General features: G+C 68.0%; 92 protein-coding genes and 1 tRNA gene (2 of these 93 cut by a window edge). 60 read left to right on the top strand and 33 right to left on the bottom strand.

Annotated features, from left to right (window positions below):
- Positions 1–398, top strand: the end of a protein-coding gene (locus ACIBH2_RS32555) for an amino acid adenylation domain-containing protein (RefSeq protein ID WP_397124600.1). It extends 10,060 nt beyond the left edge of the window; the window shows 398 of its 10,458 coding nt (coding positions 10,061–10,458); its start codon lies beyond the left edge, outside the window; it ends in the stop codon at positions 396–398.
- Positions 395–7,843, top strand: coding sequence for an amino acid adenylation domain-containing protein (locus ACIBH2_RS32550; protein WP_397124598.1), 7,449 nt, complete (start codon positions 395–397; stop codon positions 7,841–7,843). Before ACIBH2_RS32555 ends, ACIBH2_RS32550 begins: the two co-directional genes overlap by 4 nt.
- A gap of 116 nt (positions 7,844–7,959) precedes the next feature.
- Here the strand turns inward: ACIBH2_RS32550 and ACIBH2_RS32545 are convergent, their stop codons facing one another.
- Together ACIBH2_RS32545 and ACIBH2_RS32540 are read right to left on the bottom strand one after the other, a co-directional pair.
- Positions 7,960–8,679 carry an ankyrin repeat domain-containing protein gene (locus ACIBH2_RS32545; RefSeq protein ID WP_397124596.1) on the bottom strand — a complete coding sequence of 240 codons (720 nt, stop codon included), beginning with the start codon at positions 8,677–8,679 and terminating at the stop codon, positions 7,960–7,962.
- Positions 8,680–8,911: 232 nt separating this feature from the next.
- Entirely contained in the window at positions 8,912–9,592 is a 681-nt protein-coding gene (locus ACIBH2_RS32540) for a DUF899 domain-containing protein (protein WP_397124594.1), read from the bottom strand.
- A 253-nt stretch (positions 9,593–9,845) separates the two neighbouring features.
- Between ACIBH2_RS32540 and ACIBH2_RS32535 the strand changes: the two genes are divergently transcribed.
- On the top strand, positions 9,846–10,997 hold the full coding sequence (locus tag ACIBH2_RS32535; RefSeq protein ID WP_397124592.1) for an MCE family protein: 1,152 nt from the start codon (positions 9,846–9,848) through the stop codon (positions 10,995–10,997).
- A gap of 4 nt (positions 10,998–11,001) precedes the next feature.
- Here ACIBH2_RS32535 and ACIBH2_RS32530 read toward each other — a convergent pair whose 3' ends face one another.
- The gene (locus tag ACIBH2_RS32530; RefSeq protein WP_397124590.1) at positions 11,002–11,412 is read right to left on the bottom strand and encodes a hypothetical protein; all 411 of its coding nucleotides are present in this window, start codon (positions 11,410–11,412) and stop codon (positions 11,002–11,004) included.
- 130 nt (positions 11,413–11,542) lie between these two features.
- Here ACIBH2_RS32530 and ACIBH2_RS32525 point away from each other — a divergent pair, with 130 nt between their 5' ends.
- On the top strand, positions 11,543–13,324 hold the full coding sequence (locus ACIBH2_RS32525; protein WP_397124588.1) for a thiamine pyrophosphate-requiring protein: 1,782 nt from the start codon (positions 11,543–11,545) through the stop codon (positions 13,322–13,324).
- A 9-nt stretch (positions 13,325–13,333) separates the two neighbouring features.
- Here the strand turns inward: ACIBH2_RS32525 and ACIBH2_RS32520 are convergent, their stop codons facing one another.
- Positions 13,334–14,275 (bottom strand): alpha/beta hydrolase, encoded by a 942-nt coding sequence (locus tag ACIBH2_RS32520; protein ID WP_397124586.1) that lies wholly within the window; start codon positions 14,273–14,275, stop codon positions 13,334–13,336.
- Positions 14,276–14,431: 156 nt separating this feature from the next.
- Here ACIBH2_RS32520 and ACIBH2_RS32515 point away from each other — a divergent pair, with 156 nt between their 5' ends.
- The 5 genes from ACIBH2_RS32515 to tuf all read left to right on the top strand — a co-directional run bounded on the left by ACIBH2_RS32515 (position 14,432) and on the right by tuf (position 18,933).
- Positions 14,432–15,196, top strand: coding sequence for an ATP-binding cassette domain-containing protein (locus ACIBH2_RS32515; protein ID WP_397124584.1), 765 nt, complete (start codon positions 14,432–14,434; stop codon positions 15,194–15,196).
- The gene (locus tag ACIBH2_RS32510; protein ID WP_397124582.1) at positions 15,193–16,221 is read left to right on the top strand and encodes an ABC transporter permease; all 1,029 of its coding nucleotides are present in this window, start codon (positions 15,193–15,195) and stop codon (positions 16,219–16,221) included. The genes ACIBH2_RS32515 and ACIBH2_RS32510 overlap by 4 nt, the downstream gene beginning before the upstream one ends.
- 28 nt (positions 16,222–16,249) lie before the next feature.
- Positions 16,250–17,227, top strand: a complete 978-nt coding sequence (locus ACIBH2_RS32505; RefSeq protein WP_397124580.1) for an ABC transporter substrate-binding protein — start codon at positions 16,250–16,252, stop codon at positions 17,225–17,227.
- Positions 17,228–17,247: 20 nt separating this feature from the next.
- A complete protein-coding gene (locus ACIBH2_RS32500) occupies positions 17,248–17,538 on the top strand; it encodes a hypothetical protein (protein ID WP_397124578.1) in 291 nt (96 codons plus the stop codon).
- 219 nt (positions 17,539–17,757) lie between these two features.
- Positions 17,758–18,933, top strand: coding sequence for an elongation factor Tu (gene tuf, locus ACIBH2_RS32495; protein ID WP_397124576.1), 1,176 nt, complete (start codon positions 17,758–17,760; stop codon positions 18,931–18,933).
- A gap of 42 nt (positions 18,934–18,975) precedes the next feature.
- On the opposite strand, the gene ACIBH2_RS32490 is transcribed toward tuf, so the two are convergent.
- The 4 genes from ACIBH2_RS32490 to ACIBH2_RS32475 all read right to left on the bottom strand — a co-directional run bounded on the left by ACIBH2_RS32490 (position 18,976) and on the right by ACIBH2_RS32475 (position 37,536).
- Positions 18,976–19,209, bottom strand: coding sequence for a hypothetical protein (locus tag ACIBH2_RS32490; RefSeq protein ID WP_397124574.1), 234 nt, complete (start codon positions 19,207–19,209; stop codon positions 18,976–18,978).
- Positions 19,210–19,400: 191 nt separating this feature from the next.
- Positions 19,401–19,538 carry a hypothetical protein gene (locus ACIBH2_RS32485; protein WP_397124572.1) on the bottom strand — a complete coding sequence of 46 codons (138 nt, stop codon included), beginning with the start codon at positions 19,536–19,538 and terminating at the stop codon, positions 19,401–19,403.
- A gap of 22 nt (positions 19,539–19,560) precedes the next feature.
- Complete coding sequence (locus ACIBH2_RS32480; RefSeq protein ID WP_397124570.1) at positions 19,561–35,898, bottom strand: amino acid adenylation domain-containing protein; 16,338 nt, start codon at positions 35,896–35,898, stop codon at positions 19,561–19,563.
- Positions 35,899–36,048: 150 nt separating this feature from the next.
- Positions 36,049–37,536, bottom strand: a complete 1,488-nt coding sequence (locus ACIBH2_RS32475; protein WP_397124568.1) for a multicopper oxidase family protein — start codon at positions 37,534–37,536, stop codon at positions 36,049–36,051.
- Positions 37,537–37,735: 199 nt separating this feature from the next.
- Here ACIBH2_RS32475 and ACIBH2_RS32470 point away from each other — a divergent pair, with 199 nt between their 5' ends.
- Both ACIBH2_RS32470 and ACIBH2_RS32465 read left to right on the top strand, forming a co-directional pair.
- Positions 37,736–38,896 (top strand): sensor histidine kinase, encoded by a 1,161-nt coding sequence (locus tag ACIBH2_RS32470; RefSeq protein ID WP_397124566.1) that lies wholly within the window; start codon positions 37,736–37,738, stop codon positions 38,894–38,896.
- Positions 38,893–39,531: a response regulator gene (locus tag ACIBH2_RS32465; RefSeq protein WP_397124564.1), complete on the top strand. Its 639-nt coding sequence runs from the start codon at positions 38,893–38,895 to the stop codon at positions 39,529–39,531. Before ACIBH2_RS32470 ends, ACIBH2_RS32465 begins: the two co-directional genes overlap by 4 nt.
- Positions 39,532–39,556: 25 nt before the next feature.
- Here the strand turns inward: ACIBH2_RS32465 and ACIBH2_RS32460 are convergent, their stop codons facing one another.
- Complete coding sequence (locus ACIBH2_RS32460) at positions 39,557–40,147, bottom strand: hypothetical protein (RefSeq protein WP_397124562.1); 591 nt, start codon at positions 40,145–40,147, stop codon at positions 39,557–39,559.
- Positions 40,148–40,223: 76 nt separating this feature from the next.
- Between ACIBH2_RS32460 and ACIBH2_RS32455 the strand changes: the two genes are divergently transcribed.
- The 3 genes from ACIBH2_RS32455 (at position 40,224) to ACIBH2_RS32445 (ending at position 41,878) form a co-directional block, all read left to right on the top strand.
- Entirely contained in the window at positions 40,224–40,817 is a 594-nt protein-coding gene (locus ACIBH2_RS32455; protein WP_397124560.1) for a TetR/AcrR family transcriptional regulator, read from the top strand.
- 56 nt (positions 40,818–40,873) lie between these two features.
- Positions 40,874–41,077, top strand: coding sequence for a hypothetical protein (locus ACIBH2_RS32450; protein ID WP_397124558.1), 204 nt, complete (start codon positions 40,874–40,876; stop codon positions 41,075–41,077).
- 63 nt (positions 41,078–41,140) lie between these two features.
- Positions 41,141–41,878: an arginase family protein gene (locus ACIBH2_RS32445; RefSeq protein ID WP_397124556.1), complete on the top strand. Its 738-nt coding sequence runs from the start codon at positions 41,141–41,143 to the stop codon at positions 41,876–41,878.
- A 15-nt stretch (positions 41,879–41,893) separates the two neighbouring features.
- On the opposite strand, the gene ACIBH2_RS32440 is transcribed toward ACIBH2_RS32445, so the two are convergent.
- Both ACIBH2_RS32440 and ACIBH2_RS32435 read right to left on the bottom strand, forming a co-directional pair.
- Positions 41,894–42,691: a M23 family metallopeptidase gene (locus ACIBH2_RS32440; RefSeq protein WP_397124554.1), complete on the bottom strand. Its 798-nt coding sequence runs from the start codon at positions 42,689–42,691 to the stop codon at positions 41,894–41,896.
- Positions 42,692–42,884: 193 nt separating this feature from the next.
- Entirely contained in the window at positions 42,885–44,330 is a 1,446-nt protein-coding gene (locus ACIBH2_RS32435; protein ID WP_397124552.1) for an MFS transporter, read from the bottom strand.
- Positions 44,331–44,414: 84 nt separating this feature from the next.
- Between ACIBH2_RS32435 and ACIBH2_RS32430 the strand changes: the two genes are divergently transcribed.
- The 4 genes from ACIBH2_RS32430 (at position 44,415) to ACIBH2_RS32415 (ending at position 46,806) form a co-directional block, all read left to right on the top strand.
- Complete coding sequence (locus ACIBH2_RS32430; protein WP_397124550.1) at positions 44,415–45,254, top strand: helix-turn-helix domain-containing protein; 840 nt, start codon at positions 44,415–44,417, stop codon at positions 45,252–45,254.
- Complete coding sequence (locus ACIBH2_RS32425) at positions 45,247–45,768, top strand: DUF664 domain-containing protein (protein WP_397124548.1); 522 nt, start codon at positions 45,247–45,249, stop codon at positions 45,766–45,768. Before ACIBH2_RS32430 ends, ACIBH2_RS32425 begins: the two co-directional genes overlap by 8 nt.
- A 117-nt stretch (positions 45,769–45,885) precedes the next feature.
- Positions 45,886–46,284, top strand: a complete 399-nt coding sequence (locus tag ACIBH2_RS32420; RefSeq protein ID WP_397124546.1) for a DUF1304 family protein — start codon at positions 45,886–45,888, stop codon at positions 46,282–46,284.
- 48 nt (positions 46,285–46,332) lie between these two features.
- The gene (locus tag ACIBH2_RS32415) at positions 46,333–46,806 is read left to right on the top strand and encodes a CinA family protein (RefSeq protein ID WP_397124544.1); all 474 of its coding nucleotides are present in this window, start codon (positions 46,333–46,335) and stop codon (positions 46,804–46,806) included.
- A 4-nt stretch (positions 46,807–46,810) separates the two neighbouring features.
- On the opposite strand, the gene ACIBH2_RS32410 is transcribed toward ACIBH2_RS32415, so the two are convergent.
- Positions 46,811–47,065: a hypothetical protein gene (locus tag ACIBH2_RS32410; RefSeq protein ID WP_397124543.1), complete on the bottom strand. Its 255-nt coding sequence runs from the start codon at positions 47,063–47,065 to the stop codon at positions 46,811–46,813.
- Positions 47,066–47,401: 336 nt separating this feature from the next.
- Here ACIBH2_RS32410 and ACIBH2_RS32405 point away from each other — a divergent pair, with 336 nt between their 5' ends.
- The 4 genes from ACIBH2_RS32405 (at position 47,402) to ACIBH2_RS32390 (ending at position 52,473) form a co-directional block, all read left to right on the top strand.
- On the top strand, positions 47,402–48,673 hold the full coding sequence (locus tag ACIBH2_RS32405) for an amidohydrolase (protein ID WP_397124541.1): 1,272 nt from the start codon (positions 47,402–47,404) through the stop codon (positions 48,671–48,673).
- Positions 48,674–48,723: 50 nt separating this feature from the next.
- Positions 48,724–49,305, top strand: coding sequence for a TerD family protein (locus tag ACIBH2_RS32400; RefSeq protein WP_397124539.1), 582 nt, complete (start codon positions 48,724–48,726; stop codon positions 49,303–49,305).
- Between the two features lie 120 nt (positions 49,306–49,425).
- Complete coding sequence (locus ACIBH2_RS32395; RefSeq protein ID WP_397124537.1) at positions 49,426–50,742, top strand: cryptochrome/photolyase family protein; 1,317 nt, start codon at positions 49,426–49,428, stop codon at positions 50,740–50,742.
- A 120-nt stretch (positions 50,743–50,862) separates the two neighbouring features.
- Complete coding sequence (locus ACIBH2_RS32390; RefSeq protein WP_397124535.1) at positions 50,863–52,473, top strand: hypothetical protein; 1,611 nt, start codon at positions 50,863–50,865, stop codon at positions 52,471–52,473.
- Here ACIBH2_RS32390 and ACIBH2_RS32385 read toward each other — a convergent pair.
- On the bottom strand, positions 52,470–52,790 hold the full coding sequence (locus ACIBH2_RS32385) for a winged helix-turn-helix transcriptional regulator (protein WP_397124703.1): 321 nt from the start codon (positions 52,788–52,790) through the stop codon (positions 52,470–52,472). The two genes, ACIBH2_RS32390 and ACIBH2_RS32385, sit on opposite strands and share 4 nt — an antisense overlap.
- Before the next feature lie 106 nt (positions 52,791–52,896).
- Between ACIBH2_RS32385 and ACIBH2_RS32380 the strand changes: the two genes are divergently transcribed.
- Complete coding sequence (locus ACIBH2_RS32380) at positions 52,897–53,802, top strand: NAD(P)-dependent oxidoreductase (RefSeq protein WP_397124533.1); 906 nt, start codon at positions 52,897–52,899, stop codon at positions 53,800–53,802.
- Here ACIBH2_RS32380 and ACIBH2_RS32375 read toward each other — a convergent pair.
- From ACIBH2_RS32375 to ACIBH2_RS32365, 3 genes are read right to left on the bottom strand one after another with little or no spacing between them, the layout of a single operon-like run.
- Entirely contained in the window at positions 53,771–54,268 is a 498-nt protein-coding gene (locus ACIBH2_RS32375; RefSeq protein WP_397124532.1) for a nitroreductase/quinone reductase family protein, read from the bottom strand. The genes ACIBH2_RS32380 and ACIBH2_RS32375 overlap by 32 nt on opposite strands.
- Positions 54,269–54,286: 18 nt before the next feature.
- Positions 54,287–55,309: a fused (3R)-hydroxyacyl-ACP dehydratase subunits HadA/HadB gene (locus ACIBH2_RS32370; protein ID WP_397124701.1), complete on the bottom strand. Its 1,023-nt coding sequence runs from the start codon at positions 55,307–55,309 to the stop codon at positions 54,287–54,289.
- Positions 55,310–55,366: 57 nt separating this feature from the next.
- A complete protein-coding gene (locus ACIBH2_RS32365) occupies positions 55,367–59,308 on the bottom strand; it encodes an amino acid adenylation domain-containing protein (RefSeq protein WP_397124530.1) in 3,942 nt (1,313 codons plus the stop codon).
- A 127-nt stretch (positions 59,309–59,435) separates the two neighbouring features.
- Here ACIBH2_RS32365 and ACIBH2_RS32360 point away from each other — a divergent pair, with 127 nt between their 5' ends.
- Entirely contained in the window at positions 59,436–59,813 is a 378-nt protein-coding gene (locus tag ACIBH2_RS32360) for a VOC family protein (protein ID WP_397124528.1), read from the top strand.
- 47 nt (positions 59,814–59,860) lie between these two features.
- Positions 59,861–60,943, top strand: coding sequence for a hypothetical protein (locus ACIBH2_RS32355; protein ID WP_397124526.1), 1,083 nt, complete (start codon positions 59,861–59,863; stop codon positions 60,941–60,943).
- On the opposite strand, the gene ACIBH2_RS32350 is transcribed toward ACIBH2_RS32355, so the two are convergent.
- Positions 60,940–61,656, bottom strand: coding sequence for a hypothetical protein (locus ACIBH2_RS32350; RefSeq protein ID WP_397124524.1), 717 nt, complete (start codon positions 61,654–61,656; stop codon positions 60,940–60,942). The genes ACIBH2_RS32355 and ACIBH2_RS32350 overlap by 4 nt on opposite strands.
- Before the next feature lie 139 nt (positions 61,657–61,795).
- Here ACIBH2_RS32350 and ACIBH2_RS32345 point away from each other — a divergent pair, with 139 nt between their 5' ends.
- The 4 genes from ACIBH2_RS32345 to ACIBH2_RS32330 all read left to right on the top strand — a co-directional run bounded on the left by ACIBH2_RS32345 (position 61,796) and on the right by ACIBH2_RS32330 (position 64,978).
- Positions 61,796–62,107: a hypothetical protein gene (locus ACIBH2_RS32345; RefSeq protein ID WP_397124522.1), complete on the top strand. Its 312-nt coding sequence runs from the start codon at positions 61,796–61,798 to the stop codon at positions 62,105–62,107.
- On the top strand, positions 62,107–62,688 hold the full coding sequence (locus ACIBH2_RS32340; protein WP_397124520.1) for a carboxymuconolactone decarboxylase family protein: 582 nt from the start codon (positions 62,107–62,109) through the stop codon (positions 62,686–62,688). Before ACIBH2_RS32345 ends, ACIBH2_RS32340 begins: the two co-directional genes overlap by 1 nt.
- Positions 62,689–63,049: 361 nt before the next feature.
- The gene (locus ACIBH2_RS32335; protein WP_397124518.1) at positions 63,050–63,709 is read left to right on the top strand and encodes an arsenate reductase ArsC; all 660 of its coding nucleotides are present in this window, start codon (positions 63,050–63,052) and stop codon (positions 63,707–63,709) included.
- Positions 63,710–63,796: 87 nt separating this feature from the next.
- On the top strand, positions 63,797–64,978 hold the full coding sequence (locus tag ACIBH2_RS32330; protein ID WP_397124517.1) for a hypothetical protein: 1,182 nt from the start codon (positions 63,797–63,799) through the stop codon (positions 64,976–64,978).
- Here ACIBH2_RS32330 and ACIBH2_RS32325 read toward each other — a convergent pair.
- The gene (locus ACIBH2_RS32325) at positions 64,962–65,747 is read right to left on the bottom strand and encodes an amino acid-binding protein (protein ID WP_397124515.1); all 786 of its coding nucleotides are present in this window, start codon (positions 65,745–65,747) and stop codon (positions 64,962–64,964) included. The genes ACIBH2_RS32330 and ACIBH2_RS32325 overlap by 17 nt on opposite strands.
- Before the next feature lie 277 nt (positions 65,748–66,024).
- On the opposite strand from ACIBH2_RS32325, the gene ACIBH2_RS32320 reads away from it, so the two are divergent.
- The 5 genes from ACIBH2_RS32320 to ACIBH2_RS32300 are packed head-to-tail and all read left to right on the top strand — an operon-like array spanning position 66,025 to position 71,072.
- Positions 66,025–67,827 (top strand): thiamine pyrophosphate-binding protein, encoded by a 1,803-nt coding sequence (locus ACIBH2_RS32320; protein WP_397124513.1) that lies wholly within the window; start codon positions 66,025–66,027, stop codon positions 67,825–67,827.
- Positions 67,824–68,489, top strand: coding sequence for an SRPBCC family protein (locus ACIBH2_RS32315; RefSeq protein ID WP_397124511.1), 666 nt, complete (start codon positions 67,824–67,826; stop codon positions 68,487–68,489). Before ACIBH2_RS32320 ends, ACIBH2_RS32315 begins: the two co-directional genes overlap by 4 nt.
- The gene (locus ACIBH2_RS32310) at positions 68,486–69,496 is read left to right on the top strand and encodes a 3-oxoacyl-ACP synthase III family protein (protein WP_397124509.1); all 1,011 of its coding nucleotides are present in this window, start codon (positions 68,486–68,488) and stop codon (positions 69,494–69,496) included. The genes ACIBH2_RS32315 and ACIBH2_RS32310 overlap by 4 nt, the downstream gene beginning before the upstream one ends.
- Before the next feature lie 5 nt (positions 69,497–69,501).
- Positions 69,502–70,506 (top strand): pyridoxal phosphate-dependent aminotransferase, encoded by a 1,005-nt coding sequence (locus ACIBH2_RS32305; protein ID WP_397124507.1) that lies wholly within the window; start codon positions 69,502–69,504, stop codon positions 70,504–70,506.
- Between the two features lie 35 nt (positions 70,507–70,541).
- Entirely contained in the window at positions 70,542–71,072 is a 531-nt protein-coding gene (locus ACIBH2_RS32300; protein WP_397124505.1) for a MarR family winged helix-turn-helix transcriptional regulator, read from the top strand.
- Here the strand turns inward: ACIBH2_RS32300 and ACIBH2_RS32295 are convergent.
- Both ACIBH2_RS32295 and ACIBH2_RS32290 read right to left on the bottom strand, forming a co-directional pair.
- Positions 71,054–72,265 (bottom strand): PucR family transcriptional regulator, encoded by a 1,212-nt coding sequence (locus ACIBH2_RS32295; protein ID WP_397124503.1) that lies wholly within the window; start codon positions 72,263–72,265, stop codon positions 71,054–71,056. The genes ACIBH2_RS32300 and ACIBH2_RS32295 overlap by 19 nt on opposite strands.
- Positions 72,266–72,459: 194 nt before the next feature.
- Positions 72,460–72,696 (bottom strand): hypothetical protein, encoded by a 237-nt coding sequence (locus tag ACIBH2_RS32290; RefSeq protein ID WP_397124502.1) that lies wholly within the window; start codon positions 72,694–72,696, stop codon positions 72,460–72,462.
- Between the two features lie 195 nt (positions 72,697–72,891).
- Here ACIBH2_RS32290 and ACIBH2_RS32285 point away from each other — a divergent pair, with 195 nt between their 5' ends.
- The 11 genes from ACIBH2_RS32285 (at position 72,892) to ACIBH2_RS32235 (ending at position 82,419) form a co-directional block, all read left to right on the top strand.
- The gene (locus tag ACIBH2_RS32285; protein ID WP_397124500.1) at positions 72,892–74,121 is read left to right on the top strand and encodes a lipase family protein; all 1,230 of its coding nucleotides are present in this window, start codon (positions 72,892–72,894) and stop codon (positions 74,119–74,121) included.
- A gap of 32 nt (positions 74,122–74,153) precedes the next feature.
- Positions 74,154–75,107 carry an acyl-ACP desaturase gene (locus ACIBH2_RS32280; protein WP_397124498.1) on the top strand — a complete coding sequence of 318 codons (954 nt, stop codon included), beginning with the start codon at positions 74,154–74,156 and terminating at the stop codon, positions 75,105–75,107.
- Positions 75,108–75,113: 6 nt separating this feature from the next.
- Positions 75,114–76,130 carry an alpha/beta hydrolase gene (locus ACIBH2_RS32275; RefSeq protein ID WP_397124496.1) on the top strand — a complete coding sequence of 339 codons (1,017 nt, stop codon included), beginning with the start codon at positions 75,114–75,116 and terminating at the stop codon, positions 76,128–76,130.
- A gap of 76 nt (positions 76,131–76,206) precedes the next feature.
- Positions 76,207–78,594 carry a glycoside hydrolase family 65 protein gene (locus tag ACIBH2_RS32270; protein ID WP_397124494.1) on the top strand — a complete coding sequence of 796 codons (2,388 nt, stop codon included), beginning with the start codon at positions 76,207–76,209 and terminating at the stop codon, positions 78,592–78,594.
- 39 nt (positions 78,595–78,633) lie between these two features.
- Positions 78,634–78,707: transfer RNA gene (locus ACIBH2_RS32265), tRNA-Pro, on the top strand.
- A 75-nt stretch (positions 78,708–78,782) separates the two neighbouring features.
- Positions 78,783–79,325, top strand: coding sequence for a TetR/AcrR family transcriptional regulator (locus ACIBH2_RS32260; protein ID WP_397124492.1), 543 nt, complete (start codon positions 78,783–78,785; stop codon positions 79,323–79,325).
- Positions 79,322–79,660 carry a DMT family transporter gene (locus ACIBH2_RS32255; RefSeq protein ID WP_397124490.1) on the top strand — a complete coding sequence of 113 codons (339 nt, stop codon included), beginning with the start codon at positions 79,322–79,324 and terminating at the stop codon, positions 79,658–79,660. Before ACIBH2_RS32260 ends, ACIBH2_RS32255 begins: the two co-directional genes overlap by 4 nt.
- The gene (locus ACIBH2_RS32250) at positions 79,657–79,983 is read left to right on the top strand and encodes a DMT family transporter (RefSeq protein ID WP_397124488.1); all 327 of its coding nucleotides are present in this window, start codon (positions 79,657–79,659) and stop codon (positions 79,981–79,983) included. Before ACIBH2_RS32255 ends, ACIBH2_RS32250 begins: the two co-directional genes overlap by 4 nt.
- Positions 79,984–80,068: 85 nt before the next feature.
- Positions 80,069–80,677, top strand: coding sequence for a dihydrofolate reductase family protein (locus ACIBH2_RS32245; RefSeq protein WP_397124486.1), 609 nt, complete (start codon positions 80,069–80,071; stop codon positions 80,675–80,677).
- A gap of 651 nt (positions 80,678–81,328) precedes the next feature.
- Positions 81,329–82,231 carry a helix-turn-helix domain-containing protein gene (locus ACIBH2_RS32240; protein ID WP_397124484.1) on the top strand — a complete coding sequence of 301 codons (903 nt, stop codon included), beginning with the start codon at positions 81,329–81,331 and terminating at the stop codon, positions 82,229–82,231.
- Positions 82,228–82,419, top strand: a complete 192-nt coding sequence (locus ACIBH2_RS32235) for a DUF397 domain-containing protein (protein WP_397124482.1) — start codon at positions 82,228–82,230, stop codon at positions 82,417–82,419. Before ACIBH2_RS32240 ends, ACIBH2_RS32235 begins: the two co-directional genes overlap by 4 nt.
- 646 nt (positions 82,420–83,065) lie before the next feature.
- On the opposite strand, the gene ACIBH2_RS32230 is transcribed toward ACIBH2_RS32235, so the two are convergent.
- From ACIBH2_RS32230 to ACIBH2_RS32205, 6 genes are all read right to left on the bottom strand, one after another.
- The gene (locus ACIBH2_RS32230; protein ID WP_397124480.1) at positions 83,066–83,329 is read right to left on the bottom strand and encodes a DUF6959 family protein; all 264 of its coding nucleotides are present in this window, start codon (positions 83,327–83,329) and stop codon (positions 83,066–83,068) included.
- Positions 83,330–83,333: 4 nt separating this feature from the next.
- Complete coding sequence (locus tag ACIBH2_RS32225; protein WP_397124478.1) at positions 83,334–89,504, bottom strand: putative T7SS-secreted protein; 6,171 nt, start codon at positions 89,502–89,504, stop codon at positions 83,334–83,336.
- 7 nt (positions 89,505–89,511) lie between these two features.
- The gene (locus tag ACIBH2_RS32220; protein WP_397124476.1) at positions 89,512–90,177 is read right to left on the bottom strand and encodes a hypothetical protein; all 666 of its coding nucleotides are present in this window, start codon (positions 90,175–90,177) and stop codon (positions 89,512–89,514) included.
- A gap of 74 nt (positions 90,178–90,251) precedes the next feature.
- Positions 90,252–90,581 (bottom strand): YbaB/EbfC family nucleoid-associated protein, encoded by a 330-nt coding sequence (locus tag ACIBH2_RS32215; RefSeq protein WP_397124474.1) that lies wholly within the window; start codon positions 90,579–90,581, stop codon positions 90,252–90,254.
- A 58-nt stretch (positions 90,582–90,639) separates the two neighbouring features.
- Positions 90,640–91,074, bottom strand: coding sequence for a hypothetical protein (locus ACIBH2_RS32210; protein ID WP_397124472.1), 435 nt, complete (start codon positions 91,072–91,074; stop codon positions 90,640–90,642).
- Positions 91,075–91,217: 143 nt separating this feature from the next.
- Positions 91,218–91,934, bottom strand: coding sequence for a TetR family transcriptional regulator (locus ACIBH2_RS32205; RefSeq protein WP_397124470.1), 717 nt, complete (start codon positions 91,932–91,934; stop codon positions 91,218–91,220).
- 62 nt (positions 91,935–91,996) lie between these two features.
- On the opposite strand from ACIBH2_RS32205, the gene ACIBH2_RS32200 reads away from it, so the two are divergent.
- The 3 genes from ACIBH2_RS32200 to ACIBH2_RS32190 all read left to right on the top strand — a co-directional run bounded on the left by ACIBH2_RS32200 (position 91,997) and on the right by ACIBH2_RS32190 (position 94,225).
- Complete coding sequence (locus ACIBH2_RS32200) at positions 91,997–92,887, top strand: alpha/beta hydrolase (RefSeq protein ID WP_397124468.1); 891 nt, start codon at positions 91,997–91,999, stop codon at positions 92,885–92,887.
- Positions 92,887–93,219 (top strand): hypothetical protein, encoded by a 333-nt coding sequence (locus ACIBH2_RS32195; RefSeq protein WP_397124466.1) that lies wholly within the window; start codon positions 92,887–92,889, stop codon positions 93,217–93,219. Before ACIBH2_RS32200 ends, ACIBH2_RS32195 begins: the two co-directional genes overlap by 1 nt.
- Before the next feature lie 85 nt (positions 93,220–93,304).
- Positions 93,305–94,225 carry a TIGR03564 family F420-dependent LLM class oxidoreductase gene (locus tag ACIBH2_RS32190; RefSeq protein WP_397124464.1) on the top strand — a complete coding sequence of 307 codons (921 nt, stop codon included), beginning with the start codon at positions 93,305–93,307 and terminating at the stop codon, positions 94,223–94,225.
- A gap of 20 nt (positions 94,226–94,245) precedes the next feature.
- On the opposite strand, the gene ACIBH2_RS32185 is transcribed toward ACIBH2_RS32190, so the two are convergent.
- Both ACIBH2_RS32185 and ACIBH2_RS32180 read right to left on the bottom strand, forming a co-directional pair.
- Positions 94,246–95,613: an MFS transporter gene (locus ACIBH2_RS32185; RefSeq protein ID WP_397124462.1), complete on the bottom strand. Its 1,368-nt coding sequence runs from the start codon at positions 95,611–95,613 to the stop codon at positions 94,246–94,248.
- A 99-nt stretch (positions 95,614–95,712) separates the two neighbouring features.
- Complete coding sequence (locus tag ACIBH2_RS32180; protein WP_397124460.1) at positions 95,713–96,597, bottom strand: SPFH domain-containing protein; 885 nt, start codon at positions 96,595–96,597, stop codon at positions 95,713–95,715.
- A gap of 181 nt (positions 96,598–96,778) precedes the next feature.
- Here ACIBH2_RS32180 and ACIBH2_RS32175 point away from each other — a divergent pair, with 181 nt between their 5' ends.
- The 10 genes from ACIBH2_RS32175 to ACIBH2_RS32130 all read left to right on the top strand — a co-directional run bounded on the left by ACIBH2_RS32175 (position 96,779) and on the right by ACIBH2_RS32130 (position 108,852).
- Positions 96,779–97,996: an MFS transporter gene (locus ACIBH2_RS32175; protein WP_397124458.1), complete on the top strand. Its 1,218-nt coding sequence runs from the start codon at positions 96,779–96,781 to the stop codon at positions 97,994–97,996.
- A 20-nt stretch (positions 97,997–98,016) separates the two neighbouring features.
- On the top strand, positions 98,017–99,252 hold the full coding sequence (locus tag ACIBH2_RS32170; protein ID WP_397124456.1) for an aminotransferase class I/II-fold pyridoxal phosphate-dependent enzyme: 1,236 nt from the start codon (positions 98,017–98,019) through the stop codon (positions 99,250–99,252).
- On the top strand, positions 99,249–100,814 hold the full coding sequence (locus ACIBH2_RS32165) for a carboxyl transferase domain-containing protein (protein WP_397124454.1): 1,566 nt from the start codon (positions 99,249–99,251) through the stop codon (positions 100,812–100,814). The genes ACIBH2_RS32170 and ACIBH2_RS32165 overlap by 4 nt, the downstream gene beginning before the upstream one ends.
- On the top strand, positions 100,811–102,748 hold the full coding sequence (locus ACIBH2_RS32160) for an acetyl/propionyl/methylcrotonyl-CoA carboxylase subunit alpha (RefSeq protein WP_397124452.1): 1,938 nt from the start codon (positions 100,811–100,813) through the stop codon (positions 102,746–102,748). Before ACIBH2_RS32165 ends, ACIBH2_RS32160 begins: the two co-directional genes overlap by 4 nt.
- The gene (locus tag ACIBH2_RS32155; protein ID WP_397124450.1) at positions 102,748–104,382 is read left to right on the top strand and encodes an ABC transporter substrate-binding protein; all 1,635 of its coding nucleotides are present in this window, start codon (positions 102,748–102,750) and stop codon (positions 104,380–104,382) included. The genes ACIBH2_RS32160 and ACIBH2_RS32155 overlap by 1 nt, the downstream gene beginning before the upstream one ends.
- Positions 104,375–105,400, top strand: a complete 1,026-nt coding sequence (locus ACIBH2_RS32150) for an ABC transporter permease (RefSeq protein ID WP_397124448.1) — start codon at positions 104,375–104,377, stop codon at positions 105,398–105,400. The genes ACIBH2_RS32155 and ACIBH2_RS32150 overlap by 8 nt, the downstream gene beginning before the upstream one ends.
- Positions 105,397–106,242, top strand: coding sequence for an ABC transporter permease (locus ACIBH2_RS32145; RefSeq protein WP_397124446.1), 846 nt, complete (start codon positions 105,397–105,399; stop codon positions 106,240–106,242). The genes ACIBH2_RS32150 and ACIBH2_RS32145 overlap by 4 nt, the downstream gene beginning before the upstream one ends.
- Complete coding sequence (locus ACIBH2_RS32140; protein ID WP_397124444.1) at positions 106,239–107,861, top strand: dipeptide ABC transporter ATP-binding protein; 1,623 nt, start codon at positions 106,239–106,241, stop codon at positions 107,859–107,861. Before ACIBH2_RS32145 ends, ACIBH2_RS32140 begins: the two co-directional genes overlap by 4 nt.
- A gap of 95 nt (positions 107,862–107,956) precedes the next feature.
- The gene (locus ACIBH2_RS32135) at positions 107,957–108,406 is read left to right on the top strand and encodes a DUF4189 domain-containing protein (RefSeq protein WP_397124442.1); all 450 of its coding nucleotides are present in this window, start codon (positions 107,957–107,959) and stop codon (positions 108,404–108,406) included.
- 11 nt (positions 108,407–108,417) lie between these two features.
- On the top strand, positions 108,418–108,852 hold the full coding sequence (locus ACIBH2_RS32130; RefSeq protein ID WP_397124440.1) for a DUF4189 domain-containing protein: 435 nt from the start codon (positions 108,418–108,420) through the stop codon (positions 108,850–108,852).
- 12 nt (positions 108,853–108,864) lie between these two features.
- Here ACIBH2_RS32130 and ACIBH2_RS32125 read toward each other — a convergent pair whose 3' ends face one another.
- Complete coding sequence (locus ACIBH2_RS32125; RefSeq protein ID WP_397124438.1) at positions 108,865–110,271, bottom strand: serine/threonine-protein kinase; 1,407 nt, start codon at positions 110,269–110,271, stop codon at positions 108,865–108,867.
- Positions 110,272–110,473: 202 nt separating this feature from the next.
- Between ACIBH2_RS32125 and ACIBH2_RS32120 the strand changes: the two genes are divergently transcribed.
- Positions 110,474–110,791, top strand: coding sequence for a hypothetical protein (locus tag ACIBH2_RS32120; protein ID WP_397124436.1), 318 nt, complete (start codon positions 110,474–110,476; stop codon positions 110,789–110,791).
- On the opposite strand, the gene ACIBH2_RS32115 is transcribed toward ACIBH2_RS32120, so the two are convergent.
- From ACIBH2_RS32115 to ACIBH2_RS32100, 4 genes are read right to left on the bottom strand one after another with little or no spacing between them, the layout of a single operon-like run.
- Positions 110,725–111,696: an SDR family oxidoreductase gene (locus ACIBH2_RS32115; protein ID WP_397124435.1), complete on the bottom strand. Its 972-nt coding sequence runs from the start codon at positions 111,694–111,696 to the stop codon at positions 110,725–110,727. The two genes, ACIBH2_RS32120 and ACIBH2_RS32115, sit on opposite strands and share 67 nt — an antisense overlap.
- On the bottom strand, positions 111,696–113,150 hold the full coding sequence (locus tag ACIBH2_RS32110) for a flavin-containing monooxygenase (protein WP_397124432.1): 1,455 nt from the start codon (positions 113,148–113,150) through the stop codon (positions 111,696–111,698). Before ACIBH2_RS32110 ends, ACIBH2_RS32115 begins: the two co-directional genes overlap by 1 nt.
- On the bottom strand, positions 113,147–114,199 hold the full coding sequence (locus ACIBH2_RS32105) for a PDR/VanB family oxidoreductase (RefSeq protein ID WP_397124429.1): 1,053 nt from the start codon (positions 114,197–114,199) through the stop codon (positions 113,147–113,149). Before ACIBH2_RS32105 ends, ACIBH2_RS32110 begins: the two co-directional genes overlap by 4 nt.
- Complete coding sequence (locus ACIBH2_RS32100) at positions 114,199–115,092, bottom strand: metal-dependent hydrolase (protein ID WP_397124427.1); 894 nt, start codon at positions 115,090–115,092, stop codon at positions 114,199–114,201. The genes ACIBH2_RS32105 and ACIBH2_RS32100 overlap by 1 nt, the downstream gene beginning before the upstream one ends.
- A gap of 98 nt (positions 115,093–115,190) precedes the next feature.
- On the opposite strand from ACIBH2_RS32100, the gene ACIBH2_RS32095 reads away from it, so the two are divergent.
- Positions 115,191–115,343, top strand: the 5' end (the start) of a protein-coding gene (locus ACIBH2_RS32095; protein WP_397124425.1) for a TetR/AcrR family transcriptional regulator. Its footprint extends 462 nt past the window's final position; 153 of the gene's 615 nt are visible here — the first part of the coding sequence; its start codon is at positions 115,191–115,193; its stop codon lies beyond the right edge, outside the window.

Raw genomic sequence — 115,343 nt, 5'->3', positions numbered from 1 at the left:
CGCCTGTGGTCGAGCTGCTGCGCGCGGTACAGGCCGAGCAGGCGGAGATGATCGAACACCATCAGCTCGGACTGACCGAGATCCACACCGCCGCCGGACTGCGCGACCTGCTCTTCGACACGGTGCTGGCCTTCGAGTCCTATCCGATGGACACCGAAGGGCTCACCGCCGCGGCGGCCGCGCTGGACGGCGTGCGCGGCGCGGGGCTCGAGGTCAGCGACGCCGCGCACTATCCGCTGACGGTCACCGTCGATCCGGGCACGCAATTGCGGATCCGAATCGGTTACCTGCGCGAGATTTTCGACGAGGCGCACGCGGAGGAGACCGCGGCCGTCATGCGGCGGCTGCTCACCGCGGTCGCCCGCCACCCACACCTGACGATCGAGGAACTGGCTTGACCCGACGACTCCCGCTGACCAGCGCCCAGCAGCAGATCTGGGTCGCGCAGCAACTCGACGACACCGGTCAGCGCTTGATCGTCGGCGGCTACGTGCACCTGCACGGCGCGATCGACGAGGCCGTGTTCGAGCGGGCGTTGCGCGGGGTCGTCGCGGGCGCGGAGACGCTGCGGGTGCGATTCGACACCGAGCCCGACGGGTCGGTGGTGCAGGTGGTCGAGCCGGTGGCCGAATGGCCGTTGCACCGCATCAGCTTCCGCGACGCCACCGACCCCCGCGACGCGGCGCGCCGGTTCATGGAGGCGGCCCTGGAACGTCCGTTCGACCTGGGGTGCGCACCGCTGTTCGAACACCATCTCATCGATCTCGGGGACGCGGAGACGATGTGGTTCATCCGCTCCCACCACCTCGTGATCGACGGCGCCGCCTCGGCGGCCTTCATACGCCGGGTCGCCGCCACCTATTCCGCGCTGATGGAGGGGCGGGAGCCGACCGAAGCGGTCTTCGATCGGGTGAGCGACCTGATCGCGGAGGACGAGCGATTCCGCGCCTCCGAACGATTCGCCGCCGACCGGACGTTCTGGGCGGAACGGCTCACCACCGACACACCGTACGAGCCACCGCGATTCGCCGGTGCACCCGTCGCCACCGACGGCAACCGGTTCCTGCGGCACACCGGGATGCTCGGCGACGCCGAGTGGAAGGCGGTCCGCGACCGCGCGGACACGTCTGGAATCGCTTGGCCCGTCTGGGTATTCGCGGCCATCGCACTGCTGCTGCACGCGGATTCCGGTTCCCGCACGATCACGCTGGGGCTCGCCGTCCCCGCCAAACGCTCGCGCAATGCGCTGGGCGTCACCGCGAATGTCGTCCCGCTGCGCATCACTGTCGAGCCCGCCGCCACCGTGGGCGAACTGCTGCGCGCCGTGCGCGCGGAATCGCTGATCGTCTTGCGCCATCAGCGTTTCCAGTACGGGGACATGCTCGCCGACCTGGGGGTGAGCGGTCTCGGGGGCGGGATTCTCGGTCCGACGGTCAATGTGCTGCCCATGCAGAAGGATCTGCGCTTCGGAACGGTCTCGGCCACCCTGCGGCATATGTCGGCGGGGCGCTCCGACGACCTGAACATCAGCGTCTACGACAATGGCGATCCGGGCCTGTCGGTGGTGTTCGAATCGAATACGCAGCGCTACGCCGCGCGGGATCTCGCCGCGCACCACGACCGGCTCACCGCGACCATCGCCGCCCTGGCCGCTGCGCCGGAGGACCTGGCGCTCGGTCGGCTGCGCCTCACCCCGGTTGCCCTCGGACCGCGCGCGGTCGCCCAGGTGGACGACACGCTCATCGACCGCTTCGACCGTATGGTGGCCGCGCACGGCGCTTCGACCGCCCTCGTGCACGGTGACGAGACGCTCAGCTACGCCGAACTCGACGACCGGGTGCGTCGGCTGGCCCGGGTCATCGCCGGATACGGCATCGGCGCAGGGGAATTCGTCGGCATCGCGCTGCCGCGTTCGACGGATCTCGTCGTCGCCATCCTCGCGGTCCTGCGGGCCGGTGCGGCCTATGTGCCGCTCGATCCGAGCTATCCGCAGTGGCGGCTGCGTGCCGTACTAGACGACGCGGCACCGGGACTCGTTGTCACCGGCGCGGGAGTCGAACTCCCCGAAGGTGTTTCGGACGCAACCGTGTTGCGGATCGAGGAACCGCCGCAGGACCTCGCGCGTGAACCGGCCTGTCGCCCCACACCGCAGCTGCCCGCGTACGTCATCCATACCTCGGGCACGACCGGCCGCCCCAAGGGCGTGGTCGTCACGCACGCCAATGTGGTCCGGCTGCTCACCGTGACCGAGTCGTGGTTCGGGTTCGGCCCCGACGATGTGTGGACGCTGTTCCACTCCACCGCCTTCGACTTCTCGGTGTGGGAGATCTGGGGTGCGCTGGCCCATGGCGGCACACTCGTCGTGGTCGACGCGGAGACGGCCCGTGCTCCCGGGGAGTTTCTCGAACTGCTGGTGGCGCACAGGGTTACGGTGCTCAATCAGACGCCGTCCGCGTTCGGGATGCTTGTCGACGCGCTGGCCGACCGGCCCGGTGCCGAGCTGGCCCTGCGGCAGGTGATCTTCGGTGGTGAGCCGGTGGAGCCGTGGCGGCTGGCGCAGTGGTGGACGCTGCGCGATCCGGAGTCGCTGCGGCTGGTCAATATGTACGGCATTACCGAGACCACGGTGTTCGCCACCGGAACAGCCTTGACGGAAGGGGCGTCCGCGGCCGATATCGGTGTGCCCCTGGCGGATCTGGCCGTCTACGTCCTCGACGCCGCGCTGCGGCCCGCCGCGCCCGGGGTGCCGGGGGAGCTCTACATCGCCGGGTCCGGCGTCACCGCCGGATACCTACGCCAGCCGGGGCGCACCGCGGCGCGATTCACCGCCGACCCCTTCGGCGGGCCCGGCACCGTCATGTATCGCAGCGGCGATGTGGCGCGCTGGACCGATGCCGGAGCACTGGAGTATCTCGGGCGGGCCGACCGGCAGGTGAAGATCCGCGGCTACCGCATCGAGCCGGGGGAGATCGAGGGCGCGCTGTGCGAACTCCCGGCGGTCCGGGCGGCGGCGGTGCTGACCATCGAATACCGGCCGGGGGATCGGCGGCTCGCCGCGTTCGTCGCCGGTACCGGCGTCGAGGCGGGGCGGGTGCGGGCGGCCCTCGTGGAACGGCTTCCGGCCCATGCGGTTCCGTCCACCATCACGGTGGTGGAGGCCATCCCGACCACCCACAACGGCAAGGTCGACGAACGGGCCCTGCGCGCGCTCGACACCGACGGCGCTGCCGCCGGGGCTCCGCCGCGCACCGAGACCGAGATCCGGTTGCACGCGGTGTTCGCGGAAGTGCTCGGGCACAACGGTTTCGGGGTCGACGACGGCTTCTTCGCCATGGGCGGCGACAGTATCCTCGCCATTCGGGTCGCGGATCGTGCCCGCGCCGCGGGGCTCGCCCTCACGCCCCGGGATGTCTTCGCACAGCAGACCGTTCGCGCCTTGGCCCGCAGTGCCGGGACGGTCGCGCGCGTGCCTCAGCGGACGGTTGTCCCGACCCGCGACGGACATCCGTCGCTGCCCGCGACGCCCTTGCAATCCGGGCTGCTGTTCCACTCCCTGCACGAAGGCCAGGACGGCGAGGACCCGTATCTCGTCCAAGCCGCGCTGACCCTGGACGGGCCGCTCGAGGCGGCACGGCTGCGGGCGGCCCTGGGCACGGTGCTCGCGCGGCATCCACATCTGCTGGGCCGCTTCGTGATCGACGGCGACACACCCCGATACGAGGTGCACACGGACCTCGACATGCCTTGGCGCGTGGTCGATCTCGACAGTGCGCAGCCCCAGGAGCTCGCGGCCACCGTGCGGCGGGTGCGCGCCGAGGACGCCCGCATGGATCCGCTCGCGGCACCGCTGTTGCGGGTCACGCTCGTGCGGGCCGAGGCGCTGCCCGCCACCCTGCTGGTGACCCATCACCACGCGCTGCTCGACGGCTGGTCGCTCGGAATCCTGTTGCGCGACCTGCTGTTTGCCTACCAGGGTCTGGAAGCCCCGCCCGCCACACCGTTCTCCGCCTTCCTCGATTGGCGGGCCACGCGGGATCGCGACAGCGCCCGTCGCGCCTGGGCGCGGGCGCTGGCCGGAGCCGAACCGAGCAAGGTCGCGCGCGCGGAGCGGGCCCCGTGGCGGCGGCCCGAGGAGCGCAGCTTCGTCCTGCCCACCCCCGCGCTGAGCGAGCGGGCCCGCGCGCACGGGCTGACCCTCAATTCGATGGTGCAGGCGATGTGGGCACTGGTGATGGCGAATCTGACCGGCAGCGACGACGTCGTCTTCGGCATCACGGTCTCCGGACGCGACAGCGGCGAACTGGACGGGACCGTCGGGCTGCTCATGAACACCGTGCCGCTGCGAGTGCGCATCGACCCGTTCGAGACACCCCTCGAACTGGCCGCGCGGATCCAGCGGGAACGGGTGGCGCTCATGGAGCACGACCATCTCGGACTGGCCGCCATCACCGCGGCGGCCGGTGTCGTCGATCTGTTCGACACCTCGCTCGTCTTCGAGAACTTCCCCGTCGACACCGCGCTGTTCGACGATCCCGGTGCGGAGGTTCGGGTCAGCTCCGTCGACGTGCGGGGCGGAACGCACTTCCCCCTGACCGTGGTCGTGGTGCCCGGAGCGGGGGAGTTGACCTTCCGAATCGGGGCGCACTGCGAACGGATCGACGCCCTCGACGATATCGACGAACTGTGGTCGCGCATCCGCACCGCCGCGGCGGCGCTCACCGCCGCGCGGCAGATGCCGACCGGGCAACTCGATCTGCTGCCGCCCAACCGGCGCGACGCGCTGCTCACCTGCGGGCAGGGACCGGAGGCGTCCCTCGACAATGGTGGTCTGGCAGCGTGTTTCGAAGCCACCGTGCGTGCGCACGCGGACGCTGTCGCACTGTGGTGCGACGGCGTGGAGTACACCTACGCGCAGCTGAACGCCCGCGCCAACCAGACGGCGCGGTGGCTGCGCGCCCGCGGCGCGGGACCGGGCGTTCCGGTCGGTATCGCGTTGCCTCGCTCGGTCGATTTGGTGGTCGCCTTCCTCGCCGTCGCCAAGCTGGGGGCGATGAGTGTTCCGTTGAGCGATCGCTATCCGCCCGCGCGCGTGCGCGAGCTGCTGGCGTTCACCGGCACCGAGCTGGTGGTGCGCGAAATCGACGGCGCGACAGCCGAACTCGACGACGCTGATCTGGGCGTCGCGGTGGCGGCGGAGGCCGTCGCCACGCTGATGTTCACCTCCGGCTCGACCGGCGCGTCCAAGGGCGTGGAGGTCACCCACCGCAATATCGTGGCGCGCGCCCGCGACCGGATCGGTCACGGCGACGGGCATCGGCGCATGCTGATGCACCTGCCGCACAACTGGGACATGGTGGTGTGGGAGCTGTGGCTGCCGCTGCTCACCGGGCGTACGGCGGTGCTCGCACCGCCCGGCGTTCTCGATGTGGACGCCTACACCACGGTGCTGCGTGCGGGTCGGGTCACCTCGATCATGCTGCCCGCGGGCCTGTTTCATCTGCTGGCCGAGCAGATGCCGGACGAGCTAGCCGGGCTGCGGATGATCGCCTCGGCCGGTGATGTGCTGCCGCCGCGGGCGGCCGCCGCCGTGCGCCGGGGTGCGCACCCGCCGGTGGTGACGAACCTGTACGGGCCCGTCGAGGTGACCAGTTACGCGCTGGGCTTCTCGATTCCGGACGATATGTCGCCGGACCGGCCGGTGCCGGTCGGTCGGCCGGTGGAGAATACGCGGGTGGTGGTGCTGGACACGGCATTGCGTCCGGTGCCGGTCGGCGTCACCGGTGAGATCTACCTGTCCGGTGCGGGCCTCGCCAACGGCTATCACCGTGCCCCGGGCCGTACCGCCGAACGCTTCGTGGCCGATCCGTTCGGCCCCGCCGGGGCGCGGCTGTACCGCACCGGCGACCTCGGGCGGTGGGATACCGCCGGGCTGCTGCATTTCCTCGGTCGCGCCGATCGTCAGTTGAAGGTCAATGGCTTTCGCGTCGAACCCGGTGAGGTGGAGGCGGCCATCCGGCGGGAACCCGGTATCACGGCGGCCGTCGTCACGGCTCGCCGCGCCGCGAGTGGACAGTCGCTCATCGCGCATGTCGCCGCGGACGGCGCGGTCGACACCGTCGCGCTGCGGACGCGATTGGCCGCGACCCTGCCGTCCTATCTGGTGCCGTCGGCGATCGTGGTCATGGATCGCCTGCCCTTGACTCCCATGGGCAAGATCGACGTGGCCGCGCTCCCAACACCCGCGCCCGGCGTCCGCGTTCCGGCGCGCACGCCGCGCCAACAGGTCATCGCCGCCGCGTTCGCGGACGCGCTGGGCGTGGCGGAGATCGGTGTGACCGACGATTTCTTCGCGCTCGGCGGCAACTCCCTGTCCGCCATTCGGGTCGTCGCGACCCTGCGGGCGGCATTGGGCGTCGCGGTAACCCTGCGCGATCTGTTCGAATCACCCACTGTCGCAGCCCTCGAGCAGGTTCTCGACCAGCGCGAACCCGAGGCCGCGGCGCACGGTATCGCCAGCGTGCGCCGCACCGAGCCGATTCCACTCGCGCCCGCACAGCAGCGGCTGTGGACGGTGAACTACCTCAGCGGCAACCGTCCCGACTATCTGATCGCGACCGGACTCGAACTGCGCGGACGGCTCGATACGACGGCATTGGCGGCGGCGGTCGCCGATGTGGTCGAACGGCACGAAATCCTGCGCACCGTGCTGCCGTACGCGGCCGACGGCCCGATCCAGCGCATCCTGCCCACGGACTCGGCGCGCCCCGAAGTCCACACGGTCGACCTTTCCGAGGGTGAAAGCATCGATGCGGCAATCGAATCGGAGATGTTGCGCGGTTTCGATCTCACGACCGAACTGCCGTTGCGCATCGGCTTGTACCGCATGGGATTCGAACACCATATTCTGGTCGGCGTCCTGCACCACGTAGCCGGGGACGGGGAATCCCTGGGAGTGCTGCAACAGGACCTGCTCACCGCCTACCGTGCCCGCGCCGCCGGGCACGAACCCCAATGGGCCGCTGCGGCAACGCAGTTCGCGGACTACACGCTGTGGCGACGGCAGCTGCTGAACGCCGACGGCGCCCCCGGCGTGGTACTCGAACGGCAGGCGCGGTATTGGCGCACGGCTCTGCGAGACATGCCGCTACATCCCGTGCTGCCCACCGACCATCCCCGAACCGCACGTCGCGACAACCTCGCCGCGGCGATCCCCATCCACCTCGACCCGACCACCCATATCGCCCTCGCCCGTGCCGCCCGCGCCCACCGGGTGAGCATCTACATGCTCGTCCACACCGCCCTGGCCCTCGCGCTGCGCGACCACGGCGCGGGCACCGACCTCCCCATCGGCGTAGCCCTGAGCGCCCGCGACGCCGAAGGGCTACGCGACCTCGTCGGATGCGTGGTCGACACCGCCATCGTCCGAGTCGACCTGTCCGCCACCCCCTCCCGCCCCGACCTCGTCCACCAGGTCCGCGAACGCCTCCTGGCCGCCTACGAGAACAAGGACCTCCCCTTCGACACCCTCGTCCAACTCCTCAACCCACCCCGCTCGAGCACACACCACCCCCTGTTCCAGGTCATGGTGACCTACCAGCAAGCGGTCGAAATAGAATCGGCCGGACCAGAATTGACCGTCCGCCACCACCCCATCCCAGTCCGCCACACCCCCTGGGAACTCCTCCTGAACCTACGCGAGAGCTACACCCCCACCGGCCACCACGCGGGCATCCACGGCGAACTCATCTACGCCGCCGAACTTTTCGATCCCCCCACCGTGAAATCCCTGTCGGCAACCATAACCACCACACTGAAGTCGATATGCGCCGAACTCGAACCCTGACGGGCCCGTTCAGCGCGGCGCGAATCCCAACTCACCGACGAAATGCCGCTGATGCCCCAACACTGGCATGTGTCGAAACCCCCGCGCGATTCCAACAACACTGGTGGGCCCGCCGGTCAGGGGGCGAGCAGGTCGGCGATCTTGGTGAAGCCGCGGCGGAGGGCGTGGTCGTAGGCGGTGTGGCCGTCGCGGTCGCGGATGGTGCGGTCCGCGCCGTTGTCGACGAGGGTGCGGACGATGTCCTGGTAGACGGTGCTGCCGTCGCCGTAGTAGACGGCTTCGAGTAGCGCGGTCCAGCCGAGGTCGTTGATGTGGTCGATATCGATCTCGGTCTGGCGCAGTACTTCTCGGACGTAGGCGAGGTGGCCTTTCTCCGCGGCGGGGATCAGGGCGTTGCCGCCGAATCGGTTGCGGGCGGTGAGGTCCGGGTTGGTGGGGAGCAGGAGCTCCATCATGGGGACGCTGCCGGTTACGCCGGTGTTCACCCAAGGGGTTTCGCCGCGGTTGTCGCGGGCGTCGGGGTCGGCGCCGTGGGCCACCAGGGCGCGCGCCACCTCCAAGTCGTCGGCCAGGACGGCGGTCATGAGAGGGGTGCGGCCCTCGGGGTCTCGGGTTTCGACATTGGCACCCTGCTCCAGGGCCTTGCGCACCGCGGCGGCGTCGCCTGCGGTGGCGGCGTGGCGCAGGTCGGCATCCCATCGGTCGGACACGGCGGGCGCTGTCGAGGTGGTGGTGGCCGAGGCCGGGGTGGGAGGGGCGCTGTCGGATGGCTGGGTGCAGGCGGCCGATACCGCCAGGCCGAGTATCAGGAGTGTGATGCGTGCGCGCTTCGCCATGGTTGTCCTCCCGCGTTGGTGAGTGCTTGTGGGCTGTTCACCATCCTTGGCGCGATCGCGGGCGTTCTCATCGGGAGACTGGGTTGTGCTTGGGAGACCTTGAGCTGAGGGGTGGGTCAACCGATTGGATGACCAGAGCGGGTGGGTACGTTGGCCTGAGCGGTCGCACATCGTCATCGGACAGCGAAATTCGCGGTGTCGGTGCGATTTTTGACCGCTCAGGCCAATACCCTCAGTACTCGTCGCGCTTACGCGGCCAATCATCGAAATTCTCACCACGCCCCAGCGGCGCCCGATCCAAGAGCTGCCACGTCGCGTTGAGGGCTTCGGTGCCGCGGTCGTAGGTGGAGTAGGTGTGGTAGACAACCCCGTCCTCGAGGGCGAACACGCTGAGGGCCATCAGCTCCATGACGTCGAGCATGCCCTGGGGGCCGAAAGCGGCCTCGCGTTTCGCGGAGGGGATGTGCATCAGTTCGAAGAAATCCTCGTTGAAACCGTTGTCGCCCATGGACACCCATTCGATATTCCAACCGAAGCGGCGCTTGTAGTCGTTCAGAGTGTCGAGGGGGGAGCGGGACGCCAGGATGAAGGTGACGTCGCGGTGAGCGAGGTGGGGGACCGCGCCCACCAGGTTGTCGGTTTCGAAGGTGCAGCCGGGGCAGCCCTTCGGGGTTTTCGGGCCGTGCATGAAATGGCGGATGATCAGCTGGGAGCGGCCGTCGAACAGTTCGGCGAGCGTTCTCACTCCGGCATTGGTGTCGAAGCGGTACTCCTTGGTGACCGGAACCCAGGGCAACGCCTGGCGCTGACGGGTCACCTCATCGCCTTGGCGGGTGAGTTCCTTCTCCTGCGCGCGCACCTTCTCGTACGCGGCGCGCCACTGATCTCGGGTGCCGACGGTGTGTGCGGGCATGTCCGTCCTTCCGTGGGTGACAGTGTCTGTTCCAGTTGAGACGGAGTGGCCGAACGGAATTCATCGGTCATCCATGGTGGACATGTGTCCGGAGTGCTCTCCAGTCATGTTGGCGAAAGGGTGTATGCACCCGCCGAATCTGCACTAGCCTCCCCGGTACCGGCGATCTCCCTGGGGTGGTGACATGGCGGATATCGGTTCGACCGCGGCGCACGACAGCTCCGTGCGGCGAAGGATGTGGCGACGCGCTCTGATGCTGAAAGCCGCTGCGCTGGCGTTGATTCTGACGGTGGCGGCGGTGTTCGTCCTGGCGCTGTCGATGTTCTCCGGCGCGTTCACCACCGTGGCCACCGTCTACGTCGAAGCGCCGCGCTCGGGCCTGATGCTCGATCCAGGGGCGAAGGTCAAGCTGCGCGGCGCGGAGATCGGACGGGTGTCGGCCATCGAGTACCGCCCGGACTCCGCGTGGATTCGCCTCGAGATCGACCCCGACGACCTGCGGTTCGTGCCCGCGAACATCGAGGTGGACATCCGCGCGACCACCGTGTTCGGCGGCAAGTACATCAACTTCGTTGTGCCGCCCGAACCTTCGACGCGATCACTGGCCGCGGGCGCGACGGTGCGGGCCTCCGCCGTCACGGTGGAGATCAACACCCTGTTCCAGCGCCTCTCCGACATTCTGAACAAGATCGACCCGGTGAAACTCAACGCCACCCTGCACGCCATCGGAACGGCCTTGCAGGGCAAGGGCTCCCAGCTCAACCAATTGCTGACCGCGAGCGATGAGGTGCTGCGCGACCTCAATCCGAGCCTCCCGGCCCTGCGGCACGACCTGATCGCCACCGCCGGAGTGACCCAGCTCTACGCCGACACCGTCCCGGACCTGTTGCGCACCACCGGAAACGCGGAGACCACCGCGGCGACACTGGTGGACGGAGCCGACAATCTGGATGCGACGCTGCTCAATGTGATCGGCCTCGCCGAGACCGCGACGCCGATCCTCACCGAGACCGAGAGCCCCCTCGTCAGCGCCCTGGCCTCGCTCCGACCACCGACGGAAACGCTGTACGAATACCGCTCGGCGCTGTACTGCACCATTGTCGGCCTGAGCCAGAGCCTGCCCGTGCTCAGCGACTTCTTCGGCGGCGAAGGCCCCTGGGTCAAATTCAACGCCAGCATCATGCCCGCCGGACAGCCGTACAAATACCCGCAGGACCTGCCGAAGGTGAATGCCACCGGCGGCCCGCACTGCGAGGGCGTGCTCGACCGCGTGCAGAGCGTGAACGCCAACTACCTCGTCACCGACACCTCCGAGGGCCGCATCTTCCACCCGCCGACCCGGCCGGACCTGAACGGCGGCACCGTCTTCCAACTGCTCTTCGCCGGATTGCCGGGCGTGCCATAGACATTCACACGCACTCTCCGCGCGCGGCATCGCGCACACCCTCGATGGACGCCTGCCGCTGATCCTCGGTGAACACCGACCATCGTGGCAGCCCAGGGAATTTGGCGATGGTGTCCTCGGCGGCCTTGTCCACCTCCGCCTGACCCTTGTCCGACCGGAGCTGGTCGAACTGCCCCAACAACTCCTCGCAGGTGGCCCGCCGAACCTCCGCGGGCGACTGCGCCGAGGGCACATTCACACCGGAGGTACTCGACAACACCGGCGTCGTCGGTGTGATGGTCACCTCGCGGGTGGTCGGCGTGGTCGACGCCGGAGACGTGGTTTGCGGGAGCGTATCGCCCCCACCGACGAAATCGCAGGAAGTCAGCAGCAGTCCCAGTGCCGCGACGGAGGCGGCTATCACTTTTCTGCGCACACCGCCCGAATACCCAGTCATACGGCATCTGCACAGCCCGGCCGAGGCCATCGGGCGGTACACCGATTGAGCTCCGCATGGCTGGGTAGGCCGCGAGGGATGGTCTAGCAACCAGGACAGGAGGAGCGGTATGTCCATGGATGTCTCGGATTACGTGCTGAAGCGCCTGCGCGAATGGGGTGTCGAGCATGTGTTCGGCTATCCCGGCGATGGGATCAACGGGCTGGTCGCCGCCTTTGGGCGCGCCGACAACCAGCCCAGGTTCATCCAGGCGCGGCACGAGGAGATGGCCGCGTTCTCGGCGACGGGGTACGCGAAGTTCAGCGGCCGGGTCGGGGTGTGCGTGGCGACCTCCGGGCCGGGCGCCATCCATCTGCTGAACGGGCTGTACGACGCGAAACTCGATCATGTGCCGGTGGTCGCGATCGTCGGGCAGACGGCGCGCAGCGCCATGGGCGGCAGCTATCAGCAGGAAGTCGATCTGCAGGCGCTGTTCAAGGATGTCGCCTCCGACTACCTGGTCGAGGTGAACGTTCCCAGCCAGCTGCCCAATGCCTTGGACCGGGCGATTCGCACCGCCCTGACCCGGCGCGCGCCCACCGCCGTGATCATTCCGTCCGATCTGCAGGAGCAGCGGTACGAGCCGCCGGGCCACGAATTCAAGCAGGTGCCGTCGAGCCCGCCCAGCGTGCCGCGCACGACCGCGACCGCGCCGCGCCCGGAGATCGAGCGGGCCGCCGAGGTCCTCAACTCCGGCAGCAAGGTCGCGATCCTCGTCGGCCAGGGCGCGCGGGAGGCGGTCGAGGAGGTGCTCGAGGTCGCGGAGCTGACGGGTGCGGGCATCGCCAAGGCGCTGTTGGGCAAGGATGTGCTCTCCGATGATCTGCCCTTCGTCACCGGCCCCATCGGATTGCTCGGCAGCAGACCGAGTTACGAGCTCATGCGCGACTGCGACACGCTGCTGATCGTCGGCTCCAACTTCCCCTACAGCCAGTTCCTGCCCGAACTCGACCAGGCGCGCGCCGTGCAGATCGATATCGACGGCACCATGATCGGCATGCGCTATCCGACCGAGGTCAATCTGGTCGGCGACGCCAAGTCCACACTGCGCGAATTGATTCCGCTACTGCGCCGCCAATCGGATCGGTCCTGGCGCGAGACCGTGGAGAAGCATGTGGCGCGCTGGTGGGAGACGGTCGAACGCCAATCGATGCTCGAGGCGAAGCCGGTGAACCCCATGCGCGTGGTATGGGAACTGTCGCAACGCATTCCGGACAATGCCATCGTCACCGCCGACTCCGGCTCCTCGACCAACTGGTATGCCCGGTGCCTGCGCTTCCGGGGTGAGATGCGCGGCTCGCTCTCGGGCACCCTCGCCACCATGGGCCCCGGCGTCCCCTACGCCCTCGGCGCGAAATTCGCCCACCCGGACCGACCCGTCATCGCCCTGGTCGGCGATGGGGCCATGCAGATGAACGGTCTCGCCGAACTGCTCACCATCGCGCGCTACCACCGCGACTGGCCCGACCCGCGACTGGTCGTCTGCGTCTTCCACAACAACGATCTCAACCAGGTCACCTGGGAGCTGCGCGCCATGGGCGGCGCACCGAAATTCGAGGAATCCCAGACACTTCCGGACGTGTCCTACGCCGATATCGCCCGCTGCATGGGGCTCGACGCCATCGCCGTCGACGATCCCAACGAGCTCGCCTCGGCCTGGGACCGCGCCCTCGACGCGCACCGACCCACCGTGCTCGATGTCCGATGCGATCCCGAGGTGCCGCCCATTCCGCCGCACGCCTCGGCCGAGCAGATCAAGGATATGAGCGCCGCCATCCTGCGCGGCGACCCCGACGCCTGGCATCTGATCATGCAGGGGGTGAAGACCAAAGCTCAGGAGTTCCGGCCCTGAGCTCGACGCTCACGCGGCGAGGGCGCGGGCCAGATGCGGCCACGAATCGTGCAGGTCGGTCTCGAACTGGCCCCAGGTGTGTGACCCCGCCGGACGATTGACGTAGACCGGCGGCATTCCCAGCTCCGACAGGTGCCCGGCGAACGCTTCGGTGCACGAGCTGGCGATGGCCTCGACCACCGGAGACGGAATGCCGCCCTGGTCGATCGTGCCCGGAATGCCGGTGGCGGCCGAGAGGTACACGGTCTTGCCGCTCAGCCGAGAGGCGTGCAGGAACGGATCGTGCGAACGCCACACCTCGCCGCCCGGGACGCCCCACATATTCGCCGGATTGCCGCCGCCGCGCAGCACGACCGCGCTGGCCATGGCGATTCCGGCGGAATCGGAGGTCCAGGGGCATCCGCTGTAGGAGGCGACCGCGCTGTACACGTCACTGGCCTGAATGGCGAGGTCGATCGCCGACCCCGCGCTCATGGACACCCCCGCGATGGCATTGCGTCCGGTGGTCTCGAATCGGGTGTCGATCACCCCGGGCAATTCGCGGGTGAGGTAGCTCTGCCAGCGATTGCGGCCCTGCACGGGATCGTCGGCGATCCAATCGGTGTAGAGGCTGAACGCCCCGCCCATCGGCAACACCACATTGACGTTCTTGTCCGCGAAGAACTCTCGCACATCGGTGTCGTCCCACCAGGAGATACCGTCTTCGCCGCCGCCCGCGCCCGTGAGCAGGTACAACGTCGGCGCGGACGCGCCGCCCGGCGCGTGGATCACCCGGTTGGAGACCACCTTGTCCATGGCGGGCGAGTAGACGTCCACCCGCGACGTCCCGTCGCCGAGGGGAACTTCGCCGACCAGCCGCGCCGGTGGCGGGGCCGCGCTGGCGGGCCCGACGAGGACGGCGGAGGCGGCGATGGCACACGCGAGTACAGCCCAGAGCTTCCTAGCGGTCACCCTTCCGTTGTACCCACCGACGGCGTCCAAGGTCACCGTTCTCGGCAACTTCGTGGCCCACGACACTCGAAACCGACCCCGGCGCACGGGCCGCGAACGTACGATCGGCAAGCGGACTGGACGTCCGCGCAGCCAATGTCGCCGAGGTGATCGCCAATGTCTGCCGTGGTGCTGGAAGCCGAAGGGTTGAGCAAGCGCTATGGCGGTGTGGAGGCGCTGCGCGACGCCAACTTTCAGGTGCGCGCCGGTGAGGTCGTCGCGTTGATCGGCGATAATGGCGCCGGGAAATCGACTCTGGTGAAATGCCTTTCGGGCGCCGAGCAGCCCGATGCGGGCCGAATACTGCTGGACGGCAAGCCTGTCCGCATGGCATCGCCCGTCGCGGCCCGGCGGCTCGGCGTGGAGACCGTGTACCAGGACCTGGCCGTAGCGCCGGATCTGGACGCGGCCGCCAACCTGTTCCTCGGTCGGGAACTGTTCCACCGCGGTCCCCTCGGGCGGCTCGGGCTTCTCGACCGCAAGGCCATGAGAACCCAAGCGGCCGAACACTTCCGGCGGCTGGGCGTGGTGCTGCCGCGCGCGGACGCGCCGATCGGCGCGCTCTCGGGCGGGCAGCGGCAGACCGTCGCGGTCGCGCGGGCGGTGCTGTGGGCCAGCAAGGTGGTGTTCATGGACGAGCCGACCGCCGCACTCGGGGTGGTGCAGCGCGAGCGCGTGCTCGAGGTCATCGGACGTGTTCGCGACCAAGGGATTTCGGTGGTGCTGATCAGCCACAATATGCCCGAGGTGCTGGCCGTCGCCGATCGCGTGGAGGTGCTGCGGCTGGGGCGGCGGGTGGCGCGGTTCACCGCCGCGGACGCCACCCTGGAGAAACTGGTCGCCGCCATGACCGGGGCGCTGAACACCGAGGACGCGCCGTGAGCGCCGCGACCGAGAATGTCGAACTGCCCGAACGCACCCGGTGGCAGCGGCTGCTCGGGGCCAGCACGCTGTGGATCGGGATCGTCCTGCTCGTGCTGTACCTGGCCTTCGGCCTGCTGCGCCCGAATGCCTTCCTGACCCGATTCACCTTGCAGACATTGCTGATCGAGACCTCGGTCCTGCTCGTGCTGTCGATCGGGATGACCTTCGTCATCATCACCGCCGGTATCGATCTGTCGGTGGGGATGGTGCTGATCTTCTCCGGCGTGCTCGCCGCCAAGACCATGGAGTGGCTCAGCCCCGGTGACGACGCCACCCGCGCCGGATGGGGACTCATCGGCCTCGGCCTGCTGATATCCCTTGCGGGCGGGGCATTCTGGGGTCTGGTCAATGGATTGCTGGTGGCCAAGGCCAAGATTCCGCCGCTCATCGTCACGCTCGGCTCCTTCGGCGCGGCACTGGGCGCCGCGCAACTGATCACCGGCGGTGTCGACACCCGCACGGTGCCCGAGAAGCTGCGCACCTCATTGGGTTTCGGCACGCTGTTCGGTGGCGTGCCGATTCTGGTGCTGGTCGCGGCCGCCGTCACACTGCTCGGGGCGTGGCTGCTGCATGCCACCCGCTTCGGGCGCTACACCTATGCCATCGGCTCCAGCGCCGAGGCGGCCCGTCGCGCCGGAATCGGCGTCACCCGGCACCTGATCCTGGTGTACCTGATGGCCGGAACCCTCTCGGGCCTGGCGGGTTTCATGAATCTGGCGTATTTCGGCACCACCACCATCGCCGGACACGGCACCGACAATCTCGATGCCATCGCGGGCGTGGTCATCGGCGGCACCAGCCTGTTCGGCGGGGTCGGGTCGGTGCTGGGCACCGTGATCGGGGTGTTCATTCCCTCGGTGCTGCGCAAGGGCTTCGTCATCGCGGGGGTGCCGGTGTTCTGGCAGCCGATCGCGGTCAGCGTCGTGCTGGTGGCGGCCGTGTGGTTCGACCAGATTCGCAGGCGGTCACGAGACCGCGAGTAGGGCAACGCATATCGAAGGCGAGGGCGTGATGAGGACCGGTGGACGAGCGGCCGTACTGGCTGGCGTGATCATGACGGTGGCGGCCGTGGCGACGGGTTGCGGTGGCTCGGTGAGCGAGTCGGGCGGCGGTGACGCCAAGCAACTGGTGCTCATCCCCGGCGTCGCCAACGAGCCGTTCTACATCTCCATGCAGTGCGGTGCGCAGCAGGAGGCGGAGAAGCTGGGCTATTCGCTGGATACCCAGGCCCCCACGCAATTCGACGCCGCGCAGCAGACCCCCATCGTCACCGGCGTGATCGCGACCAAACCCGGCGCGATCCTCATCGCCCCCACCCACGCGCAGGCCATGGCCAGCCCGATCAAGCAGGCCAAGGCCGCGGGCATTCAGGTGATCGAGGTCGACACCGCGTTGGAGGATACGTCGGTGGCGGCGTCGTCCATCGCCTCCGACAATGTGAAGGGCGGTGAGCTGGCCGCCCAAACCCTGGCACAGCTGGTGGGGGACAAGGGATCTGTGCTGGTGATCAATACCAAGGCCGGAACCTCCACCACCGATCAGCGCGCCCAGGGCTTCGAGGACGAGTTGAAGAAGAACCACCCCGGCATGACCTCGCTCGGCGTCCAGTACAACAACAACGAGGCCGCCCAAGCCGCCTCCATCGTCACCGCGACCCTCGCCGCCCACCCCGATCTCGCCGGAATCTTCGCCACCAACCTCAGCTCCGCCGAGGGCGCGGCCACCGGCCTGCGCAATGCGGGCAAGCTCGGCCAGGTCAAGGTCGTCGGCTTCGACGCCAGCCCCAAACAGGTCGAAGACCTGAAATCCGGTACGGTGCAAGCCCTCATCGCCCAGAACCCCGCCGACATCGGCCGTCAGGGCGTAGCCCAGGCCGCCGCCGTCCTCGAGGGCAAACCGGCGACCCGCACCATTCGAACCGGCATGATCGCCCTCACCCAGGAGAACATGGGCACCAACGAACAGTACTTCTACAAGAACGACTGCTAGCCGATTCGGGGGGTACGCCGGTGAGCACGAACAAGGCCCGCGAGTCCTGGAAGTGGTTCCAGGACATCGCGATACCGTCCGTCGCCGCACTGCCGCCGCGCGAGCTCGAGGACGGGACCTTGGTGGTGAGCTGGGAGAACATCGGCCGATTCTGGTGGGCCCACTTCTATCCCGACGGTTCGATGATGTTCCTGGCCCAGTGGTGGGGCGAGGAGTGGGACGAATGGCGCGACACCATCGACGCCCCCAGCGAGGCCGCGCGGGCGCAGGTGCTCGAGATCTGCCTGTGGGAGGGGCGCGAAAACAAGTAGCGCGTAGCCGGGTTGGTCGGGCACGCTGTGGCACATGTTCGCGCACGCCATCGCCGCTACGCCCGCAGTCGCGGGCGCGATGGCCGCTGCGCTGGTGGTCTCCGCATTCGACGGCGCACGACGCTGACCTTCGCCGGGACGTCCCGGGACCTCAGTCGGTGAAGGTCGGCTCGCTGCTGAGGTCCCCTCGAATCACGACTCCCAGACGGAGAATTCATCATGGCCAAGCAGGCCTTCGTACGCACCAAGCCGCATCTGAACATCGGCACCATGGGGCATGTCGACCACGGTAAGACCACCCTGACCGCCGCCATCACCAAGGTGCTCGCCGAGCAGGGCGGCGGAACCTACGTGCCGTTCGATCGCATCGACCGGGCCCCGGAGGAGATAGCGCGCGGTATCACCATCAATATCGCGCACGTCGAATACGAAACGGCCACACGGCATTACGCCCACGTTGACATGCCCGGCCACGCCGACTTCGTGAAGAACATGATCACCGGCGCCGCCCAGTTGGACGGCGCGATCCTGGTGGTGTCGGCGCTGGACGGGGTCATGCCGCAGACCGCCGAACATGTGCTGCTGGCCCGGCAGGTCGGGGTCGAGCACATCGTGGTCGCCCTCAACAAGGCCGACGCCGGTGACGGCGAACTGCTGGAGCTGGTCGAGCTCGAGGTGCGGGACCTGTTGTCCGCCAACGGATACGACGGCGACGTGCTGCCGGTCGTGCCCGTCTCGGGGCTGCGCGCCCTGGAGGGCGATCCGCGGTGGACGCAGGCCGTGCTGCGGCTGCTCGAGGCCGTGGACGCCCACGTCCCGATGCCGGTGCGCTACACCGACGCGCCGTTCCTCATGCCGGTGGAGAACGTGCTCACCATCACCGGTCGCGGCACCGTCGTGACCGGGGCCATCGAGCGCGGACGCGTGCGCATGGGCGATCGGGTCGCCGTACTCGGTTACGGTGACAGCCTCGAATCGGTGGTCACCGGCGTCGAAACCTTCGGCCGCACCATGGAATCGGCGGAGGCGGGCGACAATGTCGCGCTGCTGCTGCGCGGTGTGCAGCGCGGTCAGGTGCGGCGCGGGCAGGTGGTCGCGCAGGTGGGCAGTATCGCCGCGCACACCGGCTTCACCGCGCGCGTACGACTGCTCACCGCCGCGCAGGGCGGGCGGCGCACGCCCATCGCCACCGGTTACCGGCCGCAGTTCTACCTGCGCACCGGTGACGTGGTGGGCGATGTGGCGCTGCCGGACGGCCGGGCGCAACCGGGGGACACCGTCGAGATGACGGTGACCCTCGGCAGCCCCGTGCCGCTCGAGCCCGGCCTCGGCTTCGCCATCCGTGAGGGCAGCCGGACCGTGGCGGCGGGCACGGTGCTCGCGGTGCGCGACTAGCGCTGGTTCCCGGCTCCGAGCCCCGTGCCCGGAGCCGGGAATTCACACTCGATCGACGAGCGCCGAATGCCCGGCCTGTTCGGCGCAGTGGGCGCAGCAGAAGAACTGCTCGTTCGCCTCGACGCCGTGGCCGAGAATCCGGCAGCTACAGTGCGCGCAGGTCGGCGCGAGCGCCGTCGCGGCGCATTCGAAACTGTCGTAGGTGCCCGACCAGCCGTCACGGACCACCGTGAACGTCTTGTCGTAGTCGTTGCCGCAGGTATCGCATTTCGCCATGATGAGCCAATCCTCTCGATCGCCGTGTCGGATCCGGAGGCTCACGGCACTCCGGGCTCGGCTGCGAATTTCTCGCGTTACCCAGGCGCTACCCACCCCATGGCGACCGAAACCGCCGCCAGCGGCGCACGGGCCGCGGCCGTTGGGTACCGTCGGGGCGCATCAAGTCGGCTGCACAGCAGGCGAACTGCTCATACCGTGCGAATCAGGAGTGGAATGCGATTGTTGAAGGTCACTACCGTTGCCGTGGCGCTGGCCGCCGCGACCGTGATGGGTACCGCGACGGCGTGGGCGGATGAGCCCGCGCCCAAGGACGAGACCATCACCATCGATATCAATTTGCTCGGGTGCTCACTGGGTGCGGGGCTGGGCGTAGACGTGCTCACCGCGCTCGGCGCGGGCCAGGGATCGAGCGCCACCGTCAATTCGGGTCTGGTGGCGCGGTTGCGGGCCGCCGGGTGTCTGCCCTGGAAGTAGGCCGTTCAGGGCTGTCGCGATCTGGCGCAGGGCCACGTCGGTGGTCATGTGCCAGTGCGTGACGGGTACGGGGTGGTTGTGTACGGAACCCGTCACGGCGGATAGCCAGGTGTCGGCGTTGGCGGTGCCGGTCGGGTCGTCCCGGCTGGCGGTGAAGTAGCGGACGTCGCCGTCGAACCGGCGGGCGCGGTAGGCCGCGCTGAGAGATGCCGAGGCGACGGCGGCGTGCACCACCCGTTCGATGCGGGCGGCTCCGAAGGAGGCGAACGGTTCGGGTAGGGCGGTCGCCCGCCGTGGGAGTTGGGTCAGGTCCAGGGGTTCGTGCAGGGCGGGGTCGATGGTTTGGTCGCCGAGCAGCCCGCCCAGCAGGTCCGACATCGTGACCGAGGTGGTCGTGGGTGCGGTCGACGGCTCGTGCAGGCGGCTGTCGAGCACGGCGAGCAGTGCCACCTGTTGGCCTTCGTCTTGGAGTTGGACGGCCATGGCGTGGGCCAGGACGCCGCCGAAGGACCAGCCGAGTAGATGGTAGGGGCCTTCGGGTTGCACGGCCCGTAGGTGTCGCACGTAGCGGCGGGCCCACTCCTCGATCGAATCCGGCAGTGGGGCAGCCGAACTCAATGCGGGGGATTGCAGGCCGTAGATCGGGCGGGCGGGGTCGAGGTGGGCGGCGAGCCCGGCGAAAGACCAGGCGATACCGCCGATGGGGTGGATGCAGAACAGGGGTTCGGCGGGCGTGTGCGGGCCGCGCGGGCGCAGGGGGAGGAGGATGTCGAAGGCGGCGTCGGGGCCCGCGGTCTCCGAGCCGCGGGTGCGTAGTTCGGCGATGAGGGCGGCGGGTGTGGGGGCGGAGAACGCCCACATGACGGGAACGGGTTCGGCCAGCGCCTCGGTGAGCTGGGCGACCAGCGCCGTGGCGAGCAGGGAATTGCCGCCGAGTTCGAAGAAGTTGTCGTCCAAGCCGATTCGGTCGAGACGCAGCACCCCGGCGAAGATATCGCAGATGGTGGATTCCAGGGGTGTGGTGGGTGCGCGGTAACCGCGCGGCTGGAGTTCGGGGGCGGGCAGGGCGGCGCGGTCGAGTTTGCCGGTCGCGGTGAGCGGCACGGCGTCGAGGACCACGACGGCCGAGGGAACCATGTGCGCGGGTAGTGCTTTCGCGGCCCAGCCGATCACGTCGTCGGGGTCGATGTCGTTGCCGGACGGGACGACGTACGAGACGAGAACCGTTGCCCCAGCGTGGTTTTCCCTGCCGACGGTGACCGCGACGGACACCCCGGGGTGCGCGGTCAGCGCGGCGTCGATCTCGCCGAGTTCGATGCGGTAGCCGCGAATCTTCACCTGGAAGTCGGCGCGACCACGGTAGTCGAGTTCGCCGTCGGCATTCCACGCGACGATATCGCCGGTGCGGTACATGCGGTCGCCGGGGTGGAATGGATTGGCGACGAAACGCTCGGCGGTGAGATCGGGTCGGCCGTGGTAGCCGCGCGCCACTTGAGCCCCGGCCAGGTACAGCTCACCCGGAACACCGGCGGGCGCCGGGCGCAGGCGCGCGTCCAGCACGTACACCTGGCTGTTCCAGACCGGTGCGCCGATCGGCACGGAGCTGTCGACCGAGCCCACCCGATGATCGGTGATGGATACCGCCGTCTCGGTCGGCCCGTAGAGGTTGAACAGCGCGGTGTGCGGTGCGGCCGCGACGAATCGCCGCGCCGTGGCGGCGGGGAGGGTCTCGCCGATGGACAGCACGCGCCGCAGCGAGCTCGGCAGCCGATCGGTGAGCAGGGCTTCCAGCATGGATGGCACGGCGTGCAGGGTGGTCACCGCTTCGCGGGCCATGAGCGCGTTCAGGTAGGCGGGGTCGCGGTGCCCGTGCGGGTCCGCGATCACCAGTCGGCCGCCGCACACCGCCGCGGACCAGAACTCCCAGACCGACAGGTCGAAGGTCGCCGCGGTCTTCAGCAGGATCGCGTCGTCGTCACCGAGCCCGAATCGTGCTGTCTTCCAGAGCAGTTGGTTGACGATCGCGCCGTGCGTGACCGTGACTCCCTTGGGTCGCCCCGTGGAACCCGAGGTGAAGATGACGTAGGCCGCGTGGTCGGCGCGCAGTGGCGCGATGCGCTCGGCGTCGGTGATCGGCGCGGCGCTGAAGCCGGACATGTGCAGTCGGTCCACGTGCACCACCGGCGCGGTGGTGGTGGCGAAATCCGTCGCGGTATCGGTCAATACGCAGACGGGTGCGGCGGTCTCGAGTATGTAGTCGGACCGTTGGGCGGGCTGGTCCGGATCCACCGGCACGTACGCGCCACCGGCCTTGCTCACCGCGTACATGGCGACGATGAGGTCCACGCCACGCCGCATGGCCAGCACCACCGGGGCTTCGGGGCCGACGCCCAGGCCAATCAGCTGTCGCGCGAGGCGATTCACGCGCGCGTCGATATCGGCGTAGGTGTGGCGGGTGCCGTCGGCGGCCACCAAGGCCACCGCATCGGGTCGGGCCGCGACGGTCGCGTCGAGCAGTGCGACCAGTGTTGTCGACTCGACCGGATGCCCGGTGTCGTTCCACGAGTGCAGGATTCGGGTGCGCTCGTCCGGTGCGAGCACATCGATCTCACCCACGGTGGTTCGTGGATTCGCGATGACGGCATCGAGGATGCGTGTGAACCTGTCCAGGAACCCGCGCACCGTCGATTCGTCGAACAGATCCGTGGCGTAGGTGAGGACGCCGCCGATGCCCGTCGGCGCGCCGTGGGCGTCGTACTCGTCGGCCACGATCAGGTGCAGATCGAACTGCGACAGCTGTCGATCCGTCGACAATCCGGTGACCGTCATGCCCGGCAGCTCCATGCTCACCGGTGCGAGGTTCTGGAACGACAGTCCGACCTGGAACAGCGGATGGCGGGCGGTCGACCGCGTCGGGTTCAGCTCCTCGACCAGTCGTTCGAACGGCACGTCGGCGTGCGCGAACGCCCGTAGATCCGTATCGCGTTGCCGGGCAAGCAGTTGCGTGAACTCCGCCGCGGCATCCACCCGGGTGCGGAACACGAGGGTGTTGACGAACATGCCGATGAGATCGTCCAATTCGGCCGCCCCGCGGCCCGCCACCGGGGTGCCGACGGCGATATCGTCGGTGCCCGACAGTCGCGACAGCAGGACCGCGAACGCGGTGTGCACCACCATGAACAGCGTGGCCCCCTGCGCGCGAGCCAAGTCCACCAGCGCCGCGTGCGTGCGCGCGTCGATACGCAGCGGCACGCGGTCACCGGCGAAGGACCGCACCGCCGGACGCGGACGATCGCGCGGCAATTCCAGCTGATCGGGCAGGTCGGCGAGGGCGTGCCGCCAGTAGGCGAGTTGGGCGGCAGCCACCGATCCCGGTTGCTCCGTATCACCGAGCATGGCCTGTTGCCACAGTGCGTAGTCCGCGTACTGGACGGGCAGCGGGCACCAGTCGGGTGCCCGGCCCGTGACCCGTGCGGCGTAGGCGGACACCAGGTCTCGGGTCAACGGGCCGATGGAGTAGCCGTCGCCGGAGATGTGGTGAATCGCCATGGCGAGCACGAAATCGCCCTCGGTGAGTTGCCACAGTGCCGCGCGCAGCGGTACTTCGGTGGTGACATCGAATGTGGTGGAGGCCAAGAGGGTGACCGCCGCCTCCACCTCGGCGGCGTCGATGCGGTCCACCGCGAGCCGGGGCACGCCCGCATCGGTGGACGGCAGGATGACCTGAACGGGTCCGGCCGCATGCCGCGGATAGACGGTGCGCAGGATCTCGTGTCGCGCAATGAGATCGGCGAACGCCAGTCGCATGGCCTCGACATCCACCGCGCCGGTCAATCGAATCGCGAGCGGAATGTTGTAGGCGGCGGATTCGGTGTCGAACCGGTTGAGGAACCACATCCGCTGCTGTGCGGGGGAGAGCGGAATGCGGTCGGGCCGCGCACCGGCCACCAGCGCGGGGCAGGACGCCGCGCCGGTGAGTTCCGCTGCCGCCATGGCCAATCCGGCCACGGTGGGCGCGGTGAACAGCACGCGCACCGGAACCTGGACGTGCAGCGCCATGCCCAGACGCGCGGTCACCCGGGTGGCGAGCAGCGAATTGCCGCCGAGTTCGAAGAAGTCGTCGTCCGCGCCGACGAGTTCGAGCCCGAGCACCTCCGCGAAGATGTCGGCAACGGCCCGCTGCATGGCATCGGCCGGTTCGCGATAGGTCCGGGCCGTGAATTCCGGTGCGGGAAGCGCGTTTCGGTCGAGCTTGCCGACGGCGGTCAATGGCAACGCGTCGAGAACGACGATCGCGGCGGGGACCGCGTGCGCCGGTAGCGTCCGCGCCGCCCATCGCGTCAGCGCGTCGGGGTCGAGGTCGCGACCGACGACGTACGACACCACTATCGGGGCACCGCAGGTGTTCTCGCGTGCGACCGTCACCACCTGGTCGACGTCGGGGTGGGTGGCGAGCACGGTATCGATCTCGCCGAGTTCGATGCGGAAGCCTCGGATCTTCACCTGGAAATCGGTGCGCCCCACGTATTCCAGCTCGCCACCGGTCGGACCCGACACCGGCACCTCGGTCCACCGCACCAGGTCACCGGTCCGGTACATGCGGTCTCCGGGCGGACCCCACGGATTCGCGACGAAGCGTTCGGCCGTCAGCCGGGCCCGCCGGTGGTAGCCGCGCGCGAGTGCCGCACCGGACAGGTACAGCTCGCCCACGACTCCCGCCGGAACCGGCCGCAATCTGTCGTCGAGCACGACGGCCCAGCCGCCGGGGATCGGGCGTCCGATCGACACCCGCTGTCCCGCGCGCAGAGTCGTATAGGTCGCGCCGATGGTGGCCTCGGTCGGCCCGTAACCGTTGATGAACCGTCGCCCGGGCTGCCATCGGGCGAGCAGTTCGGGCGTGGTCGCCTCACCACCGGCCGAGACGACCGCGAGATCGTCGAGCCCCTCGGGTTCGAGGGTGCCCAGCAGGGCCGGAGTGATGATCGTGTGCGTGACCTGCTCGGTGCGCAGCAGCTCGTGCAATTCCGGGCCGCCGACCAGCCGCGGGTCCGCGACGACGAGGGTGGCGCCGCTGTAGCAGGCGGTGGCGATCTCCTCCAGGGACTGATCGAAGCTGGGCGAACACACGTGCAGCATGCGCGATTCGGGTTCGAGGCGCAGCAGCTCGGCCGAGTAGCCGACGAGCCCACCGAGACCGGCGTGGGTGACGGTGACGCCCTTGGGCATACCGGTAGACCCGGAGGTGTAGATGAGGTATGCCGCGTGCGAGAAGCGCAGCGGCGCGCGGCGGTCCGCGTCGGTCACCGCATCCGCCCGCTGGGCCGCGCACCGGGCGAGCGTGTCGGCATCGTCGAGAACCAGCCAGTCGACCGTCTCCGGCAGGCCATCGAGCTCCGCGGCGAGCGTAAGCCCCACCGGCGCGGCGGAATCCGCCAGCAGGTAGGCCACCCGCTCCGTCGGATAGCCGGGATCGACAGGGAGATACGCGCCGCCCGCCTTGGCGACCGCCCAGAGAGCGGCGACCGTGTGATAGGAGCGTCGCATGGCCAGCGCCACAACGGTTTCCGGCGCGACGCCTCGGGCGATCAGCACTCGGGCGAGCCGGGACGAGTACTCGTCGAGTTCGCCGTAGGTGTAGCCGCATGCGTTGTCGCGCACCGCGATACGGTCTCGACCGAACTCGAGTCCTCGGGTGAGCAGGTCCGGCAGCAGCCCCACCGTGCCGGGGACGCCGCCGCCCATGCGCGACAAGCGCCGGTACTCGTCGTCGGTCAGGAGCGGGAGATCGCGGACCCGGGTTTCGGGGTGTGCCGCCACCGCCGTCAATATCCGAACGACCCGCTGTGCGAACAGTGTCGCCGTCTCGTCATCGAAAACGCGGTAGCTGAACGACATCTCGCCACGGGGCGAGGAAGATTCCTCGGCCGACAGCGTCACCGTCAGATCTCCGACCGCCCGCGCCGGGGTATCGAACGCCAGTGCCACCTGGAACAACGGATGGCCGACCGGCGACCGCCGTGCACCGAGCAGATCCACCAGATCATCGAAGGGAATACCCGCGTGCGCCAAGCCATCCCGCTCGACGCGGTGCGCTTCGGGGAGCAGATCGACCCAGCGTGCGCCGAGGTCGATGCGGGACCGCAGGACGACGAGGTCGTCCGGCAGCGGTGTGCCGAGGGGGATATCGTCGGCACCCGTCAGCCGCGCGAGCACTGCCGCCAAGGCCGTGCGCACCACCGATGTCCACGTCACGTCCGCCGCGGCAGCGACCCGGCGCAATCCGTTGTGCACGTCGCCGGGAACCGAGAATGCCACGCGCCCAAGGGAATCCGCTGGAGCACCAGAGCGAGTACTACCGGTCGGCAGCTCGAGCCGCTCGGGCAATCCGGCCAAGGCCGTGCGCCAGTAGCGTGATCGGGTGATCGAATCCGCTGCCTCGCGGTCGAGACGGGCCGCGAGTTCACCCGCGCACCGGGCCGGGTCGGCGATGATCTCCCCCAGCACGGTGCGCAGCCGCTCGGCGATATCGCGCGCCGTCCGCTCGGCCACCATGTCGCGGCGGTACTTCACCTGAACAACCGTGCGCGAGTTGAGGAACACCATGACGGTGATCGGGTAGTGCGTGAAGTCGTCGGCGCGCACCGCGTCGATCCGAACGCCGTCCAGCGCGCCGCTGGCCCGCGCCAGCCCCTCGACATCGATGGGGTACGACTCGAAGACGAGCATGGAGTCGAACAGCTCACCGTGCCCGGTCTCGCGGGTCATGGCACCGAGGCCGAGATGGTGGTGGTCGAGCAGTGCGGCCTGCTCGGCCTGTAGGTCGTCCACCAGGGCCCGCACGGTTGTTTCGGTACCGAACCGGACGCGCACGGGAATGGCGTCCACGAACAGGCCGATCATGTCGCCGATGCCGTCGAGCTGCGCGGGCCTGCCGGAGATGGTCGCCCCGAACACCACATCGTCGCGTCCGGAACTGGCGGCGATGGTCAGACCCCACGCCGCCTGGATCACCGTATTGGCGGTCACCTCCGTCGCCGCCGCGTACGCGGTGAGCGCCGCCGTCTCGCGCTCCGAGAGCTCGAAGTCGCTGCGACCGAAGCCGTTTCCCGTCGGAGCGGGCCATGCCGGTTGGGGTGCGAGCATGGTCGGCGTGGCACCGGCCAGCACCCGCGACCACGCCTCGACCGCCGCGTCCCGGTCCTGGCGGGCGAGCCAGCGCAGGTAGTCGCGATACGGCCGCACCGGCGACAGCGCCGCCGCGTCGCCGTCCGTCGCGTACAGGACCAGCAGTTCCTTCAGCAGCAGGGGCATCGACCAGCCGTCGAGCAGAATGTGATGCCCGGTGAGAACCAGATGCCCTTGGTCGGAGCCGGTGCGGTACAAGGTGATTCGCAGCAGCGGCGCGACGGCGGGGTCGAAGCCGAGCCGCCGCTCGGCGGCGGTCAGCGCGGGCAGATCCGCTTCGCTGACAGTGTCGACCACGCGCACCGGCAGCTCGATATCGTCGATCACCAGCTGGACCGGGGAGCCGTCGGCCGCGGCGACGAAGGCGGAGCGCAGATTCGCGTGCCGGTCGAGCACCGTCCGCGCGGCACGGCGCAGGCGCGCGAGGTCGAGCTCGCCGGTCAGTCGCGCCGCCAACTGGATGATGTACGCGTCGACGGAATCGTCGAGCAGCTCCATGAGCACGCGCAGTGACTCCTGGAGCGGGGAGAGCGGCAGCACGTCCGAGAGCGCGGGACGGCCTCGCCGCCACTGATCCAAATCGGATTGGGAGACCCGCACCAGGGCGACATCCGACGGTGTCAGCCCGCCCGCGACGGGATGGCGCGTGTGGTCGGCCAGCGCCGCGAGGGCCGTCGAGAAGTCGGCGGCGAGCTCGTGTACATCCGCCTCGTCGAGAATGCGGCTCGCGTAGCCGAAAGCCACCTCCAGCTGCGGGCCGTCGGCGGTATCGGTGGTGATCGCGTTGATATCGATCACCGTGCCGAGTGGCATGGCCGCGTCGTAGGTGACGTCGAGATCGCCGAGATCGCCGGTGGGCAGCCAACTCCGGTCGACCAGGTCGGCGGGTACGCCCGCCGACGCGCGGCCGAGGTAGTTGAACCCGATCTGCGCGATATCGCCGGTGAGCGCCGCCGCGGAGTGCGAATCCAGATGGCGAAGCATGCCGAATCCCATGCCCTTGTCGGGAACCGCGAGCAACCGCTCCTTGACCGACTTGATCACTGCCGCAAGGGATTCGGCATCGGTGGCACTGGTCGCCATACCGGAGAGGTCCAGCGCCACCGGGTGAATACTCGTGAACCAGCCCAGCGTGCGCGTCAGATCCGCGCCGGGCAGCACCGCTTCCTCCCGCCCGTGCGACTCCAGCCGAATCCGCGTGACCGGCGCGTCGATACCGCGTCGCGAACGCCAGGCGCGCACCGCCATGGCGAGCGCCACGAGCAGACCGTCATTGACGCCTCCTCGGTAGAGCGCGGGCAGTGTCGTCAGCAGTGCTTCGGTGACCTCGACCGGTACCCGCACCCGCACGGACCGCACCGTCGCCAGGGTGTCCACGGCGCGGTCGAGAGCCCGCGCACCCAAGAGCGGATCGGGCGTGGCGAGGACCCGTTGCCAATAGTCCAGTTCCGCGCGGCGCGCGGCCACCGCCTCGGTGAGGCCGTGCGCCCACCGGCGGAAGGAGGTGCCCACCGGTGGCAACGCGATGCGCTGTCCGGCGATGTGCTGCGCCCACGCCGTGGCCAGGTCGGGAATGAGAATCCGCCACGACACGCCGTCGATCACATAGTGATGCGCCGCCACGACGAGCACATCCCGCGCGTCGGGCCGGTGCAGCCAGGCGACGGCGATCATGCGGCCACCCGCCGGATCCAGTGCGCCGAGCGCGGAATCGACCGCGGCACCGCCGATTCGCGCGAGCTCGGTCGAGTCCACCGCTTCGGGTACGTCGAATCGCGTGATCAACGCCTCGACATCCACGGCGGCGCGAGGCAGCCCCTCGAACCGCCACCGGCCATCGTCGTGCCACACCCGTGAGCACAGCACCTCGTGCCGATCGAGCAGTGCGCCGACCACCGCGAGGAGCCCGGCACGGTCGATGGCCTCCGGGAGCGCCAGCACCATGGTCTGGGCGAACCGGTCGTAGGACCCGTCGGCCAGGAATTCGGCGAGCACCGGCGGCAACGGGATCTCACCGACACCGCCACCGGGCAACTCCGCCAATGCCTTCGCAGCCTCGGTATCGGCGCTGGCGATACGGGCCAGCGCGGCGACCGTCCGCTGTTCGAAGACATCCCGTGCGGTGAACACGATTCCGGCGGCCTTGGCGCGCGACACCAGCTGAATGGACATGATGCTGTCGCCGCCCAGCGCGAAGAACGACTCCTCGGCCCCGACGGCCGCCACACCGAGCACCTCGGCGAACAGTTCCGCCACCCGTGATTCGATCGGACCCCGCGGCGCACGAGTCACCGAACTCGCGAAAACGGGTTCCGGCAAGGCCTTTCGATCGAGCTTGCCATTGCCGGTCAACGGCCACTCGTCGACGACGACCACGGCCGCGGGAACCATGTGGGCGGGCAGGATATCGGCCGCGTACGCGGTGAGGCGCACCGGATCGACGGTAATGCCGTGTGCCGCACGCACATACGACACCAGCGCGGTCGCCCCGGACGGCAGCGTCCGACCGATGGTGACGGCGGAGTCGATATCGTCGTGACCGGTCAGCACGGCGTCGATCTCGCCGAGTTCGACGCGGAAACCGCGCACCTTCACCTGCGTGTCGGTGCGGCCCACATAGTCGAGCTGCCACGTTGTCGACAGGGCGTCCCGCGCACCCGGCGGGGCGTACCAGCGCACCACATCGCCGGTGCGATACATGCGCGAACCGGGCGCGCCCCAAGGGTTGGCGACGAACCGCGCCGCGGTTGGTCCGACGCGGTTGCGGTAGCCGCGCGCGAGACCACCGCCCGCCAGATACAACTCACCCGCGACGCCCGGCGGCACCGGATTCAGTCGAGCATCCAAGACGAGCGCGGACATGCCGTGCACCGTGGTGCCGACCGTGATCCGCTGCCCGACAGTCAATTCGGCGTACGACGAGATGATCGTCGTCTCGGTCGGGCCGTAGGCGTTGAGGTAGCGGCGGCCCGGCTGCCAGCGCGCCAGCAACTCCGGGGTCGTCACATCGCCGCCGACCGAGACCACCTCGAGTTCGTCCAGCCCGGCCGGGGCGACCGTGCCCAGTACGGCCGGGGTGATGATGGCGTGCGTGACCGCCTCGACGCGCAGCAGATCGGCGAGCTCCGTGCCGCCGACGACCTCGGGCGGCGTGATGACCAGCGTCGCGCCGACGGAGAACGCGCACAGCCATTCCAGGACCGAGGGATCGAAGCTGGGGGAGCAGATGTGCAGGAAACGGTGGTGCGGCGCGAGACGGTAGCGGCGCACGGCCTCGTCCAGGAGGCCGCCGAGCCCGCCGTGCGTGACGGTGACGCCCTTCGGGATTCCCGTCGAACCGGAGGTGTAGATGATGTAGGCGGGGTGCTGTACCCGCAGCGTGGCGTGGCGGTCCCGATCGGTGACCGGAGCGCTGGACCGCGCCTCGCACCACTGGTCGAACGCGGTGTCGTCGAGGAGCAGCCAGCTGACCGCCCCGGGTAGTCGCTCCGCGTAGGCCGTGCTCGTAATGCCCAGCGTGGCACCGCAATCGGCGACCATGTGCCGCATTCGCTCGGCGGGATAGCCGGGGTCGATCGGCACATGCGCGCCACCGGCCTTGGCGATGGCGAGCACCGCCAGGACGAGGTCGTAGGAGCGCGGTAGCGCGACGGCGACGGCGGATTCCGGACCGATGCCGCGCTCGATCAGCACGCGCGCCAATCGCGAACTGCGCGCGTCGAGTTCGCCGTAGGTGACGCGGCGGTCCCGATAGCGCACGGCCACCCGGTCACGGCCGAGCGCGACACCTCGCGACAACAGATCGGGGAGCAGCCCCGTCGCCATGACATCGTCGGCGTGCACGGCGGTGAGGCTCGTGAGCTCCGCCGCGTCGAGCAAGGGCAGATCCCCGACCGGACGATGCGGGTGGGCGGTCGCCGCCGTCAGCAGACGGACGAACCTCTCGGCGAGGACATCGACGGTGCTCCGGTCGAAAAGGTCTGGCGCGAACAGGAATTCCGCCGTGTGCCCATGGACGCGCAGGTGCAGGTCACGCGCCTGAGCGTGCTGCGTGCCGACCGACAGCATGGCCTGGGCGGTCCCCGTGAAGGGCACCGCGGTACGCGCGAACGCCTCGCGTGCGACGGTCCTCGCGTGGTGATGCGATTCCTCGAAGGTCGCGGCGCTCACCACCTCGGTACGCAAGATCAGCGTGTGCGTGGTCTCGTCGACCGTCACCAGGGTGCCGATCGCGATATCGGAGGTGCCGGACAGTCGGGCGAGGAATACGGCGAAGGCGCAGTGCACGAGGCTGAACACCGAGGTGTCCCAGGCTTGAGCGAGATCGTGCAGCTGGTCGCGCGTGCGTGCGCCGAATTCGAAGGCGACGCACTCCATGGTCGATGACGCCGTACGGTTCGGCCGGTCGGTGGGCAGCGGCAGTTCCTCCGGCATTCCCGCGAGCGCCGCACGCCAGTACCGGGTCTGTGCGATCACATCACTGCGGGCATCCAGGAGTCCCCGGATGTCCGACGGCGTGCGCCCCGGGTTCTCGACGACGTCGACGACCAGTATCCGGAGCCGCTCGGCCAGCGCCTTCGCCAGCTCGGTGGTGACGAGATCGCGCCTGTGCTGCAACGCGATACGCAGTCGCGGCCCCAACTCGACCTCGACCGCCACCGGATAGTGGGTGAAGTTGACGGCCTGAAGATCGGTGATCTCGAGGCCGTCGATATCGCGATAGGCCCGACTCAGACCGTCCACGTCCACCGGATACGACTCGAAAGCCAGCAGGGAGTCGAACATCTCGCCGGTGCCCGCGACGCGCTGGATCTCGGTCAACCCGAGGTGATGCGCGTCGAGCAGCGAAACCTGGTCGGACTGTAGGCGTTTCAGCAGCTCGCGAACCGGCTCCCCGCCATCGAAGCGCACACGCACCGGGATGGTGTTCGCGAACAGGCCGACCATATCGGCCACGCCCTCCAGGTGCGGCGGCCTGCCGGAAACCACCGCGCCGAACACGATGTCGTCGCGGTCCAGCCAGCTCGAAAGCACCAGCGCCCAGGCCGCCTGGACCACCGTATTCACGGTGACCTCGTGCTGGGCGGCGAACGCCAGCAGCGCCGAGGTCTCCTCGACGGGCAGCTCCGCGGCACAGACACCGTGACCCGACGCCGGGGCTGCGGGCGGCGTCAACACCTCGGCCAACAGTGTCGGGGACAGGTCGGCGAGCGCGGCACGCCAGCTGCCCAGCGCGGTGTCGCGATCACGCCGCGACAGCCACGCGATGTAGTCCCGGTACGGGCGGACCGGTGGCAGCGCCGACGAAGCACCCGCTGCCGCATAGGAAACCAGGAGCTCCTTCATGAGCAGCGGCATCGACCAGCCGTCGAGGAGCAGATGGTGTGCGGTCAGCACCAGGTGGAGTGCGCCGGAAGCGTTGCGGTACACCGTGAATCGCAGCAGCGGGGCTTGTGCGAGCTCGAATCCGCGCCGCTGTTCGGCCGCGAGGAGTGCGGCGGCCTCGGTGACGGAGGTCTCCACCACCCGCCACGGCACCCGCACGCCCTCGGTCACGATCTGAATCGGCGTGCCGTCGGCCGTGGCGGCGAACGCGGTGCGCAGGACGGAATGTCGATCGACCACCGCCTGCGCCGCCCGGTGCAGGCGATCCAGGTCGACCGCGCCGGACAGTGCCATCGCCCACTGCAACAGATACGGATCGGAGCCCTCCGCGACCTGGGTGAGGAACAGCAGGCCGAGCTGCAACGGCGAGAGCGGCAGCACATCGACCAGGCCCGGGTACTCCCGATGTCGACTGTCGAGTTCGCCCTGGGTGATTCGTACCAGCGGCACATCGGACGGCGTCAGACCGCCCGCCGACGGACCGTGGACATGCTCGGCCAGCATCTCCAGCGCCGCCACCCAGTAGTCGGCCAACTCCCGCACCTCGGCCTCGTCGAGCAGCGTGGACACATAGGAGAAGGTGGCGGAAAGCCGCGCGCCGCACTCGGTCTCGGTGATGACCGCGTTGATGTCGAGCACCGCGGGCGCGGGCATGGTCGGATCCTGGGCGGCGGTCGGCTCACCCCACGCGGAGGTCGGCAGCCAGCCACCGTCGGCGAGCGCGGCGGGGATCTCGCCCGCGGATATCCGGCCGAGATAGTTGAAACCGATCTGGCCGAGCTCGCCCGCCAATTCCGGTGCGGTATCGGCGTGCAGGTGGCGCAGCAGACCGAAACCGATGCCATTGTCGGGCACCGTGATCAGTTGCTCTTTGACCGCCTTGAGCAGGCTCGCGGTCGCCTCGCCGCCGGACCACGCACGCCGGGTGTCGATGCCGGACAGGTCGATCGCCACCGGGTACATGCTGGTGAACCAGCCGACGGTCCGGGTGAGATCGGCACCGGGGACGGTGGGTTCCTCGCGGCCGTGGCCCTCCAGGCGGATGCGCGTAGCGGACGTCTCGACGCCGCGATCGGCTCGCCATCTGCCCACCGCCAGCGCCACCGCCGCGAGCAGGGCATCGTTCACGCCCCCTCGATACCGCGCCGGTAGTTCGGTCGCCATCGCGTGCGTCACCTCGGGCGACACCGTGACGCCGACATGCCGCACCGTGGCCATCGTGTCGGCGGCCGCGTCGAAAGCCCTGGCCCCCAAGGGCGGATCGGCCACGGCCAGCACCCGCCGCCAGTGGTCGAGCTCCGCCACACGGTGCGGTGCCGCCTCGACGAGACCGTGCGCCCACCGCCGAAACGACGTGCCGACCGGCGGCAGCGCGACCGGCTGGCCAGCGGCCCGCTGCGACCAGGCGGTCACCAGATTCGACAGCAGAATGCGCCACGACACACCGTCGATCACATAGTGATTCGCCGTGACCACCAGCGCGTCGCGGCCGTCCGGGCGCGACAGCCAGGTGAAGGCGATCATGCGCGCCTGGTCGGGTGCGAGAACATCGAGCGCCGAATCCAGTGCGGTATCGGCCTTCTCGCACAGCTGCTCGATATCCAGACCCGCGGGCACCTCGACACGGGTGAGCAGCGTCGCCACATCCACCGCGCCGGGCGGCAGTGTGCGCAACCGCCAGCGGCCCGCGTCGAATCGCAGCTGTCCGCGCAGCATGTCGTGGTGATTCACCACCGCGGTGACCGTCGCGCGCAGGCTCTCGTCGTCGATATCCTCCGGCAGGGCCAACACCATCTGCTGGGTGAAGCGGGCGAAGGAGCGGCCGCCCGCCAGATGCGCGGCCAACACCGGCGTCAAGGGCATCTCGCCCGTACCGCCGCCGGGCAACTCCGCGAGAACCGGCACCGGATCGGCACCCGTCACCGCCACACGCGCCAATCCGGCCACCGTGCGGTGATCGAAGACATCCTTCGGGGTGAAAGCTATTCCGGCCGCACGGGCGCGCGACACCAGCTGGATCGAGAGAATACTGTCGCCGCCCAGGGCGAAGAACGAGTCCTCGGCTCCCACGCGAACACCGAGAAGCTGGCTGAACAGCTCGGCGAGCCGAATTTCCAGGGGGCCCACCGGGTCACGTGACACGGGGCTGTCGAACACGGGGGCGGGTAGCGCCTCACGATCCAGCTTCCCATTGGGGGTCAAGGGAATCGCCGCGAGCGCGACAATGGCCGACGGCACCATGTTGCTCGGCAAGCTCCGACCCACGAAACTCGTGAGTTCCGCCGTGTCGATCGGTAAGCCGTTGCGCGGCAAGACATACGAGACCAACACGGTCGCCCCCGAAGGAGCGGTCGCGCCGAGGGTCACCGCGTACTCGACATCCGGATGCGCGGTCAGCGCGGCGTCGATCTCCCCGAGTTCGATCCGGAAACCACGGATCTTCACCTGGAAATCCGAGCGACCCACGTACGCGAACGAGCCATCCGCGGTGCGCCGCACCAGATCACCGGTGCGATACATGCGCGCGGTCCCACCGAAGGGATTGGCCACGAACCGCTCCGCGGTGAGCCCGGGGCGACCCAGATAGCCCTGCGCCAAAGCCGGACCGGAGAGATAGAGCTCGCCCACCACCTCGACGGGCACCGGCCGCAACCGCGAATCCAGCACCACCGCACCGATTCCCGTGAGCGCGGTTCCGATGGTGATCGGCTCCGACGGCGACATCGGCCCGGTGCTCGTCGCGAGCACGGTCGCCTCCGTGGGCCCGTACCCATTGTGGAACGACCGCCCGCCGACCGCCCACCGCTCGACCAGACCCGGACCGAACGCATCACCCGCCACCACCACGACCCGCAGCGAATCGAGCCCCTCCGGGACGACCGTCTCCAACGCCGCGGGCGTGATGAGCATGTGCGTCACCCGCTCCCGCCGCACCAAGTCCGCGAGCTCGACGCCACCGGCCACCGCGGCGGGCGACACCACCAGCGTCGCCCCGCTACCGAAGGCCAACAGCAACTCGAGCACCGACACATCGAAATTCGGTGAACAGACGTGCAGCACACGGGCGGTGTCGTCCACCGCGTAGCGCTCGCGGGCGGTCGCGGCCAGCGCGGCCAGACCGGCGTGGGTCACCACCACGCCCTTGGGTCGCCCGGTCGATCCGGAGGTGTAGATGACATACGCCGGATGCCGGTCGGTCAGCGCGCGCGGCCGGTCGAGATAGGACACCGGATGCCCCGGCCGCGCGGCGACGCGTTCCGCGACCGTCGGATCGTCGAGTGTGAGCCACGGAATCTCCGCGCCGAACCGCTCGCGATGCGTCGTGATGGTCAGGCCGATCACCGCGCGCGAATCGGTGAGCAGGTAGCCGATACGCTCCGCCGGGAGGAGGGGATCGACCGGAACCCACGCCGCCCCCGTCTTGGCGACGGCCCACACCGCCACCACCGACTCCACCGACCGGGTGAGCCCGACCGCGACGACGTCCCCGGGGCCCGCCCCGCACTCGATCAGTTCCCGCGCCAGCCGCGAGGAGGATTCATCCAATTCCCGGTAGGTCAGCTCCCGTCGTTCGCCCACGGAGTCATAGCTGATGGCAATGGATTCCGCCGCGCACTCGACCGCCCCCGTGAGCAACTGCACCAGGAGCGGAGTCCCTGACCTGCGACGACCGCGGTCTCGAACGGTACGACGAACCCTATCCATCCGAGTGCTGCGTTCCTCTCACGTCACACCCGCCGGACGATCCGATTGCGGCGGGAGCACATATCAGACCACAGGTTTGGTTCGCGGTTACCCGTGACCGTGTGTCATTGCCCCCATTTGTCGGGGCGCGGGTTGTTGGCCGGGAGCCAGTACGAGGAATTGGCCCATCATGCCGCGATCCTCGTGCAGCAGCAGATGACAGTGGTACATGTACGGGTTGGTGGGGTCGGCGTGGTGCGTGAAGCGCAGGGCGAGAGTGAGATTCGTGCCCGGCGGCGTGTAGACGGTGTCCTTCCAGCCGGAGAGCTCGGACGGCGGGGGAGCGCCGTTGATCTCGAGAATCAGGAACTGGACGTCGTGGACGTGGAAATTGTGCGGCCAGTTGTCGGCATTGCGCACCGACCAGATCTCGGCGGTGTCGACCTGAACCGTGAAGTCGATCCGGTTCATATCCATCCGCTGCTGGTTGATCTGGAACCACTGGAGGTCGAAGGAGCGGTCAACTGGGCCGCCGGGCGCGGCGATCGGCGCGATGGCCACCAAGGAATCCGGTACGGCCGCGCTGGCGCGGAGGGTTCGAGCGGCGCGCAGTTCGAGGATGTCGAAACTGTCGTCGAAACCGAATCCGCGGGCCAGATCGGCCTCCAGGGTGCCGCGGTCCTGGATCGGCAGCGAACGCAGCATGACGTTCTCCCCGGCCGCGACCGGCACGACGATCTCGACTCGCTCGCCGGGACTGAGATGGACGGTGCGCGCGGCGACGGGGCGGGAGAGCAGCCCACCATCGGTCGCCACGAGTTCGAACTCGCGATCGTCGGCGAGGGCGAGGTTGTACAGGCGGCCCGAGGAGCCGTTCAGAATGCGCAGGCGGACCCGCGTGGTGCGCACGTCCAGGTACGCGCCCGCGATGCCATTGGTGACGATCGTGTCGCCGAGCAGGCCGATATTCGACGGGTCGGATTCGTCCAGTGCGCCGTCCGCGGTGAAGCGTCGATCCTGGATGACCAAGGGAATATCGTCCACCCCATAGGTTTTCGGCAGTTCGAGGGCATCGGCGCTCTCGTCGTCGATCAGGAAGAAGCCCGAAAGTCCGCGGTGGACATGCTTTTCGGTGGCCCCGTGCGGATGCGGGTGGTACCAGAGCGTCGCCGCCTGCTGTTCGACGGTCCACGACGGCTCCCAGATCCCGCCCGGCGCAATGGTCTGATGCGGACCGCCGTCCATGCTCGCGGGCACATGCATACCGTGCCAGTGCACGGTGGTCGCCTCGGGTAAGGCGTTCTCCACCGTGACGGCCACCGTCTCCCCACGCCGAGCGCGCAGTGTCGGGCCCAGGATCGCACCGTTGTAACCCCATGTCGGCGTGGACTTTCCGGGCAGGATCTCGGCGGTACCCCGCAGCGCCCGGAGTCGGAAGCGCCGGATCCCGTCGGGACCGACCGAGGCGGGGGCCAGGGGCGGAATCGGCAGTGGGCGCGGGCCGGGATCACCGGACCGGGTGGCGGCGCATCCGACCGACAGCGCGATCGGCGCGGCGGCCAGCCCGGCGAGGAATCCCCTTCTGGAGCAGATCATGGGGTCAAGGCTCGTGCAGCCGCCGCGCCGATCCCTCCTCCGCCGAGCCCGACATCACGCCGCCGAGATCCTGCCGAGGACCCTTGCCACCGGCATTGCCCTGTGATAACTGATGCGGCCTCGCGAGCGCCGACGGCGCGCGGTGGCACTCCTACCCAGGGAGGAGGTCGCGGCCCGCGCCATCCCCTACCGTGGACCCGTGACCGAGACCGTCCTCCGCCGTGACCTGCGGCTTCTGCTGCGTTGCGCACCCCTGGCGCTGGTCCCGCCGCTGTTGCTGGCGAGCACCTTTCCCGGGGAGTACCGGGTACCGCTGGGCTACTGGTCGCTGTCGCTGGCAGCGGCACTGCTCATGGTGGTGGGCGCGCGCTGGCCGGTTCCGGTCTCGGTGGCGGTCTCCGCGCTCGCCATCCCGCTGTTCACCGCCGACGCGTGGGGTGTGGCGGGGCTGGTGCCCTACCTCGGCGCCGTCGCCTGCGCCGAAGCGGTCATGCGGACGCACAGCCGCTGGCAGGTCGCGTTGGTCACCGGGTGCTGGGCGGCGGCCGTCCTGATCGACCTGTGGTTCGGCTACTCGGACTTCTGGCGGCCCGCCACCGCGCTGGAATCCATCGCCTACATCGGCTTGCCGCTGCTGCTCGGGCTCTACCTGCGCGCGCAATCGGATCTGGCGGAGAAATTCCGACTCGAGGCCGTCGCCGCCGAATCGCGCAGGGCCGCGGCCGAACTGCACACCCGCACCGCCGAACGCAGCGCCATGGCACGCGAACTGCACGATCTGGTCGCCCACCACATCGCGTCGATCCTGCTGCGCATCGAGGTCGCCCGGCATGTGCTCGCCGACCCCGATCCGCGCGTGGTCGCGGTGCTCGACGATGTGCACGACACCGCCGCCGACGCCCTCGCCGATATTCGGCGACTGCTGGTGGCGCTGCGCGATCCCACGCTGGGTGGCGTCGCGCTGGTGGAATCGGATGCGGTGCCCCTCGAACTGGCCGCGGCCGTGGACCGGGCGCGCGCGGCCGGATTCGACATCGACGCGGATATCTCCGCCGACCCCGGGGACCTCGACGCGATCGGCAGGCTCACACTGTTGCGGGTGGTGCAGGAATCGCTCACCAATGTGATGAAGCACGCCGACCGGACCGCACCCGTCGAACTCGCGGTCACCCATCGCGACGGCGGTATCGCGGTGCGGGTGCGCAGCGCGGGCCGAGCCGCCGCCGCGCCCGGGCACGGCATCGTCGGCATGCGCGAACGCGTGGATCTCGTCGGCGGCGTGCTGAACGTCGGCCCGACCGAGGACGGCTGGACCGTCGAGGCGTGGTTGCCCGGGATCAGGGTGGAGGTTTCGCGATGATCACCGTCCTGCTCGCCGACGATCAGCGACTGGTGCGCACCGGATTGCGCATGCTGATCGAATCCACCACCGACCTCGAGGTCGTCGGTGAAGCGGCCGACGGCGTCCAGGCCGTGCGGCTGGCCGCCGAACTCGCGCCCGACCTGGTGCTCATGGATCTGCGCATGCCCGGCGTGGACGGCGTGACCGCCACCCGACAGATCACCGAATCCCGCTCCGCCACAAAGGTCCTCGTGCTCACCACCTTCGACGACGATGACCACCTCTACCCGGCGCTGGCCGCCGGGGCGGCCGGATTCCTGGTCAAGGACACCGCCGCGGGGGATCTGCTCGCCGCCATTCGCCGCACCGTCGAGGGCGACATGCTCTTCTCCCCGGCCCTGGTGCGACGCGTGGTCGAGCGCGCCCTCTCGGCCGCTGCCCCGACACGGGTACCGGCCGCCGCGCTCACGCCGCGTGAGATCGAGGTACTCGCCCTGGTCGGTGACGGCGCGAGCAACCAGGAGATCGCCGACCGTCTCCATCTGGGCGTGACCACGGTGAAAACGCACGTGGCCAATCTGATGGACAAGACCGGTTGCGACAATCGGGTGCGCCTCGCCGTGTACGCGCACCGCAGCGCATCCACCCCGTGAGGTGGATGCGCCGAAAGCCGGTGCGTCAGTGGGCGATATCGACCGGTTCCTTGCGGTCGGACGCCTTGTCGCCGCGGCCCGATTCCCACAGTGGGCCGAAGACGAACCAGAGTCCGACGATCACCCAGACACGACCGATCCACCACGTGAGCGTCGAATCCTGGTCGGGTGAGGCGACGAAGACGACCAGGGCCAGCAGGGTGACCGAGCTGATCGCGGCCGCGTTCACCACGCGGAACCACTCCCGCCACAGGTATTTCCGACGTTCGGGTCCATGCTTCGGCGTCTTCATCGGCGGCGGGCCACCCGCGAAGCGGTGGGCGACACGGGTGTCCGCCCAGCGGACCAGCGTGGGACCGAAGGCGATCGAGAAGCCCAGATAGAGACCCGCCAGACCATGGGTGGCATCGGCGGTCGCGCCCCGGTGCAGATCGATGGCGGTGGCCGCCACCAGCACCACGTCCAGCAGTGGAATACACAGCAGCACAACGGTACTCAACGCCCGCATGCGGGCGAGGTAGCGCAGCGCGAGGCCCAGCGCCAGAAGCACCCACAGGCCGACTTCACAGGCCAGGATGACCCCGGCGACGGGGTGTTCCCCCAGTAGATCGAACATCGAACAACCCCCTATTTAGCTCAACTGTGCTAACAACGAGATTTCAATGTAGCACAGTTGAGCTAATATGGAAGTCGTGCCGAAGACTATCGATCACGAACAGCGCAAGGCGGAGGTCGCCGCGGCCGTGTGGCGGCTGATCGTCGGCAGCGGGGTCGGGGCCGTCTCGCTGCGCACGGTGGCCGCCGAGGCCGGGATCGTGCTCGGGTCACTGCGCCACAGCTTTCCGACCAAGGCCGATCTACTGGCGTACTCGATGCAGCTCGTCCACACCTCTGTCGAGCAACGGGTCGCGACCCATGTGGGCATCAAGGATCCGCATGCAATGGCCATGGCGATACTGCTGGAACTGCTGCCCGTCGACGAGCGGCGCTACACCGAGATGCGGGTCAATGTCGCGCTCATCGCCGAATCCCCGGCCCACCCCCGCCTCGCCGAACTGGCCGAGGAGGCCCAGCGCGCCATCGCCGATCTCTGTCGCCAGATCTGTCGCCACCTCGCCGCCACGGATCGGCTGCACTCGACGCGCGACGTGACAACCGAGGCCCGGCGGCTGCACGCGCTGATCGACGGGCTGGCCCTGCATGTGCTGGTCACCCCGGCGGCGGCCCGCAGCCTTCGATCCACGCTGGACGCCTATCTGAAAGACCTTGCCGCACCCCGGAGTTGACCGACGCACGCAATTCGATCTTTCGTAGCTGAAAGTTTGCCGATACTCTGGCGAGGGTGAATGTCACCAGAGATGCGCTACGCGCCGCCAGAGACCGCTACACCACCGCGGCCCACGAATTCGCCGCCGCCGGACAGGAACGCCTGGAACTGTTCACCAATGCCATTGCGGCAGGCTGGGACTCCCTCGACGCCGCCGATGAGTTGGGTATCCCGGGGCTGTTCACCAGCAACAACCCGCCAGGGGATGCCGCGCGGTAGGCGAAGTCGTCGATCGCGAAAAAACCCGCGCCAGTGCGGATTCGGGCCGCCTAGGCTGGACCGATGAGATTTGTCGTGCCCTACCACCTCGACGAATACCGGCCCGAGCTGGATGTTCCACTGACGCCCGACGCCGTGATCAGCCCCGACCTTCCCGACACCACCGACCCGTGGGCGCGAATGGCGGTGCTCTACAACGCCGTTGCCGATCGAGTGGCCGACTCAGTGCGCCGCGGTGAGCGTCCGATCGTCGCCTCCGGCGACTGCACCACCTCGATCGGGATCGTGACCGGGCTCCAGCGCGCCGGACTCGACCCGGCGCTGGTCTGGTTCGATGCCCACGGCGACGTCCAGACCCTGGAGACGTCGGCCTCCGGCTACCTCGGCGGCATGCCCATCCGCATGCTCACCGGCTACGGCCGCCACCTGCTCGCCGACGGGCTCGGGCTGCGCGACATACCGGAGGAGCGCACGGTCCTGGTCGACGGCCGCGACCTGGACCCGCCGGAAGCGGAGTACCTGAAGACATCTCGCATAGCGCAGCGCCGCGTCGACGACCTGGACGAGCTGCCGAGCGGACCGCTCTACCTGCACCTCGACTGCGACGTCATCGATCCCGCCGACCTGCCCGGCCTGCTCTTCCCCGTCCCCGAGGGCCCGAGTCTGCCCACCGTGGCTCGGGCTTTGCACGGCGTGCTGGCCACGGGCCGGGTGGCCGCCGTCGGCCTCGCCTGTACGTGGCGCGACGACCACGGCTGCGGTGAGCGGCTGCGCCCGATCATCGATTCCCTGGCGGCGTGATGCGCGGGGCGCGGGTCAGTCCGCGCCCCAGTGCTGTTGCATGAGGACGCCTTTGGCGGCGAGCCAGGCGACCGGGTCGATCTTGCCGCCGTTGGCGTCCCAGATCTCCAGGTGCAGGTGCGGGCCGGTGGATTGGCCGCGATTGCCGACCGTGGCGATGACGTCACCGGCGTTCACGCGCTGCCCCTCGTGCACGAAGGACTCGTTGATGTGCCCGTAGACGGCGGTGGTGCCGTCGTCCTGCAGGACACGCACCCACATGCCGAAGCCCGAGGCCGGGCCGGATTCGAGCACGGTGCCGCCCATGGCCGAGTGAATGGGCGTGCCCAGCGCATCGGCGATATCGACGCCGTAATGGAATGCGCCCCAACGACTGCCGAAGCCGGAGCTGATCTGGCCACCGATCGGGAGCACGGCCGGTGCCGCGATCTGCGGGGCGATCATGGGCACCGGCGGTGCGAGCTGCTGTTGCAGATCCTTGATGGCTTGTTCGGCCTGGGCGAGCGGTCCGGCGATCTCGACCGGCAGGCCCGTCAATCCGAACGGGGTCGCGACCGGCGCCGCGACGGGTTCCGCGGTCACACTGGGTGTTTCGGCCACCAGCGCCACCTCGTCGACCGCCTCTTGCTCCTCGACCACCTCGGCCGCGGGTTCGGACATCTCGGCGGCGTCGGCCACCGTGTCGGCTTCGTGGTCGGCGGGCGCGAGCGGGACGGCGGCCTGGGCGAGCTGCGAGGTGGTGGCGAGCAGTGCGCCCGCCGCCACGGCCGCGCCCGCGACCGCTCGAATCCGCCCGGTGGCACCGGTTTCCATTCGGTGGCTGGTGACTCCTCCGATATCGAGGTCGTCACCGAGAAGGTCGTGGACAGACAGAGAACCGGGGGTCGTACGGTGATTCGGCACAGCTCGTCCTCGATCGATCAGCAGGTCGCCACACCCGATGGCCCGCAACCGATTCCGCGAGCCGCCCGTGCGACGGCGTTTCGGAAACTGTACCCATTCGTGATCAATCCGCAGTCCTTTCCTCGAAATGTCGCTGTGAGTCCCGCGATTCGGGGGCCGCCGATCGGCGGGTGTCGCGCAGTGCCGTGGCGATCAGCACGGCCGCGAGGACCACCAGACCCGTGGCGACGACGAGCGCGTAACCGAAGCCCTCGGTCGCGCCCCGCCGCGTCGCGAGGGTCACCAGAACGGCCAAACCTATTGCGCCACCCAGCTGTTGGACCGAGCTGAGCACAGCCGACCCGATTCCGGCGTTCTCCTCGGTGGTTCCCCTGAGCGCGGAGACCGTCAACGCGGGCAGGCTCATACCGCAGCCGAGGCTGGTGACCAGTAGGGCGGGCAGCACACCTGTGACATAGGCGTCGTCCGCGTCGAGCCCGGACATCAGCAGCAGGCCCGTCGCACTGATCAACAGCGACATCGTCAACGCCACGCGATCACCGAGTCGGTCCACGGTGCGCGCGGACAACCACATGCCGCCGAGAATTCCCGCCCCGAACGGCAGGTACGCGAGACCGGCGGTGAACGGGTCGTATCCCAGCACCGTCTGGATGTGCAGCATCAGCAGGAAAGCCATGGCGTAGAAGGCCGCCGAGAACAACAGCGTCGCCAGATTGGCCACGGCGCGCGGCCGAAAGGTCAGAAACGACAAGGGCACCAAGGGCTGCGCGCTACGCGCCTCGTGCACGACGAATACCACCGCCAGCAGTGCCGCCAAGCCCATCGCGAGCACGGAAACAGCCTCGCCCCAACCTGTTTCCGAACTGCGCAATAGCCCGTACACCAGCAGGATCGGCACGGCCGTAATGAGCGCGGCCCCGGGAATATCCACGCGCGCACGGGATTCGGACCGGTTCTCCGCCACCAGTCGCGGCAGAACCGCCAGCGTCGCGAGCACCACGGGCAGGTTGATCAGGAATATCCACCGCCACGACGCGAAGCCCGTCAGCGCTCCCGAGATCACCAGACCGGCGGTCGCGCCCAGCGCCGCGACGCCGCCCCAGATACCGATGGCCTTCGCGCGTTCCCGGCCGCCGGGGTACAGCAGTGTCAGCAGCGCGAGCGCGGCCGGGCTCGCCATGGCCGCCCCCGCCCCCTGCGCGAACCGGCCCGCCATCAGCTGCCACGGCTCCCGCGCGAGTCCACACACCAGGCTGGCCGCACCGAAAAGCGCTACGCCACCGAGGAATACGCGGCGTCGCCCGACCAGATCGGCCACCCGGCCCGACAGCAACAGCAGTCCGCCGAACGCGAGCAGATACGCATTGACCACCCACGCCAGGCCCGCGGTGCCGAATCCGAGATCCCCACGCAGGCTGGGCAGCGCCACACTCACCACATTGTCGTCGAGATTCAGCATGAACTGCACCGAACACAGCACCAGCAGCGCCGCGCCGCGGCGGCGTTCATCCGCTCCCGCAACCGGTTTCGCCGTAGAGATCGAAGTCATGAACCGACGGTAGGTAGCCGCACCCGGTGGCCGCGATACGCGACCGGGCCACGGTATAGCGTGTTGAGGACATACCGTGGTGGCATGTCCACACCCGCCCTGGAGCCTGTACCGGCCGGAGTCGGCGCGATCGTCGTCGGCAGCTTCCCGCTCGCCGCGGGCCAGTGGACCCCCGAGCACTATCACCCGCAGCACCAATTGGCATGGACCAGAAGCGGAGTGCTCGGCGTCGCCATCGACGACGCGTACTGGGTGCTGCCGCCGACCCGGGCGCTGTGGCTGCCCGCCGGAATCGCGCATCGCACCGGCGCGACGCGCGACGCGACGCTCTACAGCCTGTACTTCGAGCCCGACCGGTGCGCCGTTTCGTGGACCGAACCCACGGCCCTCGGCGTCGACGGCCTGCTCGCGCACCTCATCGCCTACCTGGCGAACGAGCATCTCGCCGACGCGGTGCGGCTGCGCGCCGAGGCCGTCGTGCTGGATCTCCTACGCCCACTGCCCAGCACCCCGATCGACGTGCCACGCCCCGCCGACGACCGGGTACGCGTCGTCGCCGACGCGCTGCTGGAGAACCCGGCCGACCCTCGGAGCCTGGAGGCGCACGCGCGAGCCGTCGGCGTGAGCCGCCGCACCCTGACCCGATTGTTCGTGCGCGACACCGGAATCAGCTTCGACCGCTGGCGCACCCGCGTCCGCGTCCAGGCGGCACTGGCGCTGCTCGCCGAGGGACAGCCGGTATCGCGCGTCGCCCACGCCGTCGGATACGCCACGGCCAGCGCCTTCCTCGCCGCCTTCCGGCGGACCGTCGGCACCTCGCCGGGGCGCTACCTCGGCGGCGACGCGCTCGGGCGGAGCCCGGAATACTCGGACCGAGCCCGGAATAAGCGGGGCGATAGGGGCATTGCACCGACACATGACTAGCGCCGAGTTGTTGACCGATGCGTTCGGTCGGATCAAGGAGAATGTGCACGGAGCCGTCGCGGGGCTGACCGAGAAGGAGTTGGCGACGCGGCTGGATGCGGAGAGCAACTCCATCGCGTGGCTGATCTGGCACCTGACGCGGGTGCAGGACGATCACGTGTCGGAGGTGGCGGGGACCGAGCAGACCTGGCTGGCCGACGGATGGGCCAAGCGGTTCGAGCTGCCGTTCGACGACGCCGCCACCGGCTACGGGCAGGGCCCCGCGGAAGTGGCCGCGCTGGAAGGGATTTCGGCAGAGCTGTTGCTGGGCTACCACGATGCCGTCCATGATCGGACGATCGAGTACGTGCGTGGTCTCACCGATGCGGACCTGCCCCGCGTGGTCGACACCCGCTGGGATCCGCCGGTCACGCTCGGGGTGCGGCTCATCAGCGTGATCGACGACGATATCCAGCACTCCGGCCAGGCGGCCTTCATTCGCGGCGTATTGCTGCGCAGCAGGCGAAACGCGTAATCAATGCCGAGGCGGGGGCGATAATTCGACCACAGCGGACGCCGATCAGGCGCGGCGCCCCAGGGCCGTCACGAGAGGTGGCGAGATGACACGCGGTGCGCATCGAGGGGCCGGGTCGTGAACGGCGTCGCGCAGGTCGCGGCGCTGCTCAGCGCGATCACGTATATCGCGGTCTCACCATTGGAGATGTTCCTCTACGACCGGCCCGCCGTGCGGCGCTGGCTCCGGGTCGAGAGCGCCGATGTCGGGGATGTCCGCATGTGGGCGTTCGTGGTCGGCTTTCGCAACCTGCTCGCCGGGGCGGGGACGATTGTCGGGCTGATCATCCTGCACAACGGCAACGAGGTGGCCGGGAGCGCGGTGGTGCTGACGGCGGCCTGGTACATGCTGCTCGCCAGCCTCGCCATGGGACTCGCCGATCTGCTCGGGCACTGGCGTCCGCGCGGCGGCAGCGTGGTCGGGACCCTCGGCTCGAGTGTGCTGCCGCTGGTCGTCCTCGTCGCGGCCACCCTCTGAACGGAATCGGTAGCATTTCAGCGTTGGCCGCCGACGAAGGGGACGACCATGGCCGATGCGCACGAATATGCCGAGGAACTGGCCCGATTCGCCGAGCGGACCGGGCTGACCATCGCCGTCGCGGAGTCGCTGACCTGCGGGAAACTCTCCGCCACGCTCGGGGCCGCGCCGAACTCCGCGGAGTGGCTGCGTGGCGGGTTGGTGGCCTACAGCTCCGAGGTGAAACGGGATGTGCTGGGCGTTCCCGACGTTCCGGTGGTGTCGGAGAAGGCCGCCCGCGCCATGGCCGCCGGAGTGCGCAAACTACTCGGCGCGGATCTCGCGATCGCGGTCACCGGCGTCGGCGGGCCGGACGACCAGGACGGTGAACCAGCCGGATCGGTCTGGTTCGCGGTGGACTCCCTCGTCCAGCAGCGCGCCGAGCACCGCCAGTTCGAGGGCGGACCCGAGCAGGTCCTCGCGCACACGATCGAATTCGCGCTGCGCATGCTCCTGACCGCCGCCTCCCACCGGGTGCGGTAGCCGATCAGGCGGGCTCGGCCTCGTCGCCCATCTCCGCCAATGTCGCGAGCTGAAGATGGATGTAGGCGGCGATCCGATGCCGCGAGGCCGAGGGCAGTCGCTCCGCTTCGGCTGCCGTGAAGATCATTTCGCTGAATCGTTGCCCGTCGAGGTCATCGGCCTCCGGCGATTCCGGGACGACCCCCAGATGGGGGCGCGGCGCGGAGAGCGGCCGATCCGGTGTATCTGGGTCCTCCGCGGCGACAGCGGTACTCACCATGTTCTGACTCTAACGCCCAACAGGGCGCGCGACGGCGTGAATCGCGAGGTTGGCGCGGGTGCGCCACGCCGGGCGCGAGCGGCGGCCGACCGATGCCATCGGTGCGACGAAAACGACGGCGGCCCAAGGGTTTGCCTCGGTTTCGACGTGGTCGCGGGCAGTAGCGGTGCGGTCGCCGGAGGCGCGCTCATGGCCTTCGCACGAGCGGTCAAGCGGGGTTGATCGGAGCTGATCACAGGAGTATCGCGGTGCGGAGCGTCCCCTACTTTCGCGAGCGTATCGGTGTTATGCAGGCACGGGTACCTATTCGATCGTGGCGATTGTTGGGGAGCGTGCATGACTTCGGGCGTAACGGCAGTCGAATCGGCATTGAAGGGGTTGGACGGTATTCGGGGGGAGCTCGCGGAGTTTTATCGCGATCTGCACGAGCATCCGGAATTGTCGGGTGGGGAGTTTCGCACCGCGGACGCGGTGGCACGCCGCGTGCGGGGCCTCGGCTACGAGGTGACCGAGGGTGTGGGCGGGACCGGGGTGGTGGCGGTGTTGGCGAATGGGGCGGGGCCGACGGTATTGGTGCGCGCGGATTTCGACGCGCTGCCCATTCAGGAGGCGACGGGTCTGCCGTACGCGTCGAAAACCGACGGGGTTATGCACGCGTGCGGCCACGATATGCACGCGACCTGTTTGATCGGCGCGCTGACATTGTTGGCGAACGCGCGCAATTCGTGGGCCGGAACCATTCTCGCGGTATTCCAACCGGCGGAGGAGACCGGCCGGGGCGCGCAGGCCATGGTCGACGACGGGCTCTTCGAGCGATTCGGCACGCCCGATATCGTCCTCGCCCAACACACCGCGCCGTTTCCGGTGGGCCTGGTCGGCGGGCACGGCGGTATCGCGGCGGCGGCCACCGACGCCCTGCGGATCGTCCTGCACGGTCGAGGCGGGCACGGATCGCGGCCCGAGGTCACCGTCGATCCGGTGGTGATGGCGGCGTCGACCGTCATGCGACTACAGACCATCGTCTCGCGGGAGATCGCGGCCGATGACGCCGCCGTCGTCACCGTCGGCATGATGCGGGCGGGCACCAAGGACAACATCATTCCCGACGACGCCGAACTGCGCCTGAACATTCGGACCTTCACGCCCGAGACCAGGACGAAAGTGCTTGCCGCCGTGGACCGTATCGTGAGCGCCGAGGCCGCGGCCGCGGGAGCGGAGTGGAAACCGGATACCTCGGTGATCGACACCTTCCCCGTCCTGGTCAACGACGCCGACGCCACCCGGAGCACCCTCGCCGCCTTCGGTGAGATCTTCGGCGCCGACCGGGTTTTCGACCCGGGCCGCATCACCGGCAGCGAGGACGCGGGGATCTTCGCGACGAGTGCCGATGCGCCGCTGTGCTATTGGATGTTCGGCGTGCTCGATCCGGCGCTGTTCGGCGGTACGGACCCGGTGCGCATTCTGCGCGAGATCCAGTCCGGCGGCGTCGATCTCGCCACGGTGCCCGGCCCGCACACCGCCACCTACGCCCCGGTGGTTGAACCATCCATCACCGTGGGTGTCACCGCCCTCACCACCGCTGCCCTCACCTGGCTCGCGGCGGCGTGAGGAAAATCGCTGACCTGCCGCGAAAGTGATTCGTGGGTACGCTGAATCCCGTGATTACGCTCAGAAAAGAAGACGGCGCCGCGGATCTCGCTGGTATCACCAAGATGAGCGTCGGGGTGAGTTGGGACCCCTCCGCCGGATCGAGCGGCGGGCTGCTCGGCATCGCCCGGCGCAAGAAGGGCGTCGACCTCGATCTCATCGCCATTCTCATGCAGGGCAGCGAGCCGGTGCGGTTCGCCGGACTGGACTCCCTCGACCCTCTCGGCAATGGCGCGGTGGCCCACACCGGCGACGAGCAGACCGGCGCGGCCAGCGGCGACGACGAAACCGTGCACGTCACCTTCGCCAATGTGCCCGCTCCCATCACCGCCATCGTGTTCGTGGCGGCCGCGTTCAAGAAGGGCACCTCCTTCGAGAAGGCGAACAACATCTCGTTCAAGATCTACGACGCCAGCGGCGGCAGCACCCAGCAGGTCGCCGATATCTGGCCGTCGCTGCTCGGGGCCGACAATGCCAATGCCATCGCCCGCGCGGTGCGCAACGGCCCGTCGTGGCAGCTCGAGGTGCTCGACCGCAAGGGCAAGATCAAGCAGGGGGATATGCAGGCGCTGCTGCGCTTCGCCATGGAGTAACCGCCCGGGCGGGTCCGCGCGCTAGGATGCTGGTTGGTAGCCAGTCGCGCGTGGATCCGGAAGGGACAGTGTGAACAGCACGCTGGGCGAGGGTGTGTACCGGGCCGGGCTCGGCGCGCGGTGAGTACCGCCGTCGCGCTGTTCACCCGAGACCTGCGGGTTCGAGACAATCCGGTACTGGTCGCGGCCGCCCGGGAGGGCGGCGTGGTGCCGTTGTTCGTGGTCGACGAGCGGATCGTGGCCGGGGCCTCGCCCAATCGACTGCGATTCCTCACCGCCGCGCTCGCCGAACTCGATGATGAATTGCGTTCCCTCGGTGGGCGTTTGGTGGTGCGGCAGGGCAGTATCGTCGACGAGGTCGAGCGGGTGGTGGCCGAGGTGGGCGCGGTCGGCGTCCACGTGGCGGCGGATGCGAGCGGTTACAGCCATCGGCGCGAATCCGCGCTGCGCGGCCGTCTGGAGCGCCGAAACTGCGCGCTGCGGGTGCATTCCGGGTCGATCACCGTCGCCGCGCCGGGCGACATCCTCCCGGCGACCGAGCGTGATCATTTCGCCGTCTTCACCCCGTACTTCCGCCGGTGGGTGGAAACGCCTGTGCGACAGGTGATGCGCCGACCCCGGGAGCTGACGGTGCCGTCGGTGGCGAGTGAGCCGCTGCCGGACTTCGGGCGGCTGTGCGCCGAAGCGACCTCGCCGGAGCTCGCGGTCGGCGGTGAGACATCGGGTCGAAAACTATTGCGGGCCTGGCTGTCCGGTCCCGTGGAGGACTACGCGAACGCCGGTGACGACCTGCCCGCCGACGCCACCTCCCACGTGTCGCCGTATCTGCATTTCGGATGTCTGTCGCCGACCGAGTTGGTGCACCGCGTCGATCTGGGTACGCCCGGCGGTCTGGCGTTCGCGCGGCAGCTCGCCTGGCGCGACTTCAATCATCAATTGCTGTGGGCTCGCCCGGAGGTGGCCTCGGCCGACTATCGTCCGCGCGCGATCACCTGGCGCGATGACCCGCAGGCCGTGCGGGCGTGGCGCGAGGGTCGGACCGGCTATCCGATTGTCGACGCCGCCATGCGGCAATTGCTCGCGCAGGGCTGGATGCCGGGCCGGGCGCGGCTCATCGCGGCCAGTCTGCTCACCAAATCGCTGCGGGTGGATTGGCGGATCGGTGCCGCGCATTTCCTGCGGTGGCTGGTCGACGGCGATATCGCGAACAATCAACTGAACTGGCAGTGGATCGCGGGGACCGGTACCGACACCCGGCCGAATCGGGTGCTCAATCCGATTCGCCAGGCCGAACGCTACGATCCGGACGGTGACTATGTGCGCCGGTGGGTTCCGGAGCTCGCGCATATCGCCGGGGCGCAGGTGCACAAGCCGTGGCGGGCGGGCATTCTCGCCGCGGACTATCCGCCGCCGATCATCGAGTGCAAGGGCATGTGACGCGCGGATTGTGCACATGGCCCGCGAGTCCGGAGATTTCCTGGGATTTTGCCGGATAGACGGTGGTGGGGACGGCCTGGAAATGTGCAGGGCATTCTTGCGCTAGACCACCGGAGCACCATGAACAACAGAACCTGCCGTCTCGCGGCGCTCGTTTTGCTCGCCTGCGCGACCCATGCGGCCGGAATCGCCCAGGCGGAACCGGGGCCGGTGACGTGGTACGTGAGCGCGGCGGCGGGGCCGGGCGGCAATGGCGGAGTCGACGCGCCCTTCGACTCGTTGGCGCGAGTGCAGGCGGCCTCGGCGGCGGGGGACACCATTGTGGTGCAGCCGGTTTCGGGACGGACGCTCGACGGCGGCATCACGCTCAAGCCCGGACAGAAGCTGATCGGTGGGGGAGCGCCGGTGGTGGACGCGCCGAATGACGCCGCGCTGCCGCGTATTACGAATTCGACGGGTGATCACGACGGTGACGCGGTGCGCCTGGCACCGGGGGCCGAGGTGCGAAATGTGGCGATCGACGGCGCGCGGCGCGGCGGAATTTACGGAAAAGACGCGGCCGACACCGTGGTCAGCGGGAATGTCGTGGCCGGAACGAATCGGCAGTGCCTGGACGGATTCATGATCGGCCCGTTCTCGCTGCCGCCGACCATCGCGGTCGGTGTCGCCGCCGATCCATTGCCGAACTTCATCACCCTCAACAATGGGTGGGCGGGAATCATGGCCGACTTCTCGACGGCGGCGGGGAACGTCGAGATCAGCGGAAATACGGTGCGCGACACCGCGTGTGGGGACGGCATCGATATTCGCGCGCACGGGACCAGTCGCGTCACGGCGCGGCTCACCGACAATACGACCAGGAATATCAACCTGGGCCTGGCGAAACTCTCGGTACTGGCGGTGGGATTGCAGGCCGCCGACGACGCCCACCTGACCGCGACACTCAGCGGGAATGCCCAACTCGATATCGCGCCCTCGAGTTCACCACTGAACCATCTCGCCGACAGCGAGGGCATTTTCATCAACCCCCTCGGTCGTGCCCGCCTCGACGTCACCGTCGACCGCAACGAATTCCACGAGGGCCACGGCAATTTCAGCGCCAACGGCCTCGAATACGTGACCACCAACGGCACGCCGACCAGCCGCGTGACCGTCACCAACAGCACCTTCGACACGGTGCGCGGCGACATCATCGAGAACTACAACCTCTCCACCGACGGCGCACATCAATCGCTCACCCTCGACAACGTCCGCGCCCGCCACTCTTCGTTCCCGGCGGCCATCCTCAACCCCGTCATCCCCGCCAACCTCGGAACCTGCCTCGTGACAACGAATTTCGGCCGCACCGGCCACACCGACCTCACCGTCACCAATTCCGAGTTCTCCGAGTGCAGCGCCGACGGCATCGGCCTCCTCGCCTACACCCCCACGGGCCCGAACCCGGCCACCGCCGAACTCCTCTTCGACATCCGCGACACCACCATCAACCGAACAGCCGCCAACGGCATAGCCATCACCAATATCGGCACCCCCGCCGCCCTGCGCGGCACGATCACCGACACAGCCGTATCCGCCGCCCAGAGCGCCCTGATCCGAGCCCGCAATACCGGCGACTCCTCGGCCATAGCAGTGGAATTCGGCCCCGGCACCCTCGACGGCGCGCCCGCGCCATGCTTGGCCGCCCCACACCCGAAAGTGGACCTCACGGCCATGCCGACAACCTGCCGCTAACCCATGAGGTTCGCGCGCCCCCACGCCTCCAAGGGCAGCAGGGCCTCGTTGAGCTGTTTGCCCAGCGGGGTCAACGAATACTCGACGCGCGGCGGTACTTCGTCGTAGACCTCGCGGTGGACGATCCCGTCGGCCTCCAGTTCACGTAGCTGCGTGGTGAGCACCTTCTCGGTGACGCCTTGGACTTGACGGCGCAATTCGCCGAAGCGGTGCGGGCGTTCGCTGAGCGGCCACAGGATGAGCATCTTCCATTTGCCGTTCAGCACCGACAGCGTCGCGTCGAGCCCGCACGTGTACGCGCCCGGTCTGCGTGTGATCGGCACGACAACCCCTTCCACCTGCCTGCTGACTTACCCCGACGTACGTGCCCACTTCCATGTGCGTACTTGAGCGGAATCGTGCGCCCCACCAAGACTAATCGGCATGATCACGCACTCGAACAAGGCGCTCACCGTTCTCGGGCTCGGCGATATGGGCTCCGCTCTGACCCGGTCCTGGCTTGCCGCCGGATACGACGTCACGGTGTGGAACCGCAGTCCGCGAACGGTTCCAGAGGCAGCGACGGTCGCCGCCACCGTGTCGGAAGCTGTGACGGCGAACCGTCTGGTCGTCGTATGCCTCCTCGATGACGCTTCGGTGCGTGCCAGCCTCGACGGCGTAGACCTCACCGGCCGGGACATCGTCAACCTCACCACCAGCACACCCGGTGAGGCCCGCGCCCTGTCCGACTGGATCGGCGCGCGGGGCGGACGCCTTCTGGACGGTGGAATCATGGCCGTCCCCTCGATGATCGGCGTCGCGGACTCGGGAGCGTACGTCTTCTACAGCGGCTGCGAGGAGGCGCACGAGACCCACGTCGCCGCTTTGGCGGTACCGGCCGCTGTCAACTACGTCGGCCCGGACCCCGGCTTCGCGGCCCTGTACGACATGGCGCTACTCAGCGCCATGTGGGGCATGTTCGCCGGTGCCACACACGCTTTCGCGCTGATCGGCGGTGAGGACATCTCCCCGATGGAGTTCGCGCCGCTCATGGTCGCCTATCAGCAGGCGATGGCCGAATACGCGTATGGCACCGCCGCGCAGCTGGCCAGCGGCGACTACACCGAGGGCGTGGAGTCGAATCTGGCCATGATGGTCTCGACGAACGCCACCCTGCTGCGCACCGCCGCCGAACAGGGCGTCAGCGCCGAACTTCTCACGCCCTTCATGGCTTTGATGGACAGGCGGGTCGCCGAGGGTGGCGGAAAGGAATCGACCACCGGTGTCGTGGACCTGCTGCGCCAGCGGGTTTCGGCTGCTACCGAGGCTCGAGGATCACAACCGGGATGATTCGGTCGCCCGCGTGCTGCTCGTAGAACTCGAAATCCGGTGTGGCCGCGACGAACCGGGGCCACAGCTGTGCGCGTTCGGTGGGGTTCGCCACCCGGGCGCGAACGGGGCGGATCTGATCGCCGAGGCGAATGGTGGTGTCCGGGTTGGCGAGCAGGTTGTGGAACCAGGCGGGGTGAGTGGGTTGGCCCGCTTTGGATGCGGCGACGGCGACCGCGCCGTTGTGATCGACGTAGATCACCGGGGACGTTCGGCGGGTACCGCTTTTCGCTCCCACGTGGTCGAGCAGGAGGATGCGCGCGCCGGGATGACCGGGCATGTGTCCGCCGAGCTTTCCCTTGCTCCACCGGTAGATACGGTTGTGCCACGCGGTGGAGAGACGCCCGGCATAGATTCCGTGCCGGTTGGCGAATCGCCCTCCGGCGGAGACGATTCGGCCGAGCGTCGATCTGTTGTCCGTCGCCAAGGGTTCCCCCACCTCTCGTTACGCCAAGCGGATATCCGCGGTGGCGAGTCCGAAGATCTTGCGGCCACCGGACTTCGCGACCAGGACGACCACGGCGGTCCGGGTCTCGGGGTCCACGGACTTGACGCGGCCGGTGAATTCGACGGTACCCGCCGCGGCGGCGTCGATCACCGTGTAATTCGACAGGCGCACCCCGTAGCGGGTGATCGCGCCGGGATCGCCGAGCCAGTCGGTGACGTAGCCCGCGCCGAGACCCATGGTCAACATGCCGTGCGCGATCACATCGGGCAGACCCGCGAGTGCGGCGATATCGGCGTTCCAGTGGATCGGGTTGGCGTCACCGGAGACACCGGCGTAGTTGACCAGATCACCGCGCGTCAGCCGGGCGCTTCGGGCGGGTAGTTCGTAGCCGACCGCGATGTCCTCGAAACGCGGTGCGGTGCAGGGGGTTCGCGTGCGCGACACCGTGGAGTAGGTCGGTTCCGAAATCGGGGCCTTGCCGCCGGTGTTCACCACCGGCGCGGGACTGGAGGTATCGAAGCCGTGCATGATCACGTGCCCGATCGCGTCGCCGATGCCCGCGTCTACGTCGGCGCTGGTGAGACCGACAATCGTGGTGTGCATGACCTGCACGACCTCGCCGCGCTGATCGGTGAACGTATTGGTGACGGTCAGCAGATCCTTGCCCGCTATCCGGCGGACCGACGCGAGCTCCACATCGCTGACCAGCCGGTCGCCGGTGACGAGGGGCTTGTACATCTCGAAGACCTGATCGGTCTGCACGAAGACGTCGTAGCCGGTGATGACCGTCTCGAGCAGCCTGCGGTTGGCCAGCATGGCGGCGATGGAGATGAAGGTGGTCGGCGCGACCAGCCCGGTGTATCCGAGGTCCGCGGCCGCGGCGTGATGCCAGTGCGCCGGATGGAAATCCTGTACGGCGCGGGCGTATTCGCGAATCTTCTCGCGCCCGACCTCGTAGTAGTCGTCCGTGCGGTAGCGGTATCCCACCAGCCCCGCCACGTCGAATGCCGCTTCCACCAATGCCACTCCTCGAACACGATCCGATCGAGCTCGTAATCGGTATCCGGGGAACCGAATTCACGAGCCGCTCCACCCTCCCACACACTCGGCGGCGCTCGAGTCCGGGGCGGCCGACCGTCGCAGGTGGGTGGCGAGGAGCGGGCCGAGAACGGCGACGACATCGGAGTTCGTCATCTGGGCGTGCGTCGCGGGAACGGGATGTTCGATGAGCGATCCGGTGACGTAGGGCCGCCACAGGTCGGCTCCGAACATTTCCGTAATGCCCCTGGTGGCCGAGAAATACAGCAGGTCGCCGTCGAAGACCTCCGGGCGGTAACCGTGGGAGAGGGCTACGCCGGTGACATAGCCGCGATGCAGGCGCTCGAGTTGGGTCGCGGAGAGGCCGGTGCCGAAAGACGCTCCCGCGCGGGCCAATTCGGCCGCTGCCTGCTCGGCGGTGACCTCGGGCGCGGAATCCGCGTCGTCGGGTTCGTCGCCGAGGAGATGGGTGAGCAGATCGCGCATGCGGGGCACAGGCGGCGGGTCGGCCTCGGGCGGGATGACGACGCTGTCGAGCATGGCCAGAACGGCGACCGCCGCGCCGCGAGCGCGCAGGCGGACGGCGATGGCGTGGGCGATCTGGCCGCCCAGGGACCAGCCGAGGAGGTGGTAGGGGCCCTGCGGTTGGATGCCGAGCATGGCGTCGATGTAGGTATCGGCGAGATCGTCGATGGTGGTGGGCGTCTCGGCCGTCAGCATGGGGGCTTGCAGGCCGTAGACGGGGCGGTCGGTGATGTGGCGGGCCAACCCGGCGTAGCACCAGGCCAGTGGCACGGCCGAGTGGACGCAGAACAGCGGAGGTCGGGTGCCGCCACGGCGCAGGGCGAGCAGTATTCCCAGCGCGTCGTCATTGTCGGCCGTGGTCGGCTCGTAGGTGGCGATCCGGTCGGCCAACAGCCGAACCGTCGGCGCGACATACAGCCACCGGACCGCGACCGGCACACCCGTCTCCTCGGCCAGTGCCGCCGAAACCGCCACTCCCAGCAGCGAATTCCCGCCCAGTTCGAAGAAGTCGTCGTCGAGACCCACCTGCCGCGCATCCAGGATCGCGGCGAAACTCTCCGCCACCACCCGCTCGAGCGGGGTACGCGGAGCGAGGTAGGCGCGGCTGGCGGGGGCCGGTGTCGGCAGGGCGGTGCGATCGACTTTTCCATTGCCCGCCACGGGAATACGCTCGAGTTCGAGCACCATCGCGGGGACCAGGGCGGACGGCAGCCGGGTGCGCAGTCGCCGCACGATCGCCGCGGTGTCCACGCCAGCGCCCTCGGCGGCGACGACGTATCCGATCACACGCGCCTCGGGGCGGCCCGCGTCGGCGACGGTGGCCACGGCGTAGGCGATCTCGGGTTCGGCCGACAGCGCCGCCTCGATCTCCGCCAATTCGATACGGCGACCGTGCACTTGGACCTGGCCGTCCAACCGGCCGAAGAACTCGAAACCGCCGCACGGGCCGACGGCCACCAGGTCGCCGGTGCGATAGAGCCGTCCGCCGACGGTGAACGGGTCGGCGACGAAGCGCGCGGCGGTCCCGACCGGATTGTTCAGGTAACCGTCGGCGACGCCGATACCTCCCAGATACAGTTCGCCTTTGGCCCCGTGCGGCACCTGCCGCAGCCGTGCGTCCAAAACGACGGCGAACACACCCGGCAGCGGGTCGCCGATGGAGACCGGGTCCTCGGCGGACATGGCCGCCGTCTCGGTCGCCATAATGGTCACCTCGGTGGGTCCGTAACCATTGCACAGCCGCACGTGCGGCGCCCACTCCCGGACCAGCTTCGCCGGGCACGCCTCCCCGCCGATGGCCACCACCTCGAGGTTCGGCACCTCAGCCGGTGTCAAGGTGGCGAGTACCGCGGGTGCCGTCTGCACAACCGTGCATCCGCTGTCACGAATGAGCCGGGCCAGCGGCGCGCCCGCGACCACCGACGGCGGTGCGACCACCAAACGCGCACCCGCCGCGAACGCCGCCAGGAGTTCGAGCAAGTGAGCATCGAAAATCGCGGTATGCGAGTGCAGGAGCACCGATTTCGGGCCGAGACGGTAGTGCTCGACGAGATACGCGGTCAGCGAGCCGAGGCCGCGATGATTGACCACGACGCCCTTGGGTGCGCCCGTGGTGCCGGAGGTGTAGATGACATACGCGGGATACTCCGGGCGTAGCGGGCGAGCGCGCTCCGCATCGTCGATCGGCGTGCTGGCGCACCGCCGCGCGAGGGCCATGGTCTCGGGATCGTCCAGCACCAGCCATTCGATGCCGTCGGCGGGCAACTCCGCGACGACGGATGCGACTGTAATGCCTTGCTGTGCACCACAATCCGCGACAACCGCCGCGTTTCGGGACGCGGGGTCGGCGGGATCGACGGGAACGAAGCACGCACCGGTCTTGGCCACCGCCCACAGCGCCAGCACCGATTCCATGGATCGTGGGATCGCCACCACCACGAACCCGCCCGGCCGCGCGCCGCGTGCCAGCAGGACGCGCGCCCACCGCGAGGACCAGGCGTCGGCCTCCCGATAGGTCATGGCACGGCCGCCGTCGCACACCGCAATCGCATCCGTCGGCGCGGACGCGCACAGCAGCTCGGGCAGCAACCGCACCGGACCCCTCGGCGGGGCGGTCGAGGGAATCGGCGGATTGCCCAATCCTGTTGCCGGACAGTCGGGGTCGGCGGCGATGAAGTGGCCGAAGTAGTCCAGGAACAGGCGATGCTGTCGCTGCACCTCCGCGCGGTGGTAGCGCGCCGGATTCGCCTGGAAGTCGATGCTCACCGACCGCTCGTCCGGCCCGGCCTGATAGCCGTTGACCTGAAGATCGGCCACCGGACCGAGGGCGAGCAGGCGGGCCTGTCCGACAACGGGTCCCAGCCGCAGCGGCTCCACGAAACCCAGGACATTGACCACGGGACCGAATCCGCCCAGCGCCGCGTCGTGGGCATCGCGCATATCCTCGTGCCGGAAACGCTGATGCCGCAGCGCCCCGATCACCGCCGAACGCACCTGTGCCACAACGGCTCCGACGGTGCTCCCATCGACCGCGGTCAGCCGCAGCGGCACCACATTCGACATGGCTCCGGCCGAGCGCCGCAGCGCCACCGTCGGGCGGGCGGTGACCGGCAGCGTGAGGGTGACATCGGACGTGCCCGTCATTCGCGCCAGGTAACAGGCGAACGCCGCGATCACCAGTTCCGGAAACGTCGCGCCGTAGCGTGCCTGCGCGGCGACGAGCAGCGGCGCGGTCGCGTCGTCCAGGGTGCCCGTCACGTGATGCGGGCGGGCCGCCGGAGGCGCCGCCCGCCCGGCCAGGCCTACCGGGCCGTCGAACCCGGCGAGCTGCTTGCGCCAATACTCGCGATCGTCCTGCGCACGCGGCGAATTCTGGTATGCCCGTTCATCTTCCAGCATCTCGACCAAGGTCAACGCCCCCGACGTGGGCACCGTGCCGCACGCCTCCCCGGCGGATTCGACCTGCGCCCGGTAGAGCTGCGCCGTCCGCCGCAGCACCGCCGCGGCCCCCACCCCGTCGAGCACCGCATGATGGCTGCGCAGATACAGCAGATGCCGCGTCGCCGACACCGCGAAGACGACGGCGACGGTCAACTCGTCGGTGAGGGGATCCAACGGCGTACCGTGGTCGCGCTCCATCCACTCGAGCGCCGCACCCACCGGATCGGGCAGAGACCGCAGATCCACCATCTCCAACGGCAACTCCCGAGCGACATCGACGTACTGGTACGGGAACCCCTCCGAAACCCGAAACCGCACATGCGGCGTCTCCAACTCCCGCGCCGCCCGCCGCGCACACCCCGCGATCACCTCGAGCCGCAACGGCCCGGTGAGTTCCAGATACAACGCCACCGTCACCGGCACATCCGGATACAACTGCTGCGCCAGCCACCAACCCCACTGCGCCTTCGACAACGGATACATCGCCGTGCCGGTTTCCGGCCGCACCGTCGACACGCCTCCCTCGGGATCACACCGCCGCTGACGAAACGTACAACAGGGCAAACTTACGGCATCGGGGTGCGGTGGTAGGACAACTTTGCCGACGGCGTTTGCTCGACGCCACGTAGGCAACCCTCTTCACATGATCGGAAAGCTTCGTTCTGTTGTGCTCGACTGCAAAGAACCGGCCGCACTGGCGAACTTCTATCAAGGGGTGCTCGGCGGGAGCGTCGAGACCGTGGATGAGACCTGGTCGGTGTTGACGGACCCGGTGGGGCGGCGATTGGCGTTCCAGCTGTCACCGAAGCACGAGCCGCCGCGGTTCCCCGACCCGCACGGGTCGCAGCAGTTCCACCTCGATATTCAGATCGATGACATCGAAGCTGCCCAGCGGGATGTGCTCGCGTTGGGGGCCGAACGGATCACCGACGCTGTCGAGGACGACACCTTCAGGGTGTTTCGGGATCCGGCGGGGCACACCTTCTGTTTGGTCTGGGGTGTCACCGACAGCGATACCTGAGCGTCGGACCGCCCCGCGAGCGGGCGGCACTCTGGCACAGTAGGTGAATGATTCGGGCGCTGATCCTGGCGGCCGGGGTGCTGCTCGTCGGATGCGGTGGGGCCGTGCCGGATTCGCCGTGGGTGGAGCTGTCGGCTCCGGCCTCCGGTGCGCGGGTGCTGGATTTCGTGCGCGTCGAGGACGGCGTCCTGGCGGTCGGGTCGATACCTACCGCGCACGGGCGGGGACCGGCCGCGTGGCACTCCGGCGATGGGCGGCGATGGCGCGCGGTCTCGGTGCATCCGTCCAGTCCCTATGCCTTCGCGGCCCAGTTGATTTCGGCCGGTAGGGGAGACCGGATCGTCGCACTCGGGCAGGCTTTCGGTGGGGCGCACAGCAATCCGCGCATGACCGTCTGGAGCGGTGATGCCGACACGCTGGTGGAGCATCCGCAGGTGGTCGAGATGTTCGGCGGGCCGAAGGCGATCGCGGTATCCGGGGCGGCGGCCCTCGGCGGCACCAGCCTGCTGGTCGGCGGCTGGGATGGACCGGGCGGGCGGTACGGGGCGGCCGTATGGACCTCGGCGGATGGCGCCGTCTGGCAGCGGCGGGCCGACGACCCGGCGCTCACCTCCGCGCCGGGGGAGCAGACCGGAGCAGCCGATGTGACGACGGGACCTTCCGGCTTCGTACTGGTGGGGCAGACGCTGACGCAGGGGAGATCACGACCGCTGCAATGGATTTCAGGTGACGGGGTGTCCTGGCGACGGATCGAGCTGAAGGGCGACGACGCGGTGGCATCGCGAGTCGGCTGCGACAGCAGCGGATGCCTGGTGCTCGGTCAGACGCTCGGCGCGTCGCCGCGCACCTTGTGCTGGACCCATGCAGACGCCGCGCCCGTCGACGGCCCCGCGGCATCCGTCGTCGATATCTCGCAGATCCTTCGGCAAGGCGGCGAGGCACTGGCCGTCACACGCCTCGACGGCACGGCCCATCTGGCGTCCTTGACCGCGAATTGCACCGACTGGCAAGACATTCCATTGCCCGTCCGCTCGGCGGACGCCCGGATCGTCGCACTGCCCGACGGACTGTTGGTGGCGACCACCGACGACGACGGCAGCCGACTCTGGCTCCGCTCCGAGACGGGTTAGAAGTAGACGCCCGGAACGCAGTACCCCGTCACCAACTGACGGTCCCCGTAGCGCACCGCCGCCGGATCCCACCGCGCGCCCAGATCTTCGACGAATGCCCGCGCCACCTCGAGATCGCCGCGGTCGGCGACCAGGATGAGCGTGCCGTCCTCGGTGATCGACCCGCCGCCGAGCCGTTCTCGCGCCCACGGATCGGCCAGCAGCGCATCGTGCACCCGAACGAGGTCCACGCCCGGCACCCGCACGAGGAATCCGTCGGCGCGCTCATGATCGGCGGCCAGGAATTCGATACCCAGCACCGCCTCCTGGTTGTAGCGCACCTTCAGGTCGTCGGCGATCCAGCACAGATTGTCGCGACCGGTACAGGCCAGCTCGAAGCGGCGCGCGGGCTCGTAGGTGATCTGCCGGGACTGCTCGGACCAATAGATTCCGTCGACGGGTTCGGAGTGGACGGTGAGTCCGAGCTCCATGGCCGCGGTGAGGTTCGTCTCCAGCTCGAACTGGGTGAGCGGATCGTTCATGCGGGGATCGGCGGGATCGGTGATGGTGGCGGTATTCCAGGTGCCGAACAGCTCCGCGGTGGGCTGCAACGGATTGTCCGGCGCGCACGACCACGGGCCGTACGCCTGCGCGGTACCCGACCCCGCGGTGAGCCGCGCACCGGTGAGCGTGACGACGGCCGCGAACGTCGCGGCGATTCTGGCGATGATCATTTCGGTCAAACCCCTCTCGAGAGGGTCGAGAGTCGATGGTCGAACACAGGCGAAGCATCCAAATTGTATTGCGATAACGCCACGGCCATCAGGGAAAACGACACCCTCGTCCACTCGGAGAGGGAGTAAGGTCCCGGAGATGAGCGAGAGGCGGGCGGCGCAGCGCGCGCTGGTGGACCGGGTCCTCAACGGCGACGGCCGGACATCGACGGAGGAGCGCGCTCGCGCCTTCGGCAATGCCAATCTCTCCCCGCCCCTCGACGCCCTGATCGACAAGGTCGCGACCAACCCCACACGCATCACCGACGCCGATTTCACGATGGCCGCGAATGCCGGATACAGCGAAGACCAGGTCTTCGAACTGGTGATATGCGCCGCGGTAGGGCAATCCACGCGCCGCTACGACGCCGGATTGGCCGCCCTCGACGAAGCCACCGCGGAGACCGAATAATGCGCCTCGAGATTCTCGACAGCGGCTACCGTCGCCGAACCAAAGCGCTGTTCGCCCTGATCCGTCTCTTCTCCGGGCAACCGGTTCCCGACGCCGCCAAACTCGTCTTCTACCGCCCCGACTTCTACGGCGACCGAGCGAAGGAATTCACGCACGAAGCCATGCGCGGACCATCGGACTGGTCGGTCGCCGACCGCGAACTGATGGCCGCCTACGTCTCGAAGGCCAACGAGTGCGCCTTCTGCGTCGGCGCGCACACCGCCACCGCCAGCCGCGCCTATCGCGACGACGACAAGGTCCGAGCCGTCCTGACCGACCTGGACTCCGCCCCGATCGACGAGGGTCTGCGGGCGACGCTGCGCATGCTCGGCACACTCACCCGCGAGAACACGGTGAGCGCCGAGGACATGCGCACCGTCCTCGCGGCGGGCGTCACCCGCCGCCAGATCGAGGACGCCCTGGCCGTCTGCGCCGCCTTCGACACCACCAACCGCCTCGCCGACGCCTTCGGCTTCGACGTGCTCGGCCCCGACGGCTTCGACGCGGGAGCCAAATACCTGCTCGCGCGCGGCTACCGGTAAACCCGTCGAGATACATTGCGGCACAGTCCCGATCGATCGAATGATCGGTGAACGGCCCACGAAATCGCGTGCATGACGCGATCGCCCGCCACTGCGCGGGCCTACCGTGATGCGATGGCCAGGGCGATTGTGTCCTGCGCCATAGCGCCAGGGAACGCCCCCGCGGAGACCCCGCCGTCACGGGCACTCCTGGCCTGCGGGTATCGCCGAACGTGGTACCCGTCGCGTGCGTCGAGGCTCGGCGCTGGGTGGCGACGCCGGTAGAACTTGGGGAGACTGGTTTGGGCGGTTGGCGTGTATCCGCACCCTGGGCAACGAAGCCGGTCCGTCCGAGAGCCGTCGTTGCAGAAGGGAGTGGATCATGACCGAGCAACGTTTGGTGGCACCGGACACGATGCCAGCCGCCCGCGAGGCGGCGCTGGAACGGGCCGCGACCCGGCTACGCGAGGAGTTCCACACCGTCTACGGCGCCGACATCGTCGAGCACATGCTCATCTCCTCCTATGATCGGCTCGCCACCACCGCGACCGTCCCCGACTACCTCCCGCTGCTGGCCGAACGATTCGCGCGCGAACGCCTGACCGCGCTGGCCAAGCTGGAAGGCCGAATCACACCCGCGGGACCGGCGGTGCTGTTCGTGTGCACCCACAACGCGGGACGCTCGCAGATGGCGCTGGGCTTCTTCACCCACTTCGTCGGCGATCGCGCGGCGGGTTGGTCCGGCGGCTCGCAGCCGGGCGCGGCGATCAATCCGCTCGTGGTGGAGGCCATGGCCGAGCGCGGCGTCGATATCACCACCGAGTACCCCAAGCCCTACACCGACGAGCTCATGCGCGCCGCCGACGTGGTGATCGATATGGGCTGCGGTGACACCGATCCGATTCTCTCCGGCCACCGATTCGAACAGTGGCCGCTGCGTGATCCGGCGGGGCAGGGCATCGAGGAGGTGCGCGCCATTCGCGACGAGATCGAGGTGCGGATTCGCCGACTGGTGGTCAATCTGCACCTGGCCGCCGGGTAGTTCCTTCGCCTAACGCCTCCGCCTGTCGGTGGGACCGTGCAGAATCTTACGGCGACAGGCGATTTCGAGGGCGAGGAGCGGAACCGGATGGAACGGGAGCGGTTCGCGGAGGCCGTCATGGGCAGTCTGCGGGCCCATGGGGTGACCGACGCGGAGTATCTGGCGGAGGAATTCTCGGTGCGGCACAGCGGTGACGAGGTGCTGTATCTGGGCAATGTCTTCGCCGAATGCGCGGCGGCGGAGGAGGACGAGCGCGAGGAGATGATCGCGCATTTCGTGGGCGCGATGACGACCACCGATGCCCCGCCGGAGGATTGGGCGAGCGCCCGACCCCTGCTACGCCCGGTCCTGCGGCCGGTGACCTACGGACTCGACGACACCGATGTCGCCAAGGCCATGCTGAGCAGGCCCGCGTTCCCGTTCGTCAACGAGGCGGTGGTGGTCGACCTGCCGCGCACCCGGGCCTATGTGACCGCGGATATGACTCGGAATTGGGGCGTCGAGCCGGAGACGATCTTCGCGGCGGCGCGGGAGAACATCGCCGCGATCGCGCGGCCGGGGTCGCCCGAGGAGTTGGAGATCGTCCGATTCGTCGACGACGGTGACTCGTACTTCGGTTCGTGGCTGTTGGTGCCGGGGTGGCTGGCGAGCTACGGCGGCGGTGCACACCGACCGGTCGCCTTCATTCCCGACGATCACACCCTGCTGGTCATTCCCGACGATCCGGAGCTGCTCGAGCGGATCTTCGAGATGGTGGAGGAGCAGTATCGCGAAGCGCCGCGCCAGATTTCGCCGCAGGGCTACACCGTCGACGAATTCGGCACGGTCGTGCCGCTCGATCAGGTCGAGGCGCATCCCTCGGCGCTGCGGGCGCGCGGCGGGCTGGCGGTGACCGAGTACGCCATCCAAACCCGGTTCCTGGAGGACAAATTCGAGCGCGATCTCGATCTGCTCCCGCTCAGCGATGTGGCACCGGCCTTCGTCGCCTCGGTGCTGTTCCAGCTGTTCGACGGGGTTCCCGCCACGGTGACCATCTGGGGCGAAGGCGTGGAATATCTCCTGCCCGAAGCGGATTACGTGCACTTCGTGCGCAATGACGCCGACGACGAGATCGAAGTGGTGTGCACCGTCCCCTTCGATGCCGTCGTGGAGATCATGGGGCTGGTGCCACTGCCGGGGCTGAATCCCTCGCGGTTCGAGGCGCGGGAATGGCCGGACGAGGCGACGCTGGCCCTGCTGGCCGCGCGCGGTGTCAGCCCTGACGAGTGACCGCCAGGGCGAGATCGGTGAGGCGGTGCGCGCGGGCTATCTCCGCCGGGGTGAACGGCTCGCCCGCGCGGACGAAGGTCATGGGCGGCGCGTCGATCTCGAGGACCACCCCGCTGGCGTCGGCGGACTCGGCGCTCGGCACATAGTGCGCCCCCAGTAGTTCCGCGATCACGAGGGGCAGCTCCTCCGGATCGGCGGCCAGCCGACCGGCGAGGCTGAGCGCCCGCGTCTGGCCGTCGACCAGGGTGAGGGCGGCGGCGGGCCAAATGCCGACCACCGCGCCACCCGCCCGAGTGATCGCCGATTCCAGGATGTGGCTGGTGATCTCCGCGGGCGTGGCCACCACGAGCTCGTCCAGGACGCCGTTCTCGAGGTGGTGTACGTGCACGGTGAGGATATTGGCGCGCCGATGGGCCAGCTGCTTGGCCAGCATTTCCAGCCGCCCGGGCCGGTCGTCGATGCGCACGCGAATGCGCCACAGTTGATCGGCGCTGTGCACATGGGCGCGGTGCCGCAACTCCGGGCCGTGCAACCACGCACCGAGCATGCGCATGGCGGAAGGCTCCACCACCCAGATGACGAGAATGGTGGTGGTGATAGTGAGCAGCAATACCGTTGCGAGATAGGGCAGCTCGTAGTGGAGGACCAGGGCGTGCAGCGCCAGCTCCACCGGGAACACCGCCGCCAGCTTGGCCAACGCCAGTCGGGTGCGGCGCGGATGCGGTAGGCGGCCGCACACCTCGCAGGCCAGGATATCGGTTCGCCTCATATTCACCAGGGTCGCGAATCGAGGTTTCCCCTGTGTGCCCGGTTGTAACAACGCGATGAAGTACGAGTGCAAAGTGGCTGCGCTGTAGAGGCTTTCGGTGGCGTGCCATACATTCGAGCGTCGGTAGTGACGAGTAGCACTGTATTTGCCTATCGATCTCGTTCGCTGTTGCGTGGCGGGACTATTGGATGTCCGAGCAACGAACAGCGCTGTCCCGCAAGGATGTTCACGCGAACTTTGCTTGTGTCGCAGACGTTGTCTGGTTACATTGTGCGAGATGAATCGTGCACGATGTAATTCGAACGGGCCGGTAACGGTGGCCGATCTGATCGTCACCCGGATCGCGCGACATTCCAGCCATCTGTTCGGTGTGGGCGGTGCGAATATCGAGGACATCTACGACGCGGTGGAGCGGGGGCCGAGCGGTTTCACCGGTGTGGTCGCCAAACACGAATTCGGTGCCGCGACCATGGCGGACGGCTACGCGCGCACCACCAACCGACTCGGTGTCGTAGCCGCGACCTCCGGCGGTGGGGCGCTGAATCTCCTTGCGGGCCTGGGGGAGTCGTTCGACTCGCGGGTGCCGGTACTGGCGCTCGTCGGGCAGCCGCCGACCACGCTCGAAGGGCGTGGAGCATTCCAGGACACCAGCGGTGCGCCAGGGCGATTGGACGCCGAGCGACTATTCGGTGCCGTGGCCCGGCACTGTGAGAGAGTCAGCGACCCAACGAATACCGTCGCCGCACTCGACCGTGCGATCGACTCCGCGTACGGCGGCGGCCCGGCGGTGCTGCTGCTGCCCAAGGATATTCAGACCGCTACGGCTGCGCCCGAATCCCCGGTGCCCGAGCGGGAGCGTCCTGTCGACTCGCCCCTCATCGCGACACTCGACACCGCACTTGCCCTTTCCGATTCGGTTGTCGCCGCGGCGCACCACCCGCCGACCATCGACCACGCGGCGGTCACCCTGCTGCGCGAAGCGTCCGGCCGCACCGTGATTATCGCCGGACCCGAGATCGCCCGCGCGAATACTCGCGCCGAACTGAAGATCTTCGCCGAAGCCCTCGGCGCGCCGGTCCTGGTGACCCCGGACGCCCGAGACACCTTCCCGAACACGCACAGCGGTTTCGCGGGAGTTGTCGGAATCATGGGCCACCGCAATGCCCCCGACCTCCTCGCCGCTGCCGAGGTGGTGGTCCTCGTCGGCACAACACTCCCGCTCACCGCCCGCGCCGGGCTCGACGCGATCCTGCCCCAGGCTCGAGTACTACACCTCGGCATGGAATCGCCCTTCGTTCACACCGACTTTCAGCTACGCGCGCCACTGGCGCGAACGCTCACCGACCTGGCCGCGCGGGTCGGCACCGGCCACTCCGACAGCGCCAGCACCGGCGCATCCGCCGTGCCGAAGCGCGCCGAGGATGCTGGCGGCGGCGCGCATCCGGCGGCGATCGATGCGCATCGTCGGCCGGTCGAACTCGATGTGCCCCCCGCGGCCGGTCCCGGCATTCGATACCGGGAGGCGGTGTCGGCGATCGCGAAGTGGCTCGCGCCGGGGACCGATGTGGTCGTGGACGCGGGCAATACCGGTGCGGCAGTAGTGCATTACCTGCCAGTGGCCGAGGATGGACGGTTCGTCATCGCGCTCGGGATGGGCGGCATGGGGTACGCGTTCGGGGCGGGCGTGGGGAGTGCGCTGGGGCGTCGACGGCGCACCTGTGTGATCGCCGGGGACGGGGCGTACCTCATGCACGGCCACGAGGTGCACACCGCCGTCGAGTACCACGTGCCGGTGACGTTCGTGGTGTTCAACAACAACGCGCACGCCATGTGCGTGACGCGGGAGCAGCTGTACTTCTCCGGCGAGTACACCTTCAACCGGTTCGCGCCCGCCCAGCTCGGGGCGGGGGTGGCCGCCACGTATCCCTCGCTGCCCACCTGTATCGCCACCACCTTGGCCGAACTCAAGGACGCACTCGACCGAACCAGGGAGGCATCCGGCCCCGTATTCCTCGAGGTCGTCTGCGATCCGGACGAAATCCCGCCGTTCGCACCATTTCTGAAGGAGCTCACCGCATGACCATCGAATCCGACGCCGCACCGATCGACGTCCCGGACCTGGAGGTGCCGGGTGTCTACCGCATCGAAACGCTCGCGCTCAACGAGGGCATGCCCATGGTGCTCGATATGACCCGGGCGGTGTACCCGCACGACGAGATCTACGGAAACTACTGCACCGTCAACGAATACATCGACGCGCCGCCGGACGAGGTGTTCGACTACCTCTCCGACACCCGGAGCTTGGCCGAATGGACCTACAGCATGCGGGGTTTCGAGCGCACCGACCAACCGGGTCTGTGGGTGTGCGACGACCGGATCGGCGAACACACGCGCATCTACACGCGCACCGTCGCCAGCGCGGAGGCCCGCACCGTGGACTACCACTGCGCCTGGGATCAGGCCGACCATCTCTGGATGATCTACCTCATGCGGGTCGTGGACGCGCGACTGGTCCTCGGCAAGCCGGGATCGGTCGTGCTGTGGACCAATTGCCACCACCCGTTCTACGACAACAACGGCTACCCCGAGACCGCGCCGCCGGACCGCCCCGTGTGGGTCGGCGATTTCTGGCATCTCTTCGCCGCCGGACATCTGCTGGAACTGCGCAATCTCAAGGCGATCTGCGAACACCGCCACGCCGCCGGCGCGCCCATCAAGCCCGAATGGATGACCCCCGCATGACCACCGTGAGCCTGCTCGACGTCTCCGGCTACCTCCCCGAGAACGCCGTCCCCGCTGACTATTTCGAACGTTTCGCCGACCCCTCCGACATCACCTCGAACGCCATGTTCAAGGCCCCCAAGTTCCGCCGCCACATCGCGCCCGGCGAGACCCCGGCCGATATGGCCGAACGCGCCGTCGCACCCCTGCTCGAACGCCACGGTCGAGAGGTCTTGCGCGACATAGACATTCTCATCGTGCACACCCAGCTGCCCGAAACCGGCATTGTCGGCAATGGGGGAGAGGTGGCCGCCCGACTCGGTATCGCCCCGGAATGGCTCATCGACCTACACAACGGCGGCTGCGCGGCCTTCATCCACGCCATGAAGCTGGCCCGCCAGATCATGGTAAGCACCTCGGCCCGCGCCGCACTCGTCGTGACCGTGCAGAACGCCGCGGGACAGATCTTCACCCAGGAGCAGGTGCGCGCAAAGCCGCAGGCCGCCATACCCGGTGATGGCGCGGGCGCGGGTCTGCTCGTCAAATCCGACAGCTCCCCGATCCTCGATCTCGAAACCCGCCACCTCCCCGAATTCGCCGGGCAGATGACGGTGATCGCCGACCCGCCGCGCCGCTACTGGGAGGCCGGGACCGGCCAGATGCACGTCGGTTTCACCGATTCGAAAATCGCCAAGGTGCTTCAGCGTGGCAACCGCATCGTGCCCGAGGTGGTGCACACCGTCTGTCAACGGCTCGCGATGGCGTCCCAGGACCTCGATCTGCTCGTCACCAATCAGCCCAATCGCGCCTTCTTGCGTAACTGGCGCGATGCGCTGCAACTGCCGCGTGAACGCCATCCGGATACCTTCGACGAATGTGGAAACCTGTTCGCCGCGGGCATTCCCATCACCTTCGACCACGCCGTCCGGGAAGGCCGGGTGCGGCCGGGCGATACCGTCATGTTCGCGGGTTTCGCGCACGCCGGAGATTTCGCGGGTGCGGCCGCGGTGCGGTGGGGTGGACGGTGAGCCCGGTGAGGACCCGCGCCGGGCTCCGACACCGGCTGGCGCTCAACGAAAACCCGTACGGCCCACTGCCTTCGGTACATGCCGCTCTGACCGAGGCGTTGGCGGGCGCGAACCGATATCCCGAGTTCATTCCCGCCACCTTGCCGCGCCTGATCGCCGAGCACCACGGTTACGACCGTGCCCGCATCGCCGTAGGCCCGGGCGCGACCGGCGTCATCATGTGGGTACTGCAAGAATTCGCGGCGGCGGGCGGTCGAGTGGTCATGACCGAGCCGACCTTCGACGGCTATCCGCTGCTGACCGCCACGGTCGGAGGGGAAGCGGTCCTCGTGCCCCTGACCCCGCAGGGCTGCCAGGACCTGGCGGCCATGGCCGCCATCGGCGATGCCAGCACCGCGCTCATCGTGCTCTGTAATCCACACAACCCCACCGGAACTCGCCTCGCTCCGGAGGCCCTCGACAGCTTCCTCGACGCCGTCGACCCCTCGGTGCCTGTCCTCCTCGACGAGGCGTACATCGAGTTCGTCGCACCCGCCGAACGCGCCGACACCGAGGCCCTGCTCGACCGCCATCCGAATCTGATTGCCGTACGCACCTTTTCGAAGGCCTTCGGTCTGGCCGCGCTGCGCATCGGCTACGCCATCGGGCACCCGGACCTCATTGCCCGCATCCGCCGCTGGCAGGTGCCCTTCGGAATGCACGCCCTCGCCGAGGTCGGCGTACGCGCCTGCTACGCGGCCGAACTGGAGCTGGCCGCCCGCGTCGAAGCCATCACCGACGAACGCACTCGGTTGGCGACCGGCCTGCGCGAGCTCGGTTGGCGAATCCCCACCAGCGCGGCCAATTTCGTCTATCTCCCCGTCGCGGACGCGGCCGAGCTGCATCGCCTCGACGCGGCCTTCACACACGCGGAGATACTGGTGAAGCACTGCCCTGCGGGAATTCGCGTGACCGTCGGCGACTGCGCCGCGACCGAGGCGGTGCTGGCCGCGGTGGCCGCGGTCCGGTGACCGAACACTTCGCTGGTACAGCGTAAAGTGCAGCTATGCCCGACGATTCACCATTCGCACCGTGCCCCGGTGCCGTCGAGGCCGGAGGGTCGGATCCCGCGGACCGCGAGGACGACCTGTTGCTGCTCACCTCGCAGCTGTGCTTCGCGCTGTACTCGACCTCACGGTCCATGACCGCCGCCTACCGCCCGTTCCTCGACGCCATGGACCTCACGTATCCGCAGTACCTCGCCCTGCTCGCGCTGTGGGAGCGGCCCGGCGTCACCATGAAGGAACTCGGCGAGCACCTGCGGCTCGACTACGGCACGGTGTCACCGCTCATCCAACGCCTACAGACCCGCGGCTTCGTGGAGAGCGTGCGCAGCAGCGCGGATCGGCGGGCCGTACACCTGCGACCCACCGAGGCCGGGCTGGCCCTGCGGGAGCCCGCCCGCGCCATGATCGAGGCGGTGCTCGCCGACGTGGGCTACCCCCTCGACACCGTCATCGCGCTACGCGACCAGATCAATGCCCTGGGCGAACGCCTGGAAACCGTTGTCGCACAGCGTCAAGCCGTCGCCCGATAACTCCTGGCCACCAGCGCCGAACGCAGGTACCACAGCCCCGACGCCTGGGTCGGGTCGAAGCCGGTGAGCTGTGCTATTCGCTTGAGCCGGTAGTCCACCGTATTGGTGTGCACATGCAGGACCCGCGCGGTGCGCTGCCGATTCAGATTGTTGGCGATATGGCGTTGCAGGGTTTCCAGCAATTCCGGATGCTCGTCGAGGCGATCCAACAGCGAACCCAGGTATTCGCGGCCCGGACCCGGTCGGGTGAGCTGGAATTCGAGGGCGAGATCGTCGAAACGGTAGAGCCCACGCACACATTGCAGGCGATGGACCATATCCAGGAGATCGTGCGCCTGATCGGCGGCGGTCGGAATTCCCGACGGAGTGGTGGTGACGGTGGTCGCGGTGATCGGCACCCGTCCCGCGCGCGAGAGATGCACGATGAGTTCGTCGAGATCCTCGGGCGCGTCCGCGGTGTCCGGAATGAGAATGGTGCCGCCGTCGACGCTCAACAGCGACAGCGCGGTATCGGCGCAGCGCAGCGCCAATTCCGCCTGCACCCGACGAAGTTTGCGCCGGGCCACCACCTTGCCGTCGAGCGTGGGATCGGACTCCTCCGGATGCGCCGGAATCGACAGTGCCAGAACGTGATACGAGTCGGCGATCTCGATACCGCATTCGCGCGCCATGGTGGAGGTGGGGTGGCCGCCCAGCAGTGCGGAGGTGAGGGTGTGCACGGCGGTGTGGTGTTCACCGACCACCGCGCGCAATTCGCGGACATAGGCCAGGGATACGGCCGAGGTCATGCGGTCGAGCATTTCGACGACGAGTTTGGCGGCGTCGATGAGGCTCTCGTAATCGCTCGAGGCCAACCGGAATTCGCTGTCGTCGCCGCGAAAGCGCGCGGTGGCGGTGGTGACCACCAGATCGAATCCGATTTTGAAGCCCTCGTGAATGGCGTGGTGAATGGTGTCGATGGGCACGCCTTCGCGCGCCCACTGCGCCGCCGCCTCCTGTAACCGCTCGGTCTTGGCGGGCAGATCGGTGCCGTCCAGCATGCTGACGGCGATCTCCAGGCAGGTGCGCGTAATGGTGGTGATATCGCCGTAGATGGCATCGCCGGGCAATGTCCCGCAGGGCGCGACATTCTCGACGAAGTGTCCGACCATCTGCCTCGACAGTGCCCAGACGTCCTTCAGTGGGGACGACATCGGTCTACCGGAAAATGTGAGACCGGCCTTCTCGGTGCTGTCGACGGGCATCGATGACTCCTTCCGCCCCCGAACTAGCTGTGCGGCTGGATAACATTAACCAGCGCGACCGTACCGGCGAACCGTTTCAGGGTGATCTGTGCCAGGGTCGAACCCGGGTGGGCACTCGTTGTGAAAGGTCACAAACGAGGCGCTCAGCGCCACAGATTGCGGCAGGGTAGGCGTCGCAAGCCGGGGCGGACACGACTGTCCACCGTCACCGCCAGGCCCGAATTCAGGGCGGCGGCGGTGAATTCCCAGGCCTCGGCGCTGGTGGCGGCGTATTCGAGGACGAGGGCGTCGCCGGGGCCCGGTCCCTCGAAATAGACGGTGATGCGGCGATCGGGCACCTCGCCGCTGTCGTCGCACGTGGCGGGAACCATACTGCTCATAGCTGCGACGGTAGAACCGGTTCTCCTGGTGGAGTCGATTTCGGCGTTCGAGCTGGACATCTCACAGCGGCGCCACAGCCGTTCCCGGCCAAACTTGTGAGATATCAGGAGATTTCGATTGGATCACGATTTCCTTCGTTTCATTGCATAGCCTCTCCCGACATGGCGCGTGGGTGCATCGGAGGTAGGCCGGGAATGGAACGGCGTTCGGCGACAACGGGATTGCGGCGCTGGTCGCGAGTGGCGGGCATGGTGGCGTGCGGGCTCATGATGTTGGCGAGCGCGCCGGTGGGGCAGGCGAAGCCGATCTATCCCGCCCCCGATCCGGATCCGTTCTATGCGCAACCGGCCGATATCGCGGAGTACGAGCCCGGCGATGTGCTCGGCACCCGCGCTATGCCGCCGCTGGCCGCCTTCCCCGAGACCGACGTCACCCTGGTGCAGTTCCGCTCCACGAACTCCATGGGTGAGCCGATCGCCGCTGTCACAACGGTTTTGACCCCGCGCGACCGCAAGCCGGACGGGCCGCTGCTGTCGTATCAGCACATCATCAACGGGTTGGGCGCGCAGTGCTCGGTATCGCGGGTGCTCTACACCGACGATCCGAATCTCATGGTGCGCGAGGCCCCGGCCTACAATTTCGCGCTGCGCCGCGGGTGGAGTATCGCGCTGCCCGATCACCTGGGACCGCACTTCGCCTACGGTGCGGCCAAATTGGGCGGTCAGATCACTCTCGACGGAATTCGCGCCGTGCAGCGCGTGGACGAGCTGCGGCTGCGGGAGAGCCCGGTCGTCATGGCCGGATACTCCGGCGGCGGCATGGCCACCGCCTGGGCGGCCGCGATGGCGAAAGACTATGCGCCGGAACTGCGTATCGCCGGGGCGGCGGCGGGCGGCGTGCCCATGAACCTGGTGAAGATGCTGGAAACCCTGGGGCTGGGCGCACATCCGGTCTTCGGCCTGGCGCTGGCGGCCGGGCTCGGGCTGGAACGTGAATACCCCGACCGCTTTCCGCTCAGCGAACAACTCAACGACAAGGGGCTGACGGTGCGGCAGTCGGTGGCCAACAGCTGCACCAACGACCTGCTGGCGGCCGGAGCGGGCCGCGGCGCACTCGATTTCGCCAAGACCACCTCCATGATCGACGACAGCGAGGCACGCTCCGTGGTGGAGGAGAACAGCCTCGAACTCTACGACGGCACCCCGAATATGCCGATCTTCGAATGGCATTCGCCCATCGACGGGTTGGTTCCGGTGGACGCCATTGTCAATACCGTCGGCCGGTGGTGCGACGCGGGTGTCACGGTGCAATCGCTGGCCGTGCCGGTGCCCGACCACCTCACCGCCGCCGTGCTCGGGCTACCGCATGTCCTGAGCTGGATCGACGCCCGCTTTCGGGGGGAAACCGCCACCGGCAACTGCTGAGGAATCCGCGTAGCGACAACGAGGAGTACGCATTGATCACCGCACTCACCGACCGGGAAATCCTGCACGAATTGGAACCAGTCGCCGAAGCGCAGCTCAATGAGCATCTGCGCCAGGCGAAGCCATGGAATCCGCACGACTACATCCCCTGGGACGAGGGCCGCAATTTCGCCGCCATGGGCGGAATCGACTGGCAGCCGGAACAATCCACGCTCAACGAAGTCGCCCGCGCGGCCATGGTGACCAATCTGCTCACCGAGGACAATCTGCCGTCCTACCACCGCGAGATCGCCGACACCTTCGGGCTGGACGGGCCGTGGGGGACCTGGGTGGGGCGCTGGACCGCCGAGGAGAATCGGCACGCCATCGCCATGCGCGACTACCTCGTGGTCACCCGGGCCGTCGATCCCGTCGCGCTGGAGCGAGCGCGCATGGAACACATGACCACCGGAGTGGCCAGCCCGGAACAGATTTCACAATTTCTCTCCGGCGTCGCATATGTGACATTGCAGGAGCTGGCCACGCGAATCAGCCATCGCAACACCGGCACGGCATGCGGGGAGCCCATTGCCGAGCGTATGCTCTCCCGCATTGCCACCGACGAGAATTTGCACATGATTTTTTACCGGCGCATAGGCGCGGCGGCACTGGACCTGACCCCGAATCAGATGATGCGTGCCCTCGCAGATGTGGTGACGCAATTCCAGATGCCCGGCCTCACCCAGCCCGACTTCCGCCGCAACGCGGTGCTGTTGGCCAAACACGGTATCTACGACCTGCGTCAGCACCTCGACGGCGTACTGCGGCCCGTGCTGCGGGCGTGGCGCGTGTTCGACCGCACCGATCTGTGCGATGACGGCGAGGCCGCGCGTGAGGAATTGCATGCCTACATAGCGGATTTGGAGATCAAGGCCGCACGTTTCGAAGAGCAGCGGGACCGGGCGTTGGCGCGCGAGGCCATGCGCGCGGCCCGCGCGGCGGGGTGATGGACGGTGCGAGCGACCTTCGGCACGACCCTGCTGGCAGCCGCGCTGCTCGCCGCCCCGGTGGCCGCGGCTCCTCTCGTCTGGCCGGATCCGGCCCCCGTCGCCGATCCGACGATTCTGCGGCCGCAATTGGTCTCCACCGAGGTGCGCGGTAAAGGCTGGGAGCGGCTGCACATCGTCTCGGCCGCCATGCGGCGGGTGGTTCCGGTGGATGTCCTGCGCGGTACCGGGCCCGCGCCGCGGCCGACGCTGTACCTGCTCGACGGGGTGGAGGCCGAGCCGACCTCGGACTGGCTCACCCAGGGCGGGGCGCGAGAGTTCTTCGCGGGCAAGCCCGTCGACGTGGTGCTCACCAGTGGCGGTGTCGGCAGCATGTACAGCGACTGGCAGCGCTACGACGACAAACTCGGACTCAATCGGTGGGAGACCTTCCTGACCGAGGAGCTGCCGCCGATCGTGGAGGACTACCTCGGCAGCGACGGGCGGCGCGCCATCGCGGGCGTGTCCATGGGGGCGCAGGGCGCGATGATGCTGGCGCAGCGCAACCCCGGGCGCTACCTCGCGGTGGCGGGATTGAGCGGATGCTATTCCACCGCCGACGATCTCGGGCGGGCCATCACCCGCATCACCGTCGGATCGCGCGGCGGCGACGTGGACAATCTGTGGGGACCGCCGACCTCGCCGGAGTGGGCCGCCCACGACAGTCTGCTCGGCGCGGAATCGCTGCGCGGGACGACCATCTACCTCTCGGCGGCCAGCGGTCTGCCCGGGGTTCCCGATCTGGCGGCCATCTCGCGTGCGCCGGATATCTTGGACGCCTTGCGTACCGCCGGGGGTGGGATCGCGCTCGAGGCCGGGGCGCGCAGCTGCACCGAGCGGTTCGCGGCGCGGCTGGCGGAGCTCGGCATTCCGGCCACCGTCTACTACGCGCAGGACGGGCTGCACGCCTGGCCCGATTTCGCGGCGCAATTGGGTCCGGCGTGGCAGACGATCGCGGGTGCGTTGGGGGTGCCCGCCGAGTAGTGGCGTTTCGGCATCGTGGCATCGGGTACCGCGGGGGCGATGAGCGGGTTACCCGATGCGATGCGGGGGAGTGGCCATGGGTTTCGAGATCGCGCCGTGGGAATTGCGTTGGCGCGGTTTGAGTTTGGACGCGCTGCGGCGGACCGAGTCGATCTTCGCGCTGTCGAACGGGCATATCGGGTTACGGGGCACGCTCGACGAGGGCGAACCGGTGGGCATGCCGGGCACGTACCTGAACGGCTTCTACGAGAAGCGCGAATTGCCCTATGCCGAAGCCGGTTACGGCTACCCCGACGAGGGGCAGACCATTGTCAACGTGACCGACGGCAAGATCATCCGGCTGCTCGTCGAGGACGAGCCCATGGATGTGCGCTACGGCAAGACCGTCGAACACGAACGGGTGCTGGACTTTCGGTCCGGCACCCTGCGGCGCGAGACGGTGTGGACCTCGCCGACCGGGCGGACCGTGCGCATCCGTTCGGAGCGGCTGGTGTCGTTCACCGAACGGGCGCTGGCGGTGATTCGCTACGAGGTCGAACCGCTCGACGGTGATATCGAATTGGTGGTGCAGTCCGATCTGCTCGCCAATGAGCCGGTGCCGGTGCGGGGCGGCGATCCCCGGCTGGCGGCGGCCCTGGATCGGCCGCTGGTCTCCGACTTCCACACCGCGCGTGCGGATGCGGCGCTGTTGGCCCATCACACGCGACGGTCCGAGCTGCGGATGGCGGCCGGAATGGATCACGAGATGGAGTTGCCGAATACGCCGCGTCGCGAGATCCATGCCGAGGAGGATCTGGCGCGGTTGACCGTCGCGTTGGATGTGCCCGCGGGGGAGAAGGTTCGGCTCACCAAGTACCTCGCGTACGGATGGTCCAGTCGCCGGTCCACACCCGCGCTGCGGGCGCAGGTGGACGCGGCGCTGGCGGCCGGACGCGAAACCGGTTGGGACACATTGCTGCAGCGGCAGCGGGCGTATCTGGACGACTTCTGGGAGAGCGCCGATATCGAGATCGACGGGGATCCCGAATTGCAGCAGGCGGTGCGGTTCGCGCTGTTCCACGTGTTGCAGGCCGGAGCGCGTGGGGAGACTCGGGCGATACCGGCGAAGGGGTTGACCGGGACCGGTTACGACGGCCATTCGTTCTGGGACACAGAGACTTTCGTCTTGCCGGTGCTCATTCACACCATGCCCGCGGCCGCGGGGGACGCACTGCGTTGGCGGCACGCGACTCTCGGCAAGGCCAAGCGGCGCGCGCGTGAACTCGGGCAGCGTGGGGCCATGTTCCCGTGGCGGTCGATCAATGGTGATGAGGGGTCGGGTTATTGGCCGACCGGTACCGCCGCGGTGCATGTGGCGGCGGATATCGCGCACGCGGTCTCGAGTTATGTCGCCGCCACTCAGGATGAGCGGTTCGATGTCGAGTGTGGGGTCGAGTTGCTGGTGGAGACCGCGCGCCTGTGGGCTTCGCTGGGCCATTTCGATGCCGAGGGTGCGTTCCGTATCGACGGTGTCACCGGGCCCGACGAGTATTCGGCGCTGGGCGACAACAACGTCTACACCAATCTCATGGCGCAGCGGAATCTGCGCGAGGCCATCGCCGGGTGCGCGCGTCGGCCCGAGATAGCGCGGCGGCTCGGGGTGCGGGCCGAGGAGATCACCCACTGGCGCGAGTGCGCGGCGCGAATGACCTTGCCGTACAACGAGAAACTCGGGGTGCACGAGCAATCCGAGGGCTTCACCCAGTACGCGCCGTGGAACTTCGCCACCACCCCCGCCTCCCACTACCCCCTGCTGCTGCACTACCCATACTTCGACCTGTACCGCAAGCAGGTGGTCAAGCAGGCCGACCTCACCCTCGCCATGTACCTGTGCCCCAGCGCCTTCACCCCCGACCAGCGCATCCGCAACTTCGAGTACTACGAGGCGCTGACGGTCCGCGACTCCTCCCTCTCGGCCTGTGCGCAAGCCGTCCTCGCCGCCGAATCCGGCCACCTCACCCTGGCCTACGACTACTTCGTGGAAGCCGCACTGACCGACCTCCACGACCTCCACCACAATGTGGCCAACGGCCTGCACATAGCGTCCTTGGCAGGTACCTGGACCTGCTGTGTAGGCGGCTTCGGCGGACTCCGCACCCACGACGGCGTCATCTCCTTCGCCCCCCGCCTCCCCGCCACCCTCACCCGCCTGGCCTTCCGCATCCTCTGGCGCGGCCGCTGCATCGCGGTAGAAATAGGCCCCACCACAGCCACCTACCACCTGGCCTGCGGCGGCCCACTCCGCATCAAGCACCACCACCAGGAATTCGACGTAGGCCCCGACCCGGTCACCCTCCCCATCCCAGCCCCACCCCACCGCCCGACCCCGACCCTCCCCGAGGGGCGGCCCCCGTACCGCCGAAACCAACTCCCCACACCCGATCACCCCAGGTCGGCCCAGCGATTTGGTGCCCAAGGGGGGTAGTGCGGTAATCTCGTCGAGCACCCGCGCCAGCGAGTGCAACGGGCTGTGGCGCAGCTTGGTAGCGCACTTGACTGGGGGTCAAGTGGTCGCAGGTTCAAATCCTGTCAGCCCGACACAGAGTCCAGGCCAATGGCCTGGACTTTTTTCTTGCCGGTCCTACTTTACCTTCCGGATGGTAAAGTGCGTGTGTGGCTACCGGTTCACGGAACAAGATCCTCGACGGCGCTTTGGAGATCCTCCGCGCCGAAGGCGGCGGCACCATCACGTTGGAGGCCGCCGCCAAACAGGTCGGTCTCACCAAACCCGGCCTGATGTATCACTTCCCGACCAAGGAAGCGTTGATGCTCGCCGTCGTCGACCACGCCGCTGCCCGATGGGAACAGCGCCTGCTCGACCACCTGGGCGGCCCTCCGCAGGAAGCGACTGCCGCGCAGCGGATTCGCAGCTACGTGGAGGTCGCCTTGACCGAGCAGTTCGACCGCGCCGATTTCGCGATCTTCGCCGACGCCGTCTACCGCTCCGCACTCACCGCGGCCTGGGTGGCTCGTTTCGAACCGTGGCTCACGCTGCCGCCCGAACTTCCCGCGGCCGAACGCGCGCGGCTCACCGCGGCCCGCCTGCTCGCCGACGGTTACTGGGCCGCGAGCGCCACCGGCGTCTTCCCGGTCCCCGAGCACGAACGCGCGGCCCTGCTCGCCACGGTCAACAACCTCCTGAAAGGCTCCTCATGAGCAGATGGCTCCCGCTGCTGGCCGCGATCGGCCTGGAAGTCTCCGCCACCCTGTCCCTGCGCGCCGCCCTCGATCACCCCGCGTGGTACGCCCTGGTCGTCATCGGATACATCGGCTCGTTCGTCGCGCTGAGCTTCGCCCTGCGTGCCGGAATGAGTCTCGGTGTGGCATACGGCATTTGGGGTGCCAGCGGCGTCGCACTGACCGCGGTGTTGGCAACCGTCTTCTTCGACGACCCCCTCACCGCCGCCATGGGCGCGGGCATCGTCTTGGTCATAGCGGGAGTCCTGTGCGTAGAACTCGGCTCCGCCCACCAGGAAGGCGCACCCCAATGAGCTGGCTCTTCCTCACCGGTGCGATCCTCACCGAAGTCTCAGCCACCCTGTCCCTCCGCATGGCCTCCCTCCCCAACGCGAACAAATCCTGGCTACCCGCCGTAGCCGTTGGCTACCTAGCCGCCTTCACCTTCCTCACCCTCACCCTGAACCAAGGCATGGGAATCGGTGTCGCCTACGGCATCTGGGCCGCCACCGGCGTAGCCCTCACCGCCCTGGCCTCCCGCCTCCTCTTCGCCGAACCGCTCACCAAAGTCATGATCGCGGGCATAACGTTGATCGCCGCCGGGGTACTCCTGATCGAACTCGGCACCGCGCACTAGCGGAACCGTCCCGACCGATTAGTTCGACAGCGGTTCACCGTCTACACAGCGAACCGGAAACCGAACTCCAGAACGGACAGCGCAGATGTCGAACAGCACAGATGGTCGCAGGGTCGTAGCCGAAGTCACCGTATCGATGGACGGCTACAGCAGCACCGGCCCCGACGACGACATGAGCTGGTGCATGGACCACATCCTCAGCGGGCACAGCGAGCTGTACTACGAAGGCATCTGGCGCGGTGCCAGCACTGTCGTCCTCGGTCGCACCAACTGGGAAGGCTTCACCTCGGTCTGGCCCGGCCTGACAAGCGACCCGAATAGCTCCGACCGCACCCGCGACCTCGGCCAGTGGCTAGCCACCGTCGAAAAGGTCGTCTTCTCAAAGACATTGGACCAGCCCGACCTCGACAAAGCCGAATGGACCAACGCCCGCATCGCCCGCGACCTGGAACCGGAGATCCGCACCCTGAAGCAGACCCCCGGCCGCGACATCCTCGTCGCCAACAGCGCCAGCATCATCCAAGGCCTACTCACCGCAAACCTCATAGACGACCTCCACCTCACCGTCGTCCCCAAAACCCTCGGCACCGGCCTCCGCCTCCTCCCCGACAACCACACCTCCGCCTGGCAACTAGCCACCGCCACCACCTTCCCGAGCACGAATACCATTGCCCTGCACTACCGCCGAGGATGAGCCCGGCCGACGTCAGTCGCCGAGACGCAGCGATGCGGCGGCCAAGACGCGGCAGGAAGCAGGATCGTGTTCGGCATGGAGTGCGCACAATTCAGCCGCTCGACCCCGTGTCAGACCGAAAAGTTCAGCCTGGCAAAGGTATTCGGCCAAGTAGCCGTCAGCGGCAACGAACAAGTTCGATCGTGGAGGCTCCGTCATCACATCGCCCGCCTCCCTGGCGCGCGGCCGAGGCGATGCCTCCCGGTCGCCGGATGATGCCGACCTGATCTGCCTTGGACGCGCGGGACCTCGACGAACCCGTCACCGTTCAAGTAGCTCAACCTTAAGGTTGTTATTTCGCCGCGTGTTTCGCGCCAGTACAAGCGCGCTTCTGCCCAGCACACCCGCGCGAGCGTTATACCGCCCGCAGTAACCATTGCTCCCAGAACCCATGACTGCCAATGCATTCGCGTCACTCCCTGTGCGCAGACGGGTATCGGCTCGAGTGCCGAGCGGCGGGCCCTGGAATGGGCTGTCGCCAGGCGTTATGAGGTAAGTAGACACCCAATCCGATTCCCGTGAACTGCTCACGGTGTGCTGCACACGAAATAGGATGGGTGCACACCACGAGCACGCTCACCGTGTGCACACGCAGATAGCGAGGCTAAAGACATGACCGGAACGACGGTCTCTCGCCGGGCATTCGGAAAGTTTCTGCGCGAGTTGCGGAATCGGGCAGGGCGGACACCGCTAGCGGCTGGACTACAGGCGGAGGTCTCCCGCATGACGATCACACGTCTGGAGGACGGCGAGCTGACCAAACTCACCACCCCGCAGCTCGAACGACTCCTCGACTTCTACGGCACTGAACCGACTGAACGGCAGGAGGCGCTGGAGCTGTGGAGTGAAGTACGGGAGCAGGCCAAAATTGCCAAGCTGCAAGGGAACTCGAAAGGCTACTGGCAGCCGTACGCAGACCAGTACGCCTCGCACCTGCCACACCTCCTGCGCCTCGAAGCCGCAGCCGACCGCATAACGACCCACCAGCTCGTCCACGTCCCTGGTCTGCTTCAAACCCCTGACTACCGGCGGGCGATCGCTCGCATAGACGACCCAACGATGTCGGTCGTGAACCAAGAACGCCGAGTCGAATTGGCCACCCGCCGCCAGGTGAAACTAGACGAGGACGGATTCCATCTGGAAGCCCTCCTCTCCGAAGCCGTACTCCGACACCGCCCAGGCGGCCCCGCGGTCATGTCCGCCCAGTTGCGATGGTTGGCGGAGGCGAGTGAACGCGACAACATCAGTATCCGAGTAGTTCCGTTCGACGTCGGCTCACACAGAGGTCTGTCAATCCTCAGCTTCACGCTGCTGACGTTCCCGCGCATGGAACGCGGCCCGAGCGAGCCACCAGTCGTATACATCGAAAGACCGCTGGGCAGCGGCGATTACAACGACAGAGACGACGTCATCAAGACCTACAGGGAAGCGATCACAGCCTTGCGGGCGGTAGCGTTGAGCGAAGGCGACACACGCGACATGGTCGCGCAAGCGGCAAAGGAGTACGAGGCGTGAGCAAGGAAACGCCCAAGGGCACGTGGTTCAAGTCCAGTTTCAGCGAGTCCTCCAACGCATGCGTGGAGGTCAGGTTCGACGACAGTGCGGTCGGAGTGCGTGACTCCAAGTATCCCGACGGCCCAGAACTATCGTTCCCGCCCCAATCGTGGGACGCCTTCATCGACAGCGAAATCTGGGCACACTAACTCTTTCTCGGCAGTTATCCGAAGCCTCAGTCGGGCACCCTGGCGACTGTAACCTCTCCGGCGAACGAGCTCTCGACAAGTACGCCATCTTCGGGTGCGTATACCCAGAGCTCAGCGGCGTTGATCATGTCCTGAAGATGTGAGTCCAAATGCTGACGTTCCACCTCGACGCTTGGCAATGTGAGGCTGCCCCATGAAAGCACAAAAATAGGCGACGCTGGCATAAATTCGTGAATATAAGATCTGATTTCCGCCAACTCGTGGGCGCCTGTCGCTAGAACAAGGTCCTTGGGAATATTTCTCCAATCTACGGTACCGTCCGCATGTGCCGGAAAGCGCCCGATACTTGCCCGCTCATATTTCCGATGCTCCTGGAGGTTGAGGAGCCTCACGCCTCGCCGTCCGAACCAAGTCAAACGGAGGCTTCCTGCGTTGTCAGTACGGACAACCCGAACCATCGACCTGGGAAGAAGGTCCGGCCTCGTGCCGTACGTACCCTCGATAGTCACCCGTTACCCCCAGACGATCGGTCGATATACCAAGATGGCGTTTCCAGATTGCGATCTCGACCAAGCGAAAACTCACGAACTTGACTGGTGATCTGCTAGGCCAGAGCTCATCGTTGAGCCGCCCAAGAACGATTCTCTCAATACGGTAGTATCAGCCCCTTTTGCTTCATCATCTGTGCGTAAGCTGCTTCCATTGATGCGACGTGTTCCAGGGCTTCTCGAATGGCAAATGTGGCGTCTTCGATGTTTCCGTTGGATAGCTCCGATTCGGCTTCCTTTATCACCTCCTTCAATGTATGCAGGCTATCGCCTTGTATTGTTAGCGCTGGGAATCGCCTGCCCTCCCATGCGATGAGGGAGTAGTCCCCGTTGGTATCTAGTATCCGTGCTTGGTACTCCATGCTCTTATCCTACTTTGTTGGGGTAGAAGGTAATGTAAGGCAGTCCTTCTGTAGGTGGGTGTGTGAAGATATCGATGCGCCGACCGTATCCAAGCTCTGGTGAACCTTGCGGAAGTGACCCCTTGATTCTGCTGCGCATTCTTGAGTTGGCATCAGGTATCGAATAGTCCCAATCGGACCAGGGGCCAGCAGTCCCTGAAGCCCTGCTCCCTACAAGGTGGATTTCCACGCCACGTAGGTTGGCGGCATTCTGGATGCGTTGAGCTTCGGATGGGGAAATATTGTCAATGTGCCCACCATTGCCGTAGGTCGGCTTTCGACATTCATCCGGAGCTAGGCCGAGTGGATCGTTCCAGACGGTGGGATTATGAGGATAGGTTACAGGGTTCGGTGCGGGGGATAAACCGAGTAGATCCGGCGTAAGGAATCTTCCCGTTGCCGAGTCGTAAAAACGATGCAGGTTGTAGTTTAGGCCTGACTCTCGATCGTACTGCTGCCCTGCGAATCGCAGGACGGTGTCCATGGTCCCCAACCAACTAGCATTCCCCCAAATGGTTGCTGCGGAGGCTGCCTCGGCCGAGACAGAGCTGACGTCGATTAGTGCAGTCGGGCTTCCAACGAGGTTGACGATGACGGCGTAGAATTTGCGATCGATCATCTCCTGGCTAGTGGACTGCGTAAGCGGGTTATGGGTGCTCGGCTGGTAATGCCATCGGGTCGATATGTCGCCTTCGGTCTGTTCGATCAGGTGGGTGCCGTCCCAGGTATATGCCGTGCGTTCAAGGACGGTGCCATCAGCGGCGAGATGTTGTTTCGTGGTGCGGCGGCCGAGGGCGTCGTAGGTGTAGTGCCACCATTGGTGGTCGGGGGTCCAGACGTCTGTTAGTTGGTCGAAGGCGTCGTAGCGGTAGTGCCACGCGTCTGGTTTGCGGGAGAGGCGGGTGGTGGTTTTGCGGATTAGGCGGCCGGATTGGTCGTAGTGGTAGCGGGTGCGGCCGTCTCGGATGAGGAGGTTGCGGTGGTATTCGCGATGGCCGTTGTCGGTTGTTTCGACAGGGGGTGGGGCTGTGTCGAGGGTGGCCGTTGTGGGGGCGCCTGGGGTGTAGCTGTGGGTGATGTTGCTGAGCGGGTCGTAGGTGTACTTCTCGGCGAGGACGCCGTTGCGGGCGAGGGATTCGACGCGGCCGATGGGGTCCAGTTGGTAGTCGCGGTGGGTTGTTGTTTGGTCGGTGTGGGTGGTGTGGTTGGTGATGTATCCGTCTGGACGCCAGGCGTATTCGTCGGTGCGCAACTGTCGCGGGTTGGGGCGCGAGGCGGTGTCCAGGCCCAGGGTGGACAGGCGGGTGGGGAAACCGGTGACGGTTTGGCGTTGGAGGCGGCCTACGGGGTCGTGGGTGCGGGTTATCGCTAGTTCGCCGATGGTCCATTCGGTGAGTTGTCCGGCTGGGTCGTGGGCGAAGCCTATGGTGTGGCCGTCGGTGTCCAGGGCGGTGGGGCGGCCGCACCAGTCCCAGCGCCAGCGGGTTTCGGCGCCGGTGGGGGTGGTGCGGAGTTCGCGGCGGCCCAGGGGGTCGTAGGCGAAACGCATGGGGGTGCCTGCGTCGAGGGTTTGGGTGAGGAGTTGGCCGCCGGGGGTGTAGGTGAAGTCGAGGGAGTGGATGGGGGTTTCGGCTTCTCCGGTGGTGGCGGTGAGGGGGCGGCCGAGGGGGTCGTGGGTGTAGCGACGCCAGTGGCCGGTGTCGGTGGTTATTTCGGTGAGGCGGCCGAGTAGGTCGTAGCGGTGGCGGCGGGTTACGCCCGTGGCGGGGGTTACGGTGGCTACTTTTCCGGTGACGTCGTGGGTGTAGGTGGTGGTGGAGCCGTTGTAGTCGGTTTCGGAGGTCAGGCGGCCTGCGGCGTCGTAGTGGTAGTGCCAGGTGTGGCCGAGGGGGTTTGTCACCGCGGTGAGGCGGCGTTCGGTGTCGTATGCGTAGCGGGTGGTGGAGCCGTCGGGTTCGGTGCGCGCGACGAGCAGATCCCAACTGCCGTAAGCGAATCGGGTGACTCCTCCGGCGCGGTTGGTGTGCGTGAGGAGATTGCCTTCGCCGTCGTAGGTCCACGACTCGTGGTGGCCGTCGGGGTCGAGGCGGCGGAGCAGTTTGCCTTCGGGGGACCACTGGTAGCGGGTGGTGTGGCCGAGAGGGTCGGTGACTGTGGTGGGGCGGCCGAAGCCGTCGCGGCGGATGTGAGTGGTGGCACCGAGGGGGTCGGTTACCGCGACCGGGAGACCAGCGGCGTTCACCGTGATGGAGGTTCGGGCGGTGTTGGGTTCGATGATCGACGCGATTGCGCCGTTGGTGTGGTAGCTGTATTCGGTGCGGATGCCGCCGGGATCGGTTGTGGCGGTGAGGTTTCCGTTGCCGTCCCAATCGCGGTGCTCGGTGGTGGAGTCGGGATGAGTGATCGTCGCGGGGCGATTGCGCCAGGCGTAGTCGATGTCGATCGCGAGGCCGTCGGGGCGAACTATGCGGGCGACGTCGCCGTCCGGGGTGTAGCTGTAGCTTGTAATCGTGTTGTCGGGTGCGGTGACTCGCAGCGGTCGGCGGTCGGGGTTGTAGTCGATGCGAGTGTGGGCACCAAGTGGGTCCATGAGGTCGCGGACGCGCAGATCTTCGTCGAAGCCTCGGGTGGTGACCGCTCCTTGGGAGTTGATGTGGCGGGTGAGACGGCCAGAGCCATCGGGGTATTCGAGGTACTCGAATCCGGCGTTGAGGATGCCGTCGGTGCCGTGTTGCAGGATTACGCGTCCGGCGCTGTCGTAGGTGTTGACCATCGATGTGCCGCGGGAATCGGTCCACGACAGCATGCGATCGCGGTCGTCGTAGGTGTAGTGGGTAGTGCCCCGGTCCCCGTTGGTTACCGCCACCAAATTGCATGCCGCATAGTCGAAGCGGCGGATTGCGGTCCTCGTCTCGCGGTCACCGCTCGTACGACCATCGCCTTCGGAAAGGGACGCGGCCGTGTCGTAAGTGGTGTCCACGACCGCAAGGCCGATGACGCGGCCGATCGCCGGGTCGGTGGTGATCTCGATGCGGTAGCCACCTGTGTGGGTGATCGCGGTCGGTGCGCCATCGTCGTTGTAGTGGAACCGGATTCGGTTGCGGTGCCGGTCGGTGATCGCCGCGATGCCGTACACCCCGAAACGCGCGTCGAGGCCGGGTTCAGGGGCGAAGTGCCAGACGATTTCGCGCTCAGGGTCGGCGACGCGATAGGTGCCGGTGTCGGTACGCGCGCAGGTGTAGCGAACTCCGCCGACGAGAGGCTCTACGGCGATACCGGGTTCGGCGTGCGGGTAGGCGAGTAGCAGGCCGTCCTCGCCGACGAAGGTCACCTGGTCCTCGTCGACGACCACGCGCATATCCAGCGTCGACGACCACGTGGGTCCGAACCAGCGGCCCCAGCGGTAGTTCGAGCGGTGTCGCCGTGTCAGGACCAGTGGCAGTACACCTGGCAGGGCGAGATCGGTTTCGGGGAGCAAGAATTCACCGGTCGCGGCATCGACCGGGTCGCCGCACTTGGCGACGTCCGTATCGGTCTGCGTATTCGCGGGCTCTTTTGCCGCGTCGGCGACATCATCGGTGGAGTCGGCCGGAGAGTCCGAATCGTCTTCTCGGTTGTCGCCCTCACGGTCGTGATCCGGCTCCGAATCGTTGTCGCGCGTTGGGGTCTCGTCATGATCGCCCCGCGAATCGGGATCGCGCCCGGCGGGGTCGCGGTCGGGTGTCGGGCGCTGATCGGGCTCCGGCCGCGTGTCCGGAGTGGTGTCATGGCGCGGTGCGTCCGGGCTTTCCGGGTGTGGACGCGTCGTGTTCCCGGCATCGAGATTGGTGCGTGGAGTCGTCGCGTCGTCGGGATGCGGGCGCGGGCCCGCCGGTTCCGGGCGACTGTCGACGTCCGAGTGCTTCGGGCCCGGTGATTGGCCGTCGGGGTCTTTCGGGCGGTTTTCCGGTGTCGAAGTGCGTTCGGGGCCACGAGGATTCGTCGCGTCGGGCTGGCGGGTGCCAGGGGATTCCGGGGCTCTGGCTCCTGCGCCTGCGTTGGGTGTGTTGCCCGTATGGACCGGCGTCGGCTGCGTGGTGTCACGCGGTGCGGCATCACCGTCGGAGCGCGTTGGGGTGGTGGTGTTTTCGGGACTGGAGTGGTTATCGCTGTCAACCCGCGAGTTCGCGGCGGGCTTGGCGTCCGGGGCCGAGTCGGGATTACGAGGCGCGTCCGGCTCTCTCGCGGTGGTTGGCGAATCGGTCTTCGGCGCACCGGAATTGGGGTTGTCGAAGGTGGAGTTCGGGCTCGGCTTCTCGGCTGGGGTGTCGGTGTCTGGCCGGGTAGCTGGGGTATCGGTGTCTGGCCGGGTAGCTGGGGTGTCGGTGTCCGCGCGGCTCGCCGGGGTGTCAGTGTCGGGCCGGGTAGCCGGGGTGTCGGTGTCCGCACGGCTCGCCGGGGTATCGGTGTCCGGCCGCGTAGCCGGGGTATCGGCCTCCGGCCGCGTCGGCGGCGTGTAGGTGTCGCGGTCCGGATCGGGCGGATTCTGATCGCCTCGCGTCGGCGGCGTGGACGGCTCGTCGGCTCGCACCGGTTCAGGGGAGGGATTCTCGGTGCGTGGCGCCGGAGACTCGGGCGTGGTGGTGTCCGGGCGTGCCGCGGGTGCTTCGGGACTCGAATGGAGTTGCGTGCCAGGCGCTTCCACACCACCGACATCGTCCGTGGTATCGCGCGCTGCCGGTTGCTCGCGGGCGGGGGCGGGCTGGTCGTGATGTCCGGCCTGGACATTCGTTTCCGGGGTGGAGGAGTCCGGCGCGGCGCTCGGCCCCTGCTCCGGTGCGTCGGTGCGGGGCGTCCCTTGGTGCGGTGCGCCAGTATCGGTGTCGGCGTGCGGGGTGTTGGCTGGCCCGTTGGAATCGGGCGCGGTCTCGCGAGGCTCGGGTGTGTCACGAACGGGCGCGGTGTCCCGAGGCTCGGGCGTGGCACGAGTCGGCGCGGGGGAGTGCGTACCAGGGCTGGGGCCGTGCCCGTTCGGCGCCAGGTTGTCGATCTTGTTGATCAGTGAGGGCGCTTTCACCGCCAACCCCGCGCCACCGGTCGGTATCGAGGTGAGCAGGTCGGCGGAGAGCTGCCCCATGGCCTCGAACGGGTTCTTGCGCGCGTTGTCGACGAACGCGTCCACGACCGGTCCCGGGTCGGCGGCCGTAACCACCAGATTCCCGGCCAGATTCGACATGTTCTCCAGGTACTGGCCCGGATGAGTCAGGTTGTAGGTGTCGGTCGGATTGACCTGGCGGACGAACTGCACGATCCCCGTCAAGCCGGTCAACAAGCCGTCGGTGAAACTCAGCTGCGCGTAATTGCCTATGTCCCAGGCATCTTCGAGGTTCGCCCCCATGCGCGACACGAAGGGCGGTTCCTGTGGTGCGAGCTGTGTGGCCGTCGCGATCGCCGTCGTCGCCTGCGCCGCCGCCGTATCGCGATTGGTCCGCGCGCGCCCGAGGATGTCGCGCGCGGCCTGGAATCGCGGTGTCCACGTGTCGATTACGGTGGTCGAGGCCTTCTGCTCGTCCGACAGCGCGCGCCACCGCGCCAGCACGCGGCGTTGCTCCGCGACACCCGCCTTCCATTCCGCGATCGCGTCCGCGGCCAAACCCTGCGCGGCTGTCACCGCGGCCGCCCACGCCTCCAGTGCGGCCTTGGCGTCGGTGAACGCGTCGGCGGCCTCGGTCCACTTGGTCGGCTGCGGGGTGAACCCGACCTCGAAGCCGTCCGCGCCCAAGCCCGTCCAGTCGCCGACGTTGCCGACCGAACGCAACCCATCGGCTGTCTGATCGGCGGCCGTCGACAGCTTGCCCAGACTGGTGGCGGACTCGGTGATCGCGGGCGGCTCGCCGCGGATCAGCTCCTTCGGGTCCTCGGTCTCACCGAGCTCACGCTCCTCGACCTGGCCGCCCAGCGCCGAGGAGACCTGATCGCCCAGATCGTCGAGACCTTCACCGATCGAATCGAGTCCGAGTGCGCGCGCACCGTCCGCGCCGACGTCGAGTACGTCGTCGACCGCCTCGCCGACCGTCGCGCTGGCCGATTCGACCGCGTTCTCGACCGCCGAGCCGACCTGATTGGCTTTGTCTTCGAGCCAGTCCCCGATCCCCACGCGGCGGTTACTTCCCCTGCCCCGCTTGCGGGTTCAGCTGCTGGTACTGCTGCTGGATCTGCGCGGCCTGCGCCGCCGCACCGGTGTTCCAACCGGGTGCCGGTGCGCCGTTGGTGTCGGTGACCAGCGACACCGGGTTGCTCACCACACCCAGATTGGCGGCCGCCTGCGGCCCGACGGCTTGCACGATCTCCCAATTCATCCGAGTGGCCTGTGCCGCCTGCTCGAACGATTCCCGGCTGTAATCGGGGTCGCGCACATGATTGAACGGGTTGTCCGAGAACGTCTCACCCCAGTCCCGCTTGGCGATGTCCTCGCGACTCAGGTGCGGATTACCGGCCACATTGGTCCACATGACCTTGAACATCTCGGTCGCCTTGGACTCCATCGCCGCATAACGACCCGCCGAGAGTCCCAACGCCCGCGCGATCTCGTTGCCCGCCTGCACGAGTGCCCGCACACCCCACGACCAGCGCTCGGTGTAGGTCTCGAACTCGGTCTGCACCGACTGCTTGCCCGCCTCCAACGCCGACAGAGCCAACAGTGACAGCCCGCGTCCGGAGGCGGCGGTTTCCTTGGTGCCCACCTCGCCCAGCGCGTCGATCATCCCGGTGATGCCAGTGGCGGTCTGCTGCAATGCCGCCGGATCGACCCGCAACCCTTCACCCGACATGGACAACCCCCTTCATCAGGAAATCAGTGCGTGCCCGAAGGCACGACATTCTCGGCAACCGTCTTGGACTACATCTAAACGGTGATCCGAAACGGGGTGACCTCTTCCCACTGCGATTCCGCCGCCGCCTCGGGGCTCGGGCGATCCGGTCCGAGCTGCGCCAGCAGGCTGGCCGCTTCGGCTTCGGCGTCCCGCCGTGCGCGTTCGTGACACCGGGTGATGGCGGCGGCGAGCCGTTCGGGCTCGACTGTCATCGCGGCAGGCGAGATCAACAACTCCGTGATCGTCCCGTAGGCATCGCTTTCGACGACCACGAGCCCGCGCGATGCTTCCGCCCGGCCACGCACCGCCGACATCGCCTCGTCAACCTGCCGGGCCCGCGCGGCCCGCTCGTCCTCGTCCACACTCCGGCCCCTTCTCCACTCGACGACCATCCCACCCGCCGAGGCATTGCCGACGATGCTAACCACGTGCCGGTGGCCCGACAACCGGTGCCCCGGCCATCGGTCGCGAGGATTCGCTCAGGTCGGGCGGGAAAGCCATCGGTTGCGCGCCCGCGATGTTCACCACGATCCCGGTCGGCTCGTCACCGTGCGCCGCGAACCAGTCGACCAGTCGTCGACCGAACAAGGTGTGGAATCGGTAGGGCGGGTCCTCGCTCGCATCGGGCTGTGCGCGGCGTGCGGCGATATAGCGGGCGTACTCGGCCTCACTGGTGAATCCGTACACCCACGCCACGCCTCCGTACCGGGACAGCAGGATTCGACGATCATCCGAGACCGGAACCAGCAGTGCGGCGTCACGGAACGCGGCCGTCAATGATTCCGCCTGGCCGAAACCGGCATAGAACGCCTCGATCTCCGCTAGCAGTGCGGCGCGGCCATCACCTTCTGCCATGTGTGCGGATCCCCCTTCGTTCGTGACGGTCGATCAACCCCTGCGCCCGCGACGATATCCGAACTCCGGGGGCGTCGACCGATCTCGGACCTTGTGTGGGGGAGGTGCGCGCTGTCTCGTCTCGAAATCAAATCTCGAAATCTTCAGGTTTTGAGATGGCGGTAGATGGTGGCCCTGGAGACCTCGAAGCGGGTGGCGATCTCCTCGGCGCTGTGGCCTTCGGTGTGCAAGGTTCGGGCCTGGGTGATCTGTTCCTCGGTGAGGGCGGCGGGGCGGCCGCCGTTGCGGCCCCGGGCTTTTCCGCGTGTTCTGGGGGTGGTCGGTTCGTCCAGTAGGGCTCGTGCGCCGTCGAGGATCAGTTCGCGCAGGCGGGCGGCGGGGACGTCGCGGAAGAGGACAACCGGGTCGGCGAGGCCAGCGACTACCTGGGAGGCTCGGACTCGCTGTTCGAGGCCGCCGCCGGGACCGGCTACGAGGTCGTTGGCGAGGGCGATCGAGGTGCGGAAGCGGTCGGCGATCGGCGCTTGCACCAGGAGGGTCATATCTCTGACCAGCATGGTGAGGGTGTGCCGGTGGCGGAGGTGGACGTCGACGTAGCCCTCGATGGCGTGCCAGCGCACCTCGTCGGGGGTGGGGCGCGATTCGGCTTGGGCGAGAACGGCTTCGAGCTCGTCGAGCAGGGGCAGGGTGAGTTCGCGGAGGATCTCGTCCTTGGAGTCGAAGTGGTAGTAGAGGGCGGGCTTGGTGATGCCGACCTCGTCGGCGATGGCCTGCATGGAGGTCGCGCGGTAGCCGCGGGCGGCGAAGAGGACGCGGGCGGCGTCCAGGATTCGACGCCGGGTCGGAGAATCGCTTACCAACGGTCAGTTCTTTCGGTAGGGTGCTTACCGACAGTCAGTCTATTCCCGTGGGGATGATCCGTATGCGAACCAAGGTGTCGTTCACCGCTGGCGGGGTGTCGTGCGTTGGCTATCTGTATCTGCCGGAGGGGTCCGGGGCGGTTCCCTGTGTGGTGTTGTGTCACGGGTTCAGCGGGACCATGGACCGGCTCTTCGACTATGCCGAGCGCTTCGCCGCCGCGGGCTTCGCCGCGCTGGTCTTCGACTATCGCGGATTCGGTGAGAGTGCGGGCGAGCCGCGGCAGGTTCCCGACCTCGCCGGTCAGCGTGCCGATATCCGTGCCGCGGTGGCCTTCGCGCGTGAGCACGTGCGGGGCGATCCGAAAAGCATTGTGTTGTGGGGCAATTCGCTGGGCGGTGCGCATGCGGTCACCGTGGCCGCCGATGATCGCGGGATCGCGGCGGTGGTGGCGCAGATTCCGTTCAACGGGTTTCCGAAGCGGCTCGAGGGGCGCTCGGTCGGCGCTACCGCCAAGCTGCTCGGCGCGATCGTATGGGACGCGGTACGGGGCAGGCTGGGGTTGCGGCCGTACTACATCCCCATGGTCGGCCATCCGGGCGAACTCGCCGTCACCGCGACCCCCGAAGCCGAGGACCACATTCGGACGCTCACCGGTGGGGACGAGAAGACCTTGTGGCGCAACACTATTGCGCCCCGGGCTCTGCTGTCGATGATGCGCTACCGACCCGCTCTGGACGCCGCCCGGTTGACCTGCCCTCTGCTCGTTTGCGCGGCTTCGGAGGATCACGAGACTCCGGTGGAGACCAGCCGGGAGCTGGCCGACCGCGCGCCGCACGGCGAACTGCGGGTCTACCCGGGCACGCATTTCACCTTCTACACCGACCCCCGCTTCCGAGACCGCGTGGTCGCGGACCAAATCGACTTCTACCGCCGAACATCGGCGGTGGCGTGATGGACCCGGCGCAGTCGGTGCGGTATCACCTGTTCGTGCAGATCGCCGACGATTGCCTCGATATCGGCGATTGGGTGGTCTTGGTCGTTACGGGTGCATCCCTGCCGCGCGTGGGGGACACCCTCGGTTTCGCTGGAGCCGAACCGATCTCGATGGAGGTCGTCAGGGTGGACCACCTCATGTACGACGACACCTGCGAGCCACCCCATCGCGCGACGCACGTCCTCGCCAACGCCCTGCCGTACTGCTGGCCCACCGTCCGCAAACTGCACGACGAACTCGAGCTCAAACGCTGGGCCTCGCGGTACACCATGCTCGAACTCGACTGTTGAGCTCAGCCCCCGGTGAATTCAACTCTGCGTGAGCGAAAGGCGTTGGGGCGGAATACCTTTGTCGACATGGGCGGTTACCACCCGTATGCCCCATGGAGTGGTGATCGCACCCAGCCCCGCAGCCGTCAATGTCGTCGACGATGTCATCGCCCAGGCGAGACAGGCCTACGCCCTCGGCGTTCGCCAGATCTGGCTGGCGCAAATGTTCGCCTTCGACGCCATCGCCCTCGCCGGTCTCGTCGGCGCGGCCGTTCCGGGATTGACCGTCGGCACCTCGGCGGTGCCCATCAACCCCCGACATCCGCTGATCGTCGCCGGGCAGGCGCAGACGGCGCAGGCGGCCTCGCACGGAAACTTCCGCCTCGGTCTCGCCCTCGGCGCGCATGCGTTGGAGCGCAGCGCCTTCGGCATCTCCTCGGCGAACACCGTGCAGCGTCTGCGCGAGCACCTCACCGTGCTCCGATCCATCTTCGAAGACGGCACGGTGGACTTCCACGGTCAGGAGATCACCGCGAGCCCCGAACTCCCGGTATCCCTCCCCGGCAGCACCCCCATCCCGATCCATGTCGCCGCCATGGGCCCGCGCGCCCTCCAGGTCACCGGCGAATTGGCCGACGGCACACTGCCTTTCCTCGCGGGCCCCCGCACCATCGAGGAGTTCATCGCCCCCACCCTCGCCACGGCAGCCGCCGAAGCAGGCCGTCCCACCCCCCACATCATCGCCTTCGTCCCAGTCCTGGTAACCGACGACGAAGCCACCGGCCGCGCCACAGCCGCAACCCACCTGTCCTTCTACGACAACACCCCCTCCTACCAAAAGGTCATCGCCCGCGAAGGCGCATCCCAAGCAGCCGACCTCGCCGCCGTCGGCACCCCCGCGACGATAACCAAACATCTCAGCCGCTATCGGGACGCCGGTGCCACGGAAATAGTGCTCTCCCCGATCCACCACGAGGACCCCGCGGCCTTGCGCGAACTCTGGAGCGTCGCAGCCGATTCGCGCTGAATAGGCGGCGATACGTGGGTTTACGACGGGCCTGACACCGGCTTTCGGTCAACGGTGTTGCCGCCGTGGCTGTCCCGGGATTGAGCCACCGCGCCGCTCACGGTGCTGAGGTTCGTTCCTCGGGTTTCGCCGATGCGCCAGATGGCGATCGCGGTGATCGCTCCGCAGCCGATGGCCAAGGCGATCAAGGGGGTGCTGCGGATGGTGCCGACGTTGAGGGTGGCGGCGAGCATGGGGGTGAAACCCGCGCCGATGAGGGCGGCCAGTTGGTAGCCCATGGAGGCGCCGGTGTAGCGGACGGCGGTGCCGAACATTTCCGAAAGTAGTGCTCCCAGTGGGGCGTACATGGCCGATTGCGCTAGCTGGCCGATGGTCATGGCGGCGAAGAGGCCTGCCAGGGTGCGGGTGTCGACGAGGGTGTAGAGGGGCCAGGCGAAGGCCATGATGCCGAATGCGCCGGTGAGGATGACGGTGCGGCGGCCGACTCGGTCGGAGAGGGCCGAGCAGAGGGGGATGGCTATCAGAGCGGTGATGGAGGCCAGGAGGAGGCCGGTCATGACATCGGCGCGGCGGTAGCCGATGGCGGTGGCGTAGCTGAGCATGTATGTGCTGATGAGTGCGGTCAGGGCGAAGGGGCCGAGGCCGACCGCGCAGGCCAGCAGCAGGTTTCGGGGGCGGCGCAGGACCTGGGCGAGGGGTAGGCGTTGCGGTGCGGAAGCGGAATCCTTTTGGAAGACAGGCGTTTCGGCGATGCTGAGGCGGACGTAGAGGCCCGCGGCGAGGAGCAGCACGCTGAGCAGGTAGGGGACTCGCCAGCCCCAGGACATCAGTTCGTCGTCGGGAAGCAGCGTGACCACCGTGACGACCACCGTGGACAGGACGGAGCCGATCGGCGAGCCCATCTGCATGACGCCGTTCCAGAAACCGCGACGCTCGGGCTCGGCGTACTCGGTGACCATCAAGGTGGCGCCGCCCCATTCGCCGCCGATCGCGACGCCCTGCGCGAGGCGCAACAGAACCAGCGCCACGGGCGCGGCGACACCGACCATGCCGAAGGTCGGCAGCAGGCCGATGAGGAAACTGGCCACACCCATCATCGTCATGGTGATGACCAGCATCGACTTGCGGCCGAGGCGATCCCCGAAGTGGCCGAAGACGATTCCGCCGATCGGCCGCGCCACATAGCCCACGGCGAGCGTTCCGAACGAGGCGATGGTGGCGAGCTCGGGCCGCGAATCAGGAAAGAACAGGTCGCCGAAGACGAGCGCGGCGAGCGTGGCGTAGATCAGGAAGTCGTAGTACTCGATCGCGGTACCGAGCAGGCTCGACAACGCGACTCGACGGACCTGTGCGCGGTCGGGCGGAACGACGGGCGGCGGTGTGGTCACGGCAACCTCTCGACGGTGAAAACGGCGTGTCCGTCATCACTACCGCGCCCGCCAGCCTCGCAATACCTGCCGTCTTGCCCAGTGAAACCAGCGCGGATCTCAGCCGCCCGGGGCGATATTGACGCCCACACCGTTGGGCACCGGCACCACCTGCACCTTGCCGTCCTTGATGGCTTGGTAGAGGACGTACCCGTCGGCCCCGAGCACCTCGACCAACCTGCGAATGGCCTCCAATTCGGTGGTCACCCGAATGTTCTCCTCGTGTTGGGCGCGGGTGGCCTCGATGGCGCGCTGCGTATCGGTCAGCGCGGCACGAACGGTTTCGGGTGGCACCGGCTGTTGAATGGTCAATTGCGGGTCGCCGCAGTCGCCTCCCGAGCCCGGTACGAAAACCGGGCTGCAGAAGAAGGATTCGCCGCCCTGTTCGGCGATGAACTTCGCGGTCAGCTGACCGACGGACTTCTCCCAATTGCCTTTGGTTTCGGCGCTGGTGTAGAGGTCGCGCCAGTTGTACGCCTTGGTGGCGTCGTCGAGCGCGCGATTGAGCGGCTGGCCGATGTAGTCGCGCAACATCTCCACCCAGCCGTCGTAATCGTCCGCCTCGTATTTGATGCCGATCCGCTCGTGGAATTGACGCAGCGTCGCGCAGTCGGTGTTGAGGCTGAAGGTCACCAGGCCGGTGACGCGCAACTCCAGATCGTCCTTCGATACGACGGTCGCCTCGGCGATTTCGGCGTCCTCGTGATCGGCGAATTCGAAGGTGCGCTGGCCCGCCGGGTACAGGAAAATCTGGTCGCCGGGGCCGCGATACTCCCGGCTGCCCGGCGCGACGCAATTCGAGAAAGTGGTGGCGCTGAAGGGTCCGGCATTGTATTCGAGACCCGCCTCATCGGGATTCGGCGCGACGGAACAGCCAGCCAGGGAGAGCACGCCGAGGAGCGCGATCGCGCCCAAACCCGCTGCCCACCACCGTTTTCGGAGCATGTACGCAGTGTAGAGCCCCCGGCGTTCCCGGTGGGCCGATGCGCCTATATGGCTGTCGCGGAACAGCTTCGGGGGACGCTCCCGGAAGAATCAGGATGATTCCAACCGTCGTGCCGTGACATCGATGCGCGGTACTCCTTTACCCGGCCTTCGGGGCGAATTCGGGTGTAGGGGAGTCGATGTGAGTGTGCGGGAATCCGGAACGGAGACGGCCTCGCCGGTGGTGCGCCGGGCCGTGGTCGCGACCGCGTGTAGCGCGGTGGCGGTCGCGCAAATGGCGACCACCATCTACCTCCCGAGCATGCCCGCGCTGGGCGGCGATATTCACGCCTCCGACGGCACCCTCCAATTGTCGGTGGCGCTGTTCGTGGTCTTCGCCGCGCTACCCGTGGTCGCGTGGGGCCGGGCGGCGGAACGGTTCGGGCGGGTGCCCGCATTCGTCGCGTCGGGACTGTGTTTCGTAATCGCCAGCGCCGGTTTGGCATTCATCACGAATGCGCCGGAATTGCTCAGCCTGCGCATCGCGCAGGCCATCGGCGCGGGCGGTATCGCCGTCGTCGCACGGATGATGATCAAAGACCTGTTCACGGGCGCGGAGCTGGCGCGGCAACTATCGCTGCTGTCCATGGCCTTCGTGGTGGCCCTCGGCGGCGGACAGGTGGTCGGCGGCGTCATCACCTCGACGCTCGGATGGCGCTACGGCTTCGCCACCTTGGCCGTACTCGCCGCGATACCGGTCGCGCTGTCCCTGCGCGTCGCACTGCCACGCCCGACTCCCGGTACCGCGGCCAAGGGCGTGGCGCGACGGCTACTGCGCGACCGCACCTTCGTGGCCAGCGCCGTCGCCGGAGGTATCGGCTTCGCCGTCATCGTCATGATCCAACAGAAGTCGGCGTTCATCTTCGCCGACCGATTCGCGCTGCCGCCGTGGCTGTTCGGCCTGTTCGGCGTCCTCTACGGCGTGGCGTACCTGGCGGGCGCGACCTACGTCCGCCACACGGTCCGACGCTTCGGCGCCCGCGCCATGATGCGCCAGGGCGCGTGGATCATGCTCGCCGGATGCGTCCTGATCACCCTGGTCTGGACGCTGGACCCGCACCGCGCGCTCGCCCTGCCGATCTTCCTCGCCGGATACGTGACGACGACCTTCGGACAGGCCACCCTCTTCCCCAACAGCGCCGCGCACGCCGTGAGCCACCTCGTCTCCGGCGCGGCGATCGCGGTGTCCTGGTGCGCCCTCATCCAACAGGGCTTGGCGGGCATCGCCTCGCTGGCGGGCCCCTCGCTCACCGGCCTGGTCGCCTGGTCGAGCGCCCTCACCCTGCTCGCCGCCGTGAACGTACTCCTCGCGGCGGCCAAGGAACCCACCCACTCCGAATCGACAGCTCGACGCGCATAGCCGACAAAGGAATACAGGGAATGGTCACTCATCAATTCGCCAATATCCGCAAGCAATTGCATACGAGCAATGCCTTCTGGGACGACAGCGCCGCACACGGACTGGTCGATATCGTCGCCGCGGATATGCGCGACGGACACGTCCACGACCGCGACGGCCGTACGATCGTGAATTTCTCGTCGTACTCATACCTCGGCCTGGACAGCGACCCGCGCATCATCGCCGGTGCGCACCGAGGTCTCGACGTCACGGCGACCGTCAATTCCTCCATCTCCCGCATGCGAATTCGGCTCGCACTGCTCGAGGAGGCCGAACAGCGCCTGTCGCACACCTTCGGCGCGCAGGCCGTCACCGTCTCGTCCTGCGCGGCCGCGGCGTGGGCCACCCTGCCGCTGCTCGCCTCCGGTGAACTCACCGACGGACACCCGCCCCTGGTCGTCTTCGACAAGAACGCGCACTTCTGCCTCAACGCCATGAAACCGCTGGTCGCCGATGAGACCGAACTCGTCACCATCGCCCACGACGATATCGCCGCCCTGGAAGAGCTGTGCCGCAAGCACTCCCACGTCGCCTATGTCGCCGACGGCGTCTACAGCACGGGCGGCGGCGCGCCGCTGCGCGAACTGTTCCGGCTTCAGGACACCTACGGCCTGTTCCTGTACTTCGATGAGGCACACGGTATTTCGACCCTTGGACCGCGCGGTCGCGGCTATGTGCTCGGCGCGTACGAGGGCTGGCGCGACCGGACCCTGATCATCGCCTCGCTCAACAAGGGCTTCGGGGCCAGCGGCGGCGTGATCTTCTTCGGCGCGGAAGGCGACGACAGACTGCGCGATACTCTGCTGCGCACGAGCGGACCGCTCATGTGGTCACAGCGCATCAATACCGCCGGACTCGGCGCCGTCATCGCCTCCTGCGATCTGCACGACGACGGCACCGTCGACGCCCTGCAAATCGCTCTGCGCGAACGGATTCGCCTCTTCGACTCGCTCGTCGACACCGATCTCGCCGGGGACGGATTCCCCATTCGATTCGTGAACATCGGCCGCGAGGAGACCACCGTCGCCGTGGCCCGCGACATGCTGCACGCCGGGTTCTACACCTCGCCCGTCTTCTTCCCGATCATCCGGCGCGGCAGCGCGGGCCTGCGCCTGATGCTGCGCGCCGACCTCGAACCCGACACCATTCGCCGATTCGCCGACACGCTGACCGCGAGCCTCGCCGCGCACCAGGACCGAGCGGAGCTGCCCGCATGACCCTCACCGTCGAACACAACACCGGCTTCGAAGCGCAACGCGCCCGGCTGCGCGCGCACAGCGCCGATATCGTGGCCTCGCGGCGACGCCACGGCGACACCAAACTCGCTGTGCGCGAACGCGTCGACCGCGTCCTCGACCCCGGCACGCCCTTCCTCGAGATCGGTCGACTCGCCGCGCACGAGGTGTACGACACCGATCTGCCCGCGGCGGCGCTCATCGTCGGCATCGGCATCATTCACGGCCGCCCCTGCATGGTGTTCGCCAACGACCCGCACGTCAAAGGCGGAACCTACTATCCGCTCACCGTGAAGAAACATCTGCGCGGGCAGAAATTGGCCAGGGAATATCGCCTGCCCTGCGTCTACCTGGCCGACTCGGGCGGCATCTATCTGCCATTGCAGGAGGAGATCTTTCCCGACGAGGAACACCTGGGAAAGATGTTCCGCAATATCGCGGAAATGAGTGCGCTGGGGCTGCCGCAGATCTCCGCGGTCCTCGGCATCTGCACCGCGGGCGGGGCGTACATCCCCGCGATGAGCGATGAGACGGTGATGGTGCGCGATCTCAGCACCGTCTTCCTCGGCGGCCCGCAATTGGTGGAGGCCGCCACCGGCATCAAGGTCGACGCACAGACCCTCGGCGGCGCGGAGCTGCATGTGCGCGAGACCGCCGTCGCGGATCACCTGGCCGTGAACGAGGCGGAGGCCCTGGCCATGGTCCGCGATATCGTCGCCCGCACACCCGCCGACGCGATTCGCCCACCCGCCTTCGCCGCCCTCGAACCGGCCGATGACCCGGCGTTGCTGCCCGGTCTGATCCCGGCCACCACGAAGAAGGAGATGAATGTCCGCGCGATTCTGCGCTGCGTGGTCGATGCCGCCTCGTGGGTCGAGTACCGCAAGGACTACGGCCTGACGATCGTCTGCGCGACGGCCCGGATCGCCGGATACGAGGTGGGCATCATCGCGAATCAGGGCGTGATCTTCCCCGACAGCGCCCTCAAGGCGACGAATTTCATCCAGATCTGCGAACAACGCCGCATCCCTTTGCTTTTCGTCCACAATGTCAGCGGCTTCATGGTCGGCGAGCAATACGAGCGCGACGGCATCGCCAAACACGGCGCGAAAATGGTCAATGCCGTCTCCTGCGCCACCGTGCCCAAGATCTCCCTGGTGATCGGCGGCAGCTTCGGCGCGGCGAATTTCGCGATGTCCGGGCGCTCGATGGGCGGCCAATTCATGGCCATGTGGCCCAATGCCCGCTCCACCGGCGTCGGCGGCGAACAGGCCGCCGCCGTCATGGCGATTCTGCGCCGCGACCGATTGCGCCGCGAGGGCAAGGAACTGAGCGCCGACGAGGAAGCCGCCATCAAACAGCCCATTGTCGACAGCTTCGAACGGCAATCGCATCCGGCGTATATCGCCGCGCGCCTGTGGGTCGATGCCGTCATCGAACCCGAGGACACCCGCACCTGGCTCGCGCAATGCCTGTCCCTCGCCCACGAGCGCTGGGATCGGCCGTGGCCGACCGCGACGACATACGGGGTGTTCCGACTGTGATCTCGACAGTGCTCATCGCGAACCGCGGCGAGGTGGCCGCCCGCATCGCGCGCACCTGCGACCGCCTCGGCATCGATTACGTGACCGTGAGCGTCGACGAGGATCGCGACCTGACCTATCACGCCGGTGCGGTGGCCACGGTCCGGCTGCCGGGTGCGAGCGCTCATCTCGATGCCGCCGCCCTCGTGCGCGCGGCGGTCGAAACAGGCTGTGACGCAGTGCATCCCGGGTATGGATTCCTCTCCGAGAATGCCGACTTCGCGCGCGCCGTCCGCGCTGCCGGGCTGGTCTTCGTGGGCCCGAGCTCCCGGGTGATCGAGACCATGGCCGACAAGGCCTCCGCCCTGCGGGTGATGGCCGACGCGGGTGTTCCGGTGCTGCCGGGCACCCGGGAGGCCACCGACGACCTGGACGCCCTGGTCCGCGCCGCCGACGACATCGGCTATCCGCTGATCGTCAAACCGGCCGGTGGGGGTGGCGGCAAAGGGATGTCGGTGGTGCGCTCGCGCGACGGGCTGCGGGAATCGCTGGCCTCCGCGAGCCGCACCGCGACGGCCGCCTTCGCCGACGGTCGCCTGCACCTGGAACGCTACGTCGAGCACGCGCGGCATATCGAAGTACAGGTATTCGGCGATGAATTCGGCACCGCCGTGCATCTGTTCGACCGTGACTGCTCCTTGCAGCGGCGGCATCAGAAGGTCATCGAAGAGGCACCCGCCCCGAATATCCCGGAATCCGTCCGCCGCGCGATATTCGACGCGGCGGTGCGCGGTGCGCGGGCGTTGCAGTACGTGGGCGCGGGCACTTTCGAGTTCCTGCTGGTGGGCGAGGAGTTCTTCTTCATCGAGATGAACACCCGCCTCCAGGTCGAACACACTGTCACCGAGGAGATCACGGGCATCGACCTGGTGGAGTGGCAGCTGCGCGTCGCCTCCGGAGACCCACTGCCCGCCGCACAACGCGACATCACGGCCGTGGGCGCGTCGGTGCAGGTTCGGGTGTACGCCGAGGATCCGTTCCGGTCGTTCCTGCCCTGCCCGGGCGAGCTGACCGTGACGCACTGGCCGAACGTGCGCGTCGAGCGCGCCTTCGACCGCCAGCTGCGCGTCACCGGCGCGTTCGATCCGATGATCGCCAAACTCGTCGCCACCGGTGCGACCCGGGACGAGGCGCTCGCCGCCGCCCGCGCCGCCTGCGCCCAGCTGCGCTGGACCGGCATCTCCACCAACCTCGGGTTCGTCGGCCATGTCCTGGGCACACCGGTGCTCGCGACGGCCGAGCACGATACCGCGTACCTGGACCGGATCGACCCGGCGGAGGCGTTCGCGGACCCGGATCTGTTGAGCGCCTTCGCCGTCGCGGCCACCGTGACCGCACCCGACCGCGCGACACCGTGGTCCACCGGCGCACCCGTCGGGGACCGGGCGTGGCTCGACCCCGCCGATCACGACCTCGGCAGGATCGACCTGTCGGTCGACGGCCGCCCCTTCACCATCCGCGTCAACGGCTACGACGGGGCGGGGGTGCGGGTGCGGGCCGATACCGCGAACCCGGGCGTGGTCTGCGTGCCGGGCGGCGAGACGGTCACGGTCGGTTCCCTGCCCTGCGCGGTCCGCCGCACGGGGGCGGGATGGCTGTGCCAGGTGGCCGGGGTCGCCAGGGAAGTGCGGTACGCGGAGCACCGCTCCTACGGCGGCACCGCGGCCGGACCCGAAATCCGTTCTCCCATGCCGGGAACCGTCGTTCGGCTCCATGTCGAATCCGGTGCGCACGTGGAGCGCGGACAGCTGCTCGGGGTGGTCGAGGCCATGAAGATGGAGCACGAGCTCACCGCGACGCACCCCGGCATCGTGACCGTGACCGCGACCGAGGGCGCGGTCGTCACCACCGATCAACCCATATTTCTCATCGAGGACAGGAGTGTCGCGCGGTGATGCGACCACGACGACTGGCGACCGCGCTGCTGGCGGTTTCGGCCCTGCTGCTGACCGCGTGCGGCGGAACCGACAGCGCGGCAGGCGATTCCGCGCAACCCCGCAGCGGTGGGTCGTTGACCTGGGGTGTGGAGACCGAGCCGACCACGCTCAATCCGCACCTCAACGGTCAGGGCAAGACGAAACTGTTGCTGCGCAACACCTTCGAAGCATTGCTGGCGCGCACCGAGGACGGCGGCTACGTGCCGTGGCTGGCGTCGGGCTACGAGGTGTCGCCGGACGCGCTGACCTATAGGTTCACGCTGCGCGACGGTGTGCGCTTCACCGACGGCGCCCCGCTGACGGCACAGGCGGTGGCGCGCAACATCACCGCGCTCCAGGATCCCGCCTACACCGGTGGCACCTCGGCGTGGCGCATCTCCAGTCTGGCCTCGGTGAGCACACCGGACGAGCGGACGCTGGTCTTCGCGCTGAAGAACGTCTACGCGCCGTTCCTGGACTTCATCTCCGCGCTGGAGATCATCTCTCCGGCCGCCTTCGACTCCCCACAGCTGAAGTCCGGCGGCCCGGAGATCGCGGGTACCGGGCCGTTCGTGCTGGACCGCTACGTCAAGGGGCAGGAGATCCACTTCCGCAAGAATCCCGAATACCAGTGGGCCCCAGACAATGCCAAGCATCGAGGTCCGGCCTACCTCGACGAGGTCACCTACCGGTTCCTGCCCGAATCGTCGGTGCGCACCGGCGCGCTCACCTCCGGCCAGGTCGACATCATCGAGGGAATCTCCGGCAATGACGCCGCGCTGTTCGAGGACAATCCCGACTTCAGCTACCAGCACGCGTTGAACGCCGGTAGCCCGTACGCGCTGTACCTGAACTCCACCCACGGTCCCGCGACGGACGTCCGGGTCCGCAAGGCGCTGATCGATGCCGTCGACGTCGACGCGGTACTCCAGTCCATCTATCGCGGCGAACGCACCCGCGCCTGGGGCATCGTCTCGTCGGTCGACGCGCAGTTCTACGACAAGAGCATCGAGCGCTCCTACGGCGGTGATACGCAGGCCGCCAACCGGTTGCTCGACGAAGCGGGCTGGACGGCGCGGGACGGCAAGGGATTTCGCACCAAGGACGGGCAGCGTCTGACCATCGAGGTCCTACAGGCGCAGTCCACCGTTCGTGATCAGCGCGACGTGCTCCTGCAGGCGATCCAGGCCCAAGCCAAACAGAACGCCGGTATCGACCTCGGCATCTCCTATGTCGACGCGGGTACCTACGCGGATCGCCGGAAGACGGGCACCTTCGGTTCGATCGCCAACTCCGACACCATCACCGGTGGCGTGGATATCGAAAACCATTGGTTCCCCGTCGATTCGGGCGGCACCCTGAACTACAGTCGCGCGGCGGACCCGGAACTGACCCGCTGGCTGACCGCCGCGTCCGCGACCCTCGACACCGGCGCACGCGCCGGACAGTACGCGCAGTTGCAGCGATTCGTGCTCTCCGACAAGGCCTACGCGTTCCCGCTCTACGAACCCGAGGACCAGATCGCGGCCGCCGCCCACGTGCACGGCGCGGGTTTCCGTCCCTTCAAACAGTTCCCGGAGAGCGCCTACGACATCTGGGTCGATCGTGGATAGCGTCGGCGCGACCCTCGAGGTCACCGCCCGAGAACGAGTCGAAGCCCGCACGGACGCCCGCCCCGGGCCACGCCGTGCGACGGCGGTGCGGATACTGATCCGGCTGCTCTCGGCCCTGGGCGTGCTGTGGGGTGCGGTGACGTTGGCGTTCATCAGCGTTCGTCTCGCGCCCGGTGACACGGTCGATGTGTTGCTGGGCGAACAGCAGCGGACACCGGAGATCGAGGCCGCCATTCGCGCCGAATGGGGGCTCGACAGCCCGGTGATCGTGCAGTACCTCCGGTACCTGGGCGATTCGGCGCGCGGCGATTTCGGGCGGTCCTACATTCTCCAGCGGCCGGTCTCGGAGATCATCGCCTCGCAGGCCGGGCCGACCGCGGCCCTCACCGTCGCCGCGCTCGCGGTGGCGCTGGTCTTCGCGGTCGTCGTGGCAACCACCACCGCGCGGCGGCGACGGTCGCGGGCCATCGCGAATACCGTTGAACTGACGCTGGTGTCGACGCCGCCGTTCTGGCTGGGGATCGTGCTGCTGTCGGTCTCCAGCTTCACGCTGAAAATCTTCCCGGTGGCGGGGAACAAGGGGCCCGAGGCGTTGGTGCTTCCCGCGCTCACCCTCGGCCTGCCGCTCGGCGCGGTCGTCTCCCAGGTGCTGCGCGACGGCTTGGAACGCGCCCTGGACGAACCGTTCGCGCTGACCGTGAAATCGTGGTCGGTGAGCGAGACCGCGCTGCGGCTGCGGCACGGACTGCGGCACGCGGCCCTCCCGGCGGTCACGCTGACCGGATGGCTGGTCGGCGGTCTGCTCGGCGGCGCGGTGATCATCGAAGAGGTCTTCGGTCGGCCGGGCCTGGGCCGGGCGACCGTGGATGCCGTACTGGCGCAGGATCTTCCGGTGGTACTGGCCGTCGCGATCCTGTCCGCGCTCGTGTACGTCGTGATCAGCACCGTGGTCGATCTGCTCTACCTGTGGCTCGACCCGCGCCTGCGCACCGCCGCCCGGCAGGGGCGGGCGCGATGAGCATCCAGCGCCTCGGTGAGCGCGTGGCCGGGGCGCGCATCGCACCCGGTGTCGCCGCCGCCGCGCTCTTCCTGGTCGTCATCGCACTCGCCGTCCTGGCACCCACCGTGCTCACCAGCGGCGACCCGCTCACCGCGGATCCCCTTGCCGCACAGCTCGAACCGAGCTCGCGGCACTGGTTCGGCACCGACCATCTCGGGCGCGACGTCTTCACCCGCGTCGTCCACGGCGCTCGCTACTCCTTGTCGATCGGCGTCCTGGCCACCGCGCTCGCCGTACTCGTCGGCACCGCGCTCGGCCTGGCCTCGGGGGTGGCCCGCGGTCTGCTCGACGAGCTGATCACCCGCTTCCTCGACGTGGTCTCCTCGTTCCCGGATCTGCTGCTCGCCCTGGTGCTGATCTCGTTCACCGGGCCCGGCACCGCGAATCTGGTGGTGGCGCTGGGCATCGCGTCGGTACCCCGGTTCGCGCGGGTGGTGCGCGCCCAGACGCTCGTGGTGCGCGAATCCGGCTATGTCGAACAGGCCCGCACCTTCGGGCTCACCCGCGCGACCCTGATCCGCCGCCACATCCTGCCGCACGCCGTGGCGCAGGTGCCGATCCTCGCCACCATCGGCCTCGGCACCGCCATCCTCGGCGCGGCGGGACTCAGCTTCCTCGGCATGGGACCGCAACCGCCCGCGCCGGAGTGGGGCGCGATGCTCTCCGAAGGCCGCAACTATCTGCGTAATGCCTGGTGGATCGCGGTGCTGCCCGGCGTGGCCGTGACCGCGACGGTCATCGCCGTGAGCTCCCTGGGTCGGCACTGGCAGCGGCACTACGACGGAAGGCCACGAATATGAGCCTGGTAGCGATCGAGAATCTGCGCGTCGGATTCGCTACGAAAAGCGGTGTCGGCGAGGTGGTGCGGGGCATCGACCTGCGCATCGAACCGGGGGAGGCCGTCGCCCTCGTCGGTGAATCGGGCTCGGGAAAGTCGGTCACCGCGCGCACTCTTGTCGGCCTGTCCGGTTCCGGAGCGGTGGTGCGCGCGGATCGTTTCGAACTCTTCGGACAGGACGCGCGCGAGCATCGGGAGCGCCGGTGGCGGCGGATCCGCGGCAGCGATATCGGCTACGTCCTGCAAGACGCGCTCGTCTCGCTCGATCCGCTGCGCACCGTCGGGCAGCAGTTGGCCGAGGTGCAGACCGCGCTGACCGACCTGCGCGGTCGGGCCCGCACCGCCCGCGCCGTCGAACTGCTCGAATCGGTGGGATTCCCGGAACCCGAAGCGCGGCTGGGCCAATACCCACATGAGCTGTCGGGTGGACTCCGGCAGCGGGTGCTGATCGCGACCGCCATCGCGGGCGATCCCGGGTTGATCATCGCCGACGAGCCGACCACCGCGCTCGATGTCACCGTGCAGCAACAGATTCTGGACCTGCTGCGGCAGCGCAAAGCGGCGGGCAACGCGCTGCTGCTGATCAGTCACGATCTCGCGGTGGTCGCGGAACTGGCCGACCGGGTGCTGGTCATGCGCGACGGTGCGGTCGTCGAGGAGGGGCAGACACGCGAGATCCTCACCCGGCCAACACATCCGTACACCAGAAAGCTGCTCGCCGCCGTGCCCTCGGCGGCTTCGCGCGGTACGAGGCTCTCGATCTCCGACGCACCCGACCGTCCGCGACCGCCGCGCGCGGTCGACGAGACCCGAATCGTGCTGTCGGTCCAGCGGCTTCGCAAAACCTACGGCACCGGACCGGCCGCGCGAACCGTCGTGCACGGCATCGACTTCGACCTGTTCGCGGGCGAAACCCTCGGCATAGTAGGCGAATCCGGCTCCGGCAAATCCACGACGGCGCGCCTGGCCCTGAGTCTCGTCCCGCCGACCTCCGGCCGTGTCGTCGTCGACGGGGCGGTGTGGACCGAACTCCCGGAACGCGAGCGCCGCCGCCACCGCGGCACCGCGCAGCTCATCGCCCAGGACCCGCTGAGCTCCTTCGACCCGCGCTACACCGTGGAACGCATTGTCGGAGAGAGCCTGGACACGATCGGAGTGCGCGGGCGAGCCCGAGCGCAGCGGGTCCGCGAACTCCTCGACGCGGTCCACCTCTCCCGCGATCTGCTCGACCGCCACCCGCGCACCCTCTCCGGCGGCCAACGCCAACGCGTCGCCATAGCCCGCGCCCTCGCCCCACGCCCGGCCCTGATCATCGCCGACGAACCCGTCTCCGCCCTCGACGTCTCCGTCCAAGCCCAGATCCTCGACCTACTCGCCGACCTCCAAGCCGAATTCGGCACCGCCCTCCTGCTGATCTCCCACGACCTGGGCGTCGTCCATCACCTCGCCGACCGCGTCCTCGTCATGAAGGACGGCCGCATAGTCGAATCCGGCGACGCCGACGCGGTACTCACCACACCGCGCCACGAGTACACCCGCCGCCTGGTGGCCTCCGTACCGCGCCTGCCCACGCCGCTGTGAGGCAGGCGAGGGGAGCCGAATCGGAACGGGCTGGACAGTTGGCGCGAATGCGGTCATGATCGCCCGGATACTCGTTCGATCTCGGGGGCTGATGCATGTCGTTGTTGGGAAAGTCCGCGCTGGCCTTGGTGATTCCGGCGGCGGGGGCACTGGTGGCCAGCGGGGCCGGGACCGCGCAGGCCGGTGGGCTCTACGGTGCTATCGCGGTGGGCACGTTTCAGGTTGGGCACGCTACCGACTATCCGAGTCAGGCCGCTGCCAATCAGGCCGCGCTCGATGCGTGCGGGGTTGCCTGGTGCCGGGTGACATTGGAGATTCAGAACGGCTGTGGGTCGGTGGTGGAGAAGGACAATCGCGGGCTTTTCACGCATTACCCGGTGTACTACTACGGCACCGGTGCCACGGGCGCCGACGCCGAGCGTATGGCGTTCGCGCAGGTGCCGCCGAATACGCCGTGGGCTACCGCCATCAGCCTGGCGTACGGCAGCTCCATGATGGGGGAGCCGTACGTTCGGAACACCGTGTGCACCGCGAACGCCGGATGAGGGGCGAGCAGATGACATCGTTGCGAAAGTTGGCGCTGGCCATGGTGATTCCCGCGGCGGGGTCGCTGGTGTTCCTGGGCGCTGGAACCGCGAACGCGGCCGGGGATCTGTACGGCGCGATCGCCGTGACCACCATGCGGGTCGGTGCGGCGGCCGACTATCCGGTGCAGCACGAGGCCGATCAGGCCGCTCTGGACGCGTGCGGGGAGAGTGTCTGCCATATCGTGGCGCGGATTCACAACGCGTGCGGTTCGGTGGTCGAGCGCGATGGCAAGACCCCGTTCGGCGGGGCGATGCCGTTCTATTTCACGGGAACTGGGGCCACCGCCGCCGAGGCCGAGGCGGATGCCCTGCGCATCGCGGGACCGGATGTCGGCACGCCGCTGCTCGAAATCACCAAGCCCGCTTTCGTTCTCGACACCATCTGCACGGCCAACGCCGGATAAGCCGGGGCGGGTTCAGCCGCCGAATTGATGGACTCGCGTCTGCGGAACGACCTGTGGCGCTTGGTTGGTGGGCTGCGAGGGCCGCTCGACGGTGTAGGTCGGTACGTACTGTTCGGCGGGCGGCTCCTCGACGGGTTGGTTCTCGACCTGCACCGGGGTGTCGGCGGGCGGTGGGGCCTCGACCGGCGAGGGTGTCGAGGTGACCTGGATGCTGCTCGGGACCGTGGTGGTGGTCGACGTGATCTGTTGTGGCGCACTGGTGGTCGTCGGCGGGGTGCCGGTGGAGGGAGTCTCGTCGCGCAGCGTGAACGCCGCACCGAGCGTGACGCCGACACCGGCCAGGAGCAGGCCCGAGACGACCGCGAACCGTCGGCGACGCGAACCGTCGGCTGGCGGTTCGGGAGCGATCTCCGGCGGCGGAACCTCCCGTACCGGCGCGGCGCGGACAATGGTCGGCACCGCCGCCTGATCCGGTGCCTTCACCAGCGACACGGCGGCTTTGTCGGTCGCTTTGACCAGCGAGACCGAGCGACAGGCGACCGTGGGCTCATCGTCGTCCCTCGAAATCACCACGGGTGCGGTGGATTTCGGCAGCGCGCGGGCGGCGGCCTCGGCGAGGGCGGTGCAGGTGGCATACCTGTCACGCGGCGACTTGGCCAGCGCGGTCGCGATCACCTCGTCGAATTCCGCGGGCAGGTCGGGTCGCACCGCGCGCGGCGCGGGCGGCGGCGCGGTCAGATGCGCGCCGATCACGGCCGCCTGATCCCGGCGCGGAAACGGCGGCTGGCCGGTGAGCAGTTGAAACAGGGTGCAGCCCAAGGAGTAGATATCGGCGCGGTGATCCGCGGGCGTGTCCTCGAAACGCTCCGGCGCGGCATAGGCGAAGGTGGCGGCGACACCGGAGAGGGTGACGGTGTCGTCGAGCGTGCGGGCGATGCCGAAATCGGTGAGCACCGCGCGCTCACCGTGGCGGGTGTCGCTTTCGATGAGCAGATTCGCGGGCTTCACATCGCGGTGCAGCACACCCTGCGCGTGCGCGTGGTCCAGGGCGTGCGCGGCATCGGTGAGCAATCCGACCGCCCGTACCGGGTCGAGGCCCTGCGGGTGTTCGCTCAGCAATCCGGCGGCGTCACCACCGTCGATGTAGCGCATCGCCAGCCACAGCGCCGGTTCGTCGACCGCGCTGCGGTCGTAGACGGGCACGATATTCGGGTGATCGAGCCCGGCGGCGAGGGTCGCCTCGCGATCGAAGGCGGCGCGCGCCTTCGCGTCCACGGTGAAGGTGTTCGAGAGCACCTTCAGCGCCACCCGCCGCCGCATCCGCGGATGCTCGGCCAGATACACCGCACCCATGCCGCCCGCGCCGAGTAGTCGCTCGATGGCGAATCCGGCGTATACGGTCCCCGGCTGCAAACTCACGACCATCCTCCCCGACACCGTGCCTCGGCCCGCAGAGAATGTAGCGCAACCCGCGGACACCGCGACGGCCGTACGAATCCGCCGCCTCCGGGCCAGGCCGGGCAGATGGGCAGTGCCTACCCAATTGCGCTGGCCGCGTTAATGATTCGTCGCCGCCGCCGCGAAACACCAGGTAGTACGTGCGCAGAGGAAAGGAGAAACCATGAAACGACTGCTCGCTGCCACCTTCGCCGTCACCGCCCTCGTCGGGGCACCGCTGCTGATCGGCGACGCGACCGCCTCGGCCGCGCCGCCGTTGGGCGCACCCGGCGGCTTGAACTGCCGACTGTCCTGGTACGACGCCAATACCGCGGGAATCACCTGCACCGGAGGCACATTCGTCGGCGCGGCGCAATGCGCGAACGGCAAGGTCGCCCGGGGTGCGGCGGCGCACTCCGGCACCCCGTCGTACGCCTACTGCACGTCGTTCGGCTCCTCGCTCGCCACACCCGTGCGCTGGGGGGCGTTCGAGGCCGTCTGATGGACCGGCGGTGCGGCACCGTCGCGTGTTGGCGGCGCCGCACCCTCCAGAATCCGAATGAGTCGGGCGACACGGGGATCTCGGGTCAGCCGATGATCCAGGGCGACATTGACCAGGCCCCGCAGCAGCGCGTACGCCTCCCAGCCAGCCGGAGCGATGGTGCGCGGGGCGCGGCGGGCAATACCGTCGGCGATCACCCGCGCGGCCTCCGCCGCCGTGATGCGCACATTCAGCGGCCACGGCAGCAGGCTCTCGATCTCGCGGCCCAGGTCGTCGCGGTCCAGGGTCGCGTGGGTCATCTCGGTCTGCACGATCCCGAAGTACGAGACGCCCGCCGTCGCGCCGTGCGGGGCGAGTTCCACGCGCAGCGCACGGCCGAGCTGTTCCACGGCCGCCTTGCTGATCATGTACGGCGATCCGCCCATGCCGGGTGCGAAAGCGGCACAGGAGGATACGACGACGACATGGCCGCGCGCCTCGACGATATGGTCCAGCGCCGGATGCACGGTATTGAAGACGCCGGTCAGGTTGATACCGAGAACCCTGTCGAACGACTCGGGATCCATGGTGCGCAGCGTCGCCGGTTTCGGCACCACCCCCGCATTGGCCACCACGATATCGAGGCCGCCGAAATGATCGACGGTGCGCGCGACCGCGTCGGCCATCGCGTCGCGGTCGGCCACATCGGCGGCGAGCGGCAGCGTCCGCGGGCCGAGCAGGGAAGCGCTCGCGAGCGCGCCGATACCGTCGATATCGACCAGTGCGACCGATGCGCCGCGCCGGTACAGGACGGTGGCCAGGTCACGGCCGATGCCCTGGCCCGCACCGGTGATGAGCACGGTCTTGCCGCGCACGTCGTAGTGCGGTGAGACGATTCGGCGCAGTGCGCCGAGACCGAGATCCATCACGCGCTCACCTCGTAGGAATCGATATCGAATCGGCTGGTCCGCCAGCGGTATTCGAAGCTCCAGTTCGGATAGAGCCCGGCATTGCGGCCGTCGGGGGTCTGGTAGTAGCCGGTGCAACCACCGGTCACCCACACCGTCGAGGTGCTGCGCTCGCGCATCTCCGCCAGGAACGACTGCTGCACGCGCTGCTTCACCTCCACGCGCCGCGCACCCCGCTCCCGCATGGTGGAGAGCGCGTCCACGATGTAGGCGATCTGGGATTCGATCATGAAGATGGCGGACTGATTGCCCGCCGCGCCGAACGGCCCGAGCGTGCAGAAGAAATTGGGGAACCCGGCGAGCGTCGCGCCCAGATAGCTCTGCGGCTCCTTGCGGTACAGTTCGGCCATGGAATGGTCGTCGCGGCCGATGAACCGCTCGAAAGCGCTGGGGACAGAGGTGAATCCGGTGCCGTAGATGATCGCGTCCACCGCGCGTTCGGTCCCGTCGCGCGACACGATCGAATGCGGCCGCACCTCGGCGATACCGTCGGTCACCACCTCGACATTGGGCTGATCGAGGGCGGGCAGGTAGGAGTCGGAGAAGATGGCCCGCTTACATCCGATCATGTAGTCCGGCGTGAGAATTCGCCGCAGCCGAGGATCGCGGACCTGGCGCAGCAATTGCAGCCGCCCCAACAGCTCATAGGGATGTCGGAAACGTTTGTCCACGAATCCGACCAGACCGAAACCCTCGATGGCGGTGAACCAGCCACCCCGAATCGCCTTGCCCACCATGGGCAGCCGACGCAGCAACAGCCGCTCCACCCCGTGGGTGCGACGGTCCATGCGCGGCACGATCCACGGCGCGGAGCGCTGGAAGACGGTGAGCTCGGCGACCTCGGGCTGAATCTCCGGCACGAACTGCACCGCCGAGGCCCCGGTGCCGATCACCGCGACCCGCTTGCCGGTCAGGTCGTAGTCGTGATCCCAGTGCAGCGAATGAAAGGCCTTGCCCGCGAACGTCTCCAGACCCGGCAGCGATGGATACTTGGCCTCGGCGAACAGCCCGGTCGCGGAGATCAGGACAGCGGCGGTGAAGCTGCCCCGCGAGGTCGTGATGCGCCAGCGCGACGCGCTGTCGTCCCAACGCGCCTCGAGCAGTTCGGTGTTGTATCGAATATGGCGCGGCACACCGTATTTCGTGGCGACCGCGCGAATGTAGGCGAGAATCTCCGACTGCTTGCCGTACTTGCGCGACCAATCCGGATTCGGCGCGAAGGAGTAGCTGTACAACTGCGACGGCACATCGCAGGCGCACCCCGGATAGGTATTGGCCTGCCAGGTACCGCCCAGATCGCCCGCCCGCTCGAGAATGACGAGATCGTCGAATCCGGCCTGCCGCAACTTGATTGCGAGCCCGATGCCGCCGAACCCGGCCCCGACGATCGCTATGTGGTGGTGCTCGTTCACAGATCCACCACCACGGTCTCGCCCGCCGCGCGGGAGACGCAGGTCAGCATGTGGTCCGCGCGTTCGGCCTGCGGCAGAGTCCGGTCGCGGTGATCGACCTCCCCGGTCAACACCCGGGTCTTACAGGTGCCGCAGAAGCCCTGCTGACAGGAGTAGACCACATCGGGCACCACGCGCCGAATGGCGGCGAGCGCGGTCTCCTCGGCACCGACGCGCACCGTGCGGCCGGTGCGCGCGAGCCGGATATCGAATGCCCGGCCGTCGGTCACCGGCAGTGCGGAGAAACGCTCGGTGTGCAGCGATCCGGTCGGATTCACCTCGAACATGGTCGCCTGGGCGGCGGCCAGCACCGGCGGCGGACCGCAGACATACACGGCCGCACCGGGTTCGGCGCGCGCGATCAAGGCCGCGATATCCGGCGTCCCGAATTCGTCGTCGGGCCGGACCTCCGCCTCGGGCACCTCGTCGAGAAACGGCATCGTCGCCCGCGAACGCCCCAGATAGATGAGCTGCCCCCGGGATCCGGCGGCCTTGGCCATCGGCAGAATCGGCGTGATGCCGATCCCCGCGGCGAGGAACAGATACGACGGGGCCGCCACGAAGGTGAACGCGTTGCGCGGCCCCCGCGCCCGCAACGCGGTACCGCTGCGCAGCGCGCGATGCATCTCCAGCGACCCGCCATCGCCGTTCACCATGCGCCGCACCGCGATCCGATAACTCGACCGATCACTCGGATCACCGCACAGCGAGTACTGCCGCTGCCGACCCGAGGGCAGGAACACATCCAGATGCGATCCGGGCCGCCACGCGGGCAGCGGCCCGCCGTCCATGGCGCGCAAGGTGAACGACAGGACGTCGACCGTCTCGTCGGTGATCTGATCGACTACCAGATTCAGATCGAAGCCGCTGTGGCGCACCGGATTCGACCGCGACAACAGGTGCGCCGTCGGCCCGGAGACGAAAATCCGCTTGTAGGTGTCCATCGCGGCGCTCAACAGCCGCAGTCCGGGCGCGGGCGTGAATTCCGGAGTCACCGCCGGCGCCGCCATCAGTGACCCACCGCCCGCGCGGCGGGGGAGTGCGCCAGATAACGCAGCGCCTTGTCCATCGGACCGAGCTGCGACGGATGGAATCCGCGCCGCAGATACCGGGGCATCTCGGTGAAAAAGGTTGTCCAGCTGGGGATCACGCCGCGCCGGGTGGCGCTCACAAACTGCAGCGCCCAGAACCGGCCCTTGTTCGGCGAGGGATCGTTGCGGTACAGGTAGGCGGTCGACACGATGAACAGCGGCAACAGCGTCGCGGTGGCCAGCACCGCCGTGCGCGCCCGCCGGGCATAGCTACCGTCCACGTGCGCGTAGGCGTCGAAGACCACACTGCGGTGCTCGACCTCCTCGGCCCCGTGCCAGCGCACCAGATCCAGCATGGCCGGATGCATACCGCGCTCGGCCAGAATATCGGCGTTGAGCAGCCATTCGCCGATCACAGCCGTGAAATGCTCCATCCCCGCGAAGAGTCCGAGCCGCTCCTTCAACCACTCCTCCCGGGCGCGCCCGGTGAGTCCGTGATCGCCGAGAATCCGGTCCACCAACCACGCGACGGCGTTGACATAGGACTCGACATCCAAGCCGATCGATTGCAGATGCGCCCGCGCGCCCTCGTGGCTGGCGGCGTGCATGGCCTCCTGACCGATGAAACCCTGCACCTCCTCGCGCAAGCGCTCATCGGAGATGAAAGGCAGTGCCTCGGCGAGGCATTGGGCCATGGCCCGCTCGCCCTCCGGCAGCACCAGGTGCATCACATTGACGATGTGGGTGGCGAGCACCTCGCCCGGGATGTAGTGCATCGGCACCGAATCGAAGTCGAAACGCACATCGCGAGCCCGGATCGCATGCGCTTCCTCGCGGTAGGGGCGCGTCGTCGCGCCGACTTTCGCAGCCATACGGCGAATGTACAGAGCAACAAATCCTATGGCAATGTTGCAGCCACAATTGGTAGCGGAATGTTGCAGCGGCGCGTGATGCTGCTAGCGTCGATGGTGTGTCAACCACGTCCACACCCCCGGTGACCTCGCACGATGCTCAGGACAGCATCGAGTCGCGCATTCTCGACGCGGCGCTGGTGCAGTTCGAACGGCTCGGGGTGAAGAAGACGACCATCGAGGATGTCGCCCGGCAGGCGGGCGTGGATCGG

Origin of the sequence: Nocardia sp. NPDC050406, assembly GCF_044459025.1 — a bacterium.
Taxonomy (GTDB): Bacteria; Actinomycetota; Actinomycetes; order Mycobacteriales; family Mycobacteriaceae; genus Nocardia.
Note: the sequence above shows the minus strand (reverse complement) of the source record. Positions and strands in the feature narration are given on the sequence as shown.

Bases quoted from the DNA above. Each gene is read 5' to 3' on its own strand.
- ACIBH2_RS32545 (WP_397124596.1), bottom strand. From the start codon at position 8,679: ATGGCGAAGCGCGCACGCATCACACTCCTGATACTCGGCCTGGCGGTA.
- ACIBH2_RS32540 (WP_397124594.1), bottom strand. From the start codon at position 9,592: ATGCCCGCACACACCGTCGGCACCCGAGATCAGTGGCGCGCCGCGTAC.
- ACIBH2_RS32535 (WP_397124592.1), top strand. From the start codon at position 9,846: ATGCTGAAAGCCGCTGCGCTGGCGTTGATTCTGACGGTGGCGGCGGTG.
- ACIBH2_RS32525 (WP_397124588.1), top strand. From the start codon at position 11,543: ATGTCCATGGATGTCTCGGATTACGTGCTGAAGCGCCTGCGCGAATGG.
- ACIBH2_RS32515 (WP_397124584.1), top strand. From the start codon at position 14,432: ATGTCTGCCGTGGTGCTGGAAGCCGAAGGGTTGAGCAAGCGCTATGGC.
- ACIBH2_RS32505 (WP_397124580.1), top strand. From the start codon at position 16,250: ATGAGGACCGGTGGACGAGCGGCCGTACTGGCTGGCGTGATCATGACG.
- tuf (WP_397124576.1), top strand. From the start codon at position 17,758: ATGGCCAAGCAGGCCTTCGTACGCACCAAGCCGCATCTGAACATCGGC.
- ACIBH2_RS32490 (WP_397124574.1), bottom strand. From the start codon at position 19,209: ATGGCGAAATGCGATACCTGCGGCAACGACTACGACAAGACGTTCACG.
- ACIBH2_RS32485 (WP_397124572.1), bottom strand. From the start codon at position 19,538: ATGGTGATGGTCTCGTCCTTGGGCGCGGGCTCATCCGCCCACGCCGTC.
- ACIBH2_RS32475 (WP_397124568.1), bottom strand. From the start codon at position 37,536: ATGATCTGCTCCAGAAGGGGATTCCTCGCCGGGCTGGCCGCCGCGCCG.
- ACIBH2_RS32465 (WP_397124564.1), top strand. From the start codon at position 38,893: ATGATCACCGTCCTGCTCGCCGACGATCAGCGACTGGTGCGCACCGGA.
- ACIBH2_RS32460 (WP_397124562.1), bottom strand. From the start codon at position 40,147: ATGTTCGATCTACTGGGGGAACACCCCGTCGCCGGGGTCATCCTGGCC.
- ACIBH2_RS32445 (WP_397124556.1), top strand. From the start codon at position 41,141: ATGAGATTTGTCGTGCCCTACCACCTCGACGAATACCGGCCCGAGCTG.
- ACIBH2_RS32440 (WP_397124554.1), bottom strand. From the start codon at position 42,691: ATGGAAACCGGTGCCACCGGGCGGATTCGAGCGGTCGCGGGCGCGGCC.
- ACIBH2_RS32435 (WP_397124552.1), bottom strand. From the start codon at position 44,330: ATGACTTCGATCTCTACGGCGAAACCGGTTGCGGGAGCGGATGAACGC.
- ACIBH2_RS32430 (WP_397124550.1), top strand. From the start codon at position 44,415: ATGTCCACACCCGCCCTGGAGCCTGTACCGGCCGGAGTCGGCGCGATC.
- ACIBH2_RS32425 (WP_397124548.1), top strand. From the start codon at position 45,247: ATGACTAGCGCCGAGTTGTTGACCGATGCGTTCGGTCGGATCAAGGAG.
- ACIBH2_RS32415 (WP_397124544.1), top strand. From the start codon at position 46,333: ATGGCCGATGCGCACGAATATGCCGAGGAACTGGCCCGATTCGCCGAG.
- ACIBH2_RS32410 (WP_397124543.1), bottom strand. From the start codon at position 47,065: ATGGTGAGTACCGCTGTCGCCGCGGAGGACCCAGATACACCGGATCGG.
- ACIBH2_RS32405 (WP_397124541.1), top strand. From the start codon at position 47,402: ATGACTTCGGGCGTAACGGCAGTCGAATCGGCATTGAAGGGGTTGGAC.
- ACIBH2_RS32390 (WP_397124535.1), top strand. From the start codon at position 50,863: ATGAACAACAGAACCTGCCGTCTCGCGGCGCTCGTTTTGCTCGCCTGC.
- ACIBH2_RS32380 (WP_397124533.1), top strand. From the start codon at position 52,897: ATGATCACGCACTCGAACAAGGCGCTCACCGTTCTCGGGCTCGGCGAT.
- ACIBH2_RS32360 (WP_397124528.1), top strand. From the start codon at position 59,436: ATGATCGGAAAGCTTCGTTCTGTTGTGCTCGACTGCAAAGAACCGGCC.
- ACIBH2_RS32355 (WP_397124526.1), top strand. From the start codon at position 59,861: ATGATTCGGGCGCTGATCCTGGCGGCCGGGGTGCTGCTCGTCGGATGC.
- ACIBH2_RS32350 (WP_397124524.1), bottom strand. From the start codon at position 61,656: ATGATCATCGCCAGAATCGCCGCGACGTTCGCGGCCGTCGTCACGCTC.
- ACIBH2_RS32345 (WP_397124522.1), top strand. From the start codon at position 61,796: ATGAGCGAGAGGCGGGCGGCGCAGCGCGCGCTGGTGGACCGGGTCCTC.
- ACIBH2_RS32340 (WP_397124520.1), top strand. From the start codon at position 62,107: ATGCGCCTCGAGATTCTCGACAGCGGCTACCGTCGCCGAACCAAAGCG.
- ACIBH2_RS32335 (WP_397124518.1), top strand. From the start codon at position 63,050: ATGACCGAGCAACGTTTGGTGGCACCGGACACGATGCCAGCCGCCCGC.
- ACIBH2_RS32330 (WP_397124517.1), top strand. From the start codon at position 63,797: ATGGAACGGGAGCGGTTCGCGGAGGCCGTCATGGGCAGTCTGCGGGCC.
- ACIBH2_RS32325 (WP_397124515.1), bottom strand. From the start codon at position 65,747: ATGAGGCGAACCGATATCCTGGCCTGCGAGGTGTGCGGCCGCCTACCG.
- ACIBH2_RS32320 (WP_397124513.1), top strand. From the start codon at position 66,025: ATGAATCGTGCACGATGTAATTCGAACGGGCCGGTAACGGTGGCCGAT.
- ACIBH2_RS32315 (WP_397124511.1), top strand. From the start codon at position 67,824: ATGACCATCGAATCCGACGCCGCACCGATCGACGTCCCGGACCTGGAG.
- ACIBH2_RS32310 (WP_397124509.1), top strand. From the start codon at position 68,486: ATGACCACCGTGAGCCTGCTCGACGTCTCCGGCTACCTCCCCGAGAAC.
- ACIBH2_RS32300 (WP_397124505.1), top strand. From the start codon at position 70,542: ATGCCCGACGATTCACCATTCGCACCGTGCCCCGGTGCCGTCGAGGCC.
- ACIBH2_RS32295 (WP_397124503.1), bottom strand. From the start codon at position 72,265: ATGTCGTCCCCACTGAAGGACGTCTGGGCACTGTCGAGGCAGATGGTC.
- ACIBH2_RS32290 (WP_397124502.1), bottom strand. From the start codon at position 72,696: ATGAGCAGTATGGTTCCCGCCACGTGCGACGACAGCGGCGAGGTGCCC.
- ACIBH2_RS32285 (WP_397124500.1), top strand. From the start codon at position 72,892: ATGGAACGGCGTTCGGCGACAACGGGATTGCGGCGCTGGTCGCGAGTG.
- ACIBH2_RS32270 (WP_397124494.1), top strand. From the start codon at position 76,207: ATGGGTTTCGAGATCGCGCCGTGGGAATTGCGTTGGCGCGGTTTGAGT.
- ACIBH2_RS32255 (WP_397124490.1), top strand. From the start codon at position 79,322: ATGAGCAGATGGCTCCCGCTGCTGGCCGCGATCGGCCTGGAAGTCTCC.
- ACIBH2_RS32250 (WP_397124488.1), top strand. From the start codon at position 79,657: ATGAGCTGGCTCTTCCTCACCGGTGCGATCCTCACCGAAGTCTCAGCC.
- ACIBH2_RS32245 (WP_397124486.1), top strand. From the start codon at position 80,069: ATGTCGAACAGCACAGATGGTCGCAGGGTCGTAGCCGAAGTCACCGTA.
- ACIBH2_RS32240 (WP_397124484.1), top strand. From the start codon at position 81,329: ATGACCGGAACGACGGTCTCTCGCCGGGCATTCGGAAAGTTTCTGCGC.
- ACIBH2_RS32230 (WP_397124480.1), bottom strand. From the start codon at position 83,329: ATGGAGTACCAAGCACGGATACTAGATACCAACGGGGACTACTCCCTC.
- ACIBH2_RS32220 (WP_397124476.1), bottom strand. From the start codon at position 90,177: ATGTCGGGTGAAGGGTTGCGGGTCGATCCGGCGGCATTGCAGCAGACC.
- ACIBH2_RS32210 (WP_397124472.1), bottom strand. From the start codon at position 91,074: ATGGCAGAAGGTGATGGCCGCGCCGCACTGCTAGCGGAGATCGAGGCG.
- ACIBH2_RS32200 (WP_397124468.1), top strand. From the start codon at position 91,997: ATGCGAACCAAGGTGTCGTTCACCGCTGGCGGGGTGTCGTGCGTTGGC.
- ACIBH2_RS32195 (WP_397124466.1), top strand. From the start codon at position 92,887: ATGGACCCGGCGCAGTCGGTGCGGTATCACCTGTTCGTGCAGATCGCC.
- ACIBH2_RS32190 (WP_397124464.1), top strand. From the start codon at position 93,305: ATGCCCCATGGAGTGGTGATCGCACCCAGCCCCGCAGCCGTCAATGTC.
- ACIBH2_RS32180 (WP_397124460.1), bottom strand. From the start codon at position 96,597: ATGCTCCGAAAACGGTGGTGGGCAGCGGGTTTGGGCGCGATCGCGCTC.
- ACIBH2_RS32170 (WP_397124456.1), top strand. From the start codon at position 98,017: ATGGTCACTCATCAATTCGCCAATATCCGCAAGCAATTGCATACGAGC.
- ACIBH2_RS32165 (WP_397124454.1), top strand. From the start codon at position 99,249: ATGACCCTCACCGTCGAACACAACACCGGCTTCGAAGCGCAACGCGCC.
- ACIBH2_RS32155 (WP_397124450.1), top strand. From the start codon at position 102,748: ATGCGACCACGACGACTGGCGACCGCGCTGCTGGCGGTTTCGGCCCTG.
- ACIBH2_RS32145 (WP_397124446.1), top strand. From the start codon at position 105,397: ATGAGCATCCAGCGCCTCGGTGAGCGCGTGGCCGGGGCGCGCATCGCA.
- ACIBH2_RS32140 (WP_397124444.1), top strand. From the start codon at position 106,239: ATGAGCCTGGTAGCGATCGAGAATCTGCGCGTCGGATTCGCTACGAAA.
- ACIBH2_RS32135 (WP_397124442.1), top strand. From the start codon at position 107,957: ATGTCGTTGTTGGGAAAGTCCGCGCTGGCCTTGGTGATTCCGGCGGCG.
- ACIBH2_RS32130 (WP_397124440.1), top strand. From the start codon at position 108,418: ATGACATCGTTGCGAAAGTTGGCGCTGGCCATGGTGATTCCCGCGGCG.
- ACIBH2_RS32120 (WP_397124436.1), top strand. From the start codon at position 110,474: ATGAAACGACTGCTCGCTGCCACCTTCGCCGTCACCGCCCTCGTCGGG.
- ACIBH2_RS32115 (WP_397124435.1), bottom strand. From the start codon at position 111,696: ATGGATCTCGGTCTCGGCGCACTGCGCCGAATCGTCTCACCGCACTAC.
- ACIBH2_RS32105 (WP_397124429.1), bottom strand. From the start codon at position 114,199: ATGGCGGCGCCGGCGGTGACTCCGGAATTCACGCCCGCGCCCGGACTG.
- ACIBH2_RS32100 (WP_397124427.1), bottom strand. From the start codon at position 115,092: ATGGCTGCGAAAGTCGGCGCGACGACGCGCCCCTACCGCGAGGAAGCG.